General features: G+C 33.9%; 94 protein-coding genes, 3 tRNA genes, 1 CRISPR repeat array and 1 riboswitch (2 of these 99 only partly in view). Of the genes, 54 read left to right on the forward strand and 43 right to left on the reverse strand.

Annotated elements, in window-relative coordinates; translation table 11 throughout:
- The 4 genes from AC6CHK_RS05485 to AC6CHK_RS05500 all read left to right on the forward strand — a co-directional run.
- A protein-coding gene (locus AC6CHK_RS05485; RefSeq protein ID WP_498094311.1) for a bifunctional aldolase/short-chain dehydrogenase crosses the window boundary here: on the forward strand, positions 1–116 show its end. It extends 1,987 nt beyond the left edge of the window; 116 of the gene's 2,103 nt are visible here — the last part of the coding sequence; the start codon falls outside the window, past its left edge; it ends in the stop codon at positions 114–116.
- A gap of 221 nt (positions 117–337) precedes the next feature.
- Positions 338–1,618 carry a sugar isomerase gene (locus tag AC6CHK_RS05490; protein ID WP_498094313.1) on the forward strand — a complete coding sequence of 427 codons (1,281 nt, stop codon included), beginning with the start codon at positions 338–340 and terminating at the stop codon, positions 1,616–1,618.
- A gap of 426 nt (positions 1,619–2,044) precedes the next feature.
- Complete coding sequence (locus AC6CHK_RS05495; protein WP_498094315.1) at positions 2,045–3,430, forward strand: FGGY-family carbohydrate kinase; 1,386 nt, start codon at positions 2,045–2,047, stop codon at positions 3,428–3,430.
- Positions 3,431–3,433: 3 nt separating this feature from the next.
- Complete coding sequence (locus AC6CHK_RS05500) at positions 3,434–4,585, forward strand: alpha-hydroxy acid oxidase (protein ID WP_498094317.1); 1,152 nt, start codon at positions 3,434–3,436, stop codon at positions 4,583–4,585.
- A gap of 30 nt (positions 4,586–4,615) precedes the next feature.
- Here the strand turns inward: AC6CHK_RS05500 and AC6CHK_RS05505 are convergent, their stop codons facing one another.
- From AC6CHK_RS05505 to AC6CHK_RS05520, 4 genes are all read right to left on the reverse strand, one after another.
- Entirely contained in the window at positions 4,616–5,680 is a 1,065-nt protein-coding gene (locus tag AC6CHK_RS05505; RefSeq protein WP_498094319.1) for a GntR family transcriptional regulator, read from the reverse strand.
- 214 nt (positions 5,681–5,894) lie between these two features.
- Entirely contained in the window at positions 5,895–8,030 is a 2,136-nt protein-coding gene (locus AC6CHK_RS05510; RefSeq protein ID WP_498094321.1) for a hypothetical protein, read from the reverse strand.
- 139 nt (positions 8,031–8,169) lie between these two features.
- Complete coding sequence (locus AC6CHK_RS05515) at positions 8,170–11,733, reverse strand: DUF4450 domain-containing protein (RefSeq protein WP_498094322.1); 3,564 nt, start codon at positions 11,731–11,733, stop codon at positions 8,170–8,172.
- 1 nt (position 11,734) lies between these two features.
- Complete coding sequence (locus AC6CHK_RS05520; RefSeq protein ID WP_498094323.1) at positions 11,735–13,138, reverse strand: glycoside hydrolase family 28 protein; 1,404 nt, start codon at positions 13,136–13,138, stop codon at positions 11,735–11,737.
- A 246-nt stretch (positions 13,139–13,384) separates the two neighbouring features.
- Between AC6CHK_RS05520 and AC6CHK_RS05525 the strand changes: the two genes are divergently transcribed.
- Complete coding sequence (locus AC6CHK_RS05525) at positions 13,385–15,535, forward strand: outer membrane beta-barrel protein (protein ID WP_498094325.1); 2,151 nt, start codon at positions 13,385–13,387, stop codon at positions 15,533–15,535.
- Between the two features lie 199 nt (positions 15,536–15,734).
- Positions 15,735–15,911, forward strand: coding sequence for a BF3379 family histone-like protein (locus tag AC6CHK_RS05530; protein WP_042720556.1), 177 nt, complete (start codon positions 15,735–15,737; stop codon positions 15,909–15,911).
- A 100-nt stretch (positions 15,912–16,011) separates the two neighbouring features.
- On the opposite strand, the gene AC6CHK_RS05535 is transcribed toward AC6CHK_RS05530, so the two are convergent.
- Entirely contained in the window at positions 16,012–18,135 is a 2,124-nt protein-coding gene (locus AC6CHK_RS05535; protein ID WP_498094327.1) for a Tex family protein, read from the reverse strand.
- A 307-nt stretch (positions 18,136–18,442) separates the two neighbouring features.
- Between AC6CHK_RS05535 and cas9 the strand changes: the two genes are divergently transcribed.
- The 13 genes from cas9 (at position 18,443) to AC6CHK_RS05600 (ending at position 38,687) form a co-directional block, all read left to right on the forward strand.
- Entirely contained in the window at positions 18,443–22,825 is a 4,383-nt protein-coding gene (gene cas9 / locus AC6CHK_RS05540; protein ID WP_498094328.1) for a type II CRISPR RNA-guided endonuclease Cas9, read from the forward strand.
- Positions 22,812–23,222, forward strand: a complete 411-nt coding sequence (locus AC6CHK_RS05545) for a PIN domain-containing protein (protein WP_498094329.1) — start codon at positions 22,812–22,814, stop codon at positions 23,220–23,222. The genes cas9 and AC6CHK_RS05545 overlap by 14 nt, the downstream gene beginning before the upstream one ends.
- On the forward strand, positions 23,219–24,112 hold the full coding sequence (gene cas1, locus AC6CHK_RS05550) for a type II CRISPR-associated endonuclease Cas1 (protein ID WP_498094331.1): 894 nt from the start codon (positions 23,219–23,221) through the stop codon (positions 24,110–24,112). The genes AC6CHK_RS05545 and cas1 overlap by 4 nt, the downstream gene beginning before the upstream one ends.
- Complete coding sequence (cas2, locus tag AC6CHK_RS05555) at positions 24,109–24,447, forward strand: CRISPR-associated endonuclease Cas2 (RefSeq protein WP_498094333.1); 339 nt, start codon at positions 24,109–24,111, stop codon at positions 24,445–24,447. The genes cas1 and cas2 overlap by 4 nt, the downstream gene beginning before the upstream one ends.
- A 57-nt stretch (positions 24,448–24,504) precedes the next feature.
- Positions 24,505–28,012: direct repeats of the CRISPR family, unit length 47 nt; unit sequence GCTGTGATCAATCACGAAGATAATAATTTTTGAAAGCAATTCACAAC.
- Between the two features lie 72 nt (positions 28,013–28,084).
- A complete protein-coding gene (locus AC6CHK_RS05560; protein ID WP_498094335.1) occupies positions 28,085–28,633 on the forward strand; it encodes a type 1 glutamine amidotransferase domain-containing protein in 549 nt (182 codons plus the stop codon).
- A 195-nt stretch (positions 28,634–28,828) separates the two neighbouring features.
- Positions 28,829–30,634, forward strand: a complete 1,806-nt coding sequence (gene typA, locus AC6CHK_RS05565; RefSeq protein ID WP_498094337.1) for a translational GTPase TypA — start codon at positions 28,829–28,831, stop codon at positions 30,632–30,634.
- Between the two features lie 122 nt (positions 30,635–30,756).
- A complete protein-coding gene (locus AC6CHK_RS05570) occupies positions 30,757–31,860 on the forward strand; it encodes a peptidoglycan DD-metalloendopeptidase family protein (protein WP_498094338.1) in 1,104 nt (367 codons plus the stop codon).
- An 89-nt stretch (positions 31,861–31,949) separates the two neighbouring features.
- Positions 31,950–33,548 carry a glycoside hydrolase family 10-like protein gene (locus AC6CHK_RS05575; protein WP_498094340.1) on the forward strand — a complete coding sequence of 533 codons (1,599 nt, stop codon included), beginning with the start codon at positions 31,950–31,952 and terminating at the stop codon, positions 33,546–33,548.
- A 250-nt stretch (positions 33,549–33,798) separates the two neighbouring features.
- On the forward strand, positions 33,799–34,350 hold the full coding sequence (locus tag AC6CHK_RS05580) for a ferritin (protein ID WP_498094342.1): 552 nt from the start codon (positions 33,799–33,801) through the stop codon (positions 34,348–34,350).
- A gap of 227 nt (positions 34,351–34,577) precedes the next feature.
- Positions 34,578–35,669 (forward strand): redox-regulated ATPase YchF, encoded by a 1,092-nt coding sequence (gene ychF, locus AC6CHK_RS05585; RefSeq protein ID WP_498094344.1) that lies wholly within the window; start codon positions 34,578–34,580, stop codon positions 35,667–35,669.
- Positions 35,670–35,755: 86 nt separating this feature from the next.
- On the forward strand, positions 35,756–36,847 hold the full coding sequence (locus tag AC6CHK_RS05590) for a hypothetical protein (protein WP_498094346.1): 1,092 nt from the start codon (positions 35,756–35,758) through the stop codon (positions 36,845–36,847).
- Between the two features lie 54 nt (positions 36,848–36,901).
- Positions 36,902–37,840, forward strand: a complete 939-nt coding sequence (locus AC6CHK_RS05595) for a helix-turn-helix domain-containing protein (RefSeq protein WP_498094348.1) — start codon at positions 36,902–36,904, stop codon at positions 37,838–37,840.
- An 85-nt stretch (positions 37,841–37,925) separates the two neighbouring features.
- Positions 37,926–38,687, forward strand: a complete 762-nt coding sequence (locus AC6CHK_RS05600) for an SDR family NAD(P)-dependent oxidoreductase (protein ID WP_498094349.1) — start codon at positions 37,926–37,928, stop codon at positions 38,685–38,687.
- Positions 38,688–38,790: 103 nt separating this feature from the next.
- Here the strand turns inward: AC6CHK_RS05600 and AC6CHK_RS05605 are convergent, their stop codons facing one another.
- Positions 38,791–39,939: a methionine aminotransferase gene (locus AC6CHK_RS05605; RefSeq protein ID WP_498094351.1), complete on the reverse strand. Its 1,149-nt coding sequence runs from the start codon at positions 39,937–39,939 to the stop codon at positions 38,791–38,793.
- 187 nt (positions 39,940–40,126) lie between these two features.
- Here AC6CHK_RS05605 and AC6CHK_RS05610 point away from each other — a divergent pair, with 187 nt between their 5' ends.
- The 7 genes from AC6CHK_RS05610 (at position 40,127) to AC6CHK_RS05640 (ending at position 48,788) form a co-directional block, all read left to right on the forward strand.
- Complete coding sequence (locus AC6CHK_RS05610; RefSeq protein WP_498094353.1) at positions 40,127–42,013, forward strand: DNA topoisomerase IV subunit B; 1,887 nt, start codon at positions 40,127–40,129, stop codon at positions 42,011–42,013.
- Positions 42,014–42,061: 48 nt separating this feature from the next.
- Complete coding sequence (locus tag AC6CHK_RS05615; RefSeq protein ID WP_498094355.1) at positions 42,062–42,508, forward strand: hypothetical protein; 447 nt, start codon at positions 42,062–42,064, stop codon at positions 42,506–42,508.
- A gap of 8 nt (positions 42,509–42,516) precedes the next feature.
- Positions 42,517–45,105 carry a DNA gyrase/topoisomerase IV subunit A gene (locus AC6CHK_RS05620; RefSeq protein ID WP_498094356.1) on the forward strand — a complete coding sequence of 863 codons (2,589 nt, stop codon included), beginning with the start codon at positions 42,517–42,519 and terminating at the stop codon, positions 45,103–45,105.
- A 13-nt stretch (positions 45,106–45,118) separates the two neighbouring features.
- On the forward strand, positions 45,119–45,772 hold the full coding sequence (locus AC6CHK_RS05625) for a rhomboid family intramembrane serine protease (RefSeq protein WP_498094358.1): 654 nt from the start codon (positions 45,119–45,121) through the stop codon (positions 45,770–45,772).
- A gap of 33 nt (positions 45,773–45,805) precedes the next feature.
- Positions 45,806–46,909, forward strand: coding sequence for a helix-turn-helix domain-containing protein (locus tag AC6CHK_RS05630; protein WP_498094359.1), 1,104 nt, complete (start codon positions 45,806–45,808; stop codon positions 46,907–46,909).
- Between the two features lie 131 nt (positions 46,910–47,040).
- Positions 47,041–47,826, forward strand: a complete 786-nt coding sequence (locus AC6CHK_RS05635; RefSeq protein ID WP_498094360.1) for an SDR family NAD(P)-dependent oxidoreductase — start codon at positions 47,041–47,043, stop codon at positions 47,824–47,826.
- Positions 47,823–48,788: an NAD-dependent epimerase/dehydratase family protein gene (locus AC6CHK_RS05640; RefSeq protein WP_498094361.1), complete on the forward strand. Its 966-nt coding sequence runs from the start codon at positions 47,823–47,825 to the stop codon at positions 48,786–48,788. The genes AC6CHK_RS05635 and AC6CHK_RS05640 overlap by 4 nt, the downstream gene beginning before the upstream one ends.
- A 1-nt stretch (position 48,789) precedes the next feature.
- On the opposite strand, the gene AC6CHK_RS05645 is transcribed toward AC6CHK_RS05640, so the two are convergent.
- From AC6CHK_RS05645 to AC6CHK_RS05660, 4 genes are all read right to left on the reverse strand, one after another.
- Positions 48,790–49,146, reverse strand: coding sequence for a DUF4180 domain-containing protein (locus AC6CHK_RS05645; protein WP_498094362.1), 357 nt, complete (start codon positions 49,144–49,146; stop codon positions 48,790–48,792).
- A 4-nt stretch (positions 49,147–49,150) separates the two neighbouring features.
- The gene (prmC, locus tag AC6CHK_RS05650; RefSeq protein ID WP_498094364.1) at positions 49,151–50,059 is read right to left on the reverse strand and encodes a peptide chain release factor N(5)-glutamine methyltransferase; all 909 of its coding nucleotides are present in this window, start codon (positions 50,057–50,059) and stop codon (positions 49,151–49,153) included.
- Complete coding sequence (gene yaaA, locus AC6CHK_RS05655) at positions 50,059–50,817, reverse strand: peroxide stress protein YaaA (protein ID WP_498094366.1); 759 nt, start codon at positions 50,815–50,817, stop codon at positions 50,059–50,061. The genes prmC and yaaA overlap by 1 nt, the downstream gene beginning before the upstream one ends.
- Before the next feature lie 84 nt (positions 50,818–50,901).
- A complete protein-coding gene (locus tag AC6CHK_RS05660) occupies positions 50,902–51,513 on the reverse strand; it encodes an L-threonylcarbamoyladenylate synthase (RefSeq protein ID WP_498094368.1) in 612 nt (203 codons plus the stop codon).
- Positions 51,514–51,613: 100 nt separating this feature from the next.
- Between AC6CHK_RS05660 and AC6CHK_RS05665 the strand changes: the two genes are divergently transcribed.
- From AC6CHK_RS05665 to AC6CHK_RS05675, 3 genes are all read left to right on the forward strand, one after another.
- Positions 51,614–51,686: transfer RNA gene (locus tag AC6CHK_RS05665), tRNA-Met, on the forward strand.
- A 37-nt stretch (positions 51,687–51,723) separates the two neighbouring features.
- Positions 51,724–51,796: transfer RNA gene (locus tag AC6CHK_RS05670), tRNA-Met, on the forward strand.
- 36 nt (positions 51,797–51,832) lie between these two features.
- A tRNA-Met gene (locus AC6CHK_RS05675) sits at positions 51,833–51,908 on the forward strand.
- A gap of 166 nt (positions 51,909–52,074) precedes the next feature.
- On the opposite strand, the gene AC6CHK_RS05680 is transcribed toward AC6CHK_RS05675, so the two are convergent.
- Positions 52,075–52,644: a hypothetical protein gene (locus AC6CHK_RS05680; RefSeq protein WP_498094370.1), complete on the reverse strand. Its 570-nt coding sequence runs from the start codon at positions 52,642–52,644 to the stop codon at positions 52,075–52,077.
- A 331-nt stretch (positions 52,645–52,975) separates the two neighbouring features.
- Here AC6CHK_RS05680 and AC6CHK_RS05685 point away from each other — a divergent pair, with 331 nt between their 5' ends.
- From AC6CHK_RS05685 to AC6CHK_RS05700, 4 genes are read left to right on the forward strand one after another with little or no spacing between them, the layout of a single operon-like run.
- Positions 52,976–53,341, forward strand: coding sequence for a BlaI/MecI/CopY family transcriptional regulator (locus tag AC6CHK_RS05685; protein WP_498094372.1), 366 nt, complete (start codon positions 52,976–52,978; stop codon positions 53,339–53,341).
- A 1-nt stretch (position 53,342) separates the two neighbouring features.
- Entirely contained in the window at positions 53,343–55,142 is a 1,800-nt protein-coding gene (locus AC6CHK_RS05690; RefSeq protein WP_498094374.1) for a M56 family metallopeptidase, read from the forward strand.
- Positions 55,143–55,191: 49 nt separating this feature from the next.
- Positions 55,192–56,016: a GLPGLI family protein gene (locus AC6CHK_RS05695; protein ID WP_498094376.1), complete on the forward strand. Its 825-nt coding sequence runs from the start codon at positions 55,192–55,194 to the stop codon at positions 56,014–56,016.
- A gap of 2 nt (positions 56,017–56,018) precedes the next feature.
- Complete coding sequence (locus tag AC6CHK_RS05700; RefSeq protein ID WP_498094378.1) at positions 56,019–56,924, forward strand: GLPGLI family protein; 906 nt, start codon at positions 56,019–56,021, stop codon at positions 56,922–56,924.
- A 113-nt stretch (positions 56,925–57,037) separates the two neighbouring features.
- On the opposite strand, the gene AC6CHK_RS05705 is transcribed toward AC6CHK_RS05700, so the two are convergent.
- The 3 genes from AC6CHK_RS05705 to AC6CHK_RS05715 all read right to left on the reverse strand — a co-directional run bounded on the left by AC6CHK_RS05705 (position 57,038) and on the right by AC6CHK_RS05715 (position 58,991).
- The gene (locus AC6CHK_RS05705; protein WP_498094380.1) at positions 57,038–57,853 is read right to left on the reverse strand and encodes a GLPGLI family protein; all 816 of its coding nucleotides are present in this window, start codon (positions 57,851–57,853) and stop codon (positions 57,038–57,040) included.
- 28 nt (positions 57,854–57,881) lie between these two features.
- Positions 57,882–58,730 carry a GLPGLI family protein gene (locus tag AC6CHK_RS05710; protein ID WP_498094381.1) on the reverse strand — a complete coding sequence of 283 codons (849 nt, stop codon included), beginning with the start codon at positions 58,728–58,730 and terminating at the stop codon, positions 57,882–57,884.
- A gap of 63 nt (positions 58,731–58,793) precedes the next feature.
- A complete protein-coding gene (locus AC6CHK_RS05715; protein ID WP_498094383.1) occupies positions 58,794–58,991 on the reverse strand; it encodes a bacteriocin-like protein in 198 nt (65 codons plus the stop codon).
- Positions 58,992–59,240: 249 nt separating this feature from the next.
- Between AC6CHK_RS05715 and AC6CHK_RS05720 the strand changes: the two genes are divergently transcribed.
- Positions 59,241–59,612: a helix-turn-helix transcriptional regulator gene (locus AC6CHK_RS05720; protein WP_498094385.1), complete on the forward strand. Its 372-nt coding sequence runs from the start codon at positions 59,241–59,243 to the stop codon at positions 59,610–59,612.
- A gap of 480 nt (positions 59,613–60,092) precedes the next feature.
- Here AC6CHK_RS05720 and AC6CHK_RS05725 read toward each other — a convergent pair whose 3' ends face one another.
- The 9 genes from AC6CHK_RS05725 to AC6CHK_RS05765 all read right to left on the reverse strand — a co-directional run bounded on the left by AC6CHK_RS05725 (position 60,093) and on the right by AC6CHK_RS05765 (position 68,730).
- Positions 60,093–61,949 (reverse strand): M61 family metallopeptidase, encoded by a 1,857-nt coding sequence (locus AC6CHK_RS05725; RefSeq protein WP_498094387.1) that lies wholly within the window; start codon positions 61,947–61,949, stop codon positions 60,093–60,095.
- An 81-nt stretch (positions 61,950–62,030) separates the two neighbouring features.
- Entirely contained in the window at positions 62,031–62,717 is a 687-nt protein-coding gene (locus AC6CHK_RS05730) for a hypothetical protein (protein ID WP_498094389.1), read from the reverse strand.
- Between the two features lie 13 nt (positions 62,718–62,730).
- The gene (locus AC6CHK_RS05735) at positions 62,731–64,359 is read right to left on the reverse strand and encodes a M1 family metallopeptidase (RefSeq protein WP_498094391.1); all 1,629 of its coding nucleotides are present in this window, start codon (positions 64,357–64,359) and stop codon (positions 62,731–62,733) included.
- A 55-nt stretch (positions 64,360–64,414) separates the two neighbouring features.
- Positions 64,415–64,813 carry a hypothetical protein gene (locus AC6CHK_RS05740; RefSeq protein ID WP_498094393.1) on the reverse strand — a complete coding sequence of 133 codons (399 nt, stop codon included), beginning with the start codon at positions 64,811–64,813 and terminating at the stop codon, positions 64,415–64,417.
- 11 nt (positions 64,814–64,824) lie between these two features.
- Positions 64,825–65,577: a class I SAM-dependent methyltransferase gene (locus tag AC6CHK_RS05745; RefSeq protein ID WP_498094395.1), complete on the reverse strand. Its 753-nt coding sequence runs from the start codon at positions 65,575–65,577 to the stop codon at positions 64,825–64,827.
- Positions 65,568–66,305, reverse strand: a complete 738-nt coding sequence (locus AC6CHK_RS05750) for a DUF2071 domain-containing protein (RefSeq protein ID WP_498094397.1) — start codon at positions 66,303–66,305, stop codon at positions 65,568–65,570. Before AC6CHK_RS05750 ends, AC6CHK_RS05745 begins: the two co-directional genes overlap by 10 nt.
- Positions 66,305–66,688, reverse strand: a complete 384-nt coding sequence (locus tag AC6CHK_RS05755; protein ID WP_498094399.1) for a DoxX-like family protein — start codon at positions 66,686–66,688, stop codon at positions 66,305–66,307. Before AC6CHK_RS05755 ends, AC6CHK_RS05750 begins: the two co-directional genes overlap by 1 nt.
- 152 nt (positions 66,689–66,840) lie before the next feature.
- Positions 66,841–67,665: a twin-arginine translocase subunit TatC gene (gene tatC, locus AC6CHK_RS05760; protein ID WP_498094401.1), complete on the reverse strand. Its 825-nt coding sequence runs from the start codon at positions 67,663–67,665 to the stop codon at positions 66,841–66,843.
- Positions 67,666–67,770: 105 nt separating this feature from the next.
- Positions 67,771–68,730 carry a KpsF/GutQ family sugar-phosphate isomerase gene (locus AC6CHK_RS05765; RefSeq protein WP_498094403.1) on the reverse strand — a complete coding sequence of 320 codons (960 nt, stop codon included), beginning with the start codon at positions 68,728–68,730 and terminating at the stop codon, positions 67,771–67,773.
- A 156-nt stretch (positions 68,731–68,886) separates the two neighbouring features.
- On the opposite strand from AC6CHK_RS05765, the gene recQ reads away from it, so the two are divergent.
- From recQ to AC6CHK_RS05830, 13 genes are all read left to right on the forward strand, one after another.
- Entirely contained in the window at positions 68,887–71,091 is a 2,205-nt protein-coding gene (recQ, locus tag AC6CHK_RS05770; RefSeq protein WP_498094405.1) for a DNA helicase RecQ, read from the forward strand.
- A gap of 38 nt (positions 71,092–71,129) precedes the next feature.
- Complete coding sequence (locus AC6CHK_RS05775) at positions 71,130–72,215, forward strand: glycosyltransferase (protein ID WP_498094407.1); 1,086 nt, start codon at positions 71,130–71,132, stop codon at positions 72,213–72,215.
- 55 nt (positions 72,216–72,270) lie between these two features.
- Positions 72,271–73,110, forward strand: a complete 840-nt coding sequence (locus tag AC6CHK_RS05780; protein ID WP_498094408.1) for a DUF5829 family protein — start codon at positions 72,271–72,273, stop codon at positions 73,108–73,110.
- Positions 73,111–73,181: 71 nt separating this feature from the next.
- Positions 73,182–74,585, forward strand: a complete 1,404-nt coding sequence (gene lpdA / locus AC6CHK_RS05785) for a dihydrolipoyl dehydrogenase (protein ID WP_498094410.1) — start codon at positions 73,182–73,184, stop codon at positions 74,583–74,585.
- Between the two features lie 144 nt (positions 74,586–74,729).
- Positions 74,730–77,450, forward strand: a complete 2,721-nt coding sequence (locus tag AC6CHK_RS05790) for a TonB-dependent receptor (protein ID WP_498094412.1) — start codon at positions 74,730–74,732, stop codon at positions 77,448–77,450.
- 23 nt (positions 77,451–77,473) lie between these two features.
- On the forward strand, positions 77,474–78,835 hold the full coding sequence (locus AC6CHK_RS05795) for a DUF4876 domain-containing protein (protein WP_498094414.1): 1,362 nt from the start codon (positions 77,474–77,476) through the stop codon (positions 78,833–78,835).
- A 6-nt stretch (positions 78,836–78,841) separates the two neighbouring features.
- On the forward strand, positions 78,842–80,413 hold the full coding sequence (locus AC6CHK_RS05800; protein WP_498094416.1) for a DUF6850 family outer membrane beta-barrel protein: 1,572 nt from the start codon (positions 78,842–78,844) through the stop codon (positions 80,411–80,413).
- Between the two features lie 5 nt (positions 80,414–80,418).
- Positions 80,419–81,546: a cytochrome-c peroxidase gene (locus AC6CHK_RS05805; RefSeq protein WP_498094418.1), complete on the forward strand. Its 1,128-nt coding sequence runs from the start codon at positions 80,419–80,421 to the stop codon at positions 81,544–81,546.
- A gap of 136 nt (positions 81,547–81,682) precedes the next feature.
- Entirely contained in the window at positions 81,683–82,507 is an 825-nt protein-coding gene (locus AC6CHK_RS05810; protein WP_498094419.1) for a CvfB family protein, read from the forward strand.
- Positions 82,508–82,642: 135 nt separating this feature from the next.
- Entirely contained in the window at positions 82,643–83,236 is a 594-nt protein-coding gene (locus tag AC6CHK_RS05815) for a TetR/AcrR family transcriptional regulator (RefSeq protein ID WP_498094421.1), read from the forward strand.
- Positions 83,237–83,330: 94 nt separating this feature from the next.
- Positions 83,331–84,683 (forward strand): TolC family protein, encoded by a 1,353-nt coding sequence (locus tag AC6CHK_RS05820; protein ID WP_498094423.1) that lies wholly within the window; start codon positions 83,331–83,333, stop codon positions 84,681–84,683.
- Between the two features lie 59 nt (positions 84,684–84,742).
- Positions 84,743–85,804: an efflux RND transporter periplasmic adaptor subunit gene (locus AC6CHK_RS05825; RefSeq protein ID WP_498094425.1), complete on the forward strand. Its 1,062-nt coding sequence runs from the start codon at positions 84,743–84,745 to the stop codon at positions 85,802–85,804.
- Positions 85,805–85,810: 6 nt separating this feature from the next.
- Positions 85,811–88,999 (forward strand): efflux RND transporter permease subunit, encoded by a 3,189-nt coding sequence (locus tag AC6CHK_RS05830; RefSeq protein ID WP_498094427.1) that lies wholly within the window; start codon positions 85,811–85,813, stop codon positions 88,997–88,999.
- Positions 89,000–89,279: 280 nt separating this feature from the next.
- Here the strand turns inward: AC6CHK_RS05830 and AC6CHK_RS05835 are convergent, their stop codons facing one another.
- From AC6CHK_RS05835 to AC6CHK_RS05870, 8 genes are all read right to left on the reverse strand, one after another.
- The gene (locus AC6CHK_RS05835) at positions 89,280–89,726 is read right to left on the reverse strand and encodes a KTSC domain-containing protein (protein ID WP_498094429.1); all 447 of its coding nucleotides are present in this window, start codon (positions 89,724–89,726) and stop codon (positions 89,280–89,282) included.
- A 103-nt stretch (positions 89,727–89,829) separates the two neighbouring features.
- Positions 89,830–92,391 carry a hypothetical protein gene (locus AC6CHK_RS05840; RefSeq protein ID WP_498094431.1) on the reverse strand — a complete coding sequence of 854 codons (2,562 nt, stop codon included), beginning with the start codon at positions 92,389–92,391 and terminating at the stop codon, positions 89,830–89,832.
- A gap of 8 nt (positions 92,392–92,399) precedes the next feature.
- Entirely contained in the window at positions 92,400–93,149 is a 750-nt protein-coding gene (locus AC6CHK_RS05845; RefSeq protein WP_498094433.1) for a GLPGLI family protein, read from the reverse strand.
- A gap of 61 nt (positions 93,150–93,210) precedes the next feature.
- Positions 93,211–93,507 (reverse strand): hypothetical protein, encoded by a 297-nt coding sequence (locus tag AC6CHK_RS05850; protein ID WP_498094435.1) that lies wholly within the window; start codon positions 93,505–93,507, stop codon positions 93,211–93,213.
- A gap of 179 nt (positions 93,508–93,686) precedes the next feature.
- Entirely contained in the window at positions 93,687–94,268 is a 582-nt protein-coding gene (locus AC6CHK_RS05855) for a hypothetical protein (RefSeq protein ID WP_498094437.1), read from the reverse strand.
- A gap of 16 nt (positions 94,269–94,284) precedes the next feature.
- Positions 94,285–95,196: a TIGR01777 family oxidoreductase gene (locus AC6CHK_RS05860; protein WP_498094439.1), complete on the reverse strand. Its 912-nt coding sequence runs from the start codon at positions 95,194–95,196 to the stop codon at positions 94,285–94,287.
- Between the two features lie 27 nt (positions 95,197–95,223).
- On the reverse strand, positions 95,224–95,562 hold the full coding sequence (locus AC6CHK_RS05865; RefSeq protein WP_498094441.1) for a hypothetical protein: 339 nt from the start codon (positions 95,560–95,562) through the stop codon (positions 95,224–95,226).
- 4 nt (positions 95,563–95,566) lie between these two features.
- The gene (locus AC6CHK_RS05870) at positions 95,567–96,163 is read right to left on the reverse strand and encodes an HPP family protein (RefSeq protein ID WP_498095119.1); all 597 of its coding nucleotides are present in this window, start codon (positions 96,161–96,163) and stop codon (positions 95,567–95,569) included.
- A gap of 121 nt (positions 96,164–96,284) precedes the next feature.
- Positions 96,285–96,389: riboswitch (TPP riboswitch) on the forward strand.
- Between the two features lie 22 nt (positions 96,390–96,411).
- Between AC6CHK_RS05870 and pnuC the strand changes: the two genes are divergently transcribed.
- Both pnuC and AC6CHK_RS05880 read left to right on the forward strand, forming a co-directional pair.
- Positions 96,412–97,008 carry a nicotinamide riboside transporter PnuC gene (pnuC, locus tag AC6CHK_RS05875; RefSeq protein ID WP_498094443.1) on the forward strand — a complete coding sequence of 199 codons (597 nt, stop codon included), beginning with the start codon at positions 96,412–96,414 and terminating at the stop codon, positions 97,006–97,008.
- The gene (locus AC6CHK_RS05880; protein ID WP_498094445.1) at positions 96,995–98,005 is read left to right on the forward strand and encodes an acyl-CoA dehydrogenase family protein; all 1,011 of its coding nucleotides are present in this window, start codon (positions 96,995–96,997) and stop codon (positions 98,003–98,005) included. Before pnuC ends, AC6CHK_RS05880 begins: the two co-directional genes overlap by 14 nt.
- Before the next feature lie 392 nt (positions 98,006–98,397).
- On the opposite strand, the gene AC6CHK_RS05885 is transcribed toward AC6CHK_RS05880, so the two are convergent.
- Positions 98,398–98,769, reverse strand: a complete 372-nt coding sequence (locus AC6CHK_RS05885) for a hypothetical protein (protein WP_498094447.1) — start codon at positions 98,767–98,769, stop codon at positions 98,398–98,400.
- A 214-nt stretch (positions 98,770–98,983) separates the two neighbouring features.
- Here AC6CHK_RS05885 and AC6CHK_RS05890 point away from each other — a divergent pair, with 214 nt between their 5' ends.
- From AC6CHK_RS05890 to hisS, 3 genes are all read left to right on the forward strand, one after another.
- Positions 98,984–99,316: a single-stranded DNA-binding protein gene (locus AC6CHK_RS05890; protein ID WP_498094449.1), complete on the forward strand. Its 333-nt coding sequence runs from the start codon at positions 98,984–98,986 to the stop codon at positions 99,314–99,316.
- A gap of 22 nt (positions 99,317–99,338) precedes the next feature.
- Positions 99,339–99,800: an HRDC domain-containing protein gene (locus AC6CHK_RS05895; protein WP_498094451.1), complete on the forward strand. Its 462-nt coding sequence runs from the start codon at positions 99,339–99,341 to the stop codon at positions 99,798–99,800.
- A 129-nt stretch (positions 99,801–99,929) separates the two neighbouring features.
- Positions 99,930–101,279, forward strand: a complete 1,350-nt coding sequence (hisS, locus tag AC6CHK_RS05900; RefSeq protein WP_498094453.1) for a histidine--tRNA ligase — start codon at positions 99,930–99,932, stop codon at positions 101,277–101,279.
- 74 nt (positions 101,280–101,353) lie between these two features.
- On the opposite strand, the gene AC6CHK_RS05905 is transcribed toward hisS, so the two are convergent.
- Positions 101,354–102,289, reverse strand: a complete 936-nt coding sequence (locus AC6CHK_RS05905) for a ketopantoate reductase family protein (protein WP_498094455.1) — start codon at positions 102,287–102,289, stop codon at positions 101,354–101,356.
- 222 nt (positions 102,290–102,511) lie between these two features.
- Here AC6CHK_RS05905 and AC6CHK_RS05910 point away from each other — a divergent pair, with 222 nt between their 5' ends.
- Positions 102,512–103,309, forward strand: a complete 798-nt coding sequence (locus tag AC6CHK_RS05910; RefSeq protein ID WP_498094457.1) for a class I SAM-dependent methyltransferase — start codon at positions 102,512–102,514, stop codon at positions 103,307–103,309.
- A 52-nt stretch (positions 103,310–103,361) separates the two neighbouring features.
- Here AC6CHK_RS05910 and AC6CHK_RS05915 read toward each other — a convergent pair whose 3' ends face one another.
- From AC6CHK_RS05915 to AC6CHK_RS05925, 3 genes are all read right to left on the reverse strand, one after another.
- Positions 103,362–103,598, reverse strand: a complete 237-nt coding sequence (locus AC6CHK_RS05915) for a YtxH domain-containing protein (RefSeq protein ID WP_498094458.1) — start codon at positions 103,596–103,598, stop codon at positions 103,362–103,364.
- Positions 103,599–103,698: 100 nt separating this feature from the next.
- Positions 103,699–104,541, reverse strand: a complete 843-nt coding sequence (locus tag AC6CHK_RS05920) for an isoaspartyl peptidase/L-asparaginase (protein ID WP_498094460.1) — start codon at positions 104,539–104,541, stop codon at positions 103,699–103,701.
- 102 nt (positions 104,542–104,643) lie between these two features.
- Entirely contained in the window at positions 104,644–105,528 is an 885-nt protein-coding gene (locus AC6CHK_RS05925) for a cyanophycinase (protein WP_498094462.1), read from the reverse strand.
- 196 nt (positions 105,529–105,724) lie between these two features.
- Between AC6CHK_RS05925 and cphA the strand changes: the two genes are divergently transcribed.
- Positions 105,725–108,352, forward strand: a complete 2,628-nt coding sequence (gene cphA / locus AC6CHK_RS05930) for a cyanophycin synthetase (protein ID WP_498094464.1) — start codon at positions 105,725–105,727, stop codon at positions 108,350–108,352.
- An 85-nt stretch (positions 108,353–108,437) separates the two neighbouring features.
- Here the strand turns inward: cphA and AC6CHK_RS05935 are convergent, their stop codons facing one another.
- From AC6CHK_RS05935 to AC6CHK_RS05965, 7 genes are all read right to left on the reverse strand, one after another.
- Complete coding sequence (locus tag AC6CHK_RS05935) at positions 108,438–109,622, reverse strand: ATP-grasp domain-containing protein (protein WP_498094466.1); 1,185 nt, start codon at positions 109,620–109,622, stop codon at positions 108,438–108,440.
- A 74-nt stretch (positions 109,623–109,696) separates the two neighbouring features.
- Positions 109,697–110,530 (reverse strand): type 1 glutamine amidotransferase, encoded by an 834-nt coding sequence (locus AC6CHK_RS05940; protein ID WP_498094468.1) that lies wholly within the window; start codon positions 110,528–110,530, stop codon positions 109,697–109,699.
- A 33-nt stretch (positions 110,531–110,563) separates the two neighbouring features.
- The gene (locus AC6CHK_RS05945) at positions 110,564–111,682 is read right to left on the reverse strand and encodes a carboxylate-amine ligase (RefSeq protein ID WP_498094470.1); all 1,119 of its coding nucleotides are present in this window, start codon (positions 111,680–111,682) and stop codon (positions 110,564–110,566) included.
- A gap of 27 nt (positions 111,683–111,709) precedes the next feature.
- Positions 111,710–112,663: an ATP-grasp domain-containing protein gene (locus AC6CHK_RS05950; RefSeq protein WP_498094472.1), complete on the reverse strand. Its 954-nt coding sequence runs from the start codon at positions 112,661–112,663 to the stop codon at positions 111,710–111,712.
- 50 nt (positions 112,664–112,713) lie between these two features.
- Positions 112,714–113,424, reverse strand: coding sequence for an alpha/beta hydrolase-fold protein (locus AC6CHK_RS05955; RefSeq protein ID WP_498094474.1), 711 nt, complete (start codon positions 113,422–113,424; stop codon positions 112,714–112,716).
- An 89-nt stretch (positions 113,425–113,513) separates the two neighbouring features.
- Positions 113,514–114,725 (reverse strand): ATP-grasp domain-containing protein, encoded by a 1,212-nt coding sequence (locus tag AC6CHK_RS05960; RefSeq protein WP_498094476.1) that lies wholly within the window; start codon positions 114,723–114,725, stop codon positions 113,514–113,516.
- A gap of 140 nt (positions 114,726–114,865) precedes the next feature.
- On the reverse strand, positions 114,866–115,343 hold the 3' portion of the coding sequence (locus AC6CHK_RS05965; RefSeq protein ID WP_498094478.1) for a M17 family metallopeptidase. It continues 938 nt past the right edge of the window; the window shows 478 of its 1,416 coding nt (coding positions 939–1,416); the start codon falls outside the window, past its right edge; its stop codon occupies positions 114,866–114,868.

The raw sequence follows: 115,343 nt of genomic DNA on the forward strand, positions 1-115,343 counted from the left end.
TTATTCTTCCTGAAGACATCGCCAACGGAGTTTTCGCTTGTGTGGCGATCTTAGATAAAACAACAGGAAATATCATCAATGTAGATGGCGGAATGGCAAATGCCTTCCCGAGATAAATTTTAAAACAAATTATTTTAAATTGATGAATTAAAATTTTTGAACCATTAAGTTCTGATTAAGAAGTTTAGAATTATTAAGTTTAGCTTCGCTTTAAGAGGTGTGCTTAAAAAATCTATTTGATTTTTCTTAAAAAAACTTAACAAATTAAATAATCTTAATGGTTTAAGTTCAATATTTTAAATAAACTGATTCAATTTGAAAATTTAAAAAATAAATCATGATTATAGGAAAAGATATCATTGAACAACACAATAAAAACGAAGTTGAAAACTTTAATTCAGACTTTGATTTTCTACAAAATAAACTGACGAAATCAGGTTCAAACGTTGCTGAAATCGTTAACAAAATTGCCGATTTTCAAGTGGCAATTCCAAGTTGGGCTTTAGGCGCAGGTGGAACTCGTTTCGGAAGATTTTCTTACGGTGGTGAACCTGCTGTTTTGGAACAGAAATTAGATGATGTTGGATTGCTTCATGCGCTGACTCATTCTGCTGGAGCGGTTTCATTACACATTCCATGGGATATTCCAAGTGATGTAAGTGCATTGAAAGAAAGCGCAGCGTCTCACGGATTGATCTTTGATGCGATGAATTCAAATACATTTCAGGATCAGCCGGATGCAAAACATTCATACAAATTCGGTTCTTTAAATTCTGTAAACGAAGATTCTCGTGCTTACGCTGTTGAACACAACAAAGAAGTGATCAGAATTGGAAAAGAATTAGGCTCAAAAAGCTTAACCGTTTGGTTGGCTGACGGAGCAAGTTTCCCCGGACAGCTAAATTTTCAGACGGCTTTATCAAACACTGAAAAAAGCTTAAAAGAAATCTACGCAGGAATGCCGGAAGACTGGAAACTGTTCATAGAATACAAGCCTTACGAACCGAATTTCTATTCAACAACCATTCAGGATTGGGGAACGTCTTTCATGTTAGCAAATGCTTGTGGCGAAAGAGCTTTTACCTTGGTTGATCTCGGACATCATTTACCGAATACCAATATCGAGCAGATCGTTGCAACCTTGATGTATAAAGGTAAATTAGGAGGTTTCCACTTCAATGACAGTAAATATGGCGATGATGATTTGACGGTTGGTTCTATAAAACCTTATGCTTTATTCTTGATTTTCAATGAATTGGTGTACGGAATGGAAAACAATGCCAACAATCCTTATCCGGCTTGGATGATTGATGCAAGTCACAACATCAAAGATCCTTTGGAGGATTTGATACAGTCTTTGGAAGCGATTTTAATTGCTTATGCAACCGCACTTTTGGTCGACCAAAAAGCCTTAAAAACAGCACAGTTAAACAATGATGTTGTTGGTGCTCAGGATATTTTGCAGAATGCGTACAGAACAGATGTTCGTCCGTTACTAAAAGCTGCAAGATTACAAACAGGTGCAGCGCTTGATCCGATTGCGGCTTACAGAAACTTAAAGGTAAGAGAAAATTTAATTACCGAAAGAGGCTTGGAAACCAAAGCAACAGGATTATAAAATTCTGTTTTAAATTTGATAATTTCAACTTTCGGGTGCAATCGAAAGTTAATTATATATGTATCCTTATATAGTGCCGTTAAGGCGAAGTGTTTAGATTGTTAGGTTGTAAGGCATCGCTATTTAAGAAATCAGTGGATTTTTTCTTATTTTTCTTAACTTCTAAACACTCCTTAATGGTTGAAAATAATTAGGTGAAAATCTAATTTACAATTATTGTATTACTTTGCTAAGTGAACGCCTTTGCGATCTTAAAAACGTATAATAGTCAAAAAGTCTTTGTGAGCTTTGCGTTAAAAATAAATTATAAAGTAAACAGATTAGCGCCATTAGTGAAATATTTTCGCTACTTGTTTTAAGATAAAGAGATTGCTCGTCGCTTCTCTCTCGCAATGACAAAATATAAAAATTTAATTCATCTCAAGAATGTCCAAGAAAAAGGTAACCATCGTATTTGACATTGGCAAAACCAACAAAAAGTTCTTTTTATTTGATAAAAATTATAAAGAAGTCGTTCGTGAATATACCGAACTTCCGCTTACCACCGATGAAGACGGTTATCCGACGGAAGATCTTGTGGCGCTTCAAAACTGGATAAAAGATAATTTTAATGCCATTCTTGATGATGAAAATTTTGAGGTAAAAGCGATTAATTTTTCCACTTACGGAGCGAGTTTTGTGCATCTGGATCAGAAAGGAAATGTTCTGACGCCTTTGTACAATTATACCAAACCGATGGATCAGGAAATCCTTGATTTATTTTACGAAAAACACGGAAGCAAACTGAAAATTGCCCGCGAAACAGCATCGCCTCAAGCAGGAATGTTGAATTCAGGTTTGCAATTATTTTGGTTGAAATATAAACATCCGGAAATATTCAAAAAAATTCGTTATAGCCTACATTTACCTCAATATTTATCGTATTTATTTACCGGAATTTGTGTGTCGGAATTTACTTCAATAGGTTGTCATACCAATTTGTGGGATTACGACAAAGCCGATTATCACGACTGGGTTTATGAGGAAGAAATAGATGCTTTATTGCCGCCAATTGTACCAACTTCAGCGAGTATTAATACTTCTTACAGAAATAAAAAAATTAAAATCGGCGTTGGAATTCACGATAGTTCTTCAGCGTTGTTACCTTATATTTTAAGCAAAAAAGAACCGTTTTTACTTCTTTCGACAGGAACTTGGAGTATTTCTTTAAATCCTTTTAATGATGAAAGTTTAACCGATGAAGATATAGAAAATAATTGCCTGAATTACATGCGAATCGACGGAAAACGTGTAAAAGCATCCCGTTTTTTCATGGGCAATGAATACAAAATCCAGGTTGAGAAATTATGCGCTTATTACGGAAAAGAATATGGTTTCCACAGAGAAGTACAGTTTGATCAGGATCTGTATTTGCGTTTAATGAAAAATAAAAACATCTATTTTCGCTTTGAAGGAATTATTTTAAAACGAAAAATGATCACTGAAACAGATTTAAAATCATTCGCAACTTTTGAAGAAGCATATCATCAATTGATGATAGAATTGATGGATTTACAGATTCATACGATCAAAAATGCGATCGGAAATTCAGAGATTGAAAACATTTACATTGATGGCGGATTTACCGATAATGACGTATTTATGAAATTGATGTCTCACCATTTTCAGCATTACAATGTGATGTCTACACATTCTCCTTTGGGTTCTGCATTGGGAGCTTCGATGGTGATTTCGAACAAAAAAATAGACGAAACTTTTTTACAGCAGCATTATCAGATGAAAGTGCTTCAGCCTTTAATCCTTAATTTATAAAACATGTCATTTCCATTTGATACCAATTATGCTTCCCTCGAATTGCTGATTGAAAAAGCAAAAAAAAGAATGCCCCGTTTTGCTTTCGAATATCTGGATGGCGGCTGTAATGAAAACATAAACCGCGACAGAAATACAAGCGAATTGCGGGATGTTTTGCTTCGTCCGCGATACCTGAACAATAATTATGCGGAAGCCAATATGGAAACGGAATTATTTGGAGTGAAATATTCCGCACCTTTCGGAATTTCTCCCGTTGGTTTACAAGGATTAATGTGGCCGAATGCTCCTGAAATTTTAGCTAAAGCAGCTTTTAAACATAATATTCCTTTCATTTTAAGTACGGTAACGACAAGCAGTCTCGAAAGAATTGCTGAATTAACGGAAGGAAAAGCCTGGTATCAATTGTATCATCCTAGAGAAGAATGGTTGCGTGATGATATTCTCGACCGTTGCGAAGCTTCAGGCTATGATGTCTTGTGCGTTTTGTCAGATGTTCCAACTTTCGGATACAGAGCAAAAGAAATCAGAAATGGTTTGGCAATGCCTCCGCAAATTAATTTCAGAAACGTTTCTCAAGCTTTGGTAAAGCCGGAATGGTGTTTAGAAATGCTGAAACACGGCGTTCCGAGTTTTAAAACCATGGAAAAGTACATGGACAAAAACATGAATGTGAAACAGTTGGGGCAGTTCATGAATTCTACTTTTTCAGGAAGATTAAATTCAGACAGGATAAAAGCCATCCGTGATAAATGGAAAGGAAAATTGGTCATCAAAGGTGTCGCTTCCGATGAAGATGCCGCAGAAGCGGTACGTTTAGGATTCGACGGAATGATCATTTCCAATCATGGTGGAAGACAGTTGGATGCAGGTGAATCTACGATTGCAGTGGTAAAAGAAATCAGCGAAAAGTATAAAGATCAGATCAAAATAATGATGGACAGCGGCGTAAGAACCGGTCCGGATGTTGCCCGAGCATTGAGCTGTGGCGCAGAATTTACCTTTATGGGAAGAACATTTATGTATGCAGTCGGCGCTTTAGGTGATAAAGGCGGCGATCATATTATTGAAATGCTTAAAATGCAGTTCAGACAGGTGATGGAGCAGGTTTGTTGTGAAAAACCGGAAGATTTACAGAACTTCAGGGTAAAATAAATTTGTATTTTAGGACTAAATAATTAAGTTCTACAAAGAATCCCTTTGAATAAATTTAAAAACATTATTTACCTGTTCTTTTTTATTTTTCAAAATCATATAAGCGGCAGATTCTCCCATTGCTTTAAAATCTGTTGTAATTACGGTAATTCCGAGCAACTCTTTCAAAGGAGTTTCGTTGTAGGAAATAATTCCGATGTCTTTACCCAGCTCGAGATTTTTCTGTCTGATTTGTTTCACCAAATTCACTAAATCACGTTCGCGAATTGTGATGAAAATATCTTTGTCCTGCAATTCCATGTCGGGATAAATTTCATCGAGAATCTCATAATCCAGTTTAAACTTTTGGCAAAAATTCTCAAATCCGCGTACAATCCGAAAAGGATAAGGATGAATGGAACGATCAGGATAGACCAAAATGATTTTTTCGTACTTTTTTATTTTATCTAAACCTTCCGCTAATGCGTTGTAAATATCATGCTCAAAATCTTGGAAAATAGAGCCATATTCTCCTGAAATATTAGGTTTGGTATTGTCTAGCAACAACAGTTTGTTTTTAGGAATTTGTTCAATCATATCTAAAACTTGCTGTGTCGAGCTTGTATGCTTAGACTGTTCATCCCGAAAATGAGGCATAATCACATAATAATCAAATCCTCCTAAATTCTTTTTTAATGAATTAATGAAAAGCGTTTCGTCACAATGATAAATATACATTTCAACATTTCCTTTAGTACCGATTGCATTGACGAAATAATTGTAAATCATCATTTTATAAGTACTCGGTTTGTTGATCAAAAAGAAAATATTGATGATATCATTTTTATTGATACGCGAAATATAATATCCTTTACCTTTTACCGATTCGATGATTTGCCTTTTTCGAAGTTCTTTATATGCTTTTTCCACCGTATCTCTTGAGAGAAAACAGGATTCGCTAAGCTCATTGATAGATGGGATTTTTTCGCCAATTTTAATTTGGCCACCGTCAATTCCATTCAAAATTGAATCTACAATCTGTTTATATTTAGGAACTCTGGAGTGCTCGTTTATATTTATTTCGAATGTTTCTGCTATAGCTTTCTGGTAAGACATATTATTTAGTTTTAAAGAACTAATTTTAAAGAATTGATCAATAACGGAGACAAGTTACAAAATTTTTATAACTTATTATTTATATGTGTTATTACAATAATATATATTCATGATTGCTAAGATTAATTTAAGATTTATCATTAACATATTTTTGGAACAAATAAAAAGCCTGCTCTTTTCAGAACAGACTTCAACTAATATGAACGTAAAATTTTTAAGGCATTTTTTTGAATCCTTCTGCTTTTATTTTCCAGGATCCATCTTTCGGAAATCCGGGAAATGTACCTGTTGAATCATCCCAACCTTCAAGCATCATTGCAACAGTCGTCAGAACACCGCCGTTTCCGGGAAGGTAAATTCTTAAACGCTCATCCTGATAATTGTGGCCGTTTTTCAAATAAGTATTGGTTTGAATATCCATAAACAATGCGTCCAACGCTTTATTTGGAAGTCCCAATCTTGCGGCATTCATTGCAGTCATCGGAAAATCCCAACCCCAGGTATGCTCCCAATTCCATCGTTCCCAAACAATATCAAGAGTATTTTTCATGATTTTTTTATCCAGTTTTGGAGATTCAGGAACCATTCCTAAAGCGCCCAGAACTGCAGGATGATCGGTCATCCATTTTGGAAAAGTGAAAGAATCTTTTGCAGATTCAGTCGACAGATAAACGCCGTCCTGAACCGGAAGAGGAGCCAATTTTGCAATCACATCATCCCATTTTTTATCTCTCGGTTCACCCAATCTTTCTTTCCATTGTTGTGCCGTTTTAAGTGCCCAATCCCAATAAGCCACTTCATAAGTCGGATTGTAAGTATCTTTCGCAGGGAAAACTTCCTGCGCAGGAATCACGCCTTTGCCTAAATTATAACGTTTTTTCTCTTTGTCGTATGTTGCATAATCTGCCATAAATTCAGCAGTTGCGAAAACCAGATCTTTATATTTCTCTAAAACCTTTTTGTCTTGATTATTACGGTACAAAAGTTCGGTCATATAAATAAGATGCGGCTGTTGCCAAATCAAAAATGCGGCTACAGAAGACGGACTTTCGTTTCCTTCATTGTCTGACATTTTAATCCATCTTACGCCTTTGTAACCTTGTCTTTCGGCTAATTTTTTAGCTTTGTCAAACGATCTGAAATAGTAATCCAGTTGTTTTTCCATAATCTCCGGTCTTCCCCAAAGTGCAAAATGAACGCCGTGCCACCAATGCATTTCTGTATGCGGTTTCCCGTACCAGCTGTTGAATGTCAAGCCCGTTTCCTGAGGCGGATTGTTTCCTCCACATTGTACTTTTGTTAAATATTCTGACAATACAACTCTACGTTCCAGTTCGTTGGCTCTCGGATCTGTACTTCCTTCAAAATCAACGGCTGCACCGCTTTTCCAGAAAGATTCCCATCCTGAAACGCTTTCTTTTTCTGCATCGGCAAATAAGGTTTTACTGCTTTTCGGATTTTTAGCGGAAAACTCAACACTTAATTCTATCTTTTTACTTTTAGAAGATGGTTCGTAGACGAAATAATGTTTTCCGGCTTCACGCAACTTTCCGTCTGTAAAATACAATTGTGTATAATAATCGGTACTTTGCAGCTTATGATGAATCAATCCTTGTGTCGATTGTGACGAAATGATTTTTGTTACATGATCGTTTTCATTGCCATAAAAAGCAGCATCATCCAAAAATTGTCCTGTCGGAGAAGGATAGCGTGCGAAGACTTTTAGCCTGTTTTGTGCAATTAAATCTGACTCGATTTTAACCCCAATTTTATCAGAATTCTGAAAAGAAGCGGTCCATACTTTTACAGGTGTTCCGTCCAAAGAAAATTGACTTTCGATAATTCCGGTCCAGAGATTAAGGGTTTGTTTAATGTTTGTTAAATCTGAAATTTTTGCTTTCTGACCGTCTTTTTTAAGCAATTCAATTCCGATATTTCCCAACTGAAGACGGTGCTGATTGACGCGGTAATAGTTTACAGCTTCTTTGTTTCTTTCAGGCTCTTTCAGTTGCACGCTGTACAATGCTTTACGTCCTTCATTATTGAAGTCATAAGCTTTCAGCGTTTCCTCAAATTTATAATTTTCTTTATTCGGAAAGCTGTTCCACCCCCATTCAGGTTGGGTGCCAAGGGAAACGCCTTTTTTGTAATATTCGGGAAATGACTGCATTCCGGTAATGTCAACCGTGTAGGCAAATTTTCCGTTCCCAACCGTTAAAGAAGATAATGTGTCCGCTTTTGTATTGACCACATTATGACGCTGAACAACTTTTTTACGATCAATTTTTTGGGCATTTAAGGATGAAAACCCGATACAAAAAACACTCAGATATATTACAATTTTCTTCATTTTTTAATTTATTTCTTTTTGATTCACGCTTGTCATTCTGAATGAAACGAAGTGTAATGAAGAATCTCAATTTTCGAATAGATTCCTCGTTCCTCGGAATGACAAACTGTCAATTATATTTTATTTATTAATAATTTCATTATTTTAAAACAGTAGCACTCATCAGTCCAATCACGACATCATTACTCACTGCAGTTAATTTTATTGATTTTAATTCCTTTTTTTCGTCAATCGGCAAATCCAAGATAGTTGCGGCACCGCCTTCAACAGCTCGGTTTGTGTATCCTTTAATTTCTGAATATTTCGTCAAACTTCCGCCTTTGTACAGTTCACCGGTTTTTAACTTTACTCGATACGGGATTTTATCATCCGGAATTTCAAAAGCAAAATTATCATCAAACAAATCCTGCTCAATCGGCCACCAATTCACAGGATTTTTTAGTTCTAATTCTGTGATCGAATCGTCTGAATATTGAACTGTAATTTTCCCATTAATGATTTGCGACTGCATCGGATTGGTTGAACCTGCCAAAAGAAAATAGATTTTTTTACCTTTTCCTGTCAACGGAATTTCAATTGAATTTGGAAAATTATCCCAAAGGCTCGCAAAAACAATATTCTTGTCTTCATCATTAATTAAAAACGGAATTCCCAAAAATTCTAGTTTTCCGTTTTTCCGTTTTGCCATCAATCCGCTGTCGTCGATTGGAGTAGTTGCCAAAGGATAACACCAGTTTCCGATTCCTTGCCACGGAAGCTGCAGCGTAGGAACATTCGGTCTTGGCGAAAGATATTTCTGATTAAAAATATTGTTTACACGATCATTATATTTTGATTGCAACGAAACCGTATTGAAATCTCCTTTATTTTGAATTTCCCAATCTGTAATTTCAATATTTTGTTTGATTCCGTTGTAATCTAATTCAACAGCATTCGTTCCTTTACTTAAAATGTTTTCCGGAATTTCAATAAATGTTGTTTGATTTTTTTGAGCTGAAAAAGTTTTGATTAAACCATTAACATTCAGTTTTCCATTAATATCATTCAATGATTTAGATTTAATCTGAAGCTTTTTATTCATCCATTTAGTTTGCAAAGGATATTGAATATCCACATTCACAGGATGCCACCATTTCGTTCCGTTTTGTTCAAGCTGAACAAAAAAGGTCCCTTTTCTTTCTTCTTTTACTAAATTAAATTGATTTCCGTCCCGGTTTTTTATCAGTTCCTGCGGATCGTGAATTTGTAGAATTTTCTTTTTTGAATCAAAATTAAGCTGAAGATTTTCAGAGATATAATTAACAAAATCTGTTTTCTCATTTGTTAGTTCATTTCCGGAATAATTAATTTCAATATTAAATTCTTTTGCTTTTTCAGCTTCAAACTGAATAAAAGGTTGTGAAATAGAATTGGTTTGTATCGTCCATTTCACTTTTTTACCATTTACTTTTACGGATTTTATTTTTGTATGATTTACTGGAATTATTAATTCGAGCGAAACCGGATTTGCATAATTTGATTTAAACCAATAATTCGCTTTTTTCGAGGTTCTGTTGAATTTAAATTCCCAATCCGGAAGTTGCAATTCAGCAAAATTCCAGTCTTTTGGAAATCCAGGTTTTATGTTGATTTTATTTTCTAATAATTTTGGATAAACACCAAAAAGTCCTTCCGTTAAAGTTCTTGCAGCAACACCAATCGGATCAGCAAAATCACGATACAATTCTCCACGAAACGCGTCATAATGCGATAGCTGTTCAAAATTTCCCGGACTGATTCCGTAATACATACTTTCAGCAAGATTGCCTTTCCAAAGTCGGAATGCGTCTTCATTTCTTCTTGCTTGCCAATACGCCAAAGCCGTTTGTAAATTTTCTGCCAAAGCCACATTGTTGATCGACCACGTGTATGGTTGCCAAGTTGTAGTCGCCAAAGTGTAATAGTTTTTGGGATTTTCACCTTTCACTTTTACAGGAATGTGCGGAATATGATTTTTGATGTATTGTGTGTTTTGATAATCTTCAAATTCATTCAAAATATACGCATCTGAAACATGATAAATCGACCAGATTCCGGGCTTGTCGTGAAGAATCTGATTTCCCAAAGCATCTTTAAATTCGGCAAAATGACCTTTGTTTTTAATCCAAAGCTGATTTTTCATGGCTTTTAAAATAGATTCTGCTTCTTTTTCATAAGGAATAGAATCTTCGCCAATGATTTTTGCCAGCTTCGCCATTTCACGGTTGGCTCTGTAATTATATGCTGAAGTATGAGTCACTTTTCCACCGGAATACTGCAACGCATCACTCGCCCAAATCGCAGCATACGCATCATAAAGTTCGCCTCGCTTAAAATTTCGTTTTTCCCAATCCATGTGACGGACCATCGTCGGCCACATTTTCTTTAAAAATTCAACATCACCTGTATAATTAAAATGCGAAAACATCTGATCAAAGAAAACCAGATTCATATCGTAATGATGAGGTTTTGAATTGTCGTTCGGATTTCGCGAAATATATCCGCTTGAGAAAACTGAAGTTCCCATCTTTTCTGCATGTCTGGCCAAATGCAAAAGCGTATCCATTTCAACAGGCGCAGAATCTGGTTTCAAAACCTGAGAATTTGAATAACTTCCAAAATGTTCTTTTGCTCTGTCGTGCCAGCTGAGAACATCGGCTGCGTAAGCTCCACGCCAAGCATTTAACCTCATTCTCCAGGCAACGGCGCCGTGAAGGAAAGTCGGGCTTTCCCAAATTCCGTCTGCGGCAACGGCAAGAGTTGCTCCGAAATTATTCAGATCTGCATCCGGAGTTTTTAGCTGAACTCTGTTGATTAATGACAATCGGGATTGTTCGGCTTCGCTAAATAGAGTTTCAAGCTGTTCGTCTGAAAGTTTTTTATCAGATTTTCCTTTTGCAATTTGAATGTAAACAGGACTTTTTTGTGTTGAATAAGAAGCGTAAACAATTGGAGATTTTTCTGCTTTATTTTGTGTGAAATCAGATAGTTTTTCCAAAGTTTTTGCATCAGTTAATTGTAAAGAATTTACGTTTGAAAAACTTCCGTTGACAATCTGAGTTTCCTTTTTTTTATTAAAATATGAAAGCTCAAATTGGTTTTTATTCAATTGAAACAGATTGCCTTCACAATATTCCGGAAGCAAATAAAATCCTGATTCCGGATCAGCACCAATATCACCATTTCTGCTGAATGTTTTTCCGCTTGCTCCGCCGTAAACTGCATAGATTTTTGTATTGGAATCTACATTTTGAGTTTCCATTTTTAAAATTAAGCCTTCTTCTTTTGAATGTGCTAAAACCGTCAGTTTTAAACTTCCATTCCCAAAAATTTGATCTTTAATTTCATACAACATCGAGCCCGGACGATAACGGGTTTCAATTTTATCTGCTTGAATTAATTTTTTAATAGAATTTCCTTTTTGGATGGCAAACTGAAGGTTGCCGCCCATTCCGGGAAGATATAGTGCAAATTCGGGTAAATCTCCAGCTTCCACCCTTGAAGCACGGTTGTTTCCATACAAAGCACGATTGAACCTGTATTTTCCATTGACCAATAAAAAGTCGCCTTTGTCTTCTTTATAATGCAGTTCTCTTTCATTTTTCTGCCAATGTTTGGATTGAGAAAAAGAATGTGAGAATGCAGATAAAACGATAAAGCCCGCTAAAATGGATGTTCTTCGCATTTTATTTTTTTAAATCAGTTAATGGCTGTCCGTTGACGATCACGTTTTTTAACGTCACATTTTTCAGGAAATCAACTTTATAAGGAATCTGAACGCCATCAATTTTAGCGTTGATCATTGTGAAATCTGTTACAGGCGAGGATTCATAAGCGCTGGAAAGAACAGCGTATTTTCCACCGCCCTTCACCTGCAAATTTTCCACCCAAATGTTTCTAATCGTTGGAATGAAGTTGCCCGGTTTTTCATAAAACATATTGAAACGTACAGCAGCCTCTTTATATGAACCAACTTTGGTATTGTAGAAAAACACATTTTCAACCGTTCCGCCGCGGCTTGAACTGGTTTTGATGCGAAGTGCTCTGTCGAGATTTTTACTGTCCATTACATTTCCTATTGCGTAGATATTTCTAGCTCCACCTGCAATTTCGCTTCCGATAACCACGCCACCGTGTCCGTCTTTCATTTCACAGTTTTCAATAATATGGTTTTCTGCAGGTCTTCCGATGTCTCTTCCGTCTTCGTCTCTTCCGGATTTTATGGCAATACAGTCGTCTCCTGTATCGAAATATGAATCTTTAATCCATACATTTTTACAAGCTTCAGGATCGAAACCGTCATTATTTGGACCATGACTGATTACTTTTACTCTTTCAATCAAAACATTTTCACACAAAACAGGATTCAGATTCCACATTGGAGAATTTTTCACCAAAACATCCGCCATATAAAAGTTTTTAGACTTGTAAGGCTGAACAAAATTCGGTCTCAGATAATATCCGTCGCCGAAAATTCTTTCTCTTGCAGGCTTTCTCTGAGCCATATATTCGTGAAGCTTTGCGCGGGCAGGATTTTGTCTTCCCGGGCGGGATTCGTCCCAGCCATATTTTCTTGCACCACACCAAAACCACCAATTGTCGTTATCTGAGTTTCCGTCCAAAGTTCCCTTTCCGGTTACCGCGATATTTTCTTCCTCGTAAGCATAGATTAAAGATGAATAATTCATACATTCCATTCCTTCCCAACGTGTGAATACGATAGGGTAGTCGTTGCTATCTTGACTGAATAAAATCGTAGAACCATCACTTAAATGTAGGTTAACGTTACTTTCTAAATAAATCGCTCCTGTTAAGAAAACTCCATTGGGAACGACAACTCTTCCGCCGCCTTCTGCACTACATTTCTCAATCGCTTTTTTAAAAGCTTCTGTATTTTTTGTTTTTCCATCACCAACTGCACCGAAATCAGTAATCAAATAATCAACTTTTCTGAATTCTGGTTTTTTGATCTGCTTTTTTAAAGCTTTGATTTCTTTTAAAGGTTGCTTTGCAGAAGTCCACGGCTTATATTGTGCCGAAATGGTAATTGATATGATTAATGCGAAAAGGATTAAAGCATGTTTTTTCATAATGATAGAGATTTTAATTTTCAGATAATCATCTTTATTTATCGCAATCTAAAATAATTGTTGCTAAGAATTATCCTGCACTGTCGGCATCATAAAATTTCATTTAATTTAAATTTAAGAATTGTTTTATAATGTATTAGAAACGGATTATCCAGCTTATTTGGATATTAACGTAATTTAACATTCAAAGGATGTAACAAATATTCCCATACTGGTGTCTTATAGGTAATAAAAACTAAAGTTTTAATGAAAACCATATTAACACCGATCGCATTTTTAACAGGAATTCTGGCTTATTCACAAACAAACGATACAATAAAATCAAAAGGGAAAGAAATAGAAGCTGTTACATTAACTTATAAAAAACCAACGGTGGAATCTAAAGTTGACCGTACTGTTTTTAATGTAGCAAACAGTTCGATTCTTGCAGGAAATACAACCTGGGATATCCTACGAATGACCCCTTTGCTAAGTGTCGACAGCAATGATGCTCTGAAAGCAGAAGGTGAATCTGTAACGGTCTATATCAACGACAGAAAATCTGTTTTTACAGGAAAAGAACTGAAGGATTATCTGCAAACCATTCCCGCTGATAATCTGATGAAAATCGAGGTGATTACCAGCCCGTCGTCAAGATATGAAGCTACAGGATCTGTAATCAATATTGTTCTTAAAAAACGTGATGACGAAGGCATGAAAGGCAGTATTACCTTCAACAACAGACAAAATACTCAAAATTCTCAATACACCAATTTAAATATAAATTATCACAAAAAGAAATTTACCCAGACTTTTATAGGAAGCTACAGCGATAATACTTTTGTATCGAGAAACTCATTCATCAATACAGTATATAAAAATAATGAGGTGACGGCAGGAAATACAGTTAACATTTATAAAGGCAAAAACCCGTCGATATCTTCCACTTCAGAGTTTGAAATCAATGATAAAAATACAGTTGGAGTTGTTTTGGAATTGTATCAGGGAAAAAGAAACAATTCTTCTGAAGCAGATGGAATGCGCCATATTAATGATGTTTTGGATTATTCTTATGACCAGGTCCAAAACTCGTCAGCACTTAACCGTGCGTTGGGAACGAATGTTTTTTACAAATATTATGACAAGGAAAAAAACAGAATTTTGGATATCAATTTAGGAACCAACTACAATGATCAAAACGATAATAATAATTTTCTTAAAAATACAATATCGAGCGTAGATCCTTCTGTCAGCGAAATTGGGGTACTTACTGATACTAAAAACAGAAATTATTTTATTAAAATTGACTATACTCACCAGTTGGGAAAATCCGGAGGGAATTTTGAAGTGGGCGGAAAGATGGATTTTAATAATAATGTAATTGCAAACAATTTATCCGGAAATCTGCTTGATGGTCTTAGTACAAAAGATGTTTTTCGTTATGAAGACAATATAAATTCATTATATTTAAATTATTCTAAAACTTTCTTTGAAAAACTTGAGGCTAGATTTGGTATCCGATACGAATATATAGATTATAAAATCCGTCAGGATATTGCCGGAGCTTCGAGAAATGATTCATACGGTAATTTTTTGCCCAATATTTTGTTGAAATATTCTTTTTCGGATAAATATGACTTGAGTCTTACGTACAACAAAAATCTTTGGCGGCCTTGGTATTCGGAGTTTAATCCTTTTATGCAGCCAACAAGTGAAGGATTTTATTCCCGTGGAAACATCGACCTGAACCCAAATCCAAGCGATAGGCTGTATATGAAGTTTGGATTCTTAAAGAAATATTTTCTTTCTGCAAGATATATGTACATCGATCAGGATTATTGGACATCGTATCTGACGGAAGGTGATAAAATTATCTCCCAAGAAACCAATTTCCTTGGTAAAGTGCACAAATACTTTGTATACGCCAATACCAATCAGTCGTTTTTAAAAAATAAATTAAATGTGAACCTCAGTCTCGGCTGGAATTATATTGACAATAGTGACTTCAATACCAGAAACAGCCTGAGCAGGGCAAGCAACTACATCAGTTATTGGGCTGGTTCAACCAATTTATCATATACGAATCTCTTTAACAAGAATATCAATCTGAGCGCTTGGGTTGAAGTTTCCAATCAGAATAACGGGAATTCTTATGCGAACAGAACCAACGTTTTCCATAATCTATCCGCAACAAAAATCTTCCCGAAAACACAGATGGAATTTAGTGTACAGCTGATCAATATTTTCAGCAGGCCCAATTTTGATTCAACCACTTTCAATCAGATCGGCAGTTTCAGAAATTCAAATAAATCCGATTGGTACGGAGTTTCATTTTCATTCGTAAAACGTTTTGGAAATCAAAAGGTAAAGGAAAATACCAAAACCGATGTTGAGAAAAGCGGCGGTGGCGGAAAATAGCATTTTCTTTAGGCTTTGGATTCAATAAATATGTAATGTTATGATTATTTATTATACGTTTGTGTTTGTCATCTTTTAGGCTGCTTTTTCAGAATTTATATTTTTAAGGTAAATAATTTACAATTTATATCAAATTTTTCTGATGAAGTTAGGCTAGAAACGTCTTAAAAGCTATATTTGCAACCTAAATTTTATAGACATGAAAGAACTTATTGAAAAAATCAACGCAGAATTTGAAGCGTTCGCTACTGAAGCAAACCAACAAGCAGAAAAAGGAAACAAGGCAGCGGGTACAAGAGCTCGTAAATCAGCTTTGGAATTGAGCAAATTGTTCAAAGAATTCAGAAAAGTTTCTGTTGAAGAATCAAAGAAATAAGACAAAATCAGCCGGCTCATTGAAGCCGGCTTTTTTGTTAAATCTTTTTAAGTTTTAGATAGAATTCATAATTTTTGTTTGTAAGCTGAAATTAATTCACTTACAAAATCATGCTCAACTGAATTCTTTTCCTTGCTTCATCAATTTCCGTTACTTTTACCTGAACGTGCTGATGCAGCTTTACGACTTCATTTACATCAGAAACAAAGCCTTCTTTCAGTTGAGAAATATGTACAAGTCCGCTTTCTTTTATCCCTAAATCTACAAAACATCCGAAAGCCGTAATGTTGTTGACAATTCCGGGAAGAATCATGCCTGTTTTTAAGTTTTTAATGCTTTTTACATTCGGATCAAATTCAAAAACTTTAGCAGCTTTTCTTGGATCTAAACCTGGTTTTTCAAGCTCTTTTAAAATGTCTTTGATTCCTAAAATTCCAATGTCTTCAGTAATATATTTTTCAGGATTAATTAAAGCGATCTTTTCTTTATTGGCAATTAATTCATCTGTTTTTATGCTTAAATCCTTGGCCATTTTGTCAACAATTCCGTATGCTTCAGGATGCACGGCAGAATTGTCCAAAGGGTTTTTGGCATTGGCAATTTTTACAAATGCAGCAGCTTGCTGGAAAGCTTTTTCACCTAATCTCGGAACTTTTTTTAACTGTTTTCTGTCTTCAAAAGCACCATTTTCCGAACGGTAATTGACGATATTTTCCGCCATCTTTTCACCAATTCCGGAAACATAGCTTAAAAGAGATTTGCTTGCTGTGTTCAGGTTAATTCCGACAGAATTTACACATTTCATCACGGTAGAATCCAGTTCATTTTTCAGTTGAGTTTGATCCACATCGTGCTGATATTGCCCGACACCGATCGATTTAGCATCAATTTTCACCAATTCTGCCAAAGGATCAGACAATCTTCTTCCAATGGAAACTGCGCCACGAACGGTCACATCATAACTCGGAAATTCGTCTCTCGCGATTTTACTTGCCGAATAAACCGAAGCTCCAGCTTCCGAAACCACAAAAACCTGCAATGGTTTGTCGAACGCGATTTTTTTTATAAAAAACTCGGTTTCGCGGCTTGCCGTTCCGTTCCCGATTGATATTGCCTGAATGTTGTATGCATTTACCATCGAACGGATTTTCTTCATCGCCATTCCGGTTTCATTTTGCGGAGCGTGAGGATAAATGGTTTCGTTATGAAGTAAATCTCCTTTTTCGTCTAAACATACAATTTTACAACCGCTTTTGTAGCCGGGATCGATCGCTAAAATTCGTTTTTCCCCTAAAGGCGGAGCCAATAATAATTGACTAAGATTTTCAGAAAAAATTTCAATCGCTTTTTTGTCTGCTTTTTCTTTAGCTTCTTGCAGAGTTTCGTTGGAAATTGCGGGTTCCAACAATCTTTTGTAGCTGTCTTTTATGGCTAATGAAATTTGCTCAGAACTTTCATTATTTGATTTGATGATTGCCTTTTCAATAAAATCTATTGCTTCTTCCTTATCGATTTCCACATTTGTTTTTACGAAACCTTCGGATTCTGCTCGTAACATTGCTAAAAGCCTGTGAGACGGAATTTTATTTAAGCTTTCTTCCCATTCAAAATACTGAGAAAATTTTTGTGCGCCTTCTTCTTCTTTTTTAGCTTTTACAACTTTAGAAGTGATCATTGCTTTTCGCTGAAACAAACGACGGAGATTTTTACGGACATACATATTTTCGTTGATCCATTCTGCCATGATATCTCGTGCGCCCTGAAGTGCTTCTTCTTCTGAAGAGACTTTGTCATTTATATATTTTGAAGCCAAAAACTGCAAATCATTACTTTTCTGGCTCATAATAATTTTAGCTAAAGGTTCCAATCCTTTTTCTTTTGCCGCATCAGCTTTGGTTTTTTTACGCTTTTTAAAAGGTAAATACAAATCTTCCAGCTCCTGAATGTCAAAGCTTTCTTCAATTCTGGTTTTTAAGTCTGACGTTAAAACATTTTGCTCTTCAATTGATTTTAAAATACTTTCTTTTCGCTTTACAATTTCTTCAAACTGCTTATTGAGTTTTGAAATCTGTTCGATTTGTGTTTCATCCAGATTTCCAGTTCTGTCTTTTCGATAACGTGAAATAAAGGGAATTGTACAATCTTCGGAAAGTAATTGAAGCGTATTGTTGATGCTTTTTTCGGAAAGGTTGAGTTGTTTTTTTATAAAGTCAATTGCGTTCATTCGGGATTTTTGGAATGGCTAAAATAAGATTTTAAAAAGAAATAAGGCGATTTGCCCAGCCTTGAATGTTTTGTTCATTAATATTTATTGATTTTAAAAGAATTAACGAAACATTTAGACATAAAAATGCCCCGCAGATAGGCGAGGCGCTAAATGTTTTCACAACGGAATAATCCTTATTGTGAATTGCTTTTCAAAATTATTAATACAAATATATGTTAAAAATTTATTAATTTATTTACGGAAAACCATAATTTGAATAATTTTTTTATCTCTATTTTTATATTTATTAAAAAACTGATTTACAATGATTAAAAATATACTTGGATTAGATTTAGGGACAAACTCAATAGGTTGGGCATTAATAAAACAAGACTTTCAAAATAAACAAGGTGAAATTCTTGGGATAGGAAGTAGAATTGTTCCAATGTCTCAAGATATTCTTGGCGATTTTGGAAAAGGGAATTCTGTTTCACAAACTGCTGCAAGAACAGGTTATAGAGGTGTGAGAAGATTGCGAGAAAGATTTTTATTACGAAGAGAAAGACTTCACAGAGTTTTGAATATAATTAATTTTTTACCAGAATATTACACTTCTCAAATTGATTTTGATAAAAGATTCGGAAAGTTTAAAGAAGAAACCGAACCAAAACTGGCTTATAATAAAGAAGGATTTATTTTTAAAAAGTCTTTCGAAGAAATGCTTGTGGATTTTAAAAACCATCAACCTCAACTTTTAGAGAATAACAAAAAAATTACTTACGACTGGACAATATATTACCTCCGTAAAAAAGCGCTTTCGCAAAAAATTGAGAAAGAAGAACTGGCTTGGATTCTTTTGAATTTTAATCAGAAACGTGGTTATTATCAATTGCGTGGTGAAGATTTTGAAGAAGAAAAGGATAAAACTTTTGTACGCTTAAAAGTCGAAAAGATTGTTGATTCGAGAGATAATGTAAAGGGCAAAATATTGTATGATGTTTATTTCGATAATGGTTGGAAATACGATAAGCAAATTGTAAAAACAGAAGATTGGATAGAACGTGTAAAAGAATTTATTGTTACTGAATCATTCTTGAAAAACGGAGATATCAAAAGAACTTTTAAAGCAGTTGATTCTGAAAGGGATTGGATTGCTATCAAAACTAAAACCGAACAAGAAATCGACAAATCCCACAAAACCGTTGGAGCCTATATTTATGAAACGCTTCTTCAAAATCCAAAACAAAAAATCAAAGGAAAACTGGTTCGTACGATTGAAAGAAAATTTTATAAAGAAGAACTCAAACAGATTTTAGAAAAGCAAAGAGAATTTCATCAGGAATTGCGTGACGAGGACTTGTATAATGATTGTGTTCGCGAACTGTACAGGAATAATGAAGCACATCAATTGACTTTAAGTAAAAAAGATATTGTGCATCTTTTTATGGAAGATATTATTTTTTACCAAAGACCTTTGAGAAGTCAAAAGTTTTCTATTTCTAATTGTACATTGGAGTTCAGAAAATACAAAGATGAAAATGGAGCAGAGTATACGCAATTTTTAAAAGCAATTCCAAAATCAAATCCATATTATCAGGAATTCCGGATTTGGCAATGGATGTATAATCTTAATATTTATAAAAAAGATGATGATGCGAACGTTACCAAAGAATTTTTAACTTCAAATGAAGATTTCGAAAATTTGTTTGAATTTTTGAATAATAGAAAAGAAGTTGACCAAAAAGCATTGTTGAAACATTTTAAATTAAATGAAAAAACACATCGCTGGAATTTTGTAGAAGATAAAAAATATCCTTGCAACGAAACCAAAACAATGATTTCATCAAGGTTGGATAAAGTTGAAAATATTTCTGATGATTTCTTTACCAGAGAAATTGAGCAGAAGATTTGGCATATCATCTATTCTGTAAGTGATAAAATTGAATATGAAAAAGCATTGAAATCCTTTGCTGGAAAGCATAATTTGGATGAAAATTCTTTCTTCGAAGCGTTCAAAAAGTTTCCGCCATTTAAAAGTGAATACGGTTCTTTTTCAGAGAAAGCGATTAAGAAGTTGTTGCCTTTAATGCGAGTGGGGAAATATTGGAATGAGGATGATATTTTAAAATATAGTGATGATTATTTTAAGAATATAGAATCTTTGCTGGGTGTACTAAAACAAAGAGATGAAAATATTTCTGACGATGACCGCCAAAATTATAATAAAACAATAAATAATAAACTTCGCGAAAAATTAGAGAATTTTCAAAATGCAGAGATAGAATCTTTTCAAGGCTTAAGATTACATATTGCTCAATATATTCTTTATGGGAAACATTCTGAAGGAGATAATAAAAAATTCAGTTCTGCAAATGATTTAGATGAGTTTTTAAAAGAATTTAAACAGCATTCGCTTCGTAATCCGATTGTAGAACAGGTGATTACGGAAACAATTCGTGTGGTAAAAGATATTTGGTTAAAATATGGAAATGGAGCTAAAGATTTCTTCGACGAAATTCATATTGAATTGGGTAGAGAAATGAAGCAAACAAAAGATGAACGAGCAGATGCCACAAAAAGAATAACAGAAAATGAAAATACCAATCTTCGCATCAAAGCTTTATTGGCTGAAATGATGAATGATCATTCGGTAGAAAATGTTCGTCCATATTCTCCGATGCAACAGGAAATTTTAAAAATTTATGAAGATGGAATTTTAAAATCCGACATCGAAATTGAAGATGATATTCTGAAGATCAGCAAAACAGCACAACCTTCTTCATCGGATTTAAAAAGATACAAACTTTGGCTCGAACAGAGATATAAATCGCCTTATACAGGACAAATTATTCCTTTAAATAAATTATTTACCACAGAATATGAAATTGAACACATTATTCCGCAAAGCCGATATTTTGATGACAGTTTTAGCAATAAAATTATTTGCGAATCGGCAGTGAATAAATTGAAAGATAATTATATCGGACTTGGATTTATTAAACAATTCGGTGGGACTATCGTTGAATGTGGTAACGGAAAATCAGTAACAGTTTTTAAACAAGATGCTTATGAAGATTTCGTTAAAAAACACTATGCCAATAACCGAGGTAAACGAAATAAACTTCTTTTGGAAGAAATTCCTGAGAAAATGATTGAACGACAGCTAAACGATACTCGTCATATCAGCAAATATATTTCTGGTGTTCTTTCCAACATTGTTCGTGTAGAAGATGGAAGCGATGAAGGCGTGAATTCTAAAAATATTGTTCCCGGAAATGGAAAAATTACAACACAACTGAAACAAGATTGGGGTTTGAATGATGTTTGGAATAATTTGATTTTGCCTCGTTTTGAAAGAATGAATCAACTGACTAATTCAACAGATTTTACCGCTTGGAATGAAAATCACCAGAAATTTTTGCCAACCGTTCCGATTGAATTTTCAAAAGGATTTTCAAAGAAAAGAATAGATCATCGCCATCATGCTTTAGATGCTTTGGTTATTGCTTGTGCTACGAAAGAACATATTAATTATATGAATAATGAGCATGCATTAAGAAAAGGTAAAACTAAAGAAGAAAAACAAAGTCTTCGATATGATTTACGAAAAAATCTTTGCTATAAAAAATACAATAGTGATTCAAAAGAAAATTATAAATGGATTTTTAATAAACCTTGGGCTAGCTTTACGGTAGATGCTAAAAATAATTTGGAGAAAATTATTGTAAGCTTTAAACAAAATCTTCGTGTAATAAATAAAGCGACAAATTATTATGAAAAATATGTAGAAAAAGACGGTGTAAAAACCAAAGAAAGAGTAGAACAGACCGGAACAAACTGGGCGATAAGAAAGCCGATGCACAAAGAAACTGTTTCCGGAAAGGTCGATTTGCCATGGGTGAAAGTTCCTAAAGGAAAGATTTTAACGGCAACAAGAAAAAGTCTTGATACTTCTTTTGATTTGAAATCAATTAATTCAATCACAGATACCGGAATCCAAAAAATACTTAAAAATTATTTGGAATTTAAAGGAAGTGCTGAAATTGCATTTTCGCCTGAAGGAATTGAAGATATGAATAAAAATATCGAACAGTATAATGATGGAAAATCACATCAGCCAATCAATAAAGTTAGGGTTTTTGAATTGGGCAGTAAATTTCAAGTTGGGCAAACCGGAAATAAAAAGGAGAAATATGTAGAAGCTGCAAAAGGAACTAACTTATTCTTTGCGGTTTATGAAGATAAAAATGGAAAAAGAAGCTATGAAACTATTCCGTTGAATGAAGTTATTGAAAGGCAAAAACAAGGATTAAACCCTGTGCCTTTAGAAAATGATAAAAGTGATAAGTTATTATTTAGCCTGTCTCCAAATGATTTAGTGTATGTGCCTCTGGAAGATGAATTTATAGGAGGTAATTTTAATCCATATAATTTTAGCAAAGAACAGATTAAGAGAATATATAAGGTTGAAAAAACTTCAGGTACTGAATGCTATTTTGTTCGTCAAGATATTGCTTATTTAATAAAACAATACGATGCAAAAACTAAAATTGGGGAATTGGAAAGTCAGAATAAGCTTCAAGTCACAATGACAGAGGATAGAATGAAAATTTCTGAAGTTTGCTTGAAAATTAATTGTGATAGGCTAGGAAATATAAATATTTTAACAAAAGAAAAAATCAAGAAAATATTTGATGGATATAGATAGAATAGCAATTGATTCAAATGTACTTTTATATGCTTATGACAATAGGGATATAAATAAGCAAGATAGAGCGATAGAGATATTATTCGAAAAACCATTTGTCACTCAATTAGTTGTTTTTGAATTTATAAGAGTTTTGGAAAGGAAATTTAAAATGGAGAAAAAAGAAATTACTAAACTTACTATTAAATTACTAACTGAACTAGTATATCCTCTATCTCAACACAGTGATATTTATGATTATGCTCACTTTTTAGCTCAGAGATATAATTATGGATTAAGTGATATTTTGGTGCTTTCAGATTTAATACTTAATAATTGTTCTATTTTACTATCAGAAGATATGTGCAATGGAATGACTGTCGATAAAAGATTAAAAATTATTAATCCTTTTTTATGATAACCCGTTCCATCTACATTGGTAATCCAACATATCTGAAACTCAAAGACAATCAGATGAAAATCCTATGTCCGGAAACAAAAGCAGAAAAGGGGAGTATTCCGGTAGAAGATTTGGGATTATTGATGTTAGATCATTTTCAAATTACAATTTCTCATCAACTTATTCAGAAAATGATGGGGAATAATGTGGTTGTGGTAAGTTGCGATTCCCATCATTTGCCTCACGGAATTATGCTCCCACTTTACGGACATACGGAACATTCCGACCGTATTAAAGATCAGTTGGAAGCCAGCGAACCGCTCAAAAAACAACTCTGGAAACAAACCATCGAATGCAAAATTGAAAACCAAAAAGAAGTATTAAGAAGATTAGGAAACTATTATGAACCCATGATTGATTATCAGAACAATGTTAAAAGCGGAGATATCACCAATATGGAAGGTATTGCAGCACAACATTACTGGAAATATCTCATCAGTTTAGATTTTTTAAGGCAGCGTTTTGGAGACTCGCCTAATCAGTTCTTTAATTTCGGTTATTCAGTTCTCAGAAGTATTGTCGCGAGAGCAATTGTTGAAACTGGATTGCTTCCCGTTCTCGGAATTTTCCATAAAAATAAATACAATCCCTACTGTCTTGCTGATGATTTGATGGAACCTTACCGTCCGTTTGTTGATTTATTAGTGATGGATTGGCTGACAAAGAATCCGGATATAGAAGAATTGACGAAAGAATTTAAATCACACATCCTGCAAATTGCAACCAAAGATGTGTCGATAGACACGAAAACAAGACCACTGTTGGTGGCAGTAAAATCAACCGCTACATCGCTATACAAATGTTATACGGGAGAAAAACGAGTCATTTCTTATCCCGAACTGATATGAACGCCGAAAGGTTTAATGCATACCGAATTATGTGGGTTTTAGTATTATATGATTTGCCGGCAGAAACTAAAGCCAATATGAAAGATGCCTACCGCTTTCGTAAATCTTTGCTTGACGATGGCTTTACCATATTTCAGTTTTCGATGTATGTAAGGCATTGTCCGAGTCGCGAAAATGCTGAGGTTCATATTAAAAGAGTAAAATTTATGCTCCCAAAAGCAGGAAAAGTAGCTATAATGTGCATTACAGATAAGCAATTTGGAGACATTGAAATTTTCTTCGCCAGGAATAAAGAAGAACCACCGCCAACCTTCCAACAGCTTGAATTATTCTAAATTTTAAATCCTAAAAACAAAAACAATCTACTGAAAACCAGTAGATTGTTTGTTGAGGCTGTGATCAATCACGAAGATAATAATTTTTGAAAGCAATTCACAACACCTGCTACTTTTGCTTGTTTTTCTTGTTTGCTGTGATCAATCACGAAGATAATAATTTTTGAAAGCAATTCACAACCAAGACCATAAATACCACCTTCTAATTTATGCTGTGATCAATCACGAAGATAATAATTTTTGAAAGCAATTCACAACAAACAAGGTTATCACCTCGGTATGTTAGGCGCTGTGATCAATCACGAAGATAATAATTTTTGAAAGCAATTCACAACCTAATATTTCTTCACATAATTCCCACGTGGCTGTGATCAATCACGAAGATAATAATTTTTGAAAGCAATTCACAACGCGGGTAGAACATGGATTGATACGGCAAATGCTGTGATCAATCACGAAGATAATAATTTTTGAAAGCAATTCACAACTATAAAGTATTTAAGTTTATATTCTTCTGTGCTGTGATCAATCACGAAGATAATAATTTTTGAAAGCAATTCACAACGAGAATTATTAATACCAAGTGATAAAGTCAGCTGTGATCAATCACGAAGATAATAATTTTTGAAAGCAATTCACAACAAAGGTTACGAACAAAGTGTTTTAGAACATGCTGTGATCAATCACGAAGATAATAATTTTTGAAAGCAATTCACAACCTAAAACTAATTGAGCGTTTGATATGCTCTGCTGTGATCAATCACGAAGATAATAATTTTTGAAAGCAATTCACAACTGTTGTGATGCTATTTTATAAGGAGGATCTGCTGTGATCAATCACGAAGATAATAATTTTTGAAAGCAATTCACAACCGTGTTTTTCTAAACAATATTTATATAATTGCTGTGATCAATCACGAAGATAATAATTTTTGAAAGCAATTCACAACCAATTCGATATTTAATTTCTTATTTTCCATGCTGTGATCAATCACGAAGATAATAATTTTTGAAAGCAATTCACAACTGTTTATCCGTTAATCCTTCCATTGTTTAGCTGTGATCAATCACGAAGATAATAATTTTTGAAAGCAATTCACAACGTTAGTTCCCAAGACTAACATTATTATATTGCTGTGATCAATCACGAAGATAATAATTTTTGAAAGCAATTCACAACGAAATATCTGCAGTCTCGGAATTAAACCAGGCTGTGATCAATCACGAAGATAATAATTTTTGAAAGCAATTCACAACCGGCTGAAAAATTAGCAGGTGAAAGAGCTGGCTGTGATCAATCACGAAGATAATAATTTTTGAAAGCAATTCACAACTAACTCGAAATTCATCTTCGATATAAGTTTGCTGTGATCAATCACGAAGATAATAATTTTTGAAAGCAATTCACAACGACTACCTAATAAAGCATTTGGATAATTCAGCTGTGATCAATCACGAAGATAATAATTTTTGAAAGCAATTCACAACGATTTTATTGAGTATACTAGGTCTGCGGCGGCTGTGATCAATCACGAAGATAATAATTTTTGAAAGCAATTCACAACGAACCCGTTAAGAGACGGCGACGAGTATAGCTGTGATCAATCACGAAGATAATAATTTTTGAAAGCAATTCACAACCATCAAATACAGCGTTTGTAAAAAACTGCGGCTGTGATCAATCACGAAGATAATAATTTTTGAAAGCAATTCACAACAACATAAGTATTGTATTGAGAACCATACTGGCTGTGATCAATCACGAAGATAATAATTTTTGAAAGCAATTCACAACACCTTATCCAATCTTTCATTTTTATTTTTTGCTGTGATCAATCACGAAGATAATAATTTTTGAAAGCAATTCACAACGTTTATTGGAAGAATTGCAGGTAAAAGAAAGCTGTGATCAATCACGAAGATAATAATTTTTGAAAGCAATTCACAACTCTTTATAAACTAAGCCCATTAGACGGAAAGCTGTGATCAATCACGAAGATAATAATTTTTGAAAGCAATTCACAACTTCTTTTCGTTGAATTTCGATATCTCTAAAGCTGTGATCAATCACGAAGATAATAATTTTTGAAAGCAATTCACAACCAGGAACGGCATGACCTGATGGAGGAGGAAGCTGTGATCAATCACGAAGATAATAATTTTTGAAAGCAATTCACAACATTCTGACGTGTTAGTTGTTGAATTATTGTGCTGTGATCAATCACGAAGATAATAATTTTTGAAAGCAATTCACAACGAAATTAATTCATAATTTATTTGAAACTTTGCTGTGATCAATCACGAAGATAATAATTTTTGAAAGCAATTCACAACTAGAAATGGTAAAACCTTGGATAAATACAGGCTGTGATCAATCACGAAGATAATAATTTTTGAAAGCAATTCACAACCGTTTCCCTTAGTAATTCGTTAACGGCTCGGCTGTGATCAATCACGAAGATAATAATTTTTGAAAGCAATTCACAACACAGGAGAAGGCGAAATGAAATAATGAAAAGCTGTGATCAATCACGAAGATAATAATTTTTGAAAGCAATTCACAACGCAGCATTGACTTATGCAATTTATAAGCAGGCTGTGATCAATCACGAAGATAATAATTTTTGAAAGCAATTCACAACGCAAATGATCTTTCAAAGGTAAACAACATCGCTGTGATCAATCACGAAGATAATAATTTTTGAAAGCAATTCACAACTGCAATTAGTAATATCATAGGAGTTGGAGGGCTGTGATCAATCACGAAGATAATAATTTTTGAAAGCAATTCACAACTTTCCGGAAAAACAGATATTGGTGACACAAGCTGTGATCAATCACGAAGATAATAATTTTTGAAAGCAATTCACAACAGTCTTAAACAATACTAAACAAGTTTAAACGCTGTGATCAATCACGAAGATAATAATTTTTGAAAGCAATTCACAACCCTGCGATGCGTGAAGCTGAAAGATTAGAGGCTGTGATCAATCACGAAGATAATAATTTTTGAAAGCAATTCACAACCTTTCCGTTCGCATTTTGAAAATACGGGTGGCTGTGATCAATCACGAAGATAATAATTTTTGAAAGCAATTCACAACTACCATTCTGTTCAATGCAGATCAACAAAAGCTGTGATCAATCACGAAGATAATAATTTTTGAAAGCAATTCACAACATTCAGCTTTCCAGTCTGAATCATATTTGCGCTGTGATCAATCACGAAGATAATAATTTTTGAAAGCAATTCACAACTTGCTAAATACTGACTGTGAGCAGCTTCAGCTGTGATCAATCACGAAGATAATAATTTTTGAAAGCAATTCACAACACAGCAGACGCACGGTCATTTTGAGTTTTTGCTGTGATCAATCACGAAGATAATAATTTTTGAAAGCAATTCACAACAAGTTCAGTGATCTTTTCTTCTTGCTCCTGGCTGTGATCAATCACGAAGATAATAATTTTTGAAAGCAATTCACAACGATCTATTTCACAAGCAAAATGATTATACTGCTGTGATCAATCACTAAGATAATAATTTTTGAAAGCACTTTAACAAATTTTACAATTTCAAACCCCTAGTCGGCATTATATTTTCTTTTAAATAAGCATAACACCAAAAAATAATATTATGTCAAAGAAAATTGCAATTTTAGCAACAAACGGATTTGAAGAAAGCGAACTGAAATTACCGAAAGAACACATCGAGCAGCAAGGTTGGACGGCGCATATCATCAGTCCGGAATCCGGCACGATAAAAGCATGGGCAGAGAAAGATTGGGGAAAAGAATATAATGTTGATAAAACTTTAGACGAAGTTACAGCTTCAGATTATGATGCCTTGGTTTTGCCCGGCGGAGTTATCAACCCCGACAAGTTAAGGACAAACGAAAAAGCATTAAGTTTTGTAAAAGATTTTTTTAGTCAACAAAAACCTGTTGCCGCAATTTGTCACGGCCCACAAATTTTGATCAATGCTGAAGTTGTTGAAGGAAGAAATATGACTTCTGTAGATTCAATAAGCAAAGATCTTAAAAATGCAGGTGCAAACTGGGAAGATAGCGAAGTTGTTGTTGATAACGGTTTGGTAACCAGCAGAACACCAAAAGATTTACCTGCTTTTAATGCTAAAATGGTGGAAGAAATTAATGAAGGTAAACATAAAGAACAAAGTCTTTAATAACTAATGTAATGAAATATTCAAGGTTCAAGTCTTTTGCTTGAGCCTTTTTTATGACTTGCCAACTTTAGGCAACAATATTACTGTTCATTAATTGTAATTAATAACTTATTCATTATGAATTTGTTAATTAATAAAACTTCTTGCTTATTATTTAATTAAAAAACACTATTTTTGCACCCGTAAAAATCATTCATGCAAAACATTAGAAATATTGCGATTATCGCACACGTTGACCACGGGAAGACGACTTTGGTTGATAAGATTATTCATGCTACAAACATTTTCAGAGAAAATCAGGAAAGTGGAGAATTAATAATGGATAACAACGATCTTGAAAGAGAAAGAGGGATTACCATTTTATCTAAAAATATTTCTGTTACTTATAAAGATGTTAAAATTAACGTAATCGATACTCCAGGTCACGCCGATTTTGGTGGTGAAGTAGAGAGAGTTTTAAAAATGGCAGACGGTGTAATCTTGTTGGTAGATGCTTTTGAAGGCCCTATGCCACAAACAAGATTCGTATTGCAGAAAGCTTTGGAATTAGGTTTGAGACCTTTGGTTGTTATCAATAAAGTTGATAAACCAAACTGTCGTCCGGAAGAAGTTCACGATCAGGTTTTTGATCTTTTCTTCAACCTTGAGGCTACTGAAGAGCAATTGGATTTTCCAACGTTCTACGGTTCTTCAAAACAAGGCTGGTTCAACACTTCATTAGAACAAACAGAAAATATTTTCCCGTTATTAGACGGTATTTTACAGTATGTTCCTGAACCGAAAGTAGAAGAAGGAAACTTACAGATGCAGATCGTTTCTTTAGACTTTTCTTCTTTCTTAGGGAGAATTGCGATCGGAAAAGTGATCAGAGGAGAAATCAAAGAATCTCAGTGGATCGGTTTGGCTCAGGCGGACGGTAAAGTTTTAAAAGGAAAAGTAAAAGAATTATACGTTTTTGAAGGTCTTGGGAAGAAAAAAGTAACTGAAGTAAAAGCCGGAGATATCTGTGCTGTTGTAGGCTTTGATGCATTCCAGATTGGAGATTCTTTCGTAGATCTTGAAAATCCTGAACCATTGCCAAGAACTTCAATTGATGAGCCTACGTTGAACATGACGTTCTCAATCAACAATTCACCTTTCTTCGGTAAAGATGGTAAATATGTTACTTCCAACCACCTGAAAGAAAGATTAACTAAAGAATTAGAGAAAAATTTAGCATTAAGAGTTGAGCAGACTGGTGATGCAAATACATTCTTGGTATTCGGTAGAGGTATTCTTCACTTGTCAGTTTTAATTGAAACAATGAGAAGAGAAGGGTACGAAATGACGATTGGTCAGCCACAGGTTATCTTGAGAGAAATCGACGGAGAAAAATGTGAGCCTTATGAATCTTTGGTTGTTGACGTTCCTGAAGAATTTGCTTCTAAAGTAATCGATTTGGCTACTCAAAGAAAAGGTGATCTTCACATCATGGAAACTAAAGGTGAAATGCAGCACATGGAATTCGAAATTCCTTCAAGAGGTTTGATCGGATTGCGTTCTCAAATGTTGACAGCGACAGCGGGTGAAGCTATTATGGCTCACCGTTTTACAGAATATAAGCCTTTCAAAGGAGCAATTCCTGGAAGAAGTAATGGTGTTTTAATCAGCAAAACTCAAGGTCCGGCTACAGAATATTCTATCGCTAAATTACAGGATAGAGGTAAGTTCTATGTAGATCCGGGTGAGGAAATCTATGCAGGAATGATCATTGGCGAGCAAAACAAGCCTGGTGACTTAGTTGTAAACATCGTTGAAGCAAAACAATTGAACAACATGCGTGCTTCAGGTAAAGATAAAGACACCGGTGTTGCACCAAAAATCTTATTCTCTCTTGAAGAATGTATGGAATATATTCAAGGTGATGAAGCAATCGAGGTGACTCCAAACTTCATCCGTATGAGAAAGAAAATCCTTTCTGAAGAAGAAAGAAAAAGAATGGAAAGAGGAGCGAAAGCATAATCTAAAATTCTTAAATATATCTAAAGCCTCGATTTTTCGGGGCTTTTTTTATTGATTAAATTTTGTTTTAAAATTCATTGATTCGCAAATTGTTACGGCTAAGTTTTTGTATAAAATATAATATGAAAAGTTGCAAATTCATATTACTCCTCATTATCATATTTCTCGCCATTTCCTGTGACGGACTGAAAATGAGAAATATTTTTGAAACTTCCGCACGTGCCAAATATGAAAGAAGTTTTTCGGGATCTGATAGTTTGATGATGATCTGGAAAAACAAGTTTTCTGAGGCGACGAGTAACAGGCTTAAAATTACCGATGATTTTGTATCTACAGTTTCAGTTGTTAAATCAACTCCCGCGTTAGGCTATTCCTTGGAATTAAAAAAAGGAGACATGCTTATTGTTGAAGCTATAAAAAATGATCCGGAATCAAAAATTTTTGTGGATATAAAAGATGAAAACATTGGTTCCGATAAATATCAAAGCAATGTCATCACAAATCAAAAAATTGAGACATTTATTGAAAATAATGGTTGGCATAAAGTGGTGATTCAGCCGGAAATTGATTATCGAGGAACTTTTCAAATTAAAATTTACACGCAGCCATCTCTTGCTTTCCCTGTCGCCGGAAAAGGAAACAACAATGTTCAGAGTTTTTGGGGAGCGAGCCGCGACGGAGGAGGCAGAAGCCACGAAGGAATTGATATTTTTGCGCCTCGCGGAACTCCAGTTGTAGCAATCGCAGACGGATTTATCACACGAACCGGAGATCAGGGTTTAGGTGGAAAGCAAGTGTGGCTTCGTGATGGTATTCTTGGGAATTCCTATTATTATGCACATCTCGACAGTATTTTAACAGAAAACGGGAAGCGGGTGAAAAAAGGCGATACACTCGGATTGGTAGGAAACACCGGAAATGCGGCAGGAGGACCGCCTCATTTACATTTTGGAATTTATACTTCAAGCGGCGCGGTAGATCCTTATCCTTTTGTAAAAATGCGGGCTGTTCCGAAAAATAATAAGATTTCAGCGACTAAAATTTATTCAGAAAAATATATTAAAGCAGGAACAAATCTGAGAGCTGGACCGGGAAACAATTATGAAATTCTTTCAAATATCACTAAAAAAACACTTGCGGAAATTTTATTAGTGAACGAATCCTGGTATCATGTAAAAACTTTAGATGGAATTGAAGGATTTGTAATTGCTGAAAGGCTTGAGTAATTGTTATTTCCATTTAAAATGATTGATAATTGAAATTGTATGTATAACTTCCTTGCATACTTTTTTTAAATTAAGTTATTTTTGCAAGTATGAAAGTGAACAAGTTAAAGTTAATATTCTTATTGGGTATTTTTGCATCATGCAGCAGTTCCAAACCTGTAGTAAATAGTGCTAAACCAGTAAAAAATCAAAATATATCCAAACCTGTAAAAACAATCGTAAAAGATTCTGTTGCAAACAATAAATCTGTCGCAATTCCTGTTGAAGAAGATTTTAAAGTCAATCTTCCGGCCGTAAAAAGAGAATTCCGTGCTGCATGGATTGCGAGTGTGGCAAATATCAACTGGCCGTCAAGAAACAATTTGTCTGTCGATCAGCAAAAAGCCGAAGCTATCAATATGCTTGATCTTTTGAAAGATAATAATTTTAATGCGGTGATTTTTCAGGCTCGTCCTTCTGCGGATGCTTTATATACAAGTAATTTAGAGCCTTGGTCATATTTTTTGACAGGCCAGACGGGCCAGCCGCCTTATCCAAATTATGATCCGTTACAGTTTTGGATCGACGAATCGCACAAAAGAGGAATGGAACTTCATGTTTGGCTAAATCCTTACAGAGCACATCATTCCAATGGTGGATCGGTCAACAGCCAGTCAATGGTCAACAAATTAGCGGATATTACCGTACGCCTGAAAAACGGAATGTATTGGTTTGATCCTGCCAATCCCAAAACGCAGGGGCATGTTTCAAACGTTGTTAAAGATCTGGTGAAAAGATATGATTTGGATGCCATTCATTTTGATGATTATTTTTATCCTTATGCAACATACAACAGAGGAGCAGATTTCCCTGATAACGCAAGCTGGAATGAATATCTGAGAAACGGCGGAACTTTGACAAGACCAGATTGGAGAAGAGACAATGTGAATAGATTCGTTGAAAGGATTTATAAAGAAATTCATGCAGAAAAAGAATATGTAAAATTCGGGATCAGCCCGTTCGGAATCTGGAAACCCGGTTATCCGGAAGGAATTGTGGGCTCTTCACAATATGATGAGTTGTTTGCAGATGCAAAATTATGGTTAAATAAAGGTTGGGTAGATTATTTTTCGCCACAATTGTACTGGCCGATTGATTCTAAAGGTCAAGGTTTTGCAACATTATTAAATTGGTGGAAATCAGAGAATACGATGAACCGTCATTTATGGCCGGGCTTAAATACGGTTGAGGTAAAAGTTTCGGATCGTCCCACTGAAATTAAAAATCAGATTGAGCTATCGAGACAGATTCTCACCAATAATTCTGGAGAAGTACATTGGAGTATTGCAGGTTTAACCAAAAATCCAAATATGTTGCCAACCCTGAAAAACGGTCCATACAGAGAAAAAGCTTTAGTTCCGAAAAGTCCGTGGATAAAAGCATTTCCTCTGGAAAAACCAACATTATTTACCAATGATAACGGAAGCTATATTCAGACAAATTGGAGCTCAAAAAGAATCGGTGATGTTTTTCAATGGGTACTTTTCACACAATATAACGGAATTTGGGAAACTGAAATCTTGACTTTAGAAAATCTTTCAAGAGAAATTCCAAAATATAAACAAGGAAAAAACTTAAACGCAATTGCGATAAAAGCAATCGACAGACTCGGAAACGAAAGCGATTACATGGCAAAAAAAATAAATTAAAAGTAAATTTTGAAATAAGTCATTGCGAACGAAGTGAAGCAATCTCTACATAATATTACTTTAAATAAATAATTATAAAGTCAATTCTCTCAACGAATTGGCTTTTTTATTTTAGACTAACTATAAATTATTGCTTTAAAATAATGAATTACAATAAATTAAGATTTTGATATTTTAAGTTATCATTAATATATCACGTCTCGGAACCATTTTTGTATCTCTTTAGTGATAATCACAAAAATATAAAATTATGAATACCAATAGACTTTCACCTGAGCTGGAAAAAGCATTGAGTGACCAGATGAATAAAGAAATTCATGCTTCACATACATTTTTATCTTACGGAATTTGGGCTGATGAAAAAGGATATCAGGGAATTGCCAATTTCCTTTACAGGCATGCACAGGAAGAAAGAAACCATTCAATAAAATTTATGGAATATGTTTTAAACAGAGGCGGAAAGCCAAAAGTAGAAGCTATTCCTGCACCTCCGACTGATCCGGAATCTTTAACGGCGTGTTTTGACAGCGTTTTTATGCATGAAGTTGACAATACCAATTCGATTTACAGAATTGTAGACATGTCGTTAGAGCAAAAAGACTGGGCCACTTGGAACTTTATGCAGTGGTTTGTTCAGGAGCAGATCGAGGAAGAAACTTTAGCCCAAAATTTAATAGATAAATTGAAAATTGCGGGTGGCGACAGAGCAAGCAGCGAATCATTATTCACCTTCGACCGGGCTTTGGAAGAAGCGCCGAACGATGTGCCTCTCGCTCAAGACGCTACAGGAGACAACCCTTAAAGTAAAAATTAAATAAAATTTATTAATAATCTGCCAACTTTCTGGCAGATTATTTTATTATGAAACTCATCTTAAATTCACTATCTTTGCGCACTGATAATTCAAGGTTCACGGTTTCAATATTAAAGTTTGATAAATGTGAAAAAAATTGAATATTAAACATAAATTTTTGAATTTTACAATATGAAACCGAAAGGTTGCATAACATTAATAAATAGAATTTCGTTATGAAATGTGGAATCGTAGGCTTGCCGAATGTTGGTAAATCAACTCTTTTTAACTGTTTAAGCAATGCAAAAGCTCAATCAGCAAATTATCCTTTCTGTACAATCGAGCCGAATCTGGGAACTGTTTCAGTGCCGGATCAAAGATTGTTTGAATTGGAAAAATTGGTAAATCCTGAAAGAGTTTTGCCCGCTGTTGTTGAGATTGTGGATATTGCAGGTCTTGTAAAAGGTGCAAGTAAAGGTGAAGGTTTAGGAAATCAGTTTTTGGCAAACATCCGCGAGTGTGAAGCAATTATCCATGTTTTAAGATGTTTTGAGAATGGAAATATCATACACGTTGAAGGTACGGTAGATCCGATGAGAGATAAAGAAATTATCGATATTGAACTTCAGTTAAAAGATCTTGAAACTCTTGGAAAAGCCGTTGACAAAGCTAAGAAATTCATCAAATCAGGAAAGAAAGATGATGTATTGACATACGAAACACTTCTTAATCTTCAGAAATTTATCGAAGATGGTAAAAATGCCAGAGAATTTCCGATGGATGATTTTGCAAAATCAATCATTGCAGAAGTTCAGCTTTTGACCAATAAGCCTGTTCTTTATGTTTGTAATGTAGACGAAAATTCTATCAAAAACGGAAACGAATGGATTGCCAGAATTGAAGAAATGGCAAAAAATGAAGGCGCTGAAGTGGTTGTTTTAGCGGCACAGATCGAAGCAGACATCAATGAATTAGATACTTTCGAAGAAAGACAGATTTTTCTTGAAGAATTAGGTTTGGAAGAGCCCGGTGTAAACCGTTTGATCAGAAAAGCTTACGATTTGTTGAAGCTTCAGACCTATTTTACAGCCGGAGTAAAGGAAGTAAGAGCCTGGACGATCGGACAAGGCTGGACGGCTCCTCAAGCTGCAGGAGTGATTCACACAGATTTTGAAAAAGGATTTATCCGTGCAGAAGTGATCAAATATAATGATTATGTAAATTACGGTTCGGAATCAAAAGTAAAAGAAGCCGGAAAACTTTCCGTAGAAGGTAAAGAATATATCGTGCAGGACGGCGACGTGATGCATTTCAGATTCAATGTTTAAAAATATTAAAAGTTAGTTATATAGTATTTTAAAAGCGCTTCCATGTATTTGGGAGCGTTTTTGTTTATATTTATAAAAACTTTATTATGAAACATTTCGGTTTTCTTATCATCATTCTGTTTTGTTTTTCTTGCTCAAAAAGTATTGAGGACAGATGTTTTATTCAGGAAAATGAAAGTTATTTTAAAGGGTATGAAGTTGAAGAAGCATTGAACGTAAATGAGATCATCAAAAATAAACCGAACTATCTCCAAATCGTTAATCTTAAAAAATACAGAAGTTTTAAACAAGACAGCACAGAGTATAGTAAAAATTTCCAAACTTATCTGGCTGATGAAAAATATTTAAATGATCAGAAAATACTGTTTGCAGATTTTGATGAGAAATTTTTCGGGCAATTTCGTTATTCATCTCAACAGATTTCCGATAAAGAAAGTTTTGCATTAGGAGAAAACAGTTTAGGATATTGGCTTTTAGAAATTAAGAATGCTAAGGCTTCGGCTTATTTTTTAGGATTAACTTATAGTCATTATTATTTTAATAAAGTTCAGGACAGCCAAATTGTAAAGGATGGTTTTTTGCAAATTGAAGGGAGTTTTGTAAAAACGGAACGTAATTTTGCACTAAGTGGCAGAAAGTTTACGTCTATTGGTGATGGAAAGTTATTTAAAATAAAACTGGAGGATTTGATGAAAGATTCTGATCAGGATGGCTACAACAACATTTTTGAAAACAGTTTTGGTTTGAATCCAGACAATAGAGATTCAGATGGAGATGGAATTGATGATTTTAATGATCATAATCCACTTTTCAAATCCGAGAAAAATAAATTTACAACATTATATGAAAATCTTATTTCTCAGAATTTAGGAGGAATTAAAGAAAACTTACATAGAATGGATTACTTTTTTTTACCCTATCAAACCGATTGTGAGTATTTTCAGAAGATAAATTCTGAAGCTAAAGTTCTAATTTGGCCAACAAAGAAAGAAAAGCAACCGCTTTATGTAAGAACTACAGATATCATTAGCGGTGGATTGTCTAAGATTAAAAGAAATAATAACAATCTAAAAATATTTTATGTGACAGATTGGGGAAGCTCGGGTTCTACAATTTATGAAGTAGAATATAAAAACGGAAAGTGGGTATTTAGAAATGTTGGTGGAATTAATATATGAAATATAAAGATATGCTAATTTGTTTTTATATTTGAATCATACAAATTCCGAATCATGGAAAAAATTGTTCACACTTCTTTAGACGATTTTTATGGCGAAATGGCGAGAATGCTTGGCAAAGATCTGGAAAGTATTTTTCCAAAAGGTCTTCATAAAGATATTGGTCATTTTAATGTTTTCGATATTGCACAAACGATAGCTAATGCAAAAAAGACTTCTGAAATGCCTTACAACAGAAGAAAGTATTATAAAATCAGTTTAATCAGAGGAAAAAACAGAGCCGAATATGCGGATAAAGTAATTTCAATAAAAAAGAATGCGTTGCTTTTTGCAACTCCAAAAGTTCCGTATAATTATGTTCCGGAAGATACAGAACAATCGGGAAGCTTTTGCGTTTTTACCGATGATTTTTTTACTAAAAATACTTCACAAAATATTCTTGAAGATTTACCTTTATTTCAGCCCGGCGCAATTCCTGTTTTTGAAATTGATGATAAATTGGCGAATGAAATTGAGTCGCTGTTCTCAAAAATAAAAAAAGAAATCGATTCTGATTATGCTTTTAAATATGATCTGATCCGGAATTATGTTTCTGAGCTCATTCATTACGGACAAAAATTACAGCCTGCCGCGAAAATTTCAACTTCTCACAATGCTTCGCTTCGTGTGGTTTCTTTGTTTATAGAATTGTTGGAAAGGCAGTTTCCGATTGAGTCTCCGGACCAGAGAATTCAGCTGAAAGTTGCTAAAGATTATGCAGAAAGATTAGCAATTCATGTAAATTATTTAAATAAAAATTTAAAAGAAACCACCGGAAAAACGACTACAGAATTTATTGCGGACCGAATTATTCAGGAAGCAAAAATATTATTAAAGCAAACCAAATGGAACGTTTCAGAAATTTCCTACGCTTTAGGATTTGAAGAAATCGCACATTTTTCTAATTTCTTTAAAAGAAAAACTTCATTGGCTCCTTTAGAATTCCGTTCATGATTTGAATTATACAAATTTCAGATTGATTGAAATAATTAAATTAGCACCAAAATGACTGAACTTTGCCTCAATAAAATATCAAAAAATGAACACAACAAAAATCGCATTAATTACAGGCGGAAGCCGCGGATTAGGAAAAAATTCAGCATTGAAAATCGCTCAAAAAGGTTTGGATGTTATCATCACATATCACAGCAACAAAGAAGAAGCTGAAAATGTAGTGAACGAAATTAAAGCTTTAGGCAGAAATGCGTCGGCTTTTCAATTGGATACAAGAGACGTAAAAAGTTTTGATTCCTTTATTCAAAATGTGACAAATTATTTAAAAGAAACTAAAGGCAATTCAAATATCGATTTTCTGATAAACAATGCAGGAACGGCTTTGTATTCGCCGATCACGGAAACCACGGAAGAGCAATTGGATGATATGTTCAATATTCATTTTAAAGGCGTATTCTTTTTAACGCAGAAGTTTTTGCCATTCATTAATGACGGGGGCGGAATCATCAATATTTCGTCAGGATTGGCAAGATTTGCGTTGCCCGGATTGTCAGTTTACGGTTCAATGAAAGCCGGAGTTGAAATGCTCACAAAATATATGGCGAAAGAATTGGGACCAAGAAAGATCAAAGCCAATGTTATTGCTCCGGGCGCAATCGAAACAGATTTTGGCGGCGGCAGAACAAGAGATGATGAAAAAGTAAATTCGATGATTGCCGGAAATACGGCTTTAGGAAGAGCAGGACTTCCGGATGATATTGGCGGAATTGTGGCTTTTTTATGTACGGAAGATGCAGGCTGGATCAATGCACAGAGAATTGAAGCTTCAGGCGGAATGTTCTTTTAATAAATAGATAGTCGTTTGTCATTCTGAACGAAACAAGTGAAGTGAAGAATCTCATGTTTTGAAAAAATATTTTTCCTTCGTCAGAATGATAAACTGACTTTTATTATAATTTAGACAGATTTTCAATCGCTTTTTCTAAAGTTTCCTGCTTTTTGGCAAAACAAAGTCGGATCACATTTTCATTCGGTTTGTTTTTGTAGAAAGAAGAAAATGGAACGCTTGCAACTTTATGATTAATAGTCAATTCATTGGCAAATTCAAAATCATTTTTGTCAGAAATTTTATCATATTTCACAGCCTGAAAATAAGTTCCTTCGCAATCAAGCAATTCAAAGGAAGAATTGGATAATCCTTTTCTCAGAAAATCTCTTTTTTCCTGAAAAAATTGGTTTAAATGATTGTAATGTTCATCGTTTTTCATGTATTCTGCCAAAGCCAACTGAATCGGAGTATTGACACAGAAAACATTGAATTGATGCACTTTTCTGAATTCATCCATCAATTCTTTTGGTGCTGCGCAATAACCGATTTTCCAGCCTGTAACGTGAAACAGCTTTCCGAAAGAGGCGACCAAAAGGCTTCTTTCTTTTAGTTCGGGATATTTACAGATGCTTAAATGCTGTTTTCCGTCAAAAACAATGTTTTCATAAACTTCGTCACTTAAAATTAAAATTGAAGTTCCTTTTACAATATTGATCAGTTCCTGAATATCATTTTCTTTTAAAATCTTCCCGGAAGGATTATTCGGATTGTTCAGAATGATCATTTTTGTTTTTTCCGTAACTAAATTTTTCACCGCATTCCAGTCAATTTCGTAATCGGGAGCCTTCATTTCAAATCGTTTTACAATTCCGTCAAAAAGCTCAACCGTTGGTTCATAACAATCATAAGCGGGCTCAAAAATAATAACTTCATCATCTTTTTTAATGAAAGTTGCAATTGCTGTGAAAATTGCCTGAGTTCCGCCTGCAGTAATTGTTATTTCAGAATCCGGATGATAAATTGCTTCGTGGCTGTTTTCAATTTTTCTGGTGATTTCTTCTTTTAAGCCAATCATCCCGCCAAGCGGTGCGTATTGATTAAATCCTTTCTGAATAAAATGATTTACATGATTCAGCAATTCAGAATCGGGCATAAAGTCAGGAAAACCTTGTGAAAGATTGATTGCGTCATGCTGATTCGCGAGTTGCGTCATTTGCGTGAAAATCGTGGTGCCGACATTTGAAAGTTTAGAGAAAGAAAGTTGTATCATGAATGCAATTTTATTTAAATCGAATTTACAGTATTTTTTGAAATTTGATATTAAGCAGATTAATAAAATATTTTCTAAATCAATTATATACACTTTTAATTCCAATTAAAATGTTAAAAAAAATATAATGAAATATTCGGATATTTTTGTTCAATTTCGTACTTTTGTATGTTTGCTGAAATTACATATGTCACAAGAAATAAATCCGATCTATTCCGAAGATAATATCAGAACCCTCGATTGGCAGGAGCATATTCGTTTGCGCCCCGGTATGTACATCGGGAAGCTGGGCGATGGCTCGTCTGCGGATGATGGTATTTACATTTTGCTGAAAGAGATTCTTGATAACTCGATTGACGAGTTCAGGATGAAGTCCGGCAAAAGAATTGAAATAAAAGTTGATGACGGAAAAGTAACGATTCGTGATTTCGGTCGTGGAATTCCGTTGGGAAAAGTGGTTGATGCGGTCTCAAAAATGAACACCGGAGGTAAATACGACAGCAAAGCCTTCAAAAAATCTGTTGGTCTGAATGGTGTCGGTACAAAAGCGGTAAATGCGCTTTCAGATTTTTTCCGTGTAAGATCTTTTCGTGACGGTAAGATGAAAATTGCTGAGTTTTCGAGAGGAATTATCACTGAAGATTTTGAAGAAAAAGAAACGTCCGACCGCAACGGAACGGAGATTTCTTTTATTCCCGATGCAGAAATTTTCCTTCACTTCAAATACAGAAAAGAATATATCGAAAGGATGCTGCGTAACTACGCTTATCTGAATCCCGGATTAAAAATTCTTTTTAACGGAGAAACTTTTTTTTCTGAAAACGGACTTAAAGATTTGTTGGATGAAGAGCTGGAAAATGAAACGCTTTATCCGATTGTTCACCTGAAAGGCGATGATATTGAAGTTGCCATCACCCATACCGATAAATCTCAGACTGAAACTTATTTTTCATTCGTAAACGGACAAAATACAACGCAGGGTGGAACGCATTTGAATGCTTTCCGTGAAGCGTATGTGAAAACAATCCGTGAGTTTTTTAATAAAAATTTTGATGCTTCCGATGTCCGGAAATCTATTGTTGCTGCCGTTTCAATTAATGTTGAGGAGCCTGTTTTTGAATCTCAAACTAAAACTAAGCTTGGTTCTAGCGATATGGGACCAAACGGACCGACGGTAAGAGCTTTTATCATTGATTTCTTAAAAAGTAAATTAGATAATTTTTTACATAAAAACCCTGAAATCGCCGAAGCAATTCAACGGAAAATCCTGATCTCGGAAAGAGAAAGAAAGGAACTTTCAGGAATCCAGAAGCTAGCTAGGGAAAGAGCCAAAAAGGTTTCTCTTCACAATAAAAAGCTTCGTGATTGCAGACAGCATTACAACGATCAAAAAGCGGAAAGAAAAGCTGAAACCCAGATTTTTATTACCGAGGGAGATTCTGCATCAGGATCGATCACAAAATCAAGAGATGTAGAAACGCAAGCCGTGTTTTCTTTAAAAGGTAAACCGCTGAACTGCTATGGTTTAACAAAGAAAGTGGTGTATGAAAATGAAGAATTTAACCTTCTTCAGGCTGCTTTGAATATTGAAGAAAGCATGGAAGACCTGAGATACAATCAAGTCATAATTGCTACCGATGCCGATGTTGACGGGATGCACATTCGACTGTTGATGATTACGTTTTTTCTTCAGTTTTTCCCTGATGTGATAAAGAATGGGCATTTGTTTATTCTTCAGACACCTTTGTTTAGGGTAAGAAATAAAAAAGAAACCAGATATTGCTATTCTGAGCAGGAAAGAATAAAAGCTTTAAATGAATTGGGGAAAAACCCGGAAATCACACGATTTAAAGGTTTGGGTGAAATTTCACCTGATGAATTTAAGAACTTTATAGGAAATGATATTCGCCTGGAGCCTGTAGTGATCGGAAAAGATCAGACTATTGAGCAGCTTCTTGAGTTTTATATGGGAAAAAACACACCCGACAGACAAGTTTTTATTCTTGAAAACCTTGTTGTGGAGGATTCTAATATTGAGAAAAAAGAAATTTTACGCGAAGCAGAAGAAGTATAAATAAACAAATATTCATTAATGCGAATAAATAACCGTAAAAAAATTTCTTTGTATAATTTTATACATACATGGCTTTTAATGTTTTTATTGATAGGAATTTTAGGTTTTTTGGTAGAAGAGCTTAAATTTAATGTTTTAGGAGTTGAAAGTTACTTAATGGTTTTGGTGCCTGCCGTTTTATTGGTGCTTTTTTATCTTACCGGAAGACAGATTTTTGAATATGACAGTGAAGGCGAGGCTGTACACTTTAGAAACAGGAATATTGTTCCTTTTTTGCAGAATCCGCTAAGTGATGAGTTTCCAAAGTATAAATTGATCAGTTATGAAACGGTAAGTATTCTTTTTATAAGAAAGCTTTACATTACCATTTCAAGTAAAAATAACGGACGTACATTACTAAAATATGAAATTTCTTTTTTGACAAAAAACCAAGTAAAAAATTTGGAAAATTCCCTTAATAATATAATAAAAGCTAATAAAGAGAAAAGATATTAAGAAAACAGATGATAGAAGAAAACTCTCACGAAGGCGAAAGCTTAAAAAAAGTTTCAGGACTATATAAAGACTGGTTTCTGGATTATGCCTCTTATGTAATTCTAGATAGAGCTATTCCCTCTGTTTATGATGGTTTCAAGCCTGTTCAGCGAAGAATTATGCATTCGATGCGCGAGCTGGAAGACGGGCGTTATAATAAAGTGGCCAATATTGTCGGGAATACAATGAAATATCACCCTCACGGTGATGCTTCCATTACAGATGCAATGGTGGGAATCGGGCAAAGAGAGCTTTTAATCGATACTCAGGGAAACTGGGGAAATATTTATACAGGCGATTCTGCAGCCGCTGCAAGATATATTGAAGCGAGATTGACGCCTTTTGCACTGGAAGTTGTTTTTAATCCTAAAACCACAATTTGGTCCAAATCTTATGACGGCAGAAACAACGAGCCTGTAGATTTACCTGTAAAGTTTCCTTTGCTTTTAGCACAAGGTGTTGAAGGAATTGGGGTGGGGCTTTCCACGAAGATTCTTCCGCACAATTTCAATGAATTAATCAACGCTTCTGTTGCGTATCTTAAAGGTAAAAAGTTTGAACTTTATCCGGATTTCTTAACGGCAGGTTTTCTTGATGTTTCAGAATATAATGACGGCCACAGAGGCGGAAAAGTAAGAGCAAGAGCCAAAATTTCTCAGGTTGACAAGCATACTTTGATGATTTCTGAGCTCCCTTTTTCAAAAAATACAGGCGATTTGATCGATTCTATCATTAAAGCCAACGAAAAAGGTAAAATTAAAATTAAAAAAATTGAAGATAATACTTCAGATAAAGTTGAGATCCTGATTTACCTTCACAACGAGGTTTCTCCGGATAAAACGATCGATGCTTTATATGCATTTACAGATTGTCAAGTGACGATTTCGCCCAATGCTTGTGTAATTGTCGGCGACAAACCAATGTTTCTTAATGTTTCCGAAATTTTAAGAATGAATACCGATCATACGGTTTCATTGCTTAAAAAAGAATTGGAAATAGAGCTTGAGGAATTGCAGGAAAGCTGGCATTTTTCTTCATTGGAAAGAATTTTTATTGAAAACAGAATTTATCACGATATTGAAGAGGTAAAAAGCTGGGAAGAAGTTCTGAAAACAATCGATGAAGGATTAAAACCTCATACCGCACATCTTTTAAGAGAAGTTACACAGGAAGATATTCTGAAATTAACGGAAATAAGAATTAAAAGAATTTCAAGGTTTGATTTAGATAAGTTTAAAGAAAATATTGCTGCTCTTGAAGGTAAAATTGAACAGGTGAGAAATCATTTGGCCAATCTGATTACTTATGCCATCGACTATTATTTAAATATCCAGAAAAAATACGGAAAAGGTAAAGAAAGAAAAACCGAATTAAGGATTTTTGACACCATTGATGCTACAAAAGTAGCCGTTGCCAACGAAAAATTCTATGCCAATTTTGAAGAAGGTTTTATCGGAACTTCGCTTAAAAAAGACCAATATTTATTCGACTGTTCAGATATTGACGATATTATTACATTCAGAAAAGACGGAAGCATGAAAGTGGTAAAAGTGGAAGCCAAAACTTTTATCGGAAAAGACATTCAACATGTTGCGATCTGGAAGAAAAATGATAAAAGAACGGTCTACAATATGATCTACCGCGAAGGTAGGGAAGGTCCTTTTTATATGAAACGTTTTTCGGTAACCGGAGTGACAAGAAATACAGATTATCCTTTGGCTTCGGATAAAAAAGGCTCGGAAATGCTTTATTTTTCGGCCAATCCAAACGGTGAGGCGGAAGTGGTGAATGTACTTTTAAAACCAAATCCGAGAATCAGAAAGAATAAAATGGAAGTCGATTTTTCTGAATTAGCCATTAAAGGACGCGATTCTAAAGGAAATCTGGTCACCAAATATTCGGTGAAAAAAGTTGATCTGAAGGAAGAAGGCGTTTCTACTTTGGCACCGCGAAAAATCTGGTTTGATGATACGGTGAGAAGACTGAATGCCGATGCAAGAGGAACTTTATTGGGAAGCTTTAAAGGTGATGATAAAATCTTAACGATCAATTCGCAAGGCGAGGCAAAATTGGTAAGTTTTGATTTAGGAAACCGTTTTGATGATGAATATATCGTTCTCGAAAAATGGAGACCCAATCAGCCAATTACCTGTATTTATTATGATGGCGAAAAAGAAATTTATTTTATTAAAAGATTTTTGCTCGAAAATAATACCAATCCGCAAACCTTTATGCCTTCGGAGCATCCGAAATCTTTTATAGAAAGAATTATTGTATCAAACGGCTCAACCGCCGAAATTGTTTTTGCAAAAGATAAAGGAAAAGAGCGCGATGCTGAAACAATAAATATTGATGATTTTATCGCTGTAAAAGGGATTAAGGCTATCGGAAATCAATTTACAAAATTTAAAGTAAAAAATATCAATATCACAATTCCTGAACCTGAAGAAGAAGAACCGGAAGTCTACGAAGAACCCGAACAAAACGAAAGTGTGGATGATGAAGGTGAAGGAGGCGTAATCGGAGATTTGTTTGAAGACGGAGATATTGAAAATTAGAATTAAAAAAAATATGAATATTTTAATCATAATTATTGCAATAACTGCTATTACCAGTTTTATAGCTTTTAATAATCAGGTTATTTTTGAAAAATACAAATTTAATGTAGGAGCAATCCGCAATAGAAAAGAATATATTAGATTGCTTTCTGCCGGTTTTTTACATGCAGATATTATGCATTTGCTGTTTAATATGATGACGCTGTATTTTTTCGGACCTGTTATCTTAAACGGATTTGGAATTCTAGGTTTTATCATTATTTATTTTGGATCTATTTTGCTGGGAAATATCTTTTCGTTATTTATTTATCAAAAGCAGCCTTGGTATTCGGCGATTGGTGCGAGTGGAGGAGTTTCAGGGGTTTTATTTGCAGCAATTGCAATGATGCCTCAGCTGGAGCTTTATCTGTTTTTTATACCAATTCCAATTCCCGGGTTTATATTTGGAGTTTTATATTTTGGATATTCTGTTTATATGATGTTGAATCCTAAACAATGGGACAATTTGGGACATGCTGCACATTTGGGCGGAGCATTTTTTGGATTGGTTTATGCAATTGTCAATCAACCCGAACGAGCTTTAGAAAATTCATTATATATTGGCATTATGGCTTTACCGCTTTTATATTTATCATACGAAATATTTATAAAGAAGAAAATAGGCTAAATATCAATCAATATTTACTAAAAATCAAAACCAATGCACAAAGAATTAAACAGTTTCATTGTTATATTTATTTATTGTTCATTGGTTTTGCTTTCTTTTCTGAAATTAACAAATCCACTAAATGTCAACAAAAAGCCAAATCTATGGTTTGGTATCTTTCTTTTTTTATGGTCAACATTTTGGATTGATGAAATAGTCGTCTTGATTACTCATACGGAAATTAAGATTCATCCTGTACTTTTAATCCGTTTTATACAGTTTTTCACTCCGATTGTATTTTATTTAAGTGTTTTATTTTACACAAATCCTTCTTTTAAGTTTAAGATTACAGATTCTAAATACTTAATTCTCCCTTTGATATTCTTAATCAATATTTTGTTGTTAAGTTTTGGGAATTTTCAGAATACATTTGTTCTCGAAATCATTATGATAAGTTTGATTCTTTTTCAGGCTTTATTTTATACAGGACTTTCTTATTTTACGATTAGGAAGCATCAGAAAAAGATTCAGAATTTCTCTTCCAATACAGAAGGTATCAATTTAAATTGGTTAGAATATATCATTTTTACGATCTTCATTGTGAGTATTATATTTGTTATTTATAATCTTTTCTATGATTCTACTTCGCTGAATGTTTTTATTAATATTATCTTTTTGGCTGTCATTTATTTTGTTGCTTATTATTCTCTTAAACAAAAAGAAATTTATCCTTTAGAAGAAAAGCAGCGTGAAGAATTGATTTCAATTTCTGAAAATGAAACTGAAGAATTGAAAAGAAAATTGATTCCTGATGAAGAATTACAAAAAATCAAAAACCTTTTGGAAAAGATCATGGAAACTCAAAAACCGTATTTGGATAGTGAACTTAATCTGATCAAGCTTTCTGAGTTGGCTTCCGTATCCACGCATCATCTGTCTTATGTGATCAATGCAGGCTTTCAAAAAAACTTTTTCCAGTATGTAAATGAATATCGAATTGAGCATGCTAAAAAACTTTTGAAAGACAACACATCAAAGCTTTCAATACTCGGTATTGCTTATGAATCCGGCTTCAATTCCAAAACATCATTCAACACTACTTTCAAAAAGTTTACTAATATTACTCCTTCTGAATTCAAAATAAGTTCGGATTTATAAAGCTTTACTTTTTTTAATTATAAGTTGTTGATTTTTAATTGTTTATTGATTCGTGGGAAATAAGTTCGGTCGGATAGTTCAGAACATCAGCAAGCCAATCAACCTTTAGTTTTGTAACATAAATTTTATTTATGAATACAACAGAATCATATGCAGTCGTGACAGGAGCAAGCCGGGGCTTAGGAAAAGCTTTTGCCGAAAACCTGGCTAAAAAGAAAATAAATGTAATCCTCATAAGTCTTCCTGATCAAAATTTAAAAGAACTAAGCCTACAAATTGCTGAAACTTATCATGTAAAAACGCATTATTATGAAGTTGATCTTTCTGTATATGATAATGTTTTGAAATTGACAGATTGGATTAATGGCTTTTTTGATATTCATATTTTAATTAATAATGCTGGCTTAGGCGGAACAAAAAAATTTACGCAGGCTACATCCGAATATATCAATACAATTTTACAGGTAAATGTCGCGGCAACTTCGCTTATTACTCATCAATTGCTTCCAAATTTATTAAAACAGCCACAAGCTTACATATTGAATGTTTCGAGTATGGCTGCATTTTCTCCTATTGGTTTCAAAACCGTTTATCCCGCTTCAAAAACCTTTATCCATTCATTTTCAAGAGGCTTATACGAAGAACTGAAGCATACCAATGTTTTCGTAAGTGTTGTAAATCCTGGCGCAATGAAAACAAATATAGATGTGTGCAAAAGAATTGAAAAACAAGGATTTCTGGGCAGATTAACGCTTTTAGATCCTGATAAAGTTGCGATGTATTGTATTGATCAGCTGTTTAAAAAAGATACGGTAATCATGGTAAATCCTATAAGTTGGATGGTCATGAAAATGTTACCAATCTGGATTAAACTTCCGTTGATGACCAATGCAGTCAGAAAAGAAATAGAAGCATGAAAAAAATTTTTGTGACCGGAATTACCGGATTTTTAGGAACTAATGTTGTCGTCAAATTATTAGAAAATGGTTATTTTGTTATTGCTTTGGTGCGTAAGAAAAGTAGTTATTATGGTAAAGAAAATGAAAACCTGAAGCTTATTGAAGGCGATTTGTTTTCTGATGTTTTATCATATTTAAAAGATGTTGATTACGTTATTCATATTGCGGCGGAAACACGTCAGAATCTGGTTTCTTATCAGGATTATAAAAAAATAAATTGCGACGCAACGATTAATTTGTTTTCACAGGCGGTTGAAGCAAATGTTGAAAAGTTTTTGTTTGTAAGTACTGCAAATACTTTGGGATTTGGATGTCTGAAAGAATTGGGAGACGAAAATACATTGCAAAAGAAACCTTTTAGCCAATCTTTTTACGCTAAAAGTAAGCTTGAAGCGGAGAATTATCTTTTAGAAAATAATAAAACAACGGATGTTGTTATTTTAAATCCTACTTTCATGCTTGGTCGTTATGATTATAAGCCGAGCTCTGGGAAAATCATACTTTTAGCATGGAAAAAGAAACTTGTTTTTTACCCAAGCGGCGGGAAAAATTTTGTGCATGTTGAAGATGCAGCCAATGGAATTCTTAATGCAATAAGGAAAGGCAAAAATGGTGAGAAATATCTTTTGGCAAACGAAAATTTAAAATATTTAGATTTTTTTAAAGAACTAAATAAAATCACAAATCAAAAAACTGTTTTATTGCCAATCCCTGATGCAATATTATTTATTTTTGGGCTTTTCGGGGATTTTTTAAGAGCACTGAAAATTAAAACAAACATAAGTTCATGCAATATGAAAATCCTAAGAATTGAAAATTATTATTCCAATGAAAAATCTGTTAAAGAATTAAATATGAAATATTTACCAACAGAAAAAGCCATTGAAGATGCGGTAGAATTCTTTAAAAATAAAAATTAAATTACGCCAGTTTTTCCAAAGCTTCGGCCAGATTTTCGACAAAATTGATGTGCTTCGTTTTGTTGCTTTCAAAAATAAAATCCTTAATGCTTTTGCTTTCAAATTTGTCAAAATCTCCTATAATCGCCAGACGAACTCTGTAATTGGAAAATTTTTGGAGAATTTCTCCCGCTAATTTATTCTTTAAATCAAAAAATTCCGGAGTGATATTTCGTTCATAAATAATCACTTTATCAAAACCCTGATAATAGATATTTCCGAGCAGGTCAAGTCCATCTTCAGCAGATTTGATCAACATTTCGGCGGAAATTACTTCTGCTATTTCTGTGTTTTTTAGTTGATGAGCTTTTATTTCCATTAAATTATTTTTTTCCGAAAATAAAACGGTCATTTTCAGATAAATCTTTTATTAAATGAGCTTCAGAAAAATATTCTTTATATAATTCTAAAGTTTCTTTGCCTAATTTCTGATTGATCTCTAAAAACAAAAGTCCGTTTTCATTTAAATACTTTTTTGAATCTTCCGCAATTTTTCTGTAAAACATTAAGGCATCAGAAGTTGGTGAAAAAAGTGCCATTTTAGGCTCAAATTCTTTCACCGAATCTGCAATTTCAGCCTCTTCCTCGATCCCGATATAAGGCGGATTTGAAATAATTATATCGTACTTTTCATTCAGTTCAAAATTCAAATAATCTCCATGAATAAAATTGATATCAAGCTGATGAAATTCTGCATTTTTTCGAGCAACTTTCAAAGCTTTTTCAGAAAAATCGATTGAAGAAACTTCTGCTTCAGGAAAATGTTTCTTTAAAACCAAAGGAATGATTCCGCTTCCGGTTCCGATGTCTAATATTTTAATTTTTCTAGGTGTCATTCCGAGGAACGAGGAATCTTGAGATTCTTCATTACACTGCGTTTCATTCAGAATGACAAAGTGTTTGTTTATTTTATTGATTGTCATTTCAAGCAGTTCTTCCGTTTCGGGACGTGGAATCAAAACATTTTCATTCACGAAAAAAGACATTCCGTAAAATTCTGTTTCGCCTAAAATATGCTGATAAGGTTTGCCTGTTTTTAATTCCGAAACGATTTGCAGGAATTTATTTATATTCTCAACAGACAATTCCAAGTCTGAAAATTGTCGTTGCTGAAAGTTATTTAATGCTAAGATATCTTCAGCGAAAATCTGAAATATAAAAGCACTTTCAGATTCTGTGTAAATTTCTGAAAGTGAATCTGAAAAATGCGTTTTAAGTTGTGATAACGTCATTATCTTGTAAAAACCAATCTGGTGTCGGTCGATTTTTCCTCATCAATTCTGTAGCCTTCGTAGTTGAACGCTTTTACATCATTTAAAGTTTTAGCATTGGTTTCGGCGCAGAATCTTACCATCATTCCCCGCGCATGTTTTGTGTAGACAACAATTGTTTTTAGTTTTCCGTCTTTCAATTCGTAAAAATCAAAATCGATTACTTTATGATTAAATTTTTTTCTGTCAATCACTTTTCCGTATTCGTTGCTGGCTAAATGAAGAAGGATTTCGTTCTTTTTCATTTCCGAATTGAGCCGATCTGTGATTTTTTCTCTCCAGAATTCATAAAGATTTTTGTATTCATCAAATTCAAAATGGCGGCCCATTTCCAGTCTGTAAAGCATTATTTTATCAGAAGGTTTCAGCAAACCATACAATCCGGAAAGTATTCTGTAATTTTTCTGCAAATAATCTACTGCTTTTTTGTCCAGAGTTTTTGCGTCCAATCCTCTGTAAACTTCGCCGGTGAAAGCAAATAGCGCAGGAGCAGAATCTTTTGAAGTTGGTTTTGATTTCCAATTTTGGTTTCTTTCCCAGTTTTCGTCTGCCAGTTTTGGCGAAATTTCCATCAATTCTGAAAGATATTTTGGAGATTTATGTTTTAAAAATGATTGTATATATTCTGCATCATCAATGAATTTTGGCGTTGTGCTTCTCAACAAATCGGTTGAGTTTTCTACATTCATCAGTTTCGCAGGAGATGTTATGATTTTCATTTAATTTTAATAGCTGATAGTTGATAGTTTTGAGGCAAGCTTAAAGCTTAACTCATAATTCATAACTTATAATTCATAACTCGATTAAACTTCCCCTTTTCCTTGTCTTATTATTTCAGGTTTCCCGGAAGTAAGATCTACAATGGTAGAAGCGATATTGTCACCATAACCGGAATCAATCACAATATCAACTAAATGATCGTATTTTTCAGCAATTAATTCAGGATCTGTAGAATATTCGATAATCTCATCATCATCTTTGATCGAAGTAGACGCGATAGGATGGCCCAATTTTTCCACAATCAGTTGTGGTATTGAATGATCTGGCACACGGATACCGATTGTTTTGTGATTCTTATAAGCTAAAGGTAAACTTTTATTGGCCTCAAGAATAAATGTATAAGGACCTGGAAGATGGCTTTTCAAAAATCTGAAAACAGAAGTGTCAATAGGTCTTGTAAAATCTGAAAGATGGCTGAGATCATTACAAATTATAGAAAACTGAGCTTTTTCCAGTTTGAGTTTTTTGATCTGAGCTAATTTTTCCATGGCTTTAATATCAAAAATATTACAGCCCAATGCATAAACAGTATCAGACGGATAAATAATAAGTCCGCCATTATTCAGGGTTTTAATCACCTCGTTGATAAGGTTTTCCTGAGGATTTTCCGGATAAATTCTTAGTATTTTTGCCATAAAACAAAGATACAAATAATTTATATTGTCTTTGTAAAAGCTTTATTTAAAAGAAAAACTTGCTATTTAAGATTATATTCGTATATTTGCAATCCAATATCGCGGGGTAGAGCAGTAGGTAGCTCGTCGGGCTCATAACCCGGAGGTCGCACGTTCGAGTCGTGTCCCCGCTACTAAGTTTACACTTTCGGTAAGTGTCTAAAAATACATCGCGGGATGGAGCAGTAGGTAGCTCGTCGGGCTCATAACCCGAAGGTCATCGGTTCGAGTCCGGTTCCCGCTACTAAGTTAACGTTCGGTAGACGTTCAAAAAATATACCGCGGGGTAGAGCAGTAGGTAGCTCGTCGGGCTCATAACCCGGAGGTCGCACGTTCGAGTCGTGTCCCCGCTACCAACAGGAGAATCAGAAATGGTTCTCCTTTTTTGTGCTATATACAACGAGGCATTGACTTTGGAATCAAATTCTTTTATGACTTAAATCTTTAAGAAGTATTATACTTTAGGAATAACCCAATTATTTAACAATAAAAAAATTCCGCTTTACAAAGCGGAATTCAATATTAGTTGGCTAAAGCATCAAAACTTTGGAGCTTAAAATCATCGGCGTTCAGCTGATCAAAATAAGATGATCTGTTGTTACCTTTTATTTTTTTCACAGCACCTGCAGCACCAACAAAATCTTTATCAATTTTAGTGGCAATTTCTGTAGGATTAAAATCTTTTGTGATACTATCGTCAGTTACTCCTAAATAGCCGTTTTTCTTTGTAATATAAGTAATATAATTATCGTAAATACCCAAAGTATCTTTAAAAAACTGCGTATGATAATTCATACATTTTGATGCTTTTTTTGATGTCTTTAAGGCACAGTTTGCCATATTTCCTTTATAAAGTTCAAATTCCTGAGCTACGGTTTCATATTCTTTTTTCAAAGCTATTTTACCATTGCTTAGAATGGTGTTATCATTTTGCGATTCGCTGACTTTTTTTAGATGTTCCAAAACCATCGGAACTGTTTTTTCGATTTTCGATTTTGCTTCTGTAACAGAGCCAAATACAGATGATGTTTGTGCCGATGTTACGTTAAAAATAAGTAATAATAGGACAACTAATAAATTATATCTTTTCATGAGAAATTTTTAAAGCACTAAAATAAATATATTTTCTCGGTTTAGACAAATACATTTTAATTTTATTTAATAAATTTTAACAAGTTTTAAGGAATTCTTTCTTTTATTCGACTATTGATGCTGATTTTTCAGCCTTTAATCATTGATGTTTTAAAGTTTAACAAATTTTAACTTAAATTAATGTATTGATTTTCAATTACTTGTGTTATTTATTGTTTTATCACTAAAAAATAGTTGTGGAATTAAGTTTAATTTCTACATTTGTATAACTAATTTATTAGTGATATGAAATAATTACATTTTATATCCGAACAATAAAAATGAAAGCGGTATGAAAATTCAGACTTTAACAAAAGCGGAAGAACAGGTGATGCAGTATTTATGGAAACTGGAGAAAGGATTTCTTAAAGATATCTTAGATTTATTTCCTGAACCCAAACCGCATACAAATACTGTTTCAACTATTTTGAAAGTGTTGAAAGACAAAGAATTTGTAGATTATAGTGTATACGGAAGGCAGCATGAATATTTTCCGATGATCTCAAAAGAGCAGTATTCGGGGAAAACCATGAAAAGTCTTGTGAAAAACTATTTCAAAGGCTCATACAAAAGCGCCGTTTCGTTTCTTGTAGAAAAAAACGAAATGACCGTTGAAGATCTTGAAATGCTATTAAACGAACTCAAAAAGAAAAACTAAAATGGAAGCGATACTTCTGTACCTCGGAAAAGTAATTGTATGTTCGGGTGTAATGTTTTTGTATTATCAGTTGTCTTTAAAAGACAAGACATTTCATCATTACAACAGATTTTATTTGTTATTTGCAATGTTGATATCGTTGCTGCTTCCTTTGATAAAGGTTGAAGACTTTACAATAGCGGTAAGCAACGAAATGTATTTATTACTGGATAAAATCCAGAATTTTAACACAACTAAAACCATAAACAATGACCACATTTATTTTAGAATTATTTTTTCAGCTTTGGGATTGGTTTCTTTCTATTTTTTAGCAAGATTTTTTTACGGAATTTTTAAAATTCAAAAGCTTAAAAACCAGTTTCAGAAAGAAAGTTTTGATGGGATCAATTTTTACCATACAAATCTGACCGAAGCTCCCTTTTCTTACTTTAAAAACCTTTTCTGGAAGAATACAATTATGTTGAATTCCGACATTGGAAAGCAAATTTTAAAGCACGAAATGGTACATATTGAGCAGAAACATTCATTCGATAAAATTTTTATTGAAGTCATTACCGCCATTTTCTGGTTCAATCCGTTTTTTCATATCATTAAAAAAGAAATTAGTTTAATCCACGAATATCTGGCGGATAAAAAAGCCGTCAAAAAATCGGACACAAAAGCATTTGCGCAGATGCTTTTAGCAAGCCACTTTTCCGGAACACAGTTGCCCGCGACCAGTCCGTTTCTAAGTTCAAACCTCAAAAAAAGACTTAAAATGTTACAAAAACCACAAACAAAGTTCGGTTATGCGCGAAGAATTTTTGCATTACCGGTTTTATTTACAATAGCTTTTGCTTATATGGTGAATGCTAAAAATAAAGAAATTAAAGAAACAAATATCGCAATCGAAGAAAGTGTTTCACAAATTGAAAAAGATACGGTAAGACCCGATCGTTCACAGAGAAATATTGTAGTTCCAAAAACCTACAGAAAATCTGGCGAAGAGAAAAAGATTGCTGAATTGGGCGAAAAAATACAGGAAAAAAGCAAAGCTTTAAAAGAGCTGAAACCTGAAAGTAAAGAATTTCATAAAAATATTGATGAAATAAGCTCTTTGTCCGAAGAAATAAGCAAAATCACAAATTCAGAAGACTTCATGAAATCTGCAATGACGATGAAATCTGATGGAAAAGAAATGGCAATCAATGATTTTTTCAAGTCTGAAGAATGGAAAAATAAAGTAAAAGAACTGAAAAAGATGGAAGTCGAACTTCCTGATATGTCAGAATTGAATTTTGATTTCCCGGATGCTCCGAAAGCTCCAAATGCACCGAAAGTAAAAGCCTATAAATTTAATAATAGAAAAGACATCTCAAATCTTTCTAAAAAAGAAATTCGCAGACTTGAAAGGCTAGCTAAAGAAAAAGCTGAACTTACAAAAAAGCAGGCTGAACTTGCTAGAAAAAAAGCTGAAATTGCCAGACAACAAGCAGAAATTACACAAGAAAAGAGAGCTCCTGTAGGAAATCCCTGGATGATCAATGTTGATGCTCACGCAAAACCTGATGTGAAGTATATTGTAAGACATAATTATGTTGATGGGAATAAAAATATAAATCCTAAACTAAGAATAAATACAACTTATATTAACGGAAAAGATGATTCTGAAAACAATATAAAAATTATTATTGACGGAAAGGAAGCTACAAAAGAAGAAATGAGTGCTTTGGATCCAGAAAAAATTCGTGATGTTCACGTTAAAAGAAATAACGTGAACGGAAAAACGGAAGGAGAAATATCAATCAATATCAAAAAATAACATCGAGCTTTGCCAAATATACTTGGCAGAGCTTTTATTTAAACTTTATATGAAAAAAAATATATTACTTTTTTTATTGCTAAGTATTTTAGGCAATGCTCAAAACAAGCGTTTTACTTACGAATACCGCTTCATTCCGGATTCTACAAATATTTCTGATGTAAAAACCGAAATGATGAATCTGGATGTATCAAATTCCGGATCCAAATTTTACAGTTACACTGTTTATCATTCAGATTCTACCATGAAAGTCGATCTTGACAAGCAGCTTGCTGCAACAGGCTCGATAAACATAAGAACCGATATGCGGAAAGGATTGGTGAAATATGCAATCACAAAAAAATATCCTAAATATGAAGTTTTTTTACACAACAGAATCTTAATGGATAAATACAAAGTTTCTGAAGAAAGATCTATTATCTGGAAAATAACTTCTGACAAACAAAAAATCGGCGAATGGGAAGCTCAAAAAGCAGAAGCAGATTTTGGAGGAAGACATTGGTTTGCGTGGTTTACTACGGAAATCCCGATTCAGGACGGGCCATATAAATTTCATGGACTTCCCGGACTTATCATAAAGCTGGAAGATCAAACTAAGTCTCATGTTTTTACTCTGCAAGCAGTAAAGAATATTGATGCAATTCAGGAAGATGTTTTCGATTCCAAAGAAATTTCAGTTAATTCCAAACAATATAGCAAACTGATTAAGGATTACGAAAATGATCCCACAAAAGGTCTCAAGCAGTTGCAAATGGGAGGAATAACAATGAAAGTGATAGACGGACAAAACAATCACATGAAAGAACAGGAAGAGCGTCTTAAAGAAAGAATTAAAAAAGATAACAACAAAATAGAACTCAATACAATTAAATAAGAATGAAAAAAATATTATTTTCCTTATTTCTCGCCATTGGATGTGGGGTTTTTGCTCAAACAAATCGTTTCTTTTACGAATACAAATTTATTTCGGATTCTACGAATAAAGCAGACGTAAAAACAGAAATGATGCTTTTGGATATTGATAAAAACGGCTCAAATTATTACAGCCGTGATAAATTTGTAGCAGATTCTACAGTGAATGCAGATGTACAAAAACAATTAAGATCTAGTCCCGGGAATATAAATATCAACAGAAGTGGCAAAGCAGGGCAGGTTTCCTATAAAGTAACCAAGCAATATCCTGATTTTAAAACGTATCTGTTTACAAGTGTTTCGATGGATAATTATAAAGTTTCGGAAGATAAAAAGCCGGAATGGAAAATTCTTCAGGATAAGCAGAAAGTTGGCGAATACAATGCCCAAAAAGCAACGACAAGTTTTGGAGGAAGAGAATGGACCGCGTGGTTTTCAACCGATATTCCGTTTCAGGACGGGCCATACAAATTTTATGGGCTTCCGGGTTTGATTGTGAAACTTGAAGATAAAACAGGTACACATTCGATGACTCTGGTCGGTAACAAAAAAATTGAAGCAGCTGTAGAAAAAGAGCTCGACCTTCCGGAAGGTGTCCGAATGATTGGTTTGGGAGGAAAAGAAATTGAAGTGAATGAAAACCAATTTAGAAAAGTCTGGAAAGCTTACGTAAATGATCCTACAAAAAATATGAGAGAAATGATGATGAGAAACGGCGGAGATTCAAATAATAAGGTGGTTTTCAAAACAAGAACATCAGACGGAAAAGAAATTTCAGATCCCAATCAGGTTTTCAGAGAAATGGAAAAAAGAACCAAAGAAAATCTAAAAAAGAATAATAATCCTATCGAGCCGGATTTGTTTAAATAAAAATATTAATTAAAAAGCGAGGAAGATTTTCCTCGCTTTACTGTTTTTAAAATACGCTATTACGGCTATAATTGTCATTTCGACGAAGAGAATTGGTGTGAAAATAACCATCATTATTTATAATCAATTTTATGATTTAATTCAATAGGATTATTGTTTTCTTTGATTATCTTTTTTAATCTATCAGATTCAATCTTCATATCCATCGGAACGGCATTTCCTGCACCGTCATCCCTTTTAACAGGAACTCCCATAGATTTCATACGTGCAAAAGGATCTGAATAATAGTTTTTACACATTTTATTAAATTGTTGCCAAGTTAATTCCGAACCTTTACTTCTATAATATATTTTACCATTTTCATTTTTTATTTCAGTTAAATCAAAGTTAAAATTACCTTTATCATCTGAAATTTCAACAATTAGCCCCGGTAAACCATGAAAAATATAAGGTCCGTCCTGAATAGGAATTTCAGTGGTAAACCAAGCCGTCCAATTTCTACCACCATAATTCACAGTTGCTTTTTGAACTTCAAAATTTGCTACCTTTTTTTCAGGTAAAATTTGCCAATCAAGTTTCTCTTCAATCTTTATTGAATAGATATCTATGTAGATATTTTGAATACTTTTATATATTACATTTTCAGTGAAGTTCTTCATAACATAAAATTGGTCTTCTAGTCTCATGCTTCTCCCAAGTCCAAAACCTGTCATAGCGATAAGAGAATCTGCCTGCCTATCTCGTTCAGTTCTAAAAACAGAGCGTTTTCCATCTTCAAAATCCAATATCATATTTTTTAAAACAATACTATCTTTAGATGGGTTAGGCTTATATTCAAAGTCATATTTAAAAACTTTATTTTGCCCGTAACTATTAAAAAATATAATAATTAAAAATAACAGCGATATTTTAATGATATTATGTCTCAAATTTTTATATTGATATACACGTGATGATTTATTTTAGCAAATCAATCTCAATTATATTATTATCTTTTTTTATCCTTTCTTCAAATAGTTTTTCAACTAATAACATATGTTCACGTCTTTTTTCGTCAGACTCATAATAGATTTTCCCGCTCATTGCATTTAACTTAAATTCTTTTGCAGGGTCGTTTCGGTAAGATTTATAGAATTTAAAAAATTGAGCTAAATTCATGTTTTTATTATGCGTTCCTTTGTCTACTTTATCTTCGTATAGCGTATCATTAGATATTTTTTCTATATTATTCAGTTGAAAAATATGATTGTTTTTTGAATCTTTAATTTCAACAATTAAACCAGGAAGACCTTGAAATTTATAAGGACCATCACTAAAAGGTAAATCCTCTGTAAACCATGCAATCCAATTTCTTCCACCAAAAACAAGCTCGGCTTTTTGGCAATCGTATTTTGCTATTTTTTTCTTTTCAGGATGTATTTTCCAGTTTAATTTTCGATTATCATCGATTATAAATTTATAAGAAGTTGAATATTCATCAGTAAATAAAAAAGTTTTTTGAGTTATGTGATTTTTTATTATAATATATCTGGTTTTAATACTTGGATCAGGCATTGTCATAAGGCCTTTTTTCGTATCGGCTATCATTGTTGAATCAGAAAAATATTTTTTAGCACTGTAGAATACAGATTTTTTATTGATAACATCTAAAAACATTCTTTCACTTACAGTACTGTCTCTCTTAAGAGTATCAGGAATAGATCTGTAATTATACACAAACCTATATCCTTGAGCAGAAACAAGCGAAAAAGCACAAAAAAATGTCAATAAAACATATTTTAAGCTATATATACTGGATAATTTCATTTTCCAAAAATATTTATTAAATAAACATCCTAAAGGTACACCTTTAGGATGTTTTCCTACATATTAGCAAGCAACAGCATATGATCCTGTACTACAAACAGGCTTACTTCTTATATAAACGCATGTACTACATGCATCACTATTGTTTGAGCAGCATTTATAATTTCCTCCTTCTCCAGTACTACCGCCGTCATTAGGATTTCTTAGTCCTCCTGTTAGAGATTTCAATTCATTTCTCGAAAGTTTTTTTAAGTTTTTCATCTTTTTAATGATTTAGAATTAGTATTAATTTTTCGCCATACAATCCCTGGCATGGGCTTTTAGCTGATCAGCTGTAATGTTTGTTTTCTTATACTGTACACATACAAAAAAACTGGGAACATATTTTCATCAATATTGATATTCCAAATGTAAATAACTGATTTGGAATAACTTCAAGGTTTTTATGTGAATTTTATGTGAATATCAGCACATAAATAAATATATTTGTACTACACAAAAAACATTAATATGATAAAAAATAAACTGATTAATGCCCGTAAAGGCAAATACACACAAGAAAACATGGCTAAACTATTGCATATGACACAATCTCAATATCAAAGAAGAGAAAAAGGAGATATCAAAATCTCAGACGAAGAATGGGAACGCATCGCCAAAGCATTAGATACTAAAGTAGAAGATATAAAAGAAGATGATTCTAATCTTCAAATTATTCATTATGATAACCAATCTGGAAATTACTCTGCAAGTAACAATTATTTTCATAATATTCCGGATTATGTGCTTGAAAATCAGCAGGATTATATCAATTTTCTTAAAAAAGAAATAGAAAGCTTAAAAGAAGAAGTTGATGCTTTAAAGTCTCAAATAAATAAATAAAATCTTTGCAAACTATACAACAAACAGCATTTTTTAAGAAAGATGCTGCTTTTCTTTGGCAGATGGCTTTTCTTGGCAGTCAGATGACAATTCTTGTGGTCAGATGACTTTTCTTATTAGCCGGATGAAATTCCTTAAGAGTTAGACGACATTCCTTGGCGGTCAGACGGCTTTCCTTAGCAGACAGATGATATTCCTTGGCAGTCAGACGACATTCCTTAACAGTCAGACGACATTTTTGTCATACAGATGGCATTCCGTGGCAATCAGATGATATTCCTTAAGAGACAGATGGTATTTACCAACGGAAAGGAAGCATTTCTTTAAAATAAGATGGTTTTACGAACAATACACATGACATTGCATCACAGACAGATGATTTTGCTACTCATATACATGATTTTGCAGAACTGCTGAAATGTAATTACAAAAAGCGAGGGAAATTTCCCTCGCTTTACTTATTTATGATAAAAAAGATCATTATTTTTTACCGGTCAGCCATTGGTTTTGCAATTTCTGTTCTGCTGCAGTAGGATTGGCTTCGAACTGAAGCATTTCAACAACCATTTTATCCAAAACAGCTTTGCCTTTAAGGTCTATTTTATCGGTTTTGTCACCGTTTTTCCTTAAAATCGTTACAGTAACGTTTTGGCCTTCTTTGATAGTTTTGGTATATTCTATAAAAGCCCTGATGTTTTTAATATCAATGGTTTTACCGTCTAAAGCCAAAATTTCGTCGGTAATTTTAAAACCTACACTTTTAGCAAAAGGAGACAATGCAGAGCTTTCATCAAAAACAAAAGTGTTGTTTTTATCATTATAGCCGGTTTGGTTTGGATCTTTTATAAACCAGAACAAAGGCGGAGTTTCCTGTTTTTTGATTTCCACGCCTACCATATTCAGATATTCCGCATAAGGCGTTGGCTGGCTTCCGGCAATATATTTGTTGTAAAAGTCACGCACTTGAGGATAACCGGTGATCGTTACCAATTCATCAATCAGCTTGTCATCTTTAAATGGCTTGTTTTCACCAAACCTTTGCGACAGTTTTCTGATCATATCTCGGTAGCCCATTTCGCCGTTTGATAGTTTTCTCAGTTCAATATCCAGACACATGGCCAGAAGAGTGCCTTTTTCGTACACATTTCTGTATTGATCTTTGTATTGATCCTGCAAAATATTTTTACTCATCACCGTGAAAGGCATCGTGTCGTCATAATTTTTAGAATTGGTGATCTTCTCATTCATTCTTTGCAAAAATTCTTCTTTATTGATCAAACCTTCCTGAATCTGGAAAAGATTGGCAAAATACTCCGTTCCGCCTTCGTACATCCAAAGATGCTGCGACATTTTAGGATCTGCATAATCGAAGTAATGTATTTCTTCCGAATGCGTTTTCAAAGGATTTACGGTATGGAAAAACTCGTGAGAAACAACATCGGTAAGTGTTTTGTCGATCGCATCTTTAGGCATCATTTCGGGAAGCACAACGCTTGTCGATTCATGATGTTCCAAAGCTCCGAAACCTTTTATCTGCGGCCCATCACTTCCTGAAAGATAAAGCATGATGGCGTATTTTTTATTGGTATTCATATCACCCAAAAATTTCTTTTGGGCAACCACCATTTTTTCTAAATTATCTTTGAAATCTGATGCCTTATATTTTCCTGTTGGCGAATAAACCCCCAAGACCAAATCCATCCCTCCGGCGTTGAACGTAGTGTAATCGGGCTTGGTATACATCAGCGGAGAATCTGTAAGCTTGGCGTAATTTGCCAAAGTAAAAGTGTCTGTCGCTTCAGATTTGTCCTGATCAACCAAAGCCGTAGTTCCGTAAAAATCATTAGGCTTTTGAATCACCAACTGATACGGTACGTCCTGCATATTGTCGATATATCCTACAAAACCGTGCGTATTGATCAGATAAATTTTTCCTTCTTCAATATTGGTTCCCGACGGAGAAAATACGGCCTTATGCTTTGAGGCATCCATTTCTTCATCAAAACTGTCGTTCACCCAATAAGTGATTTTGTTTAATGCCTGTGCTTTTTTCAGGGAATACGTATTGTCATTTACTTTTGTAAAAGCCAGTTCTCTTCCTTTATTGTCTAAAAACTTGATCCCTTCGATAAATCTTCCGTAATCATCTACAGAATAAGTTCCGGGAACGGTCTTCGGAAAATGAAATTTCACATCTCCGGATTTCATTTTTGGAAATTCCATTGTTACCGCTACTTTGTCGTCTTTCACATTCACCAGATCGATGTTGGTTTTTATAGACTGCGCATCGACAAAAGCGGTAGCAAGAACTCCTAAACTAAATGCTATTTTTTTCATGAAGCTTGAATTTATAGTTAAGTAGTTGTTTTGAAATTGGTTTTGTTACAAAGAAGCTCTGTTTATAGTATTAAATTTTTCTTAATTGCGACCTTTTTTAGAAAGCCTTTTTAGTCTTCTTGATTCCTTTTTTGTGTAGATAGTACAAACTGAATATGCTGTTCCGTAATACTTGTAACATGTAAATTTATTCTCAGCGATAAATTCCTCAAAAAGAATTGCAGTGTTTACGATTTTCTTTAGCTCAGCATTAATATTTACCAACATTTTTGCTTCAGGAACATTCTGAATGCTAGGAGTCCAATAAGATTTAAATTGATATTTTCCGTCTACCATAGATTCGATTTCGTACAAGTTTCCATCGAAGCCGGTGGTCCAATTTTTTATTTTCTCCCCTGTAGGTAATTGATCTAATTTATAATCTACAATGATTTTAAAAATCTCACTTATTTGAACTTTATTTAATAAAATTTCTTTTCTTAAAAATTCATGCTTATTATCTGCATTTTGAATTGCAAAAATAATTTTTCCGTTTTCTGAATTTTCCGTTTTCTCGATTTGAATACAATTGGAGGTATTCCAAAATCTAATAATGTTTTTGGAATGAATATTTTCAATATTATCAAGTGAAAAAAAATTTAATTTATCTTGAAAATATTTGTACGTTAAATCATTCTTTTTATCAGAAAAATCTAATCCGTTATTCAATTCTTGACCAATTGAAATTGTGAAAACTAAAAAGGAAACAATTAACAGAAGTTTTTGCATTGTATATTCTAGATTATTGCACTTTCTTATAATCAATATAATAATTCATATCAAACTCAACAGGCGCTCCACTTTTCAGCTTCACCTTTTGCCAGGATTCGGTCGGCGAAATCGTCTGATCGCCAATTCTTACAGGAAGATTAAGGTTTTTAACCACGTTTGCAAAACGATATTTCAGTTCTGTGCCGTTTTGAGAATATTCTAAAACCGGAACTTTTGTTGTTCTTAAATATTGATCGAAAATACTCGAAAAGTCGATTCCCGATTTTTCTGAAATATATTTTTCAATCTGTTCGCTTGTAACCGTCTGATGATAAAAATCTTTGTTTAAACCTCTTAAAATTTGTCTGAATTTATCATCATTATTGATAATCTGCCTCATTGTATGAATCATGCTTGCGCCTTTCGGATACATATCTCCGCTGCCTTCGTTTCTCACCCCGTATTTGCCGATTATCGGAATATCGTTGTTTATGTTATTCTGAATTCCCTGAGCATATGTTTCTGCAGATTTTTTATCCATATAATCTTCGGTGAAAAGCACTTCGGAATACGTCGTAAAACTTTCATGAATCCACATATCCGCCTGATCTTTTGCCGTAATATTGTTAGCAAACCATTCGTGGCCACTTTCATGAATGATGATATAATCCCAGTTCAAACCCACACCGGTCCCCGAAAGATCATTTCCCAAATAGCCATTCATATATTGATTACCATACGCAACATTACTTTGATGTTCCATACCCAAATAAGGAGATTCAACCAGTTTATAAGAATCTTCGTAAAAAGGATACGGACCAAACCAATGCTCAAAAGCCTTCAACATTGGCTTAACCTGCTGAAACTGTTTTTTTGCCTTATCTAAATTATAATCTAAAACCCAGTAATCTAAATCAAGCTTTCCTTTTTCTCCATTATAACAATCTTTAAAATTCACATATTTTCCTATATTCGGAATAATAGAATAAGCATTGATCGGATTTTTCACTTCCCAGATGAAAACATTTTTGCCATTTTCTGTCTTTTTATCGATTAATCTTCCGTTTCCGATTCCGACAAGATCTTTTGGAGTAATGATTTTCATAATAATTCCGTTGTCAGGCTCATCGCTCCAAATATCTTTGGTTGGAAGCCAAACTGAAGCTCCGATTCCTTCATCTGCAACGCTCATCCACGGATTTCCTTTTTCATCTTTTTCAAAAACCCAACCGCCATCCCAAGGTGCTCTTTTAGCAATGATCGGGTTTCCGGAATAGGTAACGTCGATTGTGTATTTTTCTCCTTTTTTAAAGCTTTTATTGGTTTTGATCCAGATAAAATCTCCGTCTTGCTTATAATTGGCAATTGGAAAGCTTGCTTCTACTTTTTCGGCTTTCATCGGCTGTTGAAGATCGATCTGAAAAACAGGATTATTTACATCTTTAATGATTTCAAAACTGATTTTATTATTTCCTTTAATACTTTTTTTGTCGAAGTTGGGTTCTACAGACAATTCATATTTTTTGACATCCCAAAAATTACGGTATTCTGTGTTGGAGCCTTTTAAAGTATCTTGTTTTGTAAAAGTTGTGGGTTTCTCAAAGAACTGTCCGAAAGCAAGTCCGGAAGCCAATAAAACTGAATATGAAAGTTTTTTCATTAGTGATGAAATTTGATGTAATCAAAAATAGAAAAATTAATTTCAATACTCTGCATCAAAAACTGAAATATATGATCCAGAAGATAAAACTTATGTATATCCAAAGTATGGAGAAAATGATATGTATTGAAGTTTCAAAAACTTTTCCTTTCCACAATTTTGAAGAATAACCAAAAAACTGAATGATCAGCCGTATACTCCAAAAAATTGCAAATCCAAAAATTATTTTTCTGCCGAGATTCGTTTCAATCAATTCATTTGCAGAAGTGAGACAGAGCAAACCCATTAAAAATACTGTTAAAGCAATGAAAATGGTATGTATTTTCATTATTTGACGATTGATCAGATTTAAAGATTTAAATTCCTTTTCCCAATCGAAATATTTTGGAAAAACAAGATGTATCAATGCTAAAAGAATGAAAATAATTCCAATGATAAATAAATGAATATGCATTGTAATGAATTTTATGTTGTACAAATAAAAATAGACATGAACGGAGTAAACTTAACTTCATCAAAAGTTTTAAAACCGGAATTTTTAAAAGCATTTTTCCAAACTCTTTTAGAGAAAAAATGTGTAAATCCTACAGAAAAAACCAGGAAATTTGGAAAATCTCGTAAATGTTCTACCATTATTACTTTTCCATTTGGTTTGCATACACGATGACATTCTTTTAAAAACTGAATTTTTTCTTCATCTGATCTGATCTCATGAATCGCAGAAAGCAAAAAAACAAGATCAACAGAATCATTATTCATTGCTATTGAATTTGATTTTATTTGTTTTGTATTTGGATAAACTGAACTTACTTTTCTAGCTCTTACAATCGCCGGTTCTGTATGTTGTTCCGAATCATAAAAATCAAAAACTTTCAAATCTGCATTCGGAAAATTATTTTTAATGATAAAACTTGTTTCGTCAAAACCAGCATTAATATTAATTACTTGCTTTACATTTGATTGATCAATCGAACAGTTTTTAAGCCATTTGAAACTATAATATCCTGAAAAATCATAAACATACGCTGAGACAATTAATGGCATAATCAATCCGTAAATGAATGCAGCAAAGATGATCCAATAAAGAATATCCGACCAGCCAAAGATTTTGTGGCTGATGATAATTAAAGCTAAAATCGCAATTCCAATGATATAAAAATGACGGTTAAAGCTTAAAATATTCAAAACTCCCTGAAATTTTCTTCTATTTATTTCCATGATTCAGTTTTTCCTTTTTTCCAGTAATATGGTATGTTTTTAATGACAAAAGCATTGGCTAAAATTGGATTTTTGAGTTGTAAAGTATTTAAAAATTCAAAATGATAATTCACAACTTTTACAGGTTCAGGAGTCCAGTTTTGTCTTACGCCTTCAATGATCAAAACTTCTTTCTTTTTTTCATTATAAGTAAAAGTGAAAGGCAACGGTCCTGCAAATCTTCTTGCTTCTTTCCAGTCTGCAAATGGTGAGTTTTCCGGAAGTGCAATGTTTTCTTCGGTATTATTTAATTTTACATTGAATTTGGATTGAATTGAACGAATTTCTTTTCCGTTTTGATTGTCAATTTGTTGAATATCTGTCGTCGTATAATTATAATGGGTAAAGATATTCCCCATAAATTCCATTTTCTTTTTATCGGTTTCAGATTTTAAAATATATAAGCCGCGCAGCCTTTTTCCTGCGTTGTTGGTATATTTCACAAATACACGATAGCCGATCAGAAAAAAATCATTTCCCAGAAATTTTGGAAAACCTTTTGGACGCAAATCTTTTGTCTGTACCATTGCTGCAGCTACAAACGCCCATTTGTCCTGAAAAGTATCCAGTTCAAGACATTCAGGAATAAGGTGCTGCATCTCTTTTTTCGGAACTGCAAAAGTGAAAACAAGCGAGCTTTCGAAGAAAGCTTCTACAGCAAACGGATGATTTTTTAAAAAGTTCAACATTATATTTTTGAAGTTTTATGGTTTAAATGAAATTCATTGAAGTAAATAAGCAGAATGAATAAAAGAGCAAACAACGAATTGTAATGACCCCAAAGTAGCAAATCTGGAACTAAAATAAATTCGAGAATATTCATTGATGCAACCACAATAATTTGAATCATTGCATTAAGTCTGGTTTTAATTCCGGATAATATCCATAAAGCCATTACGATTTCTGAAATGCCAATAAGAATAGTTAAAATCCTTGAATGATCACTGCTTAAAATTCTGGCAATAATTTGCTCATGACGAGGAACATTGTTGAGAACTTTACAAAACAGACCGTTAATGAGCCAGACTGCTGCAATGAAATAATTTAATGTTTTATAAATTGTGTTCATCATTATAGCGTTTCAATTTCTAAACAAATATAAATAAAACTTTTTGAACTTTCAGTAATTATTGAAAATTAAATGTAAAAAAATAACTTATTAATTTTTTATATCAATAAACTATTCTTTTTAATTCAGATAGAAGATTTTCCCATCATATAATTTTATCTTATGACAGGCAATTTACTGTCTCTTTTCTGTATTTTTTTATAAGTATATGAACACATCAAAATACTGAATTCGTAAAGCAATAACAACGGTAAAGCCGCCATCATCATGCTTAATACATCTGCCGGAGTGATAATTGCTGCAACAACCATGATTAAAACAATAGCGTGTCTTCTATAAGTTTTCATAAAGGTTGGGCTCAAAATGCCGATGCTTGTAAGGAAATAAATAAGAACCGGAAAAAGAAAAACAACGCCCATTCCCAAAACAACCTGTAAGAAAAGTGTAGTATAATCACTCAAATCATATAAAGGCACGATAATATCTGAAATTTTGAAAATAACTCCAAAATTAACGGCGAAAGGAAGAATCAGAAAATAACCGCATAGAACTCCGGTCATAAATAAAATCCAGACAGAATTGATAATAAAAATAGAGTTTTTTCTTTCATTGGGATGTAAAGCCGGACTGATAAATCTCCACAATTCCCAAACGATATAAGGAAAGCCAATCACAAACCCGCCAAAAATAGAAACCGCCATCATCACATTAAACTGCTGATACAATCTTTGTACACGCACGGGAAACTCCGCCGGCAGGGCAATGCTGTCTTCTCCTAAAAGCATTCTCGAAAAATGATTTACAATTTTGAAAGTAGGAAAATCATTTCTGGTGGGTCCGAAAAAAATATGGTCCATGATCCAGTTGATATTAAATCCGACAACAAAAGCGGCAACTACAATAGCAATAATCGAGCGGATGAGATGGCCTCTCAGTTCCCCAATATGTCCGAAAAAAGACATGTCTTTACCTTCACTCACAGAATATTTTTTTTATGTTTCAAATGTAAGAAAAAAAGCGAGGAGTTGGAAGAAACTAAAGCGAAGTTAAAATTAACTTCCAGCTTCCAACTTCAGCCTTCCAGCTTAATTAATTCCTTCGTCTAATAATTTATGCAGATCGATAATGCCGAAATATTGATTGTTTTCTGTTACAATTAATTGTCCGATGTTATTATCTTTCAAAATCTTCATCGCTTCTTTAGCAAGAGCATTTTTCTCAATTGTTTTTGGATTTGCCGACATGATGTTTTTTGCTGAAACTTTAGAAATATCTTCACCATTCAGCAACATTCTTCTCAAATCTCCGTCGGTAATCACGCCGATTATTTTTTCTTCGTTTGTTACAACCGTAATTCCGTGACTTGAGGCGCTGATTGAAATAATAACGTCACGAATTGAAGATTCTTCCGTCACTTTAGGTTTTTGCGAAGAAACAAACTGCTCAACTCTTGCCGTTAAATTTTTCCCCAGACTTCCGCCCGGATGAAACTTTGCAAAATCATTTTCTTTAAAATCATTTAATTCCATTAAACAAATTGCTAAAGCGTCACCTAAAGCCATTTGTAACGTTGTCGAGCTTGTTGGAGCCAGCTTATTTGGGCAAGCTTCAAGATCGACGTGAGTATCTAAAATAATGTCAGAATGTTCCGCAAGCTTACTTTTTCGGTTTCCGGTCATTCCTATTAAAGCGGAAGAATAATCTTTCAGATAAGTAACAAGATTGGTGATTTCAGGAGAATTTCCCGAATTTGAAATACACAAAACAACATCCTGTTTCTGAATAACTCCTAAATCCCCATGAATAGCCTCTGAAGCGTGCAAAAATTGCGAAGGCGTGCCAGTAGAATTTAAAGTGGCAACGATTTTATTTCCGACATGAGCGGATTTTCCGATTCCTACAACGATTAATTTTCCTTTTGCCGAATGAATGATTTCTACAGCTTTTACAAACTCATCATTTATTCTGTTTTTTAATTTTTCTAATTCCGCAATTTCTATGGCTAATGTGCTCTTAGCGATCGAGATAAGGTTTGATGTGTCCATTTCCGGTATGATTTCTAATTACAATATCCCCAACTTAAACTGTGATATTTAAGAATGTTTAACGCAGCTTTTATTTTTTATAAATCGGTTTACTTTTATTTTAGGTAAAAATGTTATAACTTTGGGATAGATGCAAATTTAGCAATACAAAATTAGATGAGCGCAAAAAAAGCCAATTTATCGGGTGAATTAAAGAAATACTTCGGGTTTTCTACATTTAAAGGTCAGCAGGAGCTTATTATAGAAAAACTATTAGAAGGCAAAGACATTTTTGTTCTGATGCCTACCGGAGGCGGGAAATCTTTATGCTACCAGCTTCCTGCTCTTATTTCAGAAGGTACAGCCATTGTGGTTTCGCCATTGATTGCATTGATGAAAAATCAGGTGGATGCCGTCAACGGTCTGTCATCTGAAAATGGAGTAGCCCATGTCCTTAATTCTTCTCTCAACAAAACACAGACCAAACAGGTTTTTGATGATATAAAAAGCGGAAAAACAAAACTTTTATATGTTGCCCCCGAATCACTGATTAAAGAAGATTATCTTGATTTTTTCAAAGATGTGAAAATTTCTTTCTTCGCGATTGATGAAGCGCATTGTATTTCAGAGTGGGGCCATGATTTCAGGCCGGAATACAGGAATTTAAAATTTATCATCGATAAAATTGCAGATGTTCCCGTGATTGCTCTTACAGCAACGGCTACACCAAAGGTTCAGGACGATATTCAGAAAACGCTGGGAATGACGGATGCTCTTGTTTTTAAAGAAAGCTTCAACCGTCCCAATTTATATTACGAAGTTTGCCCAAAGGTGAATGTTGATAAAGAAATTGTAAGATTCATCAATAAAAATAAAGGGAAATCAGGAATCATATATTGTCTGAGCCGAAGAAAAGTAGAGGAGTTTTCTCAACTTTTACAGGTAAACGGCATTAATGCGTTGCCTTATCATGCAGGTTTGGACCAGAAAATAAGAGTCACCAATCAGGATAAATTTTTGATGGAAGAAGCTGATGTTATCGTTGCGACCATCGCATTCGGAATGGGAATCGACAAGCCGGATGTACGTTTTGTTATTCATTACGATTTCCCAAAATCATTAGAAAGCTATTATCAGGAAACCGGGCGTGCAGGTCGGGATGGAGGTGAAGGCCATTGTTTGGCTTTTTACGATCCGAAAGATATTGAAAAACTGGAAAAATTCTTAGCTCAAAAGCCTGTTTCCGAAAGAGAAATTGGTTTACAGCTTCTAAATGAAGTGGTCGGATATGCCGAAACCTCAATGAGCAGAAGACAGTATATTTTATACTATTTCGGTGAAACTTTTGATCCTGTTAATGGTCCTGGAGCTAAAATGTGTGATAACGCATCGAATCCGCCAAAGCTCAAGGATGCAACCAAAGATTTGGTAAAAACGCTGGAACTTATTGATGAAACCAAAGAAAAATTTAAATCTAAAGATATTATTTCAGTAATTGTAGGGAAGGAAAACGCTGTTACGAAGTCCTATAAATTGGAACAGAGTTCATTTTTTGGTTTTGGAAAAGGTGAAAAAGAAAATTACTGGAAAACAATTTTAAGACAGGCAACGGTTCAGAATTTTCTACAGAAAGATATTGAAACTTATGGTGTTTTAAAAATTTCACCAAAAGGTCAACAGGTTTTAGACGGGCAGTATAAAGAATCTTTTCTGATTGCTGAAGACCGTGAATTTAATTTGTCACAAACGAAAGCAGACAGCGATCAGGTTCAGATGCAGGCAAGCGGCAGTCTCGATCAGAATCTATTTGCCCAGCTTAAAGAATTAAGAAAAAAAGTTGCCAAAAAACACGGAATTCCGCCATACACGGTTTTTATGGATCCGAGTCTGGAAGATATGACCGTGCAATATCCAATCACAGTTGATGAAATTGCAAAAATTTACGGTGTCGGCGAAGGGAAAGCTAAAAAGTACGGTAAAGAATTTGCCGATTTTATCTCTCAATATGTTGAAGATAATAATATAGAGCGGACTCAGGATATGGTGTTGAAAAATGTTGCTAATAAATCTAGTCACAAAGTTTTCATCATTCAAAGCACCGACAAGAAGATTGATCTTGAAGACATTGCAAGAGCCAAGAATCTTTCAATGGAAGATTTGCTGAAAGAGATGGAACGTATTGTTTATCAGGGTACTAAATTGAATATTGATTATTATATTGAAGATAATTTTGACGAAGATATCGTAGACGGCTTCATGGAATTTATGAATGAATCTGAAAGCGACAGCATGAAAGTATTGCTTGATGAGTTTGGAGATGAGCTTTCGGATGAAGAAGTACGAATGTTGAGAATAAAATTCATCAGTGATGTAGCTAATTAAAAACACAATCTTATCCTGTTTTGGGTAAGGTTTTTATTATGAAAAAGAAAATTTCTGTTATGTTTATTCTGCCGGATCTTGAGACAGGAGGCGCAGAAAGAATCATTACCACCATAGCAAATCATCTTTCACGTGATCGGTTTGAGCCAAAGATATTGCTGTTGCGGAAGCAAGGTGGTTATTTGGATTTTCTTAAAAAAGATGTCGAAATTATCGATATCAATACAGAAAGAATCAGGCATTCCTTAAAGCCGATTTTATCACAGATTTATCGTAGAAAGCCGGATATTGTATTTTCGGGATTTGGTGAGGTAAATGCTTATTTGTCTATGTTTATTAAGCTTTTTCCAAAGATTAAATTCATAGCTCGGGAAACCAATGTTGTTTCGCAGCATGTGATCAAAAAAGAGATTAAGTTTTTCTATAATTTTTACAACAATTATCACCATATTATTGCCCAAAGTGATGATATGATGAATGATCTGATCAAGAATTTTAAGATCAGCCGCTCAAAAATCATTAAAATAAATAATCCTGTAGATTTTGACTTTATTAATGAAAAACTTCTGATTTCAAGTAAGCCTGAAAGTTTTAAATATAATTATAAAAACGTTGTAGCCATCGGTAATTTATCTGCCCGAAAAGGTTTTGATAATTTGCTGAAAGTATTTTCAAGGCTTAAAAATGAAAAAATAATTCTACATATTTTAGGTGATGGAAGAGACCGTGAAATTCTTCATCAGATGAAAGATTTTCTGGGTTTAAAAAACGTTATTTTTCACGGCAGACAAGAAAATCCTTATCAGTTTTTAAAATTTGCCGATCTTTTTATTTTATCTTCCCGATACGAAGGTTTTCCCAATGTTTTGCTGGAAGCCGGAGCTTGCGGAACCTATTCTTTAGCCAACAATTGTCCGGGCGGAATCAACGAAATTATCCAAAACGATATCAACGGAGAAATAGGAAATATAGATAATCATGAAGATTTTGCTCAAAAAATAATGAATGTTTTGCATCGCAATTATGATAAAGACTGGATAAAAAATTCCATCAAATCAAGGTTTTCTAAAGAGATAATTTTGGATAGATATGAAAAAACTTTGCTGAATTTGGTGAAAAAATAAGAATTTGCTAGAGATTATTTAAATAAATACCAATATTTTAATTCTTAAGTACTTTATGAAATTTGTAAGTTTAATTTTTACTTTAATATTTGGTTTTTGTTTATCTCAAAAAAACAAAGAACTTAAACTTAATCACTTTTATTTTGTTGTTGATAGCATTACTTTCGAAAATTTAAGAAGTGATGAAGGCCTGAAAAATACTTTTTCGCAAGATTCCGGAATGCCCAATTTTGCTGAAATTACGTCTGAATCTACAACTTTATATCTGCGCTTTAAAAACGTTTATATTGAATTGATGGGTCCTGAAAATAAATTCAAGGAACCTGTAAATGCTATTGGTTTCGGCTTTTCATTTGACACAGAACTTCCTTTTGATTATAAAATTGCAGATTTTCAAAACAACAGAAACATTAAATTTGAAAAAAGTACAGCAAATTATACTTTTGCAGATAAAAAAATAATTTGGTATGATGCGTATTATCAAAAATATAATGATAATTTATCTATTTGGTATGCATTTTATAACCCGAATTTTCTGACAAAACTTTATCATAAGGATTTCAAAAAATTTAGCAGAGAAAGCTTTCTCAAAAAAGCGTATAATAAAAATTCTTTTGCCGAGAAAGTATCAGAAATTTTTATCGATTGCTCGTCTTCTTCTTTTATGCAATTAAAAAACGAGCTTGAAAACTTCAACGTACAATATAAAAACACAGGCAATGGATTGAAGTTTGAAATAGGAGAAATTAATTTGTATTTAAAAGAAATAAAAGATGTAAATGTTACAAAAATCACAAAAATAACCTTCAAAACAAAGAATGTAAAAATAAAGACAAAGTCTTACGGAAATATTGTTTTAAAACAGGATGAAAATCTTCAAATGATAATTAAGTAGGTTACTTTCTTATCAGGCTAATTTTTAGTAAATTTGTATGATATTTCTAAACAAATAAAATTTTATATAAAATGAGTCAATTCGATGTTGTCGTAATAGGTTCTGGTCCTGGTGGTTATGTGGCTGCAATCCGTGCTGCGCAATTAGGTTTCAAAACAGCAATTATTGAAAAATATTCAACTTTAGGCGGAACTTGTCTTAACGTTGGATGTATTCCGTCAAAAGCGCTTTTGGATAGTTCTGAACATTTCGAAAATGCAAAACACAATTTTGAAAGCCACGGAATTATCATTAATGAGCCCAAAGCGGATATCGCAAGAATGGTGACAAGAAAAAACGAAGTGGTAGATCAGACGACAAAAGGAATTAACTTTTTGATGGACAAAAATAAAATCACTGTTTTTGAAGGTCTTGGAAGTTTTGAATCTGCAACTCAGGTTAAAATCACAAAAAACGACGGTTCTTCCGAAACGATAGAATCCAAATATATCATCATCGCAACAGGTTCGAAACCATCATCTTTACCGTTCATTACTTTAGATAAAGAAAGAGTGATCACTTCTACGGAAGCTTTAAATCTTAAAGAAATTCCTAAGCATTTGGTAGTTATCGGTGGCGGAGTTATCGGTCTGGAATTAGGTTCTGTTTATTTAAGATTAGGCGCTCAGGTTACCGTTGTTGAGTTTATGGACAAAATCATTCCTACAATGGATGGAGCTTTAAGTAAAGAATTAACTAAAGTTCTTAAAAAACAAGGAATGAAATTTATGCTTTCCACAGCGGTTTCAGCAGTTGAAAGAAACGGAGATTCTGTGAAAATCACTGCTAAAGACAAAAAAGGAGAAGAAGTAACGGTTGAAGGAGATTACTGTCTGGTTTCTGTAGGAAGAAAGCCTTACACAGACGGACTTGGACTTGAAAAAGCGGGTGTTGAGCTTGACGAAAGAGGAAGAGTAAAAACAAACGACCATTTACAGACCAACGTTGCAAATATATACGCAATCGGTGATGTAATTAAAGGGGCAATGTTGGCTCACAAAGCTGAAGAAGAAGGCGTTTTTGTTGCTGAAACTTTAGCCGGACAAAAACCTCACATTAATTACAACTTAATTCCTGGTGTTGTTTACACTTGGCCTGAAGTTGCGGGAGTTGGTAAAACTGAAGAGCAGTTGAAAGAAGAAGGAGTGGCTTACAAAATAGGAACTTTCCCAATGAGAGCTTTAGGAAGAAGCCGTGCAAGTGGCGATATCGATGGCTTGGTGAAAATCATTGCTGACGAAAAAACTGATGAAGTTCTTGGTTTCCATATGATAGGAGCGAGAGCGGCAGATTTGGTTGCTGAAGGGGTAATTGCAATGGAATTCCGTGCAAGTGCCGAAGATATCGCAAGAAGTTCTCATGCGCACCCTACTTATGCAGAAGCTGTAAAAGAAGCTGCGTTGGATGCTACCGGAAAAAGAGCGCTTCATATGTAGATTTATAAATAATTATGTTTAAATATAAAGAGAGGCAATTTGCTTCTCTTTTTTATTGCACCTATGAAATAAATCACAAAAAAATAACCAATTATTGTTTTTATTTAGAAAAATTATAAATAATTTTGCCGAAAATTGTTGAAATTGAAGAAGAAAGTTTTACTTCTTGCTTTTCAGTTTGTTATACTTTCCGTAAGTGGCCAGACTTTGACCGGGATTGTAGTGGAAGCTGATAACAAGAGGCCGATTTCGGGTGTTAAAGTAGGTATTGAGAACACTGGCATTTGGGCAGTTACTGACCAGTCAGGATCTTTTCAGATCAATTATAATTCTAATGAAACCTTAGTTTTTTCAAAAGCTGGTTTGATTGAAGAAAAAAAGTCTTACGTTACAATTCCTGCAAACAGAATTACGGTGGAAATGCAGATTGCTTCCATTCGTATCAAAGAAATCATGCTTTCTGCCAAAAAGAAAAATTATTCTGAAATAGAAATTAAAGAAGAAGCCTTAAAAAATATTCAGGCGTTTTCTTTAAACGAAGTTTTGGAACAAATTCCCGGACAAAAGCTTCAAAATCTCAACTTAAATGAATTCAAGCCTATCGTTTTCCGTTCAATTGTTCCAAATAATGTAAGTGATGAAGGTTTTGGTAATAAATCTTTCGGAACTGCAATTGTAGTCGACGGAATCCCGATTTCGAACAACGAAAACATGCAAAGCTACGTCGGAAATTATACACCAAATTCAAATTCCTGGGGAAATCAAGGTTCTGTATTTTCCCCCAATACAATAGGTTTTGGTGCAGAAGGAGGATATTTTTCCAATGCAAATTTTGGGGCAGATTTAAGAGAAATTCCTGTTGAAAACATCGAAAGCGTAGAAGTGGTGCAAGGTATTGCTTCTGCAAAATATGGCGATCTGACTTCAGGTTTGATCACAATTCAGCAGAAAAGCGGAAGGACTCCTTACCGAGCGTATGTTGCTTTAAGAGATGGAACTCAGGAATATAACTTTAATAAAGGTTTTAAAATCAATGATAAACTTGGTTTTTTAAATGTAAATCTTAATTATTTAAGTTCAAATTCTGATCCGCGCACAAAGTTCAACAATTACGAAAGAGTTTCCACCAATCTGATGTGGACGGTTTATAACAAAGATAAAAACATAAGCAACTCGTTTTCGGTAGACTTCAGCAACAATTTTGACAATGCCAATTTTGAAGAGGAAGATATCAATATGACGGTTGTAAAGAATAAAAAAAGAGACATCCGTATTTCAAATCGTTTCAATTGGAGGTTTAAGGATTTTTTCTTTGATAATTTAAATATCAATGCCAATTATTCCCAAGGCTATCAAAATTCTTACAGATCAAGCCTTTTGAATGGAGGCGGAAGTCTTGTCGGAACAAGCATCAACGAAGGCATTTATACGGGAACTTATTCACCGCCAAGTTATTTTCAGGTACAGGAAGTGGAAGGAAAACCGATTTCTATGTTTTTTTCTGCTGATCTAAAGAAAAATTTGAAAACAGAATCAAAATGGATTCATAATTTCCTGATCGGAACCTCAATGCGAAGCAGCGACAACAAAGGAGCCGGAAGATTGGGAAGCCCGGAATCTATTATTACTCAGTTTGCAGGAACCGGACAGGCGTTCAGGCCTTATAATTACGGCGAAAATATAAGAGCAGAATACCAATTTTCTGTATATGCTGAAGATAATATTTTTAAAAGATTTGGGAACTACATTTTCAATTTCAATGCAGGTTTGAGATTTGATAATCAGTTTGGAGCTTCTGTGCTACAGCCAAGAATTAATACCTATTTGATTTATAAGAATTTCAAATTCAGAGGCGGATTCGGAATTTCTTCGAAAGCTCCGGGAATTAATATGATTTATACAGGACCAAGATATTACGATGTGATTTTGGCAGACGTGCGCCTTCCGGGATTTTACAATCTGGGAATCATGCAGACTTATGTAGATTTTGCAGACAATAAAAACCTGAAGCCTTCAAAAAGTATGCGTTCCGAAATAGGAATTGATTATAAATTTCCTATCGGAAATGTTGGTTTAACGGCGTATTATAATAACCTTTATGACGGTTTCACGTCCGAAAGCTTTGCCAATAAAAGAGGTTTAGCACAGCTTCAGATCAATACAAGCGGGACTGATCTTCCGACATACGATATTATAGGATATACAGATTATTTTTATCTTCAAAGCAGACTTGTAAACTCTCTGAAATCTGAAGATAAAGGTTTGGAATTGATGATGAGCCTAAACAAGCTTCCGATCAGAAATATCAGCCTTGACATCAACGGAAGCTATATTGAAACAAAAAATAATTCAGGAACCGACAGATATTTTTTAACAAAGGATCTTACTCAGGAAGCGGTTTATGGTTTGTACAGGCCTCATGATGCAAAATATAAGCAGTTTAACATTAGCGCAGCTTTAAATTATCATTTGCCAAAAGCAGGATTGGTTGTTACTTTAAGAACCCAGCATTTCATCATTGATGATCAAAATATTTTTAATCCTAAAATATTATATGCTTACTTAAACAAAAATCTTGAAAAAATAATGCTTACACAAGAGCAGATCAATGATCCGAATCAGTTTGCCAATATTAAGGATACCGATTTTTATGAAAATAATAAAAGTCTGGATCAGGTTTTCCACAATATCAATTTAAAGATTTCTAAAGATTTCAAAAACGGATTCAGGTTTTCTTTTTATGCCAATAATTTTCTTGATTTAAAGCAAACACAATTTGAATTTATAAACGGAAGATCGGTAGAAACTGTAAAAGCAGATCTTTTAAGGCTGTCTTTCGGGGCAAAAATAGAATATCAATTTTAAAATACTCTTTTTAAATAAATACTATGAAACAATTATTTAGTTTTTTGGCAATCATGATGCTGTTATTCTCTTGTAGAGAAGATGATTTTGGTAACAACAACGGTACATTACAGCCAACAGCGTTTAAAGTAGAAGTGAAATATGATGCCACTTACGGTTCCAAAAATTCGAAAGGAGCAACGGTAGTTTTAACTAATAATAATTCGGGAGATACCTATACTGAAACTACAGATGCAAACGGATTTGCCAATTTCTCAAGCGTAATTCCGGGAACGTATAAAGTTGTGGTTTCAAAGAAAATTTTAGCGGATGAATTTTATTCAACATTCGGCTACGCGGCTCCCGTTTCTGAAATTAATTTTAATGGTGTTCAGGACAATGCAACAATTAATATAAATGTACAAAGCACCGTTATCGAACTGAAATCTGCAAGAGTAGGAGATTTATTGATTAAACAGATTTATTATGCAGGTTCTCATGCAACTCAAGGTGCGGGCGTAAGAGATCAGTTTATTGAAATTTATAATAATTCGAATGAAGTAATCTATGCAGACGGACTTTATATTGCGCAGCTTTACGGTAAAACAAACACAACCGTGAATGCATATTCTCAGGCAAACGGACAGTTTGACTGGAGCAAATCAATCGGAATGACCGCCACCGGAAACTCCGCCAATACAGATTATGTTTATTCAGATTACATCACAAGAATTCCGGGAAATGGAACGCAATATCCAATTTATCCGGGACAAAGTATTGTAATTGCACAAAATGCAGTAAACCACAAATCTCCTTTGGTAGACAACAACGGTTCGCCTATTAATATTCAGAATCCTTCATTAACGGTTGATTTGAGCCAATCTGAATTTGAAGTTTATTTGGGTGATTTTAATTTGTCGATTGGTGAAACTGTATTTAAAACAGATATTCAGAATCCTGCCGTAAAAGATGTTGAAATTGCTTTTTGGGGAAGACCGGGATATTGGAACGGAAATAATGATTTTATAATGGATAATCCCGGAAGAGACAGTTTTGTGATCTTTAAGGCAAACGATTTTAATGTATTTCCTGATTATTCGGATCCTTCGGTTACCAATGTCGTTGCTGCAACCAAGTTTTATAAACAAATTCCGACCAATGTGATCATCGATGGAGTTGAATTACAACATTACAATCCCAACGCTCAAAGACCAAAAATGCTGAACGCTTCGATTGATGCTTCTTTCACGAAATGTGATGCGGCTTTTAATTCTCAGGCGGTGATCAGAAAAACCAAAACTACGATTCCTGCTCAGGGAAATATACCGGCAAGAATAGTTTTGGAAGATACCAACAACTCTGCAAATGATTTTGTGATCAAAAATGCAAATCCGAAAGGTTTTTAAAATATAATGAAATTTAAGATTTTTCACATCGCTTCTATATTGTCATTCGGTTGTGTTTCGGCGCAATTGAGTGACAGTATTTTTATACCGACCAACCAGATTTATTATCAGCAGCTGAACAGAATTTGGGATAATCCGATTCAGTTTTCCAGTCAAAAGTTTTCAGATTTTACAGAGACCGAATTGAGCGCTGTTGTAAAAGATTTAAACATGAAAAGAGCCCAGACTGCAGAAAGTTCTAATGAATTTGGCTTTAAAACTCAGGGGATTTTTAATATTTCCGAGAAATTAAGACTTTTAGGAAGTTTTGATTATCAGTTTGTTACGGAGAAAAATTTAGGTTTTAATCTTACCAATCAAAGAACGGAAGATCAGTTTGTGCTAAATCCGCATTATCTTTTTGTTCCTAAAAAAGCGAATTGGGAAACTCAGAATTATCACGTTAAAGGAGGTTTATCTTACCAAATGTGGAAAGGCTTGGAATTGGGAGCGACAGTTGATTACAGAAACCAAAGCTCGTTCAGAAAATCCGATCCGAGACCTGAAATTTCTACGGCAGATTATTCAGGGAAAATATTTGGGGGCTATCGTTTGGGCAAGCATCAACTTTCCGTTTTCGGGGGTTTGGGAAGAAAAACAGAGACTTACGATATTATGTCGGTGAATGAATTTATCAATGCGCCCGCAAATCCTGAATATTATGTGAGATTTTCCAGCGGCTACGGAAGATTGACCTATTTCCCGTCATATTCAAATTTCAGTTACAGGACAATTGACAAAAATTTTGGCGGAGGATATGCCTTTGAAAGCCAGAAAAACTTTTTCAATATTAATTTTTCTTACAGTAAAGCGATGCAGAATCTTTACGGCCATACAGGAGAATTAAACAACTTTCAAACCGGAGACACATTCTTTAAAGAGAGTTTAGAGAAAATGAAATATCGTCTTGTGAATTATAAAACCGATGCCAATTATTGGTATAAAGGTTATAAAATGGACTTTATATCTAATGTAAATTTCCAGAGTATTACAGGTGACAATTACAATATTTCAGAGTTTGGGCAAAATTACAGAATGACTTTGGACAGACTTTCAACAGCCAATCATTTTCTTTTAAGAGATGATAAAAAAATAAAATTCGGGGCGACTTTGGAAGGAATATACAACGATTTTTCAACGATAGATTTGTTAGGTGAAACTTATAAATATGTAAAAAGCTTAAATTTAAATTTAAAATTTAATAAAGATATTTTCTACAGAGATACCCAAAAAGTGAATCTTGAAATTGGCGCAATGTCATATTTTCCTTTAAGCGAAAGTTTGGTTTACACGCCGGCTTCCTCAACTTCTTTGTTGTTTGATAACGTTATTAAAAATGATCATGAATTTGATTCGGCTTCAAAATTAGGGCCTCAATTCGGATTGCAGTTTTATCAAAAAGTAAGCGCTAAAACAGACCTGAAAATATTTACTAATTTTGCAACATTGTTTCCATTGAGCAAAGATTTGGAGCAAAATACAGCTTACAACGGAAATCCGAATCTTTATTTCAACGCAGGAATATCATTGTTTTATTAGAAATTATGAAGTATTTTTTGAGCCTTTCTGTTTTTTTATTTTTAATCTATTCATTTTCAGATTTTAATAAAATTCAAAAAGGGTATACTATTCAGGAATTGCGAGATCTTTACGGAAGTGGAGATCAGAATTTGTGGCCAAAACCACATTTGTTTGATGAGGCTAAAGGCGGTTTTCAAGACATCGGGGTTTTACCAAAACCTGAATTTCCTAAAGACAATCCTTATTCCAAAGAAAAAGAAGATTTGGGGAAAATGCTGTTTTTTGATCCGAGATTATCAAAATCCGGACAGATTTCTTGCGCCAACTGCCATGATCCTGAACTTTCATGGGCAGACGGAAGAAGGGTTGCTTACGGACACGACAGACAATTGGGAACAAGAAATGCTCCGACGGTTCTGAATATTGCTTATGCCAAAGAATATTTCTGGGACGGAAGAGCTGCAAGCCTTGAAGATCAGGCAAAAGTTCCAATAGAAAATCCGTTGGAAATGAATTTTCATTCAAGATTGGCGGTAAAAACGATAGGCAAAATAAAAGGATACAAAGAGCATTTTAAAAAAGCTTTTGGCAGTGAAAAAGTGACCGAAGAAAATATTACAAAAGCCATTGCAACCTTTGAAAGAACCATTGTAAGTCCCAAATCCAAGTTTGATAAATTCGTAAGCGGTGAAAAAGATGCTTTAACGGATTCTGAAATCAACGGGCTTCATTTGTTCAGAACAAAAGCCAATTGCATTAATTGTCACAGCACGCCTTATTTTTCAGATCAAAAATTTCACAATATTGGACTGACTTATTTTGGAAGGGAGTATGAAGATCTTGGGTTGTACAATATTTCGAAAAAAAATGAAGATGTTGGAAAGTTTAAAACGGCAACATTAAGGGAAGTTTCGCAAACTGCGCCTTATATGCACAACGGATTATTTCCAAATATCAGAGGCGTTTTGAATATGTATAATGCAGGAATGCCCAATGAAAAACGAAACAGAGAAAGTCCGCTTGCGCCTCACAAATCAAAAATGCTTGAAAAACTTGATCTTTCCGACAATGAACTGACAGATTTGGAAAATTTCCTGAATACTTTGCACAGTTATAAATACAAAATGCGCTCGCCGCAATTGCCAAAATAAATACAAAGAAGTCGATTAGCTTCTTTTTTTATTAAAATTTAAAATTTAAAACGACTGCAAAATATCATTCTTATAAATCTAAACTTTACCTCAACCTCAATTTTTTCCGTACCTTTGTGGGCTAATTTCATCATCAATGCAACTCGGAAAAACTCAAACTTTAAAGATTTCAGAAAAAAATAATTCAGGATGGATGCTTGAATCAGAAACTGGCGAAACCGCCTTTTTATCTAAAGTTTTTATTCGTGAAGAAAAAGAAATTGGTGATGAAGTTGAGGTTTTCGTTTATCAGGATGACAACAAACTGAAAGCAACTACAGAAATTCCTTTGGCAGAAGTAGGTGAATTTGCCGTGATGACTTGCGTGCAAAGCCTTCCAAGCGGTGCTTTTATGGATTGGGGAATCATCAAAGATCTTTTCATTCCGTACAAACAGCAAAAATCTAAAATCATTGAAGGCAAAAGATATCTTGTTTATCTTTATGTAGATGAAGATATGGAATTGATTACAGGAACTACGAAATTCAAAAGAAATCCGCAATACCAGGATCTGCCTCTTCAGAAAGGTGATAAAGTAGATTTGATCATGATGAACGAAAGTGAACTTGGCTGGAATGTAGTTATCAACAAAAAATATATCGGATTAATCTATACATCAGATGTTTATAAAAAACTGTATCCGCTTTCTGAGGAAGAAGGTTACATCAAAGAAATCCGTGAAGACGGGAAAATAGATATTTCGCTTCAGCCTGAAGGATTTGAAAATATTGATGAATTTAAGCAGAAAATCCTTACAAAATTAGAAGAAAACTTTGGTCTGCTTCACCTTTCGGATAAATCTTCACCCGAAGAAATCAAAGATGAGCTCCAGATGAGCAAAAAGAATTTTAAGAAAGCACTTGGCGGGCTTTATAAGGATAAAGTCGTCGATATTTCGGAAGATAAAATTAAGTTATTATAAATGAAGGAGCAATTTGCTCCTTTTTTTGGCTATAAATTCTGATAAATATCATCTCCATTTTCTTTAATTATTTTGTTTAACAATTTTGTCAAAACAAATGTTTAATATATCTTTGCACAAAATTGTTTAACAAAAATGTCAAAACAAGAAAAAAAAGATCAAACACAGGAATTAATCAAAGAGACTGCGAAGAATTTATTCTTTGTTCAGGGGAAATTTAATGCAACTACACAGGAGATTGCAGACGAAGCCGGTGTCAATCGAACATTGATCAACTATTATTTTCGTTCGAGAGACAACTTGATTCAGATTATTTTTGATGAGGCTCACCGTGTTGAAAAGGAGAAATCTGAAATTATTATGAATTCTGATCTTCCATTTAAAGATAAAATAGCCAATTTTATTGATGGGAGCTTATCTACAAGTCTTCAATATCCATATTTGGAAACCTACATTGTTTCGCAAATCAACAAAGGAAGTTGTCACAAAAGAGATGTTGAAGAAGAAGAGCTGAAAAAATTATATGAGGATATCGAAAGAGAAATGCAATTGGGAAACATCGAAAAGATGGCGCCGGTACAGTTTCTTCTCAACATGGTCTCACTTTTAGTGTTTCCAAGTGCGGTTCGTCCTTTGTTTTTAGAGAATTTGATGATTACTGATAAAGAATTTGATAAAATTATTTCCGAAAGAAAAGAAATTATTCTCAATATGCTTTTTAAAAAATAATTTAAAATATGTTAAAGTATTTATAAAAGTCAATCGTCATTTAGGAATAAAGTAGTTAGGAAAACCATTACAAAAATAAACGAAGTAATAAATTATGAATAGAAAACGTATAACTGCAAAGAAGCTAAAAATAGGAATAGCTGCTGCATTTATGATTTTCGGCTCTTCATCTGCCTATGCACAGCAACAGGTGTCGCTGCAAGAAGCCATAAAAGAGGCTTTGCAAAATAAAGCAGAGGCTAAAAAAGCAGCTTTACAAATCAAAAAAGCTGAATATAAAATTGATGAAGCCAGAGCCGGAGCTTTGCCGCAGATAAGTGCCACAGCAGGTCTTACCTATAATCCTGTGATTCAGGAATCATTGCTGGAATTTGGCGGAGAAAGAATAAGAGCCCAGTTGGGACAGCCCTGGAGCTCTACCGCTTCTGTACAGGTGCAGCAGGCTTTATTTGACCAAAGAGTTTTTACAGGTCTTAAAGCTGCAAAATCAACAAGAGAATTTTATGTTCTGAATGCTCAGCTTACCAACGAACAGATCATTGAAAATGTAGCAACAGCCTATTATCAGGTTTTTGTACAGGAAGAAAATCTTAAAACTGTAGAAGCAAGCTATGCCAACACAGAAAGGGTAAGGAATGTTATTAAAAGCTTGGTAGATAATGGTTTGGCTAAAGCTATCGACCTTGATCGTACCAATGTTCAGCTAACAAATATAGGATCAAACAAGCAGCAATTGATCAATTCCGTTGAGCTTTCAAAAAATGCTTTGAAATTTTATATGGGAATTCCGATCGATACAGATATTGAGCTTGAAGAAAAAACAATTGAGCCAAAACCTGAATTGATCGCCAGCAATGTAAACCTTAATGATCGCACGGAAATCAAAGTTTTAAATAAAAACAGAGAACTTCTTCAATATAATAAGAAAGCAACCGAAGCGTATCTTTATCCTACAGTAGGATTGGTGGCAAATTACGGCTGGGGCGGACAAGGAGGAAGATTTCCTCTTACAAACGGTATTAATAATGGAGTTCTTTGGAGCGATTATTCAGCAATTGGTTTAAATATTAATATTCCGATCTTCACGGGTGGTGCTACAAAAGCAAAAATCCAGCAGGCGGAAATTGATATTCAGGATCTTGATTTGGATATTGAGAATACACAACTGAGCCTGAGTTTAGATTACAGAAATGCAGTTACCAATATGGAAAATACATTAATTAATATTGAAAGCATGCAAAATAATGTAACTCTTGCCGAAAAAGTACAAAAAGATACTCAGTCAAATTATCAATATGGTTTAGCGACACTTACAGAAGTTTTGGATGCCGAAAATGCTTTGACACAGGCAAAACAGAACTATTCAAATGCTCTTTTGGATTATAAACAAGCGGAAATCAAGTTAATAAAAGCTAAAGGAGAATTAAACACATTACAAAACCCATAATAAACTAAAAATGAAATCTGAAAAGATTCCATTTGACTATTAAAAAATCATTATTACAAATGAAAAAAACTATAATATATATCATTGTAGCAGCTGTACTTATCGGTTTGGCAGCGTACAAGATTGCTGACAACAAAAAGAAGCAGGAAACAGAGGTAAAAGAGGTTGCCAAGCAGGTAGATAAGATCAATGTAAACGTTGTTACGGTGTCAAGAGAAAATATCGACACGGATTATACTGCCAACGGAACTTTTATTCCGAAACAGGAAATGAATCAGGCTTCTGAAATTTCGGGGCGTATCATGAATGTGTTGGTAAAAGAAGGTTCAAGAGTTTCTGCCGGACAAACATTAGCAACAATCAAGAGAGATGCTATCGAAGTTGATGTGACGCAGGCTCAAAATAATTTGCAAAACGCAATTATAGACAATCAACGTTACGAAAACGCTTTCAAAACAGGAGGTGTTACCAAACAACAGCTTGATAATTCAAGATTACAGCTGAAAAATGCTCGCGCTGCGCTACAAGCTCAGGGAGTAAGAGTAAACGATACAAGCATTCGTGCAGGAATCAGCGGTGTGATCAACAAAAGAATGGTTGAGCCGGGAACTGTTGTTTCACCAGGAACTGCAATGTTCGAAATCGTAAATATTAATAGCTTAAAACTTTCTGTTTTGGTTGACGAAAGCCAGATTGGAAGAATTCAGCTGGGCCAGGTTGTTCCAATTACTGTAAATGTTTTGCCTGAAGATTCTTTCAGCGGAAGAATTACATTTATCGCTCCGAAAAGTGATGCTTCTTTAAATTTCCCTGTTGAAATTGAAGTTCCGAATAATGGAAAACTAAAAGCAGGTATGTACGCAACGGCTTTATTTAAGACAAACCATGGCGCTGAAACTCAAAATATGTTGACCGTTCCTGCTGAAGCTTTTGCAAACGGAGTTAGCTCAGGGCAGATCTTCATCGTTCAAAACGGAACTGCTAAAATGATCACTGTGAAAACAGGAAAAGTATATGGTGACAAAGTACAAATCATCAGCGGACTGAACGGAGGCGAACAGGTAATTACGAGCGGACAGATCAACCTTGATAACGGTTCAAAAATCAATATCGTAAAGTAACAGAAGATGAAGTTAGCAGAAATATCCATTAAAAGACCATCCCTGGTTATCGTATTATTTACGATTTTGACTTTGGGAGGTTTATTAAGTTACTCCATGATGGGGTACGAATTGATTCCGAAGTTTGAAACCAATATGGTTACAATTTCTACGGTTTATCCGGGAGCTTCACCTGCAGAGGTGGAAACTTCGGTAACACGTAAGATTGAAGACGCAGTTGGTTCTTTGGAAAACGTAAAAAAAGTAGAATCATCTTCATACGAAAGTTTATCGGTAATCATGGTTCAGTTGAACACAGGTGCTGATGTAAATTATGCTTTGAATGATGCGCAGAGAAAGGTAAATGCTATTCTGGCAGATCTTCCGGAAGATGCAGATCCGCCGTCATTACAGAAATTCTCATTGGATGATCTTCCGATCATGACTTTGAGTATTACCAGTAACAAACTGAATAATAAAGAACTTTACGACCTTTTAGATAAAAAAATTGAGCCGATTTTTTCCCGTGTAAACGGTGTGGCTCAGGTTGATCTTGTTGGTGGACAGGAAAGAGAAATTCAGGTAAGTTTGGATGAAATGAAACTGCAAGGTTATGGTCTTTCTATCGGGGACGTACAGCAGGCAATTCTTTCTTCCAACTTAGACTTCCCGACGGGAGCGCTTAAGACAAGAACTTCAAGATCTACGATCAGACTTTCAGGAAAGTATAGAAGCGTAGAAGAAATGAACAATCTTGTGGTTTCAAATAAGGATGGAGCACAAGTTCGTCTTTCTGATATTGCAACGGTTTTTGATACGCAAAAAGATATTGAGAAAGTAGCAAGATTCAATCAAAATCCTACAATTTTACTTCAGGTTAAAAAACAGTCTGATGCCAACGCGGTAGCTGTTTCAGAAGCTATTCAGAAAACAATTGCTCAGGTTCAGGATAATTATAAAGCTCAGGCTATCAATATTAATACTGTTGATGACTCGACAGACTTTACTTTGGAAGCTGCAGATCACGTAATTTTCGATTTATTCCTTGCGATTATTTTGGTGGCGGTAGTAATGTTGCTGTTCCTTCATAATATTAGAAATGCATTCATTGTAATGGTTTCGATTCCCGTGTCTTTGATTGCAACAGTTATCGGAATGTATTTGATGGGATATACTTTAAACTTAATGAGTTTATTAGGACTTTCATTAGTTGTTGGTATTCTTGTGGATGATGCGATTGTAGTTTTGGAAAACGTATATCGTCACATGGAGATGGGAAAAAGCAGGATTCGTGCAGCGTACGATGGTGCTTCGGAAATCGGATTTACGGTAACGGCTATTACATTGGTAATCGTTGTGGTATTCTTACCGATTGCGATGAGTTCCGGTTTGGTTTCTGATATCCTGGCGCAGTTTTGTGTCACCGTTGTTATAGCGACAATGCTTTCATTATTGGCTTCATTTACTATTATCCCTTGGTTATCATCAAGATATGGTAAATTGGTACATTTGACTGGTAAAAACCCTTTTGAGAAGTTTATCCTTTGGTTTGAAAAGCAGTTGGAAAAATTCACACATTGGATCTCAGGAATTTTGGAGTGGGCTTTGAAAACGACATTAAGAAGAGTGATGACCGTAGTGGTAACATTCATTATCTTGATTTCTTCATTTATGTTGGTCGCATTCGGATTTATCGGTGGTGAATTCTTCCCTAAAATGGACAGAGGCCAGTTCCTTGTTCAAATGGAATTACCAAAAGATGCTTCTGTAGAAAAAACCAATCAGTTGACTTTAGAGGTTGAAAAATATCTTAGAAATGATAAAGATGTTGTAGACATGATCACGACAGTTGGTCAGCAGTCTTCAGGATTTGGTGGAGCTCAGGCAACTTTGTATCAATCGGAAATTCAGGTGATTTTAGTAGATAAATCTGAACGTGATGAAAGTACAGATATTAAATCTGCAAAAATCAAGAGAGCTTTAGAAGAAAAATTCACAGGAGTTGAATTTAAAACAGCACCAATCGGATTAATGGGTGCGGATGCCGCGCCAATTGAAATGGTGGTAACGGCTCAGGATAACGAAACAGCAAATAAGGAAGCCAACAGAATTCTAGAATTGCTTAAAAAAGTTCCGGGTTCCGTAGATGCTGAATTATCAACTGACTCTGGAAACCCAGAAGTTCAGGTGAATATCGACAGAGATAAAATGGCCTCTTTAGGTTTAAATCTTTCAAGTGTAGGACAAACGATGCAGACTGCATTTAGTGGAAATACAGACGGAAAATTCAGAGCCGGAGAATACGAATATGATATCAATATCCGTTTTGGTGATGCCAACAGACAATCCATTGATGATGTAAGAAACTTAATGTTTACAAATCCAGATGGAGAACAGATTAGACTAAGTCAGTTTGCAGAAGTGAAGATGGGCTCAGGACCGAGTTTATTGGAACGTAGAGATAAAGCGCCTTCAGTAAAGGTAAAATCTAAAGTTGTAGGCCGTCCTGTAGGAGATGTTGCAAACGAATGGGCTGCAATGTTTATGGATAACGAAAAAACCAAACCAGCCGGTGTTACCTATATTTGGAGTGGTGATATGGAAAACCAGACTGAAGGTTTCGGTACTTTGGGAATTGCTTTGTTAGCAGCTATTGTATTGGTTTATTTGGTAATGGTTTCATTATATGACAGTTTTGTTTATCCGTTTGTGGTATTATTCTCAATTCCTTTGGCATTGATCGGGGTAATGATAATTCTTGCCATCACCGGAAATTCATTAAACATTTTTACGATGTTGGGGATGATCATGTTGATTGGTTTGGTGGCAAAAAATGCGATTATGATTGTCGATTTCGCCAATATGAGAAAAGCAGCAGGAGCCAATACGCACGACGCTTTGATTCAGGCAAACCACGCGCGTCTTCGTCCGATCTTGATGACAACGATTGCGATGATCTTCGGGATGCTTCCGATCGCTTTGGCAAAAGGGGCAGGAGCGGAGATGAACAACGGTTTGGCTTGGGTAGTAATCGGTGGTTTGACATCATCACTATTCCTTACCCTGATCATCGTACCTGTAGTTTATTCGCTATTCGATTCAATTTTAAGAAGAATGGGCAAAGGTGAAAAAGTAGATTATGAAGCTGAAATGAAAGCCGATTATGAACACAGAGAACTAAGTGAAGACGGATTTACTCCGAAACATGTAGACTAATATATAACAACCTTAATTAACCGAAAAACCGTATCAGAAATGATGCGGTTTTTTAGTTTTATTGTTAATCGAAGGCACAATTTATAATTAATTCATTAAAACAAGGATTTATATTCGGAAAAAATTAAACTATAAAACTTGACGAAAATCTTTGGTTTTCTTGCGCCTTAAAAACAGTGTAATCTTTAAACCTTTGTGATTAACCACCAAAAATAAAAAGCTTCAATAAAAAAAGCTTCCAGAATAACTGAAAGCCTTTGCTTATTTTTATTTTGAGGAATTAATCTGCCATCACTTCGCCAGACTTTCTGTAAATAAAACTTCCATAAATATGTCTTCTTGCAAAACGACTTGGCGAATCAGCATTCACCATTTTGATATATGTATTTCTTGGAACGCCGATATATTCATACATCATTCCGTTCAGATGCTGAATTTTTAACACCGCTTTTTCAAGATAAAAGTCCTGAATATTAGATTTTGTGATCGTTTCAGTATATTCTTCTTTATATTTTTCCTGCGTTTCCTGATTGATGCTTACTAAAAAATGGTAAGCTTCAATGATAGATTTGCTTTTTTCTTCTGCATCTAGTTTTCCGGCTTCATCATTTACAAATTTATCAGGATGCGTATCTTTCATCGTATTTCTGTAAATTGATTTTAATTCCTTTAAAGTAACGGTTTTATCAACCCCAAGAAGCTTTCTGTGCTCAACAATTCTTTTCATAATTTGAATCCTTATTTCGGGGTGCAAAATTAGGCAATTTAATTTTGAAAATCATAACTTATTCATTATTAATTTATTTAGTTGTATAAAAGATTAAATAAAATTAGAAATTAAATTTTAATCCTCCAATAATATAACCTTGTAAAGCTGTGACAGTAGACTCATCCGTACCCAGTTGAGTTGTAAAATTATTTATATAATTAAAAGACTTAAGGTTTAAAATATTATTAAATCTTAAATTGTATTCCCAACTAGATTTTTCTTTTCTATAAGAAATATGTCCACCCAACAAGAAATTTTTCAAACTAGTTTGTTCAGTTTTTTGAATGAAATAGTCACCTTGTATGTTTCCAATCCATTCTTTTTTTAAGTTTGCTCTTATTCCTAATGATAATGTAATGTTATCTTGCTTGGAAGAGGTATTGTAAAAACTTTGATCAAAAATACCTTTAATTAGAGTATATCCCATATCGAACTGCACAGATTTATTTTTAAAAATAGTAGATAATTTTTGAGAAAGTTCAAAATTATAAATCGAAGTTAAATTGTCATTTTCTTCAATAAAGTTAGAATTTTTATAAATTGATCCCGAAAATTTAGATTTTAAGTTTAAGCTTTTAGATAATCTGTAATCATTAGAAACTATTGTAACATACCTTTCATTAAACTGACCAATAGAATTTTGAACTGCTGAAAATGTCCCGAAATTTTTTAAATTAGAAGTAAAACTCGGCTTAATTTTTTCATACATGAATATAAAAAAAATCAAATTGCCTTTTTCCATATTAAATCTATTCCAAGTAAGCTTATAGTTTTCAATATTACTTAATATATCAGGGGTAAGTATGATATTTTGAGAAAAAGACAATTCTTTTGTGTATAAAAGAGAATATTGAAGGAGCCTTAAGCCAGGAGTAGTGTATTTGGAATTATACTCGATACCAAATTCAGTACTGGCTTCAGATGGAGGATTATATTTTATTTTAAAGCTTTTTTCAAAATAATGTTTTTTATATTCATTTAAATTAAGGAAATTAGAGCTTAAAGAACCAGAAAAATCAAAATTTCCCAACTGTTTATATAGCATCAAATCATTTACATAATGATATACTTTTAAAAACCTGTTTTCCTTTGCCTGAGAAATAAATTCTGAATACTCTGAAGTATCTTTTTTGTAAGAAAATCCAGAATGAAAATTAAAATTGACGATTTTATTTTTATTCTTCAAATAAAGGGCCAAAGCATAAGTATTGGAGTTACCTATATATTTTTGAAATATAGAATTGTTTTGAGTTAAGAATAAATTATTGTTCGAAAAGATATTTAAATTTCCTATATAGTTTTCATTTAATTGATTTAAGGCCAAAATTATTTTTGAATTATTTAAATTTTTGTTCCATGAAACAAAATTATTGAAACTGGTATTTTTTACTTTATTATCAATATTATAAAAGTTATATTTTTCAGAATATCTGGAAATATTTTGGTTAAAATTATCTTCAGTGGGATTATATCCAAAATTAAAATACAAAAAACTATTATCAGAAAAACTCTGTTTCATTTTAATTTTAGTAGTTCCCAGAAAACCCTTATTGTCCTCTGTTTTTTGTTCATAAAAATTATAATTTTGTGGCTGTCCTTCAAAAACCGTTCTTTTTGTCGTTGAAAGTTTTTCTAATTGAGTATTGTTGATAATAGAGAATGCAGTAATAGTAAATCTTTTTTTTGATTTAGAATATTGTAAAGCTCCAAACTGATTGGCTTTGGACTTTATTTTGTTATCATTATTTAGAAATGAAGGAATCTCTACATCAACCGAACTATTAGTGTTTTCGGTATTTTCCTGAGAATTCATTTCATAAAAATCCATAAAACTGATGGGATCTTTTGCAATATTATTAGCATCAGTGATTAAAGCGATGTTACCAAATTGACCGAATTTAAATAAATTAGAATGAGCTAGATAAGAATTTTTATTACCATAGTTAGCTTCAATATTTCCTGTAATTTTACCTTTATATTCTTCTTTTAATTTAAGATTTAATGCTGTGGATTGTCCTCCATTAATAGTTGTGAAGTTTTGCCAAAGATCAATCCCATCTATCATTTCTGCTGAAAGATTTTGAGTGGCGATTTTGTGGTTTCTTCCAAAGAATTCATTTCCTTCTACCAAAACCTGACCAACAGTATTCCCTTTGTACGTTACTTTTCCGTTGTCTGAAATATCCAATCCCGGCAGTTTTTTAATTAAATCTTCTGTCGTTCTCTCTGTCCCATCTCGGATTGCCTTCACATTAAAAACAATTGTATCTTCTTTAATTTTGGCAATTTTCGGACGGGATTTTATTTCTACTTCTTGTATTTCTTGTATCTGTGATTCTAAAATTATTTCAAAATCAGTTTGCTTATTAGTATTTATTTCAACAAGTTTAGTTTTGTAAAAAACAGAAGTTAATTTTAAATAAAAAACCCCCTTTTCAGAGAGTTGAAATTTACAATATCCGGTATCAATCTTTTGAAAATCTATTGTTTTCTCATTTTTAATGAGCTGTACATTTATATTTTCTGGAGGCTGACTTGTGTTGTCCCTTACTTTAATAGTAATAGTTTGAGATTTTATTATTGAAAAACTAATTAAAAATAAAATGTATATTAATTTATGCATATATATGCTTAAAGCTTTATTTCTTTAAAAGTAGGTTTGCTTTGTTGTTCGTGTATTTCTTTTAGTTTTTTATCATAATCTTCATTCTTATACACTTTAAGTTTAGGATTAATTTTTTCAACATCTGATTTCTTTATTTCATTGCTTATCTTAACAGCTGTTATTATATAGCTATCCGCTTCGACTCTTAAAACCAAACCGGGGAAATTATTAAATAAAAAAGGGCCTGCAGAAATAGGAATACCCTCAGTATACCAAACTTTATAGTTAGAATTTGAATCTAAACTTACTTCAACCAATTTACAAACATAGTTGTCAATATCCATTGTGTCTTCTTTATATTCAATTTTTACAAATTTTGTATCTTTATAACCATAAAATTCTTCATTAATGTCTTGAAAATTATGGTATTTATAATTACCATTGACGTTTTTGTTATGATACATTTTTAGTTCAATATTTTTGTAAACTTCTCTGTTATGGGTTTGCACATCATTTTCTTTTTTATCTCCTGCATTATGTGTAAATGAATTTTGAGGAATAGATTTGAAAAAAGAATATCCGTCTGTATAATATAAAAAATATTTTTGAGGGGTTTTACGTATTCGATTTGCTTTATCATTAAATTCCTTAGACATACTTATATTATTGTTTTCTTTGAGTTCAACTCTTTCATATTCAACTTTCAGATGTTGAGACGAAATAGAAGTGTTGACTAATAATATAGACGATACAATTAATTTGAATAAAAATTTCATATAGTTCAGATTAAAAATTAGTGTGCATTGAACTAATAATGCACACTAATAATATTAAGGATTAATTAGGATTACCAGCTTCAAAAGTTAATCCAACAGCATTGGAACCACACCAGCTGGTTGTTGAAGCGGTGTGATGATTGGTCGTAACATACATTTTTCCATCCATGCCTACTGAGGTTGTTTCTGTAGTCCAGTTCCAAATTGTTGTACATATTTTTTTAAGCTCTTCCTCATCATTTTGTTTTGTCTCTTCTGTTTTTGACTCCAACAAAGATTTAGAATCTAGTCCATTGTCTTTTGCGAATCCCAAAGTTGTTCCAGCAAATAAAACTGCTGCTAGTAATAATTTTTTCACAATAGATTTTTTTTGTTAAAATTAATTTTTTAACATTGCTAATATATAAAAAAGATATTATAATTAATAAATTTCTTATTTACTTCTATTTTACAAAATTTTATAATGCTTATTTGATGATTCTAAATAAAAAAACAGGAGCCAAACTCCTGTTTACTATTATTAAATTAAATATTTAACTAATTCTGATAAATATACGTCAATTTGGAACCTTTGATAAAATCCTCCAGCGAAGTTTTATTATTTGCATTTTTATTCATCAGTTCTATAAAATAAGTACGCGAACCGGCAATTCTAATATCTTTCGATAAAAACTTAAAACGCTTAACAGTCAAGTTTGGGTTTAAAAAGCTTAATTCCGCTGCATTGCTCAGCTTTGCACCGGAAACATCAAAACCGGCGCGGGGATTTTTTTGGAGCTTCAAAAATCTTTTTTGAGTTCTGTCTGTTGTTTCTTCCAAAAACTTTTCCATTTGATAATCCGTTAAAAGTTGCGGATAAATCAGTCCTTCGGCTAATAAATTACTTATGATTTTATCAGATTTATCATACTTGTTGTAATAAAAAATCTTATCGTCAAATTGCACATAACTATCCGTAGTAACTATTTTACCTTCAAATTTTTTATAATTTTTCTTTTTATATTCTTTTTTAAAATGTTCGGCAACAGCCTTGTCCTGTTTACTTAAAATTTCTTTTTTCTGTCCATAAATACTTATTGAAAGTATGAATAAAAAGATAAGTGAAAATTGCAGTTTCATATTGTTTCTGTTTAATTTAATTCTTTTTTAATAATAGATTTTCCAAAGCTTGTTTTAAGTTTGGAAATTCAAATTTAAAGCCTGCTTTTTGGATTTTTTCGGATGAAGTTCTTGATCCTTCAAGCAATGCAACCGACAATTCACCAAAAATAAGCTTCATTACAAATCCCGGAATATTTGGCATAAACAAAGGCTTTTTTAAAACTTCAGCGATTTCCTTTGTTATATTTTCGTTGTTTGTATGTTGTGGCGCCGAAGCATTGTATGCGCCGTTTAGGTTTTCGTTTTTCAATGCAAATTCATAAACTGAACTTAAATCATTAATGTGAATCCACGGCATATATTGTTTTCCTGTTCCCAAAGGCGACCCGATTCCGAGTTTTATTGGCATTGCCATTTTTTTCAAAGCGCCTTCTTTTTCTGAAAGTACAATTGCGGTTCTTACTTTTACCACTCTTTCTGCAACGTTTTTTTTGTGAAGTTCGTCTGCTGCTCTTTCCCAAAGATCAACGACTTCACTTAAGAAATCGTTACCTTTTTCATCATCTTCCGAATAAATTTTTTCTGAAGTTTTTGCTCCGTAAATTCCTACCGCCGAAGCTGAAATAAAAGATTTAAGCTTAATATTTTTCTTTAGTAAAGTTTCCAAAATCAGCTTTGCAGAATCTACGCGGCTCGAAATGATTTCTTTTTTTCGTTCATCAGTCCATCTTTTTTCAGAAATATTGGCGCCGGCAAGATGGATAATGTGACTTATGTTTTCAAAAGCTTTTTCATCAATTGTTTTGTTTTTTATGTTCCATTCAAATTCATTTTCGTGTTCTTTTTTTCGTGTTAAAAACCGAACGGAATATTCTTTTTCAATTTTTTTTGACAAAACTTTTGCAACAGTTCCGCTGGCTCCAGTGATCAACACGATTTCTTTCATAATCTTAATTTGTATTTTTTTGAAATATTAATTTCTGACGATTAATATATATCCTTCTTCCAAAAGTTTGTAGCCCTGATCGTAAATAAATTTATATTCCGAGCCGTTTTTATAAACTTTAATATTTGTAAAGTAATTAAAATCAAAACCTAAGCCATCGAGTTTAGTTTTTACGATTTTAGTTTTTCCTTCCGCATTTATTTCACTCAGAATGCGGTAATTTTTGCGCAGCTTGTTGTTTACATTGCGCATCAGATTGTTATAATCTTTATTTTGCTTATTGTTGTAAGCGTTTCGGCATGCATCATTGCAGAATTTTTTGTCTAATCTTCCAATGATCTTTTCGCCACATTCCAGGCAATTCATAGCATTATTTTTTCATTTGACGTTCATGTTTTTTTCTTAGCAGTTTTTTCCATCTGCTGTTGGTCGGATAGCTTCTGTTTTTGGTGATATTATTAAAAACCAAAGCGACCAGCAATAAAATGATGCAACCCGATAATACGGGAGAAAGCACATACCAATATCCCAATTCAGCGATTTTACCTGAAGAAGTAACGGCGATGAGCGCAGTCGCTCCACCAGGCGGATGAAGAGTTTTTGTGTATTGCATTAAAATAATTGAGAAAGCGACCGCAAGAGGCGCCGAAAGCCACAAAATATCGGGCACGATCTGATAAATGGTAACGCCGACCAAAGCTGAAAATACATGACCGCCGATCAGATTTCTCGGTTGGGCAAGCGGGCTTTGAATGGCTCCGTAAATCAAAACGCTTGATGCACCAAAAGATCCTATCAAAAAGATGTTTTCTGCTTCCAGCAAATATTGAGACTGGATAAATGCTATAATTCCGATTCCGAAAAAAGCGCCCAGAAATGACCAGAAATGTTCTTTATAATCAACAAGGGTTTCTCGATAAATTACATATTTTGAAACTCTGAATGTTCTTTTGATTGTCTTTTTCACAATTGATTTTAAATTAACGCTTAAATATACGAAATATCCGTTTGCAAACGGATATGAACTAAAAGGGGAAAATATTTTTATCATGTTTAATTTTCAAATCTCAGAAAAAAACGTCAACTTTGCCCAATCAATGGGGTGCTGCAGATTGCGGCTGAGATGATACCCGGGAATCTTCCACACCTGATCCGGATAATGCCGGCGTAGGGAATTTGATTTATCATCTCATCATTTAATTTATTTAAGTTAATTTGATGCAGGAAATTTTACTAAAGACAACCTGGCCGGAATGGTTTGGGGTCTTCTTTTCAATTTTTCAGGTTTTATTGGCCCGAAAAAACAATCCGAATAATTATCTTTTTGGTATTGCCGGAATTTCACTCACGCTTTATGTGATGATCAATTCCAAATTGTATGCGGAGTTTACGCTTAATCTTTACTATCTGGTCATGAGCATTTACGGATGGATTTATTGGAAGTTTGGCAAACAAGAATCTGAAACCGCTATTTCCAGAACTTCAGGAAACGAAAAGTTGATTGTAGTTGGTATTGTTACCGCCGCGTTTAGTATTTTTTGGTTTTTTCTTACTTATTACACCGATTCTGATGTGCCTGTTTGGGACTCTTTGGTTAGTGCTTTTGCTTGGGCCGGAATGTGGCTCATGGCCAGAAGAAAAATTGAAAACTGGGTTTTATTAAATATAAGTAATATCATTGCTATTCCGTTATTGATTCATAAAGACCTTTATCTGTATGCAATTTTAACTGCTTTCTTGTTTATGGTAGCGATTTCAGGATATATGGAATGGAGAAAAATACTTAATAAAAAGATAAATGCTTACACGTAACGAGATCAGAAAACAAATGCACGGAGTTTCTGAAGTTCCTGCATCAATAATCGACTATATTCATCAGCAGCGATTACTTCAGATCTGGGTTCCCAAAACTTATGATGGATTGGGCTTACGCTTGAAAGAAGGATTATCCATATTATTTGACTGGGCAAAAATTGATGGAAGTTTGGGTTGGATGCTTACGTTATGTTCCGGCGCCAATTTTTTTTCAAGAAATCTAAAACCAAACATTGCTAAAGAACTTTTCAGTGATCCTGAAACCTGTTTTGGCGGAAGCGGAATGATTGGTGGAACAGCAGATATTCAAAACGACGGGACTTTTCTTATCAACGGATTTTGGCATTTTGCAACCGGAGCGCCACATTTGAGCCATTTTACACTCAATGCGAGACTTACAAAAAACGGAGCACCTTTATTTGATCAATCAGGTTCAGAAATAATCAGGTCATTTGTCATTCCTAAAAATCAGGCAGAAATTATTCCCGACTGGAAATCGATGGGAATGAAATCGACGCGAACTTATTCTTTTAAAATTAATGATATAAACGTTTCTGAAGATTACAGTTTTATTTATGATGAATTTTTTACGGATGATGCTTTAGATAAAATTCCGTTCAGAATTTTTGCAGACTTGACTTTGCTGGTGAACTATTTGGGAATGGCATCGCATTTTTCCGATGAGGCAATTAAAATCCGTCCGAATCTTAATTTGAATTCTTTTAATAATAAAATTGATGAAGCGTTCGAAAAAGTGATTGAATTTGCTAACGAAATTGAAGATTTATTAAAGGAATCTCAAATGATAACCCAGGAAAAGCAATCAGAAATTCATACTTATTCATCAAATTTAGTTGAAAGTTTATCACATCAGATTTTAGAAATTTATTTCCAACTGGGAATTAAAGCGACACATACGGATTCTGAAATTTATCAGGTTTTTTGTGACTATTTTACGGCGACGCAGCATTCTAATTTTAGGAGGGAACTTTGATGTATTCTTTAACAACGAAAGAATATAAGTTTATGATGCTCCAATATTAATCAACATTGCAAAAATATAAGTTTAGGATGCTCCAATATTAATTAAGGTTGCAAAAATATAACTTTACAATACGAAAATATAGTTTAACTAGACAACAATATTATTCGCCGCCGTGTCAATATTGATTCACAACGGAAGAATATTAAAACATTTACATTCAATATTCGATTACTGTGCAAGAATATTGAAATTATCATGGCTTTAACTATAAATATCTTAAAACTATTTATAAGAATAGAACCAACAAGCAAATTTCGCAGCTTATCAGATTTTTAGACTTTAAGAAGAGTTTTTCCGGGAATGCAAATGTTTAAATGTTTTTGTAGTTTTTCAATAGTGAATTATAGTTTATGAGATTTCGGAATCTTAAATAAAAGAATTAAAGCCCAAATTTGCAAAATTGTCTGAATAATATTAATTGTTCCAATAACTGGCTCATTTTTTAAGTTTGCAACTATAAAAGAAACTCCTAACAATCCTAAAAGTAATATTACCAGTAGAAAATATTTAATCCATTCAGTTCCTTTGCTTACCAAATAGCCAATTCCAAAGACGAAAGCTACTGAAATCAAGGCGATGAATATTTTGATGCCGCTGTTCAAAGTTTCAAAACTCCAGATAAGATTTGCAATTCCCAAGGCTCCGGACAGGTAAATCAAATCAGCAGATTTTTTATGATTCGGATGAATTACATTTTCTTTATTTTCATTCATTTGGTCTAAGTATATAATTTCAAATATACGGAATGAATTATTTAAGATTTTTTTTTGGATGATTTTATTTAGAATATCCATTTGCAAACGACTACAAACGTATTTAAATAGTTTTGTACCGACTTCGGTCTAAAAATGTAACAATCTTTGCAGCAGAGATTTGAGAAACCAGTGAGCGTCTCTTATCTGATTGTTAAACATAAATAAAAATAGTATGTCACTAAGAAACAAAGTAACCTTAATCGGTCACACAGGAAAAGAAGTAGAAATGATCAACTTCGAAAACGGAAATGTAAAAGCAAGCGTGTCTTTGGCAACGAGCGATTTTTACACGAATGCAAAAGGAGAAAAGGTAGAAGAAACGCAATGGCACAATCTGATCGCTTTTGGTAAAACTGCTGAGATTTTCCAGAAATATGTGCCAAAAGGAAAAGAAATTGCAATCGAAGGCAAGCTAACGTACAGATCTTATGATGATAAAGACGGTGTGAAAAAGTATATCACCGAAATAAAAGTAGACGAAATTCTGCTTTTAGGAGGAAAATAATTGATCGAACTTAAAAACACAAATGATGAAAATAAAAGTTTTGAAAGTAAGAATTGCTGATGAATTTCTGCAAAAGGATCAAAGCATGATTGATGATTTTTTATATAATCATGACATTTTGAATGTAGAAACAGCTTTTGTGCAAAACGACAATTTTTGGTCAGTAATTTTATATTTTAATGAAACTAAAACCGTCTTGAAGAAAAACATCGTAAAAGATCCGAAAACGGTGAAATATTCTGCAGAAGATGAAATGCTGAACAATGATGAGATCAAAATTCTTGAAGCTTTAAAGCTTTGGCGTTCCGAAAAGGCAAAGGAACAAAATCTTCCTTCTTACTTTATTGCGACCAACAAAGAACTTGTATCTGTCGCAAAATATAAGCCGGCAAAGAAAGAAGAGCTTCTCGATATTAAAGGTTTCGGAAAACATAAAATAGAAAATTATGGTGAAGAGATTTTAGAAATCTTAGAAAGTGTATAATTATTGAACATCGAAAACACAAGTGATGAAATAGAAAGGTCGGGAAATTGGTTTCCGGCTTTTTGTATTAGTTTAAAAGTCCTTTCAATTCCTTATTTTTGCATACTTATCAATATTCAACTTTATAAAATGAAGCCAAGCTTAGCAAAAGGAACGAGAGATTTTACATCAGAGGAAGTTTCAAGAAGAAAATATATTATCAATATTTTACAGAAAAATTTTGAATTATTCGGGTTTCAGCCTTTAGAAACTCCAAGCTTTGAAAATCTTTCTACATTAACTGGAAAATACGGCGAAGAAGGCGATCGCTTGATTTTTAAGATTCTGAATTCCGGAGATTACACTTCAAAAGTAAATCAGGAAGATTGGGACAATAAAAGTCATCAGAAATTGACTTCACAAATTTCAGATAAAGCGCTTCGTTATGATTTGACAGTACCTTTTGCAAGATTTGTAGCCATGAATCATGGCAAACTCACATTTCCTTACAAACGTTTTCAAATCCAGCCGGTTTGGCGAGCAGACCGTCCACAAAAAGGGAGATTCAGAGAGTTTTATCAATGTGACGCAGACGTTGTAGGAAGCGAAAGTCTTTTGCAGGAAGTTGACTTGATTCAATTGTATTTAAAATCGTTTTCCGACCTTAAAGTTTCGGTAACTATTCATCTCAACAACCGAAAAATTCTTTCAGGTTTGGCGGAATATGCGGGAATTACAGATAAATTAATCGATTTTACAGTTGCTCTTGACAAGCTTGACAAAATCGGAAAAGAAGGTGTCGTAACAGAATTATTGGAAAGAGAAATTTCTCAGGAATCTATTGATAAGCTAGACTTTTTGTTTAATCAGTCGAATGATGCTTTGGAAAACCTTCTTCAGCTAAAAGAAAAATTTGCAGGAAATGTAATCGGTTTGCAAGGTGTTGAAGAATTAGAATTTGTACTTACGCAATCTGTAAATCTTGGTGTAGACATTCAGAATCTTGTTTTTAATATTACTTTGGCGCGTGGTTTAGATTATTATACAGGCGCGATCTTCGAGGTAAAAGCAGATGAAGCGCAAATGGGCTCGATCGGCGGTGGCGGAAGATATGATAATCTGACCGAAGTTTTTGGAGTAAAAAATATTCCCGGAATCGGAATTTCTTTTGGCTTAGACAGAATTTATCTTGTAATGGAAGAATTAGGTGTTTTTCCTGAAGAAGCTTCAGCGAAAGTTGAATATCTTTTTGCCAATTTTGGAGGAGAAGAAACTTTGGAAGCTTTAAAATTAATTATGCAACTGAGACAAAAAGGAGTTTCCGCAGAATTATATCCAGAAAGCGCTAAAATCAATAAGCAATTCACTTACGCTGAAAAGAAAGGAATTAAAAATCTTGTCTTTTTAGGTGAAGAAGAAATTAAAAACAGAACAGTGACTTTTAAAAATCTTGAATTGGGAGAACAGAAAACGGTTTCTTTGGAAGAGTTTTTAGGCTAAAATAATGAAAGTAAAAAATGAGGTTCGTAATATTGAGAAACCTCATTTTTTACTTTCTTTTAATTTAGTATCTATTACTTCCTTTTTAATTCTTCATATATTTTTTGAGTGGAAGGAGTTTCTATGCCAAGTTCCATTCCATATTTTAAAACGGCTCCTGCAAACAATTCTAATTCGCTATTATCTTTTCCGGAATTCAAATCCAGTTGCAAAGAAGTAGGAGTTTCTGGTGGAAATGTAGATGCTTTTTCAAATGTTTTATCAATGATATCTATTCCTAAATGAATTTCTTTTTTGTAAGCAATTACCTGTATCTCTTTCATTACCTCGTTTGCCTCAGATTTTTGAGAGGAATCATTACACACTGTCCCAATAGACGAATTATATTTAGCCGTTACAAGTCCAAAACTTGCCACAAAAATAAATTTCGTCCATATATCAGTTAAAGAATTTTCTTTAAAATCAAAATCAATTTTACTTTCTTTTATCATGTTGATTACCCAATCGATAGAAGCAGAAAGATGCTCAGGATCTTTACCTATAATTAATTTTCCTGCTTTTCCTTTATGTTCCACAACCCCTTTTTCCTTAATGTGTGAAGCAACATACAGACAAGATGGTAGAATCGTATTTTCAGGAATTATTTTTCGTATTCTGTCATAAATATCAACGCCATTCATCATAGGAAGAAGAATAGTCGTTGTTGTAATGACTTCTTTTAGCTGAAGACAAACTTTTTCTAAATCATATTCTTTTACACAAATCAATATTAAATCAGGATTTTCGATATCGTTGATGTTTTGATAAACAGCATTTGGGATTGTTTGCTTATTAGGATGTTCGGGAGAGATCAGCGTTAATCCATCTTTTTTTACTTTTTGATACGTTTCACCTCTTGCGATGAATGATATTGTATGCTTTTGTAAAGCTTCGTTGGTCTGATTAATTTTAAAACCAAAATATCCACCGACACCTCCAAGACCTATTATTGCAATATGTTTTTTACTCATAAAATTATTTTATTGATTTCAGAATCTCTATTTTAAATCTGCTTGAAATCCCTATCCAAAAGGGTATACAAAGTTAAAGGTCGTAAAATTATTTTAATACTCAAGGCTTTTAATCTTTATATTTGCTATGAAATGTTTCATGAAAACAATCATTAAAAATAAGCGTATTTAATAGAAGAAGAGTTTATTGATCAGAAAAAAACTACTTGAAAACTAAAACAAATGGAAAACTATCTCGAAATCAACAAAAATTCCTGGAATGCTAAAGTAGAACCGCATCTGAAATCGGATTTCTATTTTGTTGATGAATTTTTAAAAGGAAGAAATTCTTTAAACTCGATCGAATTGGAGCTTTTAGGAAATGTAAAAGATAAAAAAATCCTGCATTTGCAATGTCATTTTGGTCAGGATTCGATTTCTTTATCAAGATTGGGAGCAAAAGTTAAGGGAATTGATTTGTCGGATAAAGCGATTGAAGCTGCGAAAGATTTGGCAATACAATGCGGGACAGATACAGAATTTATTATTTCTGATGTGTATGAACTGCCGAATGTATTGCAAGAAAAATTTGATATTGTTTTTACAAGTTACGGAACGATTGGCTGGCTTCCGGATTTGGCTCAATGGGCAAATGTGATTAATCATTTTTTAAAGCCAAACGGAAGGTTTGTAATGGCAGAATTTCATCCCGTAATTTGGATGTTTGATGATGATTTTGACGGAATTGCTTACAATTATTTCAATGAAAAACCAATTGTAGAAACGTATGAAGGAACATATGCAGACTTTTCAGCAGACATTGTTCAGGATTATGTAATGTGGAATCATTCTCTGTCCGAAGTTTTGCAAAATTTAATTAAAACTAATCTGATTATCGACAATTTTCAGGAATTTGACTGGTCACCTTATCCTTGCTTCAAGCATGTTGAAGAATTTGAAAAAGGGAAGTGGAGAATCAATAAATTCGGAAATAAAATACCAATGGTTTATGCATTATCAGCACAAAAAAAGTCATCGTAATGTATATTTACGATGACTTTCTGTACATGAATGTTAAAAATATATTAGTTGCCTAAATATTAGTGTCTTCTACTTTTGTTTTTGCTTCGTCTACTTTTGTCTGAACCTGAGAAGCTACTTCATTTGCCTTATCTTTCAGGTCATTTCCCCATTTATTAAGATTATCTTTTGCGTTGTTGATCTTATCTTTTACAGCTTGCTGCTGCTCTGGAGTAGACTTTTTGTATTTCCAATATGCTAATGCACCCAATCCTAATAAAGCTAATAAGCCATTTGTTTTATTTCCCATGATTTTTGATTTTTTAAAGTTAATAATATTTAAATTTGTTATTGATAACTATGTAAAATGCGTGCCAAAAATATTGGAATAGTAATAAATATTGTTAAAGTTAATTAAATACTTCAAAATATTTTCCGTCAAAACTTGCAAAAACCATTGTTGGGTGGGAATCTTGATGATGAATATTGCCATTTTTATCAATTGCGATTGCGCCTGCAAAGCCGTCAATAGTTTTTAATTCTTCAAAAGTTTTTTCAAAAGCCTGTTTCAGATTCATTCCGTCTGTTACTCGGGTCACGATTTTTGTTGCTGTTGCATTGCTTACAATATCTTCGCCTACACCGGTGCAGCTTACGGCACAAAATTCATTAGTATAATTTCCGGCAACAGTCGCCGAATCAGAAATTCTTCCGGGAATCTCAAAGCCTTTCCCGCCCGTAGATGTCGCAACGGCTAATTTTCCGTCTTTATCAATCGCAACGCAGCCTACAGTTCCTTTTCCACCATTATTGAGTTTTACTTCGTATTCTTTTCTTCTTTGTGGAATTTCGGTTGAGAAGTCTTCAAAACCATTTTCGGAAGCATATTTTTTCGCACCGCTTCCGCCCAAAACTCTGTCTTCTTCTTTCATTAGTTCCTTCGCGACAAAAATAGGATTTTTCACATCCTGAATATTGATAACACCGCTTAACTTTTGAGTTTCGCCATCCATTATTGCTGCACTCATACGAATGATTCCATCACTTTGAATTTGTGAACCGATTCCTGCGTTGTACAATTCATCGTTTTCCAGAAGTGAGACCGCATATGCCACAGTTTCGAATGCCGAATGTGATTCTAAATATTGATAAGCATTTTGTGCTATTTCTATCAAAGAATTTTGTTTGGCAATTTTTACCTCATGGCTTTGGTCGCTTTCAGAAAAAAAACCTCCGTGAATAATGATTTTCATATAAATATAAATTGATAGATGATAATTGATGTTTAATTAAATTTAATCTATATACATATATAAATCAAATCATTTATCACCAATCAATTATCATTGATTGTTTTAAGTTTGCGGTATTGGATTAAACTGGGAATTTTCTATCGTTAATTTTTTAGTTGTTAAATCATAATGATCATTCATAGACATTACATGAACGGTTAAATTATCAATAGAAATTGGCTCGCCTAAATTGATATTCGTAAGATTAGTGTCTTTAATAAATCTACCATCAACAATAATCACAAGTCCAGACCCAACGGCGGTCATCACATCATTATGGATGAAAAGGCCGGTGTCTTCTCCCAAGCCGATTCCCAAAGTTCTTGGATTGCTGACTACAGCCTGAAAAAGACGCCCGATTCTTCCTCTTTGCACAAAATGAGTGTCAACAATTACATTGTCGATTAAGCCCAAGCCTTGAGTTGTTTTTATTTCACCTTTCAATAGCGCTTCTGAGCTGCTTCCCTGATAAATCATGTTTTCAGAGGCTGCAGCGGCACCGGCTGACGTTCCGGAATAAATAAAATCCTGCTCCTGATATTTTAGTAAGATAGTATCGTGGAATCTTGTTCCACCAAGAATCGAAGTCAGCCTCAGCTGGTCTCCGCCTGTAAACATGACAACGTCGGCAGCGTTTGCTCTTGCTACAATGGCGTCAGAATTAGCTTCTTCACGGTTGTGAATATCCAATATATTTACGTTTTTGGCTCCTAAAAATTCAAAAGCTTTTTTATATTCAGTGCCCACAATTTTAGGAATCTGTGATGCCGTAGTGATAACTTCAATTATCGAGTTTTCTTTGTTTTTAGATTCAGTAATGATTTTTCTTAAAATCCCTCTTTCAAAAAAATTAAGATTTTTTTCTACATTCTGGTCGTAATCGGCTTCTGAGAAACTACCTTTATTAACAGCTCCACCGATAATAATTAATTTTCCAACAGGTTTCATAGGTCACAAAGTTAAAAAATATAAAATTGTCAGAGAAATTATCAGACCGCTTTTAATGCATTTGCTTTGATTTATAATTGCTTATAATGTTTATATATTTTTACTAAATTTTTAATGAGGTTATAGTTTTGTTTTTGGTTTTACATTATCTTTGATATTAAAGATATAATTTATTAATATACCATTTTACAATATTATGAAAATTGAAAAGATACAAGCTTTGAGGGGACCTAATATCTGGAGTATTAGGAGAAAGAAGCTGATACAGATGCGTTTGGATCTTGAGGAGATGGAAAATTTCCCTACAAATAAAATTGATGGCTTCAGAGAAAGAATAGAAAATCTGATGCCTTCCTTATTTAGCCACAGATGTTCTGAAGGCACTCCGGGAGGTTTTTTCCATAGGATTGAGACCGGTACATGGATGGGCCATGTTATTGAACATATTGCTTTAGAAATTCAAACTCTTGCAGGAATGGATACCGGATTTGGAAGAACCCGCGAAACGAAAACTCCAGGAGTTTATAATGTTGTATTTGATTATATTGAAGAAAATGCAGGAATTTATGCGGCTGAGCAGGCTGTAGAAATAGCCAATGCTTTAATAGAAGGAAAGGAATATGATCTCAACGCATGTATTCAAAAGCTTAAAGAAATAAGAGAACGTGTACGTCTGGGACCTTCAACAGGAAGTATTGTTGAAGAAGCGGTTTCAAGAAAAATTCCTTGGATCAGATTGGGAAGCAATTCTTTGGTTCAGTTGGGTTACGGTGTCAATCAGCAGAGATTTCAGGCTACAATTACTGGAAAAACAAGCTCCATCGCCGTAGATATCGCCTGTAATAAAGAATTAACCAAAAGAATGCTGCACGATGCAGCAATACCTGTTCCAATCGGAGATTTAGTAACTCATGAAGAGGAACTGGACAGTGTTATCAGAAAAATAAATTATCCCGTTGTTATTAAGCCTTTGGATGGTAATCATGGGAAAGGTTCATCAATCAACGTTACCGATTGGGAATCTGCAAAAATAGGTCTGGAACATGCTCAAAAATATTCAAATAAAGTAATTGTTGAAAAGTATATTACAGGATATGATTTCAGAGTTTTAGTAATCAATAATAAAATGGTTGCTGCTGCAAGAAGAGTTCCTGCGCATGTGGTAGGAGACGGCGAACACAATCTTCAGCAATTGATTGAAAAAGAAAATCTTGACGCAAGAAGAGGCTATGGCCATGAAAATGTCTTAACAGAAATTACCGTTGATAAAGATACGCTTGAACTGCTGGAAAAACTGCAATATACCTTAGGTTCAATACCTCAGAAAGGTGAAGTTGTTTATCTGAAATCTACAGCCAATCTTTCTACCGGAGGAACTTCTATAGATGTTACCGATATGGTGCATCCGGAAAATATTACGATGGCGGAGAGAATTTCGAAAATCATTGGTTTGGATGTTTGCGGAATTGATATTATGGCCGAAAACCTTACGCAGCCATTAAAAGAAAGTGGTGGCGCAATCATAGAAGTGAATGCTGCACCGGGATTCAGAATGCATCTGGCGCCGAGCGAAGGTCTTCCGAGAAACGTCGCAGCTCCGGTAGTTGACATGCTTTATCCGCAAGGAAAACCTTTTACAATTCCTATTATCGCAGTGACGGGAACCAATGGTAAAACCACAACAACAAGATTGATTTCGCATATTGTAAAAAATAACGGATACAGAGTTGGTTTCACAACATCAGACGGTATCTATATTCAGAATACAATGCTTACGAAAGGCGATACGACCGGACCAATCTCTGCAGAATTTATATTAAAAGACCCAACCGTAGAATTTGCTGTTCTTGAAACTGCAAGAGGCGGAATTTTGCGTTCAGGGCTTGGTTTTTCTCAATGTGATATTGGAGTTTTGACCAATATTAAAGAAGATCATTTAGGAATGAATGATATTCATAATCTGAAAGATTTAACCAAAGTAAAAAGAGTAGTTCTCGACAGCGTTAAGAAAAATGGCTGGAGCGTAATGAATGCCGATGATGAATATTCGATGCGAATCATTAATGATCTGCCAAGCCAAATTGCGATTTTTAGCTTAGATGAAAATAACGAATACATCAAAAGATTTGCTAAAGAAGGCAAAACAACCTGTGTATATGAAGAAGGTTTTGTAACCATCAAAAAAGGAGACTGGAAGATCAGAATCGGAAAAGCAAAAGATTTCCCAATCACAATGGAGGGAAAGGCTAAATTTATGATTGCCAATGTTTTAGCGGCAAGTTTGGCATGTTATCTTTATGGTTTTGGTATTGAAGATATTTCAAATTCTCTCAGAACTTTTATTCCGAGTGCCCAGCTTACGCCAGGAAGACTGAATATTTTTAAATTTAAAAGCTTTAAAGTATTAATAGATTTTGCACATAATCCTGCAGGATACGAAGCGATTGAAGATTACCTTAAAAATGTTGAATCTACCAAAAAAATAGGTATTATTTCCGGAGTTGGAGATCGAAGAGACGAAGATATCAAGCTTTGCGGAAAAATTGCAGGAAGAATGTTTGATTATATTATTATTCGCAACGAAAAGCATCTTCGAGGAAGAAAGGAAGAAGAAATCAATGGTTTGATTATCGATGGAATTCATCAGTCGGGAAGGGAAGTGAGCTATGAAATTATTCCTAAAGAAATTGAAGCCCTGAAACATGCAATGAGCATGGCCGAAGACGGTACATTTATCACCGCTTTGAGCGATGTGATTTCTAATGCAATAGATTTGGTACAGGAATATCAAACAAGGGAATTGCTTGAAGAAGGATTTAAATAATTAGAATTTCGGCGGCTTCAAAGAAGCCGCCGAAATTCTTTTCAAAATAAAACTCCAAACTTTGGATGTTTTATTAGCTATTTAATTATTCTTCCACAAAAAAAGCATTAGAACTTCCGATCCAGATTGCATCTTTTTTATTAAAATCTACATTTATCATTGCTGCTTTTGTCATTCTTCCAAGGTTTTCCAATAAAATGGGCCGCTCATCATTTTCTTTCCAAATATAGAGTAATCGGATTTCTGCTTTTGAAAATTCACCGTTGATATCTTCAAAAATAGGCTCGTAAGTTACTTTTCTTTGCAAAATATAATTTTCTTTATCTTCAATGGTGTCAATAATTTCTTTTATCGGATTTAAGTTGACTCCGCTTCCCGCAAATGAAAATAAAGGTTTTAATACAAAATTTTCAAGGTTTTCGGTTTTAGGGAATTCGTGTAAAAAATAACTTTTCGGAACAAACTGATGATTTAGCATTGGTAAAAGAAACTTTGAAATCTTAAAAAACCAATTTGGATGCGTTACCCAGGTTACGTCAATATTTTCTCTGAAGTTAAATTCTGTTTTAAGATCAGGAATTTTGTCTAATTCATCAAAAATCACACGATTATAAATTCTTTTTACTTCTGTAAGCTTGTGATTGTTTTCGTAATAAAGTTTTTTTCCTTGTTTTTTTAATTTGGTTAAGCAGACCGTTTTTATTCCTAATAACTTTTCTGTAAAAACAAAATCAATGGCTGTTTTTTGTTTTTCAGGATAAATTTCCAGAAGGATTACATTTTCAGGATTTTCGTTTCCAAGAATTAAATCTTGTAAATACGTTTTAAATTCTTCATGAGGCATTTTATTTTTGATTTCATCCAGAAAAGGATAAACTTCACAAAAAGTCTCTTCAAAAACCTTTTGAAAAGCATAAAGTGAAGGAAATGCTTGTAATTCAATCAATTGAGGTTCTATTTCTCCATTTTCGCTTTTACAGATTCCAAAATCTATTGTGAAAAAATGTGGTTGTTTGGTATCATTCGGAACTTTACAGTTTTCAGGAATTGCTTTTTGTAATGTTTCATTAGGTAAAGCTTTGATCTGATCAATAATGCTTTCGGTTGCATCAATAAGCTTATTTTTAAATTCATTAGTAAGAAATATCGGACTTTCTGAAATTCTAAATTCAGGCCTCAAACCACTTTTTTGAGCAAGAATCTCTTTAAGCTTTTCGTATTTTTCCTGAGAAAATTCTTCGTTGAATTGTTTTCTGTATTTATGAATCATTATTTTCTTTCTTTTGTGTTTTTAAAAAATCGAGCAGTTTTGCTCGATTTTTTTTATAGTTATTATTAAAGCTTTTAAGCCATTACTTCATCGTTTTTCAAGATGTTTTTTTTTGCAAATCTTAAAAATCTCGGTAGAATCTGAGCTTGTGTAAGCAAGATTTTATCATCATCATTCATTCTGTCGATGGTTTCAAGATACTTTTCCATCCCGAAATTCTCAATCATTGCATTTTTATTATTTTCGTCTTTAAGGTTTTCTGCCATGCTTTCATGATCTGCTTCAGGATGAAACTGTGTTCCGAAAATTTCATCAGAAAAACGCACCGCCATTACTGCTCTTTCCAGATTGATATGCGGACGGAATTTTTCAATAGCCACGATTTTCATTCCCAACTCTTCAAAGCGTTCCATATCCGGATCAATAAACTGATAAGCTCTAGAATCTACTGCATAAAAAGGATCCGGAAGGTTTTTAAATAAAAATTCCTGCTCGCCTTCTTCCGTTTTATGTACAGGCATGACGCCAAAAGAATATGATTTTCTCTTACAAATATTACCTAAATCCCAATGAATGCTTGCCAACTGGAAAGAATGGCAGATTAAGAAAAGATATTTTTTTGACTCATTTTCTTTATTATGCTCGTAAACCGAATCTAAAAAATGAGCGTATTTTCCTTCCCATTCGTGTCCTTCTTTGTGCGGATTTCCTGGGCCGCCCGATGAAATAAATATGTCAAAATCTTTTATATCCGGAATTTCATTTTTATGTCTCACATCAAACACTTTGATGCTTATATTTTCTTCAGATTGTTGTCGGAAGGCTTCAGAAATTTCTTTAATATTCCTAAATCCTTGATTTACATGATTGTCATTCATGTCCAACAAAGCAATTCTTACATCTGTCATAACTTCATATTTTGTGTAAAGTTATTAAAAATATTATGAAACAACTTCCCCGTGAGTGATGCCGTATTCAGTTTCAGATATCATGTAATCAACGACTTTCGTAAGATCTCCCGTGTCTTTATAGATTTGAAGCTGTCTATCGGCTCCGGTTCCGTTTTCTAAAATTTTCCAGGCATATTCTACTTCTTTTCTGCATCCGAGTTCGTCTACAACATCATCAATAAATTCTAAAAGTTCTTTTAACAAGTGCGGATAAGGTACAGATTCTTCTTTACCAAAATCGATCAAATGTGAATTAATTCCGTCTTTAGAAGCGCGCCATTTATTTTCATTCAACAATAATCTTCTGTAGCTTCTAAAGCTAAGGTTTTGCTGATGCAGTTTATAGATTTTAGCGACAAGACTTTGCATGATTGCAGCAAGACAGACTGTTTCTTCTATTCTTAAAGGCATGTCGCAAATTCTGAATTCGATTGTCGGATAAAACGGATGTACGCGCAGATCCCACCATATTTTTTTGGCGTTGTCTATGGTTCCGGTTTTTACCAAAAGATCGACATAGCTGTCAAACTCTGCCAAAGAATTAAAAAAGCTTGGAATTCCGGTTCGTGGAAACTTTACAAAAATCTCTTGTCTGTATGACTTAAAACCTGTGTTCCTTCCGATCCAGAAAGGCGAATTGGTGGATAAAGCATAAACGTGAGGTAAAAAATAACGCATCACATTTTGAATTCTCACACCTTCTTCACGACTCGGAATTCCGATATGCACATGCAGCCCGAAAATAAGATTTCCACGAGCTACATCACCCATATCGTCAACGATTTTGTTGTAGCGTTCGCCATTAGTGATGGTATTGTGTTCCCAATTTGAAAAAGGATGGGTTCCACCTCCGGAAACTCTTAAATTATTTTCGTGAGCAATATTGATAAGATGTCTTCTCAAATTGGTAAGCTCAAGTTGTGCCTGCTGTATGTTTTGGCAGATTCCCGTTTCCATTTCGATCATTGATTCGTGCATTTCATGTTTTAAATTTTCACTTAAAACAGCTTTTCCACCTTCAATAATTTTTGAAACGTGCGAAACCAGATCTCTGCTTTCCAAATCGATGATTTGATATTCTTCTTCAATTCCAATTGTAAACTGATGCATTTTTTTTTCTGTGTTTTTTGTTTTTATTTATTTTACTGAGTCTTTCACAAAAGTTCCCCAAGAGATATTTTGTTTTCCCGGTACATATTCTTTTGCTTTTTCTATTGCCAATTTAGCCGAATGTTCAACGATCCATGCGAAGTTTTCTTCACCTACAGAATTTCTGTCAGCATCCGGAGCCGGATTACAGAAATCGATAGCATAAGGAATTCCGTCGCGTACGGCAAATTCTACCGTGTTGAAATCATAGCCTAAAGCTTCATTCATTTTAATTGTATAATCATGAATGGTTTTTAATAATTTTTTTAAATCTTCGCCTTCGGTCTGGTGTGTAGTTGAGTATCTTAAATGATGCGGATTTCTAGGCTCATAAGGCATTATGTGTACATATTTTTTACCTAAACAATATACTCTGTAATAATCCTGAAAAACAATTTCTTCCTGTACCATCATCACAAGCTGCTCTGTTTCAGCTAGCTTTTCCCAAAGATCTTCGGGATTTTCTACCCTGTACACACTTTTCCAACCGCCGCCGTCATGCGGTTTCATATAAGCCGGAAAACCAACATAATTGAAAATATATTCCCAATCGTGAGGAAATTTTAAGTTCCTGAAAGATGTTTCTGAAGTATCTGTCGGTCTTTCATAAGACGGAAGTAAAACAGTATTCGGAAGCGGAATGCCCAGTTTTGACATCAAAGCATTATTGAAGAATTTTTCATCGGCGCTCCACCAAAAAGGGTTGTTGATGACATAAGTTCCGTTCAGTGCTGCATTTTTAAGATAAGCTCTGTAAAAAGGAACATCCTGTGAAATTCTGTCGATAATAACCGCATAGCCATAATCAGCACCTTGCTCAAGTTTGTCGATAGTGACAGCTTCAGCGATGATTTCTCCACCGCCCAGTTCATTCACTTTATCGATAAATGCCCAAGGAAATGTATCTTCCATACCGAATAGAATTCCTACTTTTTTTGCCATAATTGTATTTTTTGATTATTTATTTATAAATTGATTATTAATGTTTTTTCTTAAAAGAAATTTCCAATAAATGTAGGAAAAACCATTCGCCAGAGTGGCCAGTCGTGGTTGATCCATTTTCTTTCATCATACCAGAAATCGATCCCTTTTGAAGTCAGAATATCCGCCATTTCCAAATTTTTATCTTTACAAATATCTTCATCCGAAGTGCTCAAAACAATGTGCATATGCTTGTACTTCCATGCTTCGTCATTTTTTACGAATTCCCGCGGGCAATTAAAATATACCAATTCGTCAGAATATCCATCCATAAAGTTTCTGATGCTGAAAGCACCCGAAAGGCAAAATAAATGTGAAACAACATCAGGAAATCTAAAGGCAAAATTGGCAGCATGATACCCACCAAAACTGGCTCCGGCAACCGCAACACGATGTGTATTGTGAATCTTCTGAATATATGGAACGAACTCCTGAATCAAAAATTGAACATATTTTTCGTAATTCTTAATTCTTTGCTGTGGTGTAATTTTTTCATCATAAAAGCTCCATGCATCGATTGTCTGTACATTATAAAGCTTTACTTTTCCTTGCTCTACAAACCAATTGATACTGCTGTTGAGATGAAAATCATGATTTTGGGTATACAATCCTTGTGAAGTCGGAAACATGATGATCGGATGTCCAAAATGTCCTGTAACCTCAACCTTAAGGCTTGTTCCCAATATATGTGAGTAATAATCTGTATGTTCTATTTGTGGCATTTTTAAAATTTAAGTTTTTCCCCGAATATAATATCAGTTCTTTATGATTTCGGATTTAAATATGATTATGATTTTATAAATGATAATATTTAAGAGCATGGCCTGTCTTTAGGCGGAAGAATATTCAGCATATCAGCATGTATTTTTTCCGCAGCGTAATCAAGCCTTTCCTGAACTATTGTAGCATTATTAGATTTATAAACAATCCCGACATGGTAATCGATAGGAATAAATTTCACAACTTCCTCACATTCAAAAATATTGTAATCGGGTTTTAAATCTTTAATCAAGGCTACAATCAACCCCGAATAATATCCTGTAGGTTTGGACACTACGTAATTTTTCCCTCTTAAAAGCGCATCTTCTATTTTTGCCCATTCGCGCCAGATATTGATGCTGCTCGATGCTTCCACAAGATCGGGAATATGTGCTCCTCCAACTCTTGAAGAGGTTTCCAGAAAATACAATTTTCCATCTTCTTTTCCGCGAATAAATTCGGTGTGTGTGGCTCCGTTTACTAGTCCAAAATTTGATAAAACTTTTGCATTGGCTTCTTCAAGCGCCTTAAATTCGTCAGAATATCTGCCAAGAGTTTTAGTTCTGAAAACACCGCCTTCATGAGAAACCTGCATCGGTGGGGCAAGATATTTTGATGAAGAAGTAAAAACAGTTTCTTTATTAAATGTCAGGCTGTCAACATGATACACATCGCCAGGCTTAAAACTTTCAAGAAGAAAGAAATGGCGTTCTTCGCCTAAATTTTCTAAAGCTTCCCAAAGTTCCTGTGTTGTTTTAATTTTTTTAATTCCGGATGCCGAAGCTTCAGAACGTGGTTTTAAAACCCAAGGCCCGGGAATTTTTTTGGTGAAATCTTCTACCTCTTTATTATTAAAAACAGCTGTAAATTCAGGGACATTGATGCCGGAATCTTTTGCCTTTTGACGCATTGCAAGCTTGTCTCTGAAATATCTGTGCGTCGTTTGCCCCATTCCCGGAATACGGAAAGTTTCGCGGATGAGTGCGGCTTTTTCTACATCATAATCATCCAAAGCAACGACAGCGTCTACTTTTCTGGTTTTCATCAGATGAGAAAATCCTTGTACAAGATGATCCAAATTCCATACAGACGGCTTTATTTCGGGCATATAGAAAACCTCATCAATAGATTGCCACGGCCAGTTTTTTTCTTTAAGGTTTTCTGATGTTATCAAGATGACTTTATTGCCGAGTTGTTTCATTTCGTCCATAAAATCATAACCCTTGTAATAGCACGAAATGCATACAATTGTTTTCTCCTCCATATAATGTTTTTTTTATTTTAGTGAATATTCAAAAATAAAAGTGATTCTTTATTGTTTATTCAATATTAAAAATCACTCATAAATGTTTATATGAAAATTCCTAATCAATTATACAGATATTTTTTTAAATGAACTAATTTTTAATGATAATTTTCGATTAAATCAGCAATTAACTGGACTCCAAAGCCTGTTGCCGCTTTTTCTTTAGCATATCCAACGTTTCCGAAGGCAACACCGGCGATGTCCAAATGTGCCCAGTTCGGATGATTTTCTATAAACTGCTCCAAAAATTTTGCAGCTACAATACAGTCGCCGATTGGCTTCATGGAAATGTTTTTAAAATCGGCAACATCAGATTTAAAATCATCCGACCATACATCCCATAAAGGCAGATTCCAAAGCCTCTGATTGGTTTTGTCGCCGGATTTTATTAAAAGGTTTTTCAGTTCTTCATTATTAGAAAACATCGCTCCGCAAGTATCTCCAAACATGCGCACGGAACTTCCCGTTAAGGTTGCAATGTCAATTAAAACATCAGTTTTGTAGTTTTTTGAAAGATAAGAAAGTCCGTCTGCTAAAGTCATTCTTCCTTCTGCGTCAGTATTCAGCACTTCAATT

This window comes from Chryseobacterium sp. GQ58 (assembly GCF_059758895.1).

What these genes read in the sequence shown, in the direction of transcription:
- AC6CHK_RS05490 (WP_498094313.1), top strand. Translation starts at nt 338, where the DNA reads ATGATTATAGGAAAAGATATCATTGAACAACACAATAAAAACGAAGTT.
- AC6CHK_RS05495 (WP_498094315.1), top strand. Translation starts at nt 2,045, where the DNA reads ATGTCCAAGAAAAAGGTAACCATCGTATTTGACATTGGCAAAACCAAC.
- AC6CHK_RS05500 (WP_498094317.1), top strand. Translation starts at nt 3,434, where the DNA reads ATGTCATTTCCATTTGATACCAATTATGCTTCCCTCGAATTGCTGATT.
- AC6CHK_RS05505 (WP_498094319.1), bottom strand. Translation starts at nt 5,680, where the DNA reads ATGTCTTACCAGAAAGCTATAGCAGAAACATTCGAAATAAATATAAAC.
- AC6CHK_RS05510 (WP_498094321.1), bottom strand. Translation starts at nt 8,030, where the DNA reads ATGAAGAAAATTGTAATATATCTGAGTGTTTTTTGTATCGGGTTTTCA.
- AC6CHK_RS05515 (WP_498094322.1), bottom strand. Translation starts at nt 11,733, where the DNA reads ATGCGAAGAACATCCATTTTAGCGGGCTTTATCGTTTTATCTGCATTC.
- AC6CHK_RS05520 (WP_498094323.1), bottom strand. Translation starts at nt 13,138, where the DNA reads ATGAAAAAACATGCTTTAATCCTTTTCGCATTAATCATATCAATTACC.
- AC6CHK_RS05525 (WP_498094325.1), top strand. Translation starts at nt 13,385, where the DNA reads ATGAAAACCATATTAACACCGATCGCATTTTTAACAGGAATTCTGGCT.
- AC6CHK_RS05530 (WP_042720556.1), top strand. Translation starts at nt 15,735, where the DNA reads ATGAAAGAACTTATTGAAAAAATCAACGCAGAATTTGAAGCGTTCGCT.
- AC6CHK_RS05535 (WP_498094327.1), bottom strand. Translation starts at nt 18,135, where the DNA reads ATGAACGCAATTGACTTTATAAAAAAACAACTCAACCTTTCCGAAAAA.
- cas9 (WP_498094328.1), top strand. Translation starts at nt 18,443, where the DNA reads ATGATTAAAAATATACTTGGATTAGATTTAGGGACAAACTCAATAGGT.
- AC6CHK_RS05545 (WP_498094329.1), top strand. Translation starts at nt 22,812, where the DNA reads ATGGATATAGATAGAATAGCAATTGATTCAAATGTACTTTTATATGCT.
- cas1 (WP_498094331.1), top strand. Translation starts at nt 23,219, where the DNA reads ATGATAACCCGTTCCATCTACATTGGTAATCCAACATATCTGAAACTC.
- cas2 (WP_498094333.1), top strand. Translation starts at nt 24,109, where the DNA reads ATGAACGCCGAAAGGTTTAATGCATACCGAATTATGTGGGTTTTAGTA.
- AC6CHK_RS05560 (WP_498094335.1), top strand. Translation starts at nt 28,085, where the DNA reads ATGTCAAAGAAAATTGCAATTTTAGCAACAAACGGATTTGAAGAAAGC.
- typA (WP_498094337.1), top strand. Translation starts at nt 28,829, where the DNA reads ATGCAAAACATTAGAAATATTGCGATTATCGCACACGTTGACCACGGG.
- AC6CHK_RS05570 (WP_498094338.1), top strand. Translation starts at nt 30,757, where the DNA reads ATGAAAAGTTGCAAATTCATATTACTCCTCATTATCATATTTCTCGCC.
- AC6CHK_RS05575 (WP_498094340.1), top strand. Translation starts at nt 31,950, where the DNA reads ATGAAAGTGAACAAGTTAAAGTTAATATTCTTATTGGGTATTTTTGCA.
- AC6CHK_RS05580 (WP_498094342.1), top strand. Translation starts at nt 33,799, where the DNA reads ATGAATACCAATAGACTTTCACCTGAGCTGGAAAAAGCATTGAGTGAC.
- ychF (WP_498094344.1), top strand. Translation starts at nt 34,578, where the DNA reads ATGAAATGTGGAATCGTAGGCTTGCCGAATGTTGGTAAATCAACTCTT.
- AC6CHK_RS05590 (WP_498094346.1), top strand. Translation starts at nt 35,756, where the DNA reads ATGAAACATTTCGGTTTTCTTATCATCATTCTGTTTTGTTTTTCTTGC.
- AC6CHK_RS05595 (WP_498094348.1), top strand. Translation starts at nt 36,902, where the DNA reads ATGGAAAAAATTGTTCACACTTCTTTAGACGATTTTTATGGCGAAATG.
- AC6CHK_RS05600 (WP_498094349.1), top strand. Translation starts at nt 37,926, where the DNA reads ATGAACACAACAAAAATCGCATTAATTACAGGCGGAAGCCGCGGATTA.
- AC6CHK_RS05605 (WP_498094351.1), bottom strand. Translation starts at nt 39,939, where the DNA reads ATGATACAACTTTCTTTCTCTAAACTTTCAAATGTCGGCACCACGATT.
- AC6CHK_RS05610 (WP_498094353.1), top strand. Translation starts at nt 40,127, where the DNA reads ATGTCACAAGAAATAAATCCGATCTATTCCGAAGATAATATCAGAACC.
- AC6CHK_RS05620 (WP_498094356.1), top strand. Translation starts at nt 42,517, where the DNA reads ATGATAGAAGAAAACTCTCACGAAGGCGAAAGCTTAAAAAAAGTTTCA.
- AC6CHK_RS05625 (WP_498094358.1), top strand. Translation starts at nt 45,119, where the DNA reads ATGAATATTTTAATCATAATTATTGCAATAACTGCTATTACCAGTTTT.
- AC6CHK_RS05630 (WP_498094359.1), top strand. Translation starts at nt 45,806, where the DNA reads ATGCACAAAGAATTAAACAGTTTCATTGTTATATTTATTTATTGTTCA.
- AC6CHK_RS05635 (WP_498094360.1), top strand. Translation starts at nt 47,041, where the DNA reads ATGAATACAACAGAATCATATGCAGTCGTGACAGGAGCAAGCCGGGGC.
- AC6CHK_RS05640 (WP_498094361.1), top strand. Translation starts at nt 47,823, where the DNA reads ATGAAAAAAATTTTTGTGACCGGAATTACCGGATTTTTAGGAACTAAT.
- AC6CHK_RS05645 (WP_498094362.1), bottom strand. Translation starts at nt 49,146, where the DNA reads ATGGAAATAAAAGCTCATCAACTAAAAAACACAGAAATAGCAGAAGTA.
- prmC (WP_498094364.1), bottom strand. Translation starts at nt 50,059, where the DNA reads ATGACGTTATCACAACTTAAAACGCATTTTTCAGATTCACTTTCAGAA.
- yaaA (WP_498094366.1), bottom strand. Translation starts at nt 50,817, where the DNA reads ATGAAAATCATAACATCTCCTGCGAAACTGATGAATGTAGAAAACTCA.
- AC6CHK_RS05660 (WP_498094368.1), bottom strand. Translation starts at nt 51,513, where the DNA reads ATGGCAAAAATACTAAGAATTTATCCGGAAAATCCTCAGGAAAACCTT.
- AC6CHK_RS05680 (WP_498094370.1), bottom strand. Translation starts at nt 52,644, where the DNA reads ATGAAAAGATATAATTTATTAGTTGTCCTATTATTACTTATTTTTAAC.
- AC6CHK_RS05685 (WP_498094372.1), top strand. Translation starts at nt 52,976, where the DNA reads ATGAAAATTCAGACTTTAACAAAAGCGGAAGAACAGGTGATGCAGTAT.
- AC6CHK_RS05690 (WP_498094374.1), top strand. Translation starts at nt 53,343, where the DNA reads ATGGAAGCGATACTTCTGTACCTCGGAAAAGTAATTGTATGTTCGGGT.
- AC6CHK_RS05695 (WP_498094376.1), top strand. Translation starts at nt 55,192, where the DNA reads ATGAAAAAAAATATATTACTTTTTTTATTGCTAAGTATTTTAGGCAAT.
- AC6CHK_RS05700 (WP_498094378.1), top strand. Translation starts at nt 56,019, where the DNA reads ATGAAAAAAATATTATTTTCCTTATTTCTCGCCATTGGATGTGGGGTT.
- AC6CHK_RS05710 (WP_498094381.1), bottom strand. Translation starts at nt 58,730, where the DNA reads ATGAAATTATCCAGTATATATAGCTTAAAATATGTTTTATTGACATTT.
- AC6CHK_RS05715 (WP_498094383.1), bottom strand. Translation starts at nt 58,991, where the DNA reads ATGAAAAACTTAAAAAAACTTTCGAGAAATGAATTGAAATCTCTAACA.
- AC6CHK_RS05720 (WP_498094385.1), top strand. Translation starts at nt 59,241, where the DNA reads ATGATAAAAAATAAACTGATTAATGCCCGTAAAGGCAAATACACACAA.
- AC6CHK_RS05725 (WP_498094387.1), bottom strand. Translation starts at nt 61,949, where the DNA reads ATGAAAAAAATAGCATTTAGTTTAGGAGTTCTTGCTACCGCTTTTGTC.
- AC6CHK_RS05730 (WP_498094389.1), bottom strand. Translation starts at nt 62,717, where the DNA reads ATGCAAAAACTTCTGTTAATTGTTTCCTTTTTAGTTTTCACAATTTCA.
- AC6CHK_RS05735 (WP_498094391.1), bottom strand. Translation starts at nt 64,359, where the DNA reads ATGAAAAAACTTTCATATTCAGTTTTATTGGCTTCCGGACTTGCTTTC.
- AC6CHK_RS05740 (WP_498094393.1), bottom strand. Translation starts at nt 64,813, where the DNA reads ATGCATATTCATTTATTTATCATTGGAATTATTTTCATTCTTTTAGCA.
- AC6CHK_RS05745 (WP_498094395.1), bottom strand. Translation starts at nt 65,577, where the DNA reads ATGGAAATAAATAGAAGAAAATTTCAGGGAGTTTTGAATATTTTAAGC.
- AC6CHK_RS05750 (WP_498094397.1), bottom strand. Translation starts at nt 66,305, where the DNA reads ATGTTGAACTTTTTAAAAAATCATCCGTTTGCTGTAGAAGCTTTCTTC.
- AC6CHK_RS05755 (WP_498094399.1), bottom strand. Translation starts at nt 66,688, where the DNA reads ATGATGAACACAATTTATAAAACATTAAATTATTTCATTGCAGCAGTC.
- AC6CHK_RS05765 (WP_498094403.1), bottom strand. Translation starts at nt 68,730, where the DNA reads ATGGACACATCAAACCTTATCTCGATCGCTAAGAGCACATTAGCCATA.
- recQ (WP_498094405.1), top strand. Translation starts at nt 68,887, where the DNA reads ATGAGCGCAAAAAAAGCCAATTTATCGGGTGAATTAAAGAAATACTTC.
- AC6CHK_RS05775 (WP_498094407.1), top strand. Translation starts at nt 71,130, where the DNA reads ATGAAAAAGAAAATTTCTGTTATGTTTATTCTGCCGGATCTTGAGACA.
- AC6CHK_RS05780 (WP_498094408.1), top strand. Translation starts at nt 72,271, where the DNA reads ATGAAATTTGTAAGTTTAATTTTTACTTTAATATTTGGTTTTTGTTTA.
- lpdA (WP_498094410.1), top strand. Translation starts at nt 73,182, where the DNA reads ATGAGTCAATTCGATGTTGTCGTAATAGGTTCTGGTCCTGGTGGTTAT.
- AC6CHK_RS05795 (WP_498094414.1), top strand. Translation starts at nt 77,474, where the DNA reads ATGAAACAATTATTTAGTTTTTTGGCAATCATGATGCTGTTATTCTCT.
- AC6CHK_RS05800 (WP_498094416.1), top strand. Translation starts at nt 78,842, where the DNA reads ATGAAATTTAAGATTTTTCACATCGCTTCTATATTGTCATTCGGTTGT.
- AC6CHK_RS05805 (WP_498094418.1), top strand. Translation starts at nt 80,419, where the DNA reads ATGAAGTATTTTTTGAGCCTTTCTGTTTTTTTATTTTTAATCTATTCA.
- AC6CHK_RS05810 (WP_498094419.1), top strand. Translation starts at nt 81,683, where the DNA reads ATGCAACTCGGAAAAACTCAAACTTTAAAGATTTCAGAAAAAAATAAT.
- AC6CHK_RS05815 (WP_498094421.1), top strand. Translation starts at nt 82,643, where the DNA reads ATGTCAAAACAAGAAAAAAAAGATCAAACACAGGAATTAATCAAAGAG.
- AC6CHK_RS05820 (WP_498094423.1), top strand. Translation starts at nt 83,331, where the DNA reads ATGAATAGAAAACGTATAACTGCAAAGAAGCTAAAAATAGGAATAGCT.
- AC6CHK_RS05825 (WP_498094425.1), top strand. Translation starts at nt 84,743, where the DNA reads ATGAAAAAAACTATAATATATATCATTGTAGCAGCTGTACTTATCGGT.
- AC6CHK_RS05830 (WP_498094427.1), top strand. Translation starts at nt 85,811, where the DNA reads ATGAAGTTAGCAGAAATATCCATTAAAAGACCATCCCTGGTTATCGTA.
- AC6CHK_RS05835 (WP_498094429.1), bottom strand. Translation starts at nt 89,726, where the DNA reads ATGAAAAGAATTGTTGAGCACAGAAAGCTTCTTGGGGTTGATAAAACC.
- AC6CHK_RS05840 (WP_498094431.1), bottom strand. Translation starts at nt 92,391, where the DNA reads ATGCATAAATTAATATACATTTTATTTTTAATTAGTTTTTCAATAATA.
- AC6CHK_RS05845 (WP_498094433.1), bottom strand. Translation starts at nt 93,149, where the DNA reads ATGAAATTTTTATTCAAATTAATTGTATCGTCTATATTATTAGTCAAC.
- AC6CHK_RS05855 (WP_498094437.1), bottom strand. Translation starts at nt 94,268, where the DNA reads ATGAAACTGCAATTTTCACTTATCTTTTTATTCATACTTTCAATAAGT.
- AC6CHK_RS05860 (WP_498094439.1), bottom strand. Translation starts at nt 95,196, where the DNA reads ATGAAAGAAATCGTGTTGATCACTGGAGCCAGCGGAACTGTTGCAAAA.
- AC6CHK_RS05865 (WP_498094441.1), bottom strand. Translation starts at nt 95,562, where the DNA reads ATGAATTGCCTGGAATGTGGCGAAAAGATCATTGGAAGATTAGACAAA.
- AC6CHK_RS05880 (WP_498094445.1), top strand. Translation starts at nt 96,995, where the DNA reads ATGCTTACACGTAACGAGATCAGAAAACAAATGCACGGAGTTTCTGAA.
- AC6CHK_RS05885 (WP_498094447.1), bottom strand. Translation starts at nt 98,769, where the DNA reads ATGAATGAAAATAAAGAAAATGTAATTCATCCGAATCATAAAAAATCT.
- AC6CHK_RS05890 (WP_498094449.1), top strand. Translation starts at nt 98,984, where the DNA reads ATGTCACTAAGAAACAAAGTAACCTTAATCGGTCACACAGGAAAAGAA.
- AC6CHK_RS05895 (WP_498094451.1), top strand. Translation starts at nt 99,339, where the DNA reads ATGATGAAAATAAAAGTTTTGAAAGTAAGAATTGCTGATGAATTTCTG.
- hisS (WP_498094453.1), top strand. Translation starts at nt 99,930, where the DNA reads ATGAAGCCAAGCTTAGCAAAAGGAACGAGAGATTTTACATCAGAGGAA.
- AC6CHK_RS05905 (WP_498094455.1), bottom strand. Translation starts at nt 102,289, where the DNA reads ATGAGTAAAAAACATATTGCAATAATAGGTCTTGGAGGTGTCGGTGGA.
- AC6CHK_RS05910 (WP_498094457.1), top strand. Translation starts at nt 102,512, where the DNA reads ATGGAAAACTATCTCGAAATCAACAAAAATTCCTGGAATGCTAAAGTA.
- AC6CHK_RS05915 (WP_498094458.1), bottom strand. Translation starts at nt 103,598, where the DNA reads ATGGGAAATAAAACAAATGGCTTATTAGCTTTATTAGGATTGGGTGCA.
- AC6CHK_RS05920 (WP_498094460.1), bottom strand. Translation starts at nt 104,541, where the DNA reads ATGAAAATCATTATTCACGGAGGTTTTTTTTCTGAAAGCGACCAAAGC.
- AC6CHK_RS05925 (WP_498094462.1), bottom strand. Translation starts at nt 105,528, where the DNA reads ATGAAACCTGTTGGAAAATTAATTATTATCGGTGGAGCTGTTAATAAA.
- cphA (WP_498094464.1), top strand. Translation starts at nt 105,725, where the DNA reads ATGAAAATTGAAAAGATACAAGCTTTGAGGGGACCTAATATCTGGAGT.
- AC6CHK_RS05935 (WP_498094466.1), bottom strand. Translation starts at nt 109,622, where the DNA reads ATGATTCATAAATACAGAAAACAATTCAACGAAGAATTTTCTCAGGAA.
- AC6CHK_RS05940 (WP_498094468.1), bottom strand. Translation starts at nt 110,530, where the DNA reads ATGACAGATGTAAGAATTGCTTTGTTGGACATGAATGACAATCATGTA.
- AC6CHK_RS05945 (WP_498094470.1), bottom strand. Translation starts at nt 111,682, where the DNA reads ATGCATCAGTTTACAATTGGAATTGAAGAAGAATATCAAATCATCGAT.
- AC6CHK_RS05950 (WP_498094472.1), bottom strand. Translation starts at nt 112,663, where the DNA reads ATGGCAAAAAAAGTAGGAATTCTATTCGGTATGGAAGATACATTTCCT.
- AC6CHK_RS05955 (WP_498094474.1), bottom strand. Translation starts at nt 113,424, where the DNA reads ATGCCACAAATAGAACATACAGATTATTACTCACATATATTGGGAACA.
- AC6CHK_RS05960 (WP_498094476.1), bottom strand. Translation starts at nt 114,725, where the DNA reads ATGGAGGAGAAAACAATTGTATGCATTTCGTGCTATTACAAGGGTTAT.